Genomic DNA, 112,430 nt, shown 5'->3' on the forward strand with positions numbered 1-112,430 from the left:
ATGCCGCCGGCGTGGTAGTACCAGTTGGCCAGCTCCTGCGCCGTCATGCCGAAGGGCACGGCGGTGAAGTAGGCATAGGCCGGATGCTGACCCACGAAGTAATAGTCGGCCCCGTGGTACATGTCGGCCTGACCCGAGGTGACGGCGTCGAAGACTTCGAACGCGCCGACCAACTCGCCTGCGGCCTTCAAATCGACGGTCAGCTGGCCATCGGACATGGCGGTGATGCTGTCGGCGACGCGCTGGGCGCTGTCGTGCACACCGGCCAGGCCGCGACCCCAGGTCGTGACCATGGTCAGCGTGCGGTTGCCCTGCGCATAGGCGGGCGCGGCCAGTGTGGCTGCGCCGACGGTGGCGGCGCCCCCGATTGTTGAATTCTTCAGGAATGAACGACGGTCCATTGATACCCTCCCTTTTTATCTGGTGTCGCCCACCCTCCCGGCGCGGCGACGGCCCCCTTGGCGGAGCGTGTCGCGACGATAGGGATTGGAAGGGCGGAGTCAAATACCGGAAAACGCGTAGAAGACGCGGCGCGGCACGCAGTCGAAACGAATTTTAACGTTAGCAGTCGATTCATCCTCCGGTGGCAAACGGTCCCCATTCCTCGGTGAGGATCGCCATGGCGACGATCAACGGCGGAAACACCACCGATTCCCTGTCGGGGTCGCGCGGGCGACGACTCAATTCACGGTAATGACGGCGACGAAAGCATAAAGGGCGGAGGTGGATCGGACAGTATCGACGGCGGCAAGGGCAACGACGCGATCCACGGGGGCGCGGTCGCCTCCTGTGTCAGTCTCCTACTCGGTCGCCATTCGGTCGTTTTCGCCAACGGATGTCCGGCCGAAACACTGCCGGTCACAGATTACACCCGCGCACGAATGGCCCGCGCGTTACGGCCCGTCCCGCCTGCGATGCGTCCCGCTTTTTCCATCCTGCGCCACGATCCGGCCTGCACAGGACGCATGCAACGGGCCTAGCGGGGGCAAAAGCGCGCGACCCCTCTGGCCCCCGGCGCGCGGCTGCGCTCTATCTTGGGAATGCGTCTGCCCCGCCCCTCCTACGGTCAATCCCTGTTTCTGCTAGCCACCCTGCCCCTGATCCTGGCGGTCGGGGCCATTGCCGTGCTGATCGCAGTGCAGTCCGACCGGGCCGCCACGCGGGAGATCGCGGCGCTGGAGCAGACGATGATCGAAGCCAAGCGGCGCGAATTGCAGAACTACCTGCAACTGGCCCGCACCTCCTTCATCACCATCTACGGCAACGCGGCCCCCGACGATGCGGTGGCCAAGCTGCGGGTCACGCAGATCCTGTCGGCGATGGTCTATGGCACCGACGGGTTCTTTTTCGTCTATGACTACGACGGCAACAACCTGGTGGCCCCCCGCCAGACCTGGCTGATCGGGCGCAACTGGTTGGACCTGTCGGATGCCGGCGGCACCCCGATCACCCGCACGCTGATCGACGTGGCGCGTCAGGGCTCGGGGTATCACAGCTATGACTGGCGCAAGCCGTCGACCGGGGAACCGGCGCAGGTGCTGACCTATGTGATCGGCCTTCAGGACTGGCAGTGGGCCATCGGCACGGGCGTCTGGCTGGACGATGTGCTGGCCCAGGGCGACGCGGCGCGCGCCGACGTGCGGGCCCGTGTCGCGGCACAGTTTCGGTGGATCGGGGCGATCGCACTGGCCGCGCTTCTGCTGGTTTTCGCCTCCGGGTTCCTGATTACCGTGCGCGAACGGCGGCTGGCCGATGCCAAGCTCAAGCAGCTGACGCAGCGCGTCCTCGACACGCAGGAGGAAGAGCGGGGCCGCGTCGCGCGGGAACTGCACGATTCCATCAGCCAGCTTCTTGTCGGGATACGGTACAAGCTGGAACTGGCGCGGCGCCTGACGACCAAAGGCGATGCCGCGGCGGCCGGCGCGGTGGACGGCGCGATCACCGGATTGCAGAGCGCGCTTGGCGAAGTGCGCCGGATCAGCCACGACCTGCGCCCCGGGGTCCTGGACGACCTGGGCCTCGGCCCCGCGCTGCGCACCCTGTGCGAAGCGTTCGAGGGGCGGACCGGGCTGACGGTCGAATTCCGCACGGTCGTCTTTCGCAATCGGCTGGACATCGATGCGAAGACGGCCCTGTTCCGCATCGCGCAGGAGGCGTTGACCAACATCGAACGCCATGCAGGTGCGACGCGCGTGTCGGTGCGTGTGTTCGGCCACCGGCGGGGCGCCACCCTGCGGATCGAGGACGATGGCCGCGGCATGGCGCACGCCACGACCGGGTCGGGCATGGGGTTGCGCAACATGGCCGAACGGATCGAACAGCTGGACGGAACCCTGACGATCGCGGCCGGCCCGGGGGGCCGCGGCACGGTGATCGAGGCGACCGTCCCGCTGAGCCATCTGCTGACGCCAGGGACGAAATCGGATGGGGTGGCCCCCGCCCCGACCCCACAACAACCCGACCTTGGTTAAGGCATAAACCTTTATTCAATATACAGGAATTTGGACGGAACTCCGTCGTATCCGCATCATAATCTCAACTGAATCGTAAAGCGTCGACCCGTATCAGCAAGCTCCACCTTTCGGAGATTTCTGATGCTCTCGCTCCCGCAAATCGAAGGCGACGTGATCGGCACCGGCATGTTCGGCGGCAACTTTCTTGCTGACCGTTATATGCTTGGCCAGGAAAACGGCGTGGAAGGCGCGATCGACACCCTTGGCGTGACCGGTCTGCGATACCCCGGCGGATCGCTGACCGAACGATTGTTCGACATCACCGATCCCGACAGTCCGACAGCCGTGAACGATGATGGGTCGGTGGTCGATTTCGTCCCCCTGTCGACCTTCATCGACTTCGCGCACGATGCGGGGCAGCCTGTGACGATCGTCATTCCGACACGCGATTTCCTGTCCCAGAACAGCGACGCGAACGGCGACCGCTTCGCCGCCTTCGACGAAGATGCGCTGCGGACCTTCGTGCGGGACGTGGCCGAAGGGCAATACGGCGACGCCGAGATCACGGCCTTCGAGATCGGCAACGAATACTGGGGCAGCGGCGAAATGACGGCCGTGGAATACGGACGGCTGTCATCGAAGATGGCCCGCGTCATCGATGAAGAACTGGACGCCGTCGCGTCGGAGGCCGGCCCGGACACTGTCATCGATATCGTCGTCCAAACCGGCACGAATTTCGGCTCCTCCGACCTGCGGTCGCAGTATGAGGGGCAGTCGACCGAAGATATCCTGCAGGACCTGAACGACCGCTATGGCACCGATTTCGGCGACGAGGTCGTGTTTCGGGGCGGCAACGTGAACTGGCGGATGGTCAACGAGGAATTGTTGCAACGCGAATTCGACGACGCGGAGATGGACGCCGTGGACGGCGTCGTTACCCATCTCTATTCCAAGGATCCGGTGCAGCCGGGGCAGCGCGAATTCGGCTTGGACACGATCCAGAAGACCTGGATCGAGGATAACCCCGATCTCGACATCTATGTCACCGAATGGAACCAATCGGCAGCCGAACCCCGGTTCGACAGCGACAGGGACTTCGGCCTGATGAAGGCCCACGAGGTCCTCAACACCTTCGAGACGATGGTGTCGGCGGGGGTCGATCAGGCGAACGTCTGGCCATTGTTGCAGAACACCCGCAACGCGCTGCAACCCGATTCCTTCGATGGCGAACTCAGCCCGACGGGCGCGCTCTTTTCGATGATGTCAGATGCGCTTCCCGGCAAGCACCTGCTGGATTTCGCCGTCGGCCAGGATGACGTGACAGAGTTTCAAGGGGACACAGCGGATATCCACGGCTTCTACGGCGACGGGGAGATGGTGCTCTACGTCGTCTCGACATCGGACAGCACCGAGACGCTGACCTTCGATCTGGACGACATGATCGAGGAGGGCGGGCGCGTAACCGGGCAGATCCTTGGCGTGCGCGATGGCGACGCACCGGGGTCCACCACCGCCCGGGCCCAGACCGAGACGCTGGAGGAGGCGGATTTCTTCGATGACGGGCTGATTGCCGTCGCCCTGGACCCTGGCGAAATCCTGGAGGTGCGGATCGCGGACTTCGTGCCGACCGACGCTTTCGCGGCCGCGATCGCCCCGCCGGTCGATCCGGTCCCCATGGTTCCGCCGCTGGACGACACGATGCCGGACGATTTGCCGACGATCCCGGTGACGGAAGAAGACGATCCTCCCGAAGAAGCGGACGCCGGGTCCGACGACGATGGCGGCGGCGGAATGATGGACGGGTTGGTGTGGTTGCTGGGCCTGCTGCCGCTTCTGGCGCTGGGCGGTCTGGGCGGCTAGCCGCTTGCCGACAGGCGCGCCCTCGCCTATTCGCGCCAAATGCCGAGCGATCCGACCCAGACCGGCCAAGCCGCCGCCGACACCATTCGCGTGATGATCGTCGACGATCATCCAATGGTCGTCGATGGGATGCGCGCCCTTCTGGAGACTTACGACGACCTGAGCGTGGTAGGCACGTTCCGCAACGGACGCGACGCGATCGAACAGGTGGCGACGTTGACGCCGGATGTCATCCTTCTGGACCTGAACATGCCTGAGATGAACGGGCTGGCCGCGACCGAAATCCTGCGTGACCGCCATCCGCAGGTGGCGATCCTGATCCTGTCGATGCACGATGCGCCTGAGTACGTGGCAACGGCCCTGCGTCATGGGGCCAGCGGATATTGCCTGAAGGATCAGCCGACCGAGGAAATTCGCCGTGCGATCGACACGGTCCTGCGCGGCGACCGTTATCTGTGTCCGGGTGCCGAAACCGCGCTGGAGCCGTCCACTGACGGGTCGGAGCCGCTGACGTCGCGCGAACAGACCATCCTTCTGCTGCTGGCGCAGGGTCGGTCCAACAAACAGGTCGCCGGCGAGTTGGATATCTCGGTCCGGACGGTCGAAACCCACCGAAAGAACCTAAAGCGCAAACTGGGGATCGCGACGACCGCCGGCCTAACGCGCTATGCTATGGAACATGGCGTGCTGCAGGGAACCGGGCTGACGCCCTGATCGTCAAGTCCTGCGCATCAAGCGTACGCCGTCGCGCTTCAGAAATCCAAGAAAACTCACCAGAGCGACCTTCAACGGCCGGAGGAATGCGATAGGACCCCGATCGACGGTCACGAAGTATTCGAAGACACCACCAGCGCCGCATGGATGGCCACCGTTCGCCCGGTCATGCACGGGCGGTCGTCGGACAGGGCGCTAGCCACGCCCCATGATCACAGTGACGTAGTTGCGCGTTTCGCGGTAGGGCGGGATGCCGCCGTGCCGTTCGACCGCGCCGGGACCGGCGTTGTAGGCGGCCAGGGCCAGACGCCAGCTGCCGAATTTGCGATACTGAATCGCAAGATAGCGTGCGCCGCCTTCCAGGTTCTGGGCCGGATTGTTGGCGTCGACGCCAAGAGCTCGCGCCGTGCCCGGCATCAACTGCGCCAGACCCATCGCGCCCTTGTGGGACCGGGCGTTTGGGTTCCAGCCCGATTCCTGCCGGACCAGCCGCAAGAACAGATCTTCGGGAATGCCGTTGCGCCGTGCCGCGGTGCGTGCCGTGTCGATCCAGGCCGATCGCTGGCTGCCGGTATAGCGCGGAATCGACTCGGCCGACGGAACGGCGATCGGCGTGGGCGACGTGGGAATTAGGCGTTTGGAATGGGCGTATTGGCCGGACAGGCGGCGGTCCATCAATGCGGTCTGATTGGAAAACAGATCGCCGCGGGACCGGCTGGACAGGGTTTGCGATTCGGCTGCGGTTGCCACGAAAACTACCGCCGAAAGCGCGGCAAGCGTTGAAATACGGATCACACGAAAACCCCTGACTGTCCCAAGTCCGCCCGCCGCCCCGTTTTTCCGGGAACATCCGAACTGCGGGCACGCTAGATCAAACGCGCATTGAAAGAAAGCCTGCCCCCCTGGCCCCCGTTCGGGCGATGGACCTTTAACCGGAGAGGTGGTCAAAAGGCGGCCAACAGATTCGACAAGACGGGGAGAGCGGCATGGCCGGAAGCGTGAACAAGGTCATCATCATCGGCAACCTGGGGCGCGACCCCGAAGTGCGCAGTTTCTCGAACGGCGGCAAGGTGTGCAACCTGCGCATCGCCACCTCCGAGACGTGGCGCGATAAGGCCAGCGGAGAGCGTAAGGAGAAGACGGAGTGGCACAGCGTCGCCATCTTCTCGGAGCCGCTGGTCCGCGTGGCCGAGCAATACCTCAAGAAGGGCTCCAAGGTGTATATCGAGGGGCAGCTGGAAACCCGCAAATGGCAGGATCAATCCGGTCAGGATAAGTATTCGACCGAGGTGGTGCTGCGGCCCTACCGCTCCGAATTGACCATGCTCGACGGGCGCGGTGAAGGCGGCGGCGGGGGCGGGGGCGGCGGCAATTACGGCGGCGGCGGCGGTGGTGGTGGGTACGACGACCGCGGCGGCAATCAGGGCGGCGGCGGAAATGCCGGGGGCGGTTATGGCGGCGGATCCGATCTGGACGACGAAATTCCGTTCTGATCACCGCGCCCCGACGCGTGACTGCGGCCTCCCGATGCGGAGGCCGTTTTCGTTTCGGCCGGGCCGCACGGGCGATTGCGACATACCGCGCGGACCGCTACCCCTGACGTCATCCCCGTGACCGGAGGCCCGGATGTCATCGCTGAACCCCAATCTTGTCGCCACCTTCCCGCCCCCGGTGATGGAGGCCCGGCGCTGGATCGAAGACGCGACCTTTCCGCAGGATCGCCCGCTTCTGAACCTCAGCCAGGCGGCCCCCGCCGACCCGCCGCCCGAAGCCTTGCGCCGCGCGATGGCCGACATCATTTTGACCGACCCGGCGGCGCATATGTACGGCGCGGTTTTGGGCCTGCCGGAGTTGCGCGCACGGGTCGCGGGCGACTGGCGACGCGATTACGGCGGCAGTATCACCGCCGATCAGGTCGCCATTACGTCGGGCTGCAACCAGGCATTTTCGGCCGCCATCGCCACGCTCGCCGGCGAGGGCGACAACGTGATCCTGCCGATCCCGTATTACTTCAATCACAAGATGTGGCTCGACATGACGGGGATCGAGGCGCGCACGCTCGATACGGATGACAGTCTTCTGCCCGACCCGCACGCCGCCGCGGCACTTATCGACGCGCGCACCCGCGCGATCGTTTTGATCAGCCCGAACAATCCGGGCGGCGTGGAATACCCCGCGCCCCTGATGGCTGCGTTCCGCGACCTGTGTCGCACACGCGGCATCGCGCTGATCGTGGACGAGACGTACCGCGATTTTCACGCCGTCAATGGCGCGCCGCACGACCTGTTCGTCGATCCCGACTGGGACGATACGCTGATCCAGCTCTATTCCTTTTCCAAGGCGTACCGCCTGACCGGGCATCGCGTGGGTGCCATCGTGGCGTCGCCCACGCGTTTGGCGCAGGTCGAGAAATGGCTGGACTCGGTGGCGATCTGCCCCACCGGGCTGGGCCAGCGCGCGGCACTCTGGGGGATGGAGAACCTGCGCGACTGGCTGGCCGGCGAACGGCAGGAGGTTCTGCGCCGCCGCGCCGCGCTGCACGCGGGCTTCGCCGTCCGTCCCGATTGGACTTTGCTGGGGTGCGGGGCGTATTTCGGCTATGTCGCGCATCCGTTCGACCGAACGTCGGACGACGTGGCCCGCGCGCTGGTCGACCGCGCGTCCGTCCTTGTGCTGCCCGGCACGATGTTCGGCCCCCTTCGGACCCAAGGCGGCACTGGCCGGGCGGAGGCCACGTTGCGCATCGCCTTCGCCAACGCGGACGCGGACGGCATCGCGACCCTGTTCGACAGGCTGGACACCGTCACGCGCGCCGGCCTCTGACCGCTTGCCCCCACCCGGCCCGCGCCCTATCAACGGCGCGATGAAATCGGGGGGCAGCCGGATGGCCGAAACGAAACGCCGCAAGAAGAAATCGAACATGGCCGTATGGGTCGTTCTGGGTCTTCTGATCCTGGCGCTGGGCGGGTTCGGCGTCGGCGGGTTCGGCAGTTCTCTCTCCACGGTAGCCAGCGTGGGCGACCGCGATATCACCGTCCAGGAATACGCCGATGCGCTGCAGGCCGAACAGGCCCGCGTGGGTCAGCAGTTCGGTCAGCGCCTGACCATCCAGCAAATGCAGGCCCTGGGCCTGGATCGTCGCGTGATGGAGCGTTTGCTGGCCGGCGCCGCGCTGGAGGAGGAGGCAGACCGCGTCGGCCTGTCGATCGGCGATGGCGAAGTCGCCCGCCGCATCCGCGAAAACCCCGCGTTCGGCGGCATCGCCGGTGGTTTCGACCGGGAGGGTTATGCCTTCGCGCTGGACCGCGCCGGCCTGTCGGAACGCGCCTACGAGGAGCAGATCCGCAACGACATCGCGCGCGAATTGCTGCAGGCTGCGGTCGTGGGCGGGACAGAAGCTCCGGCCACCTATGTCGATACGCTGACCCGCTACGTCGCCGAGACCCGCGATGTGACGCTGACCCCGGTGACGGTTGCGGATCTGGCCGGCGGTCAGATCGCGCCGACCGAGGACGATCTCCAGACGTTCTACGACGAGAACCAGGCCCTTTTCGAAACGCCCGAATTGCGCGCCATCACCTATGCCTGGGTCGCGCCCGACCGGATCGTCGACGGCATCGAGGTGGACGAGGTGCAGCTGCGCGAGGTCTATGAGGATCGCATCGATCAGTACCGGCAGCCCGCCCGCGTCCTGGCCGAGCGTTTGGCCTTTGCCGACACCGCCGCCGCCGAAGCCGCGTTGGCGGCCATTGAATCCGGCGAGATGACGTTCGACGCATTGGTGGAAGATCGGGGCCTGACGCTCGATGACGTCGATCAAGGCGAGATTGCGCAGAGCGATGTCGACGCAGACGTCGCCGACGCCCTTTTTGCGCTGGAGGAGCCGGGCATCGCCGGTCCGGTCGAGACGTCCCTTGGCCCCGCGCTTTTCCGCGTGAATGCCATTCTCAACCCTACCGAAATTACCTTCGAGGAGGTTCGCGACAGCCTTGTGGCCGAGGTCGGGCTGGACACCGCCCGGCGCAGCATCGACGCCGACCGGGAAATGATGGACGACATGCTGGCCGGCGGCGCGACGCTGGAAGAACTGGCGGCGGATACGATGCTGACGTTGGGCACCGTGCGCTGGGATGCCGGCGGCGACGATCAGGGGGCCGACATCGCCGCCTATGACGAATTTCGTGCCGTGGCGCGCGCGGCCCAAAGCGGGGACTTTCCCGAGTTGGAAACCCTTTCGGACGGCGGGCTTTTCGCGCTGCGCCTGGACGAAATCGTCCCCCCGACCGTGCCGCCGCTGTCGCAGCTGCGCGGGGAGGTCGAGGCCGCATGGCGTGCGCAGACGCAGTCCCGCCAGCTGACCGAACGCGCCGCAGCCTTGGCGGCCAGTGACACCGACGTTCCCGCCGCCCCATCCGAGGAGATCATCGGTCTGGCCCGCGACGCGACGCTGGAAGGCACGCCCCGGACCCTGGTGTCCGAGATTTTCGCGGCCGAGGACGGGGTCCGGATCGCGATCGAGGGCGACGATCAGCGTGCCTATATCGTGTCGATCGATGCCGTCAACGTGCCCGACCTGACCGCCGGCGAGGCCGAGGATATCCGCGCGGCCGTCGAACAGCAGGCCGGTCAGACCATCGCGTCGGATGTCTTCGAAGGCTACGGCCAGGCCATCCAGGACAGTGCCGGCTTTACCGTCGACCAGCAAAGTGTCCAGGCCATTCAGGCGCAGCTTGGCGGGACTTACGGCGGATGATTGCGCCGGCCTTTCCCGCGTTCGAAGCGGCGTTCGACCGGGGCGAAAATCAGGTCCTCTGGTCCCGTCTGCCCGCCGATCTGGATACGCCCGTCTCGCTGATGCTCAAGCTGGCGGAGGCGCAGCCCCATTCCTTCGTGCTGGAATCGGTCACCGGCGGCGAAGTCAGGGGCCGCTATTCCATCGTCGGCATGAAGCCCGATTTGATCTGGGAGTGTCATGGCACAACCAGCCGGGTGAACCGTGCCGCGCGCTACGATTCGCAGGCGTGGGACGACGCTGGGGAACCGCTGGCCGCGATCCGCGCCCTGCTGGACGAAAGCCGCATCGCCCTGCCCGACGGCCTGCCGGCGGCAAGCGCGGGCCTGTTCGGATACCTTGGCTACGACATGATCCGGCTTGTCGAACATCTGCCCGACGTGAACCCAGATACGCTGAACCTGCCCGACGCGGTGTTGATGCGCCCATCGGTCGTGGCGGTGCTGGACGGTGTGAAGGGCGAGGTGATCCTGGTCGCGCCCAGTTGGCGCGCCGGGGCAACGACCGCCCGCGCAGCCTATGCCCAGGCCGCCGAACGTCTGCAGGACGCGCTGTCCGCGCTCAGCCGGGCCGTGCCCACGCCCCACGACATGGCGGAGCCGTTCGACCTGCCAGAGCCGGTCTCGAATTTCTCCAAGGACGATTACATGGCGGCCGTCGAAGTGGCGCGCGACTACATCGCAGCGGGCGACATCTTCCAGGTCGTTCCGTCGCAGCGCTGGACATACGAATTTCCGCTGCCGCCCTTCTCTCTCTACCGCGCGCTGCGGCGCACGAACCCGTCGCCCTTCATGTTCCACTTCGACCTTGGGAGTTTCCAGATCGTCGGGGCCAGTCCCGAAATCCTGGTCCGGGTGTTCGGGGATGAGGTCACGATCCGCCCCATCGCCGGCACCCGCCCGCGCGGCAAGACGCCCGAGGAAGATCTGGCGCTGGAGCGGGATCTGCTGGCCGACGGCAAGGAATTGGCAGAACATCTGATGCTGCTGGATCTGGGGCGCAACGATACCGCGAAGGTGTCGAAGGTCGGCACAGTGCGCCCGACCGAGAAGTTCATCATCGAACGCTACAGCCATGTGATGCACATCGTGTCCAACGTCGTGGGCGAATTGTCGGCCGATCACGATGCGCTGTCTGCCCTGCTGTCGGGATTGCCCGCGGGCACCGTATCGGGCGCACCCAAGGTCCGCGCGATGCAGATCATCGACGAGTTGGAGCCCGAAAAACGCGGCGTCTATGGCGGCGGCGTCGGGTACTTCAGCGCGGGGGGCGACATGGACATGTGCATCGCGTTGCGCACCGGCGTGGTGAAGGATGGCAAGCTTTACGTGCAGGCCGGGGGCGGCGTCGTCTGGGACAGCGATGCCGAAGCCGAATGGCAGGAAACGGTCAACAAATCCCGCGCCCTCAAGATGGCCGCGCAGGAGGCGGGGCGGTTCACCGCGCAGGGCAACCGCTGATCCAGGTTATTTTCGCGACAGGATACGATCCAGCGCGTTCTTGAACGCGGCGCGATCTTTCGGGCCGAACGGGGCCTGACCGCTGCCCTGCCCGCCGGTCATCCCGTCCAGACCGGGGCGCAATTCGTGCATCAGGTTCCGACTTGCCACCGTCTCGCCGATGGAGGTTTCGGTGTATTCGCGTCCCCGCGGGTCCAGCGCCGCGCCGCCCGCCTTTACGATGCGTTCGGCCAACAGGATGTCGGCGGTGATCGTGACCGAACCGGGCCGGGCGACTTCGGCGATGGCGTCGTCGGCGGCATCGAACTTGTCCCCGGCGGCGAACATCTTGATCAGCGGATGATCGGTCAGGCGCAGATAGGTGGCGGCCACGAAGATCGCCTGGATGTTGCGGCGCAAAGCCATCTCGATGATTTCAGATTTTACCGGACAGGCGTCAGCGTCGATCAGGATCAGGTTGATTGCGGTCATGTGAAATGCGTCTCGTCAAAGGGGATCGTCAGCGGTCCGGTTCGCGTGTGCAGGTGCAGCGCGCCGGGGGCAAGGCTGACGTCCGTGATCGGCACCCGACCTGGGACCCGCAAGATCGCATGGGGGATGACATGTCGCCCGACCGACAGGGCCGTCGCGACGCCTTCGGCCGCGATGCGGTTGTCGGACAGGGCGGCGGCGAAACCTTCGTCCCCCGCGCAGATCGCATCCTCCACCCCGATCAGGCCTGCCGCCGCTTGCCATATTCCGGATCGGCTTTCGCTGGAAAACCAGAGGTTTGTGACGGGAAGTTGACACGTCTGCCGCAGCGTGACGATCGTATCGCCCTCGGCCCGTCGCGCGATGGCCGTCCAACCAAGATCGTGGGCTCCGACCAGCGTTGCGAAATCTTCGTGCGGACCGACGGGGATATCGTGGATCGGATCGCTTCGGGTGGCTTGCGGCAGGAACGGCGCCTCGGCATCAAAAGTCAGCATCGTCGTAGCGTTCGAAAAGAGCTCCGCCCCGGCCCGCGTCTGAACGATGGGGTGATGGGCGAAGGTGCACGGCTGGTCGAGGTCGAGGATATGCGTCTGATAAAGGATGGGATGATCGTCGCGCAGCGCGATGCGCGCAGTGATACGCCCCCGCGCGATCCTGCGTGTCGCCGACAGGGCGCAGGGACTGGCGCGGGTAACATGCCAGGGCGCGTTCGCCGACAATCCGTGGGACGGGCCGTCGTCCAGATCGTCGGGACCGAAGGGCGCGCAGACGAAGGTCCCGGCCAGCCGACGGTCGACCAACGGAATGTCCTTGTCCGCCTGCACCGCCGGATCGTCGCGCCAGGGCGCGGCCCACAGGATCGCCGCGCCCGCGATCTCCAACCGGGGAAGATGGCCCGTCGCGGCCTCCCACTCGGCGACGATGCCCCGGGCCGACAGCATCATGTCAGCGCCCGAAGCCCCTGCGCCAGAACCATCGCGTCCGACCCCATGCAGACCACCCGCGCGCCCGCCGCGATCCAGCGGTCCGGGTCGGCGGCGAAGATGCCCGGCGGCGTGCCGGTCGCGGCGATGCGCGCAATGGCATCCTCCAGCGCCGCGTGAACCACCGGATCGGCGGCGTCCGTTCCCATGTCGGCGGCCAGATCGGCGGGACCAAGGAAGACACAATCGACGCCCGGAACGGCACAGATGTCTTCCAGGTTTTCCAACGCCGTCCGGCTTTCCGCCTGCACCCAGACCGACACATCGGCATTCGCGCGGGTGATGTATTCTGGGTCCAGCGAATACATCGCCGCGCGCGCGACGAAGGCCCCCATCCCGCGCACGCCCTGTGGCGGATAACGGCAGGCGGCCACCGCTTGCGTTGCCTGATCCACGGTGTCGACCATCGGCACCAGAACAGTCTTCGTCCCCAGATCAAGCGCCTGCTTGAGCAGCCAGTCGTCGTTCGTGGGCACGCGGACCACCGCGTCCGGGGCCGCGATCAGGCGAGCGCGGATATCAGCCACGTCCCACGCCCCGTGTTCCCCGTCGATGCAGATCCAGTCGAACCCGGCCGCGGCGGCAAGTTCGGCCAGTTCCGGCCCCGGCAGGTTCTGCCAGATGCCCCGCGTGATCGCGCCAGCGGCCAGCTTCGATTTCAACGTGTTCATGGCATCGCAGGTGCCACGGCGGGGACGGCACAGGCAAGCCGCCCCTGCTCTCGAAGTTTGTGTGGAATTTCGCACACGGGTGTCGAATTGTATGATCTTCGTCCGGTAAAGCCTTGGACTAAATCTATTTTGAAGAAACGCGATTCATCTGTTGAACGCCTCAGGCCGCCTGCTAGGCTTTCGCCAGATGCGGGGAGGGAGCCTCGCGTACAGGGAGAATATACATGAAAATACTTACAACGGCGTCCGTCGCCGCCCTCACGCTCGCCTTCGCCTCCGAAGCGATCGCGACCGAATGGAACGTCTCGCTTTGGGGCAAGCGCCGCGCCTTTACCGAACACGTCGAGAAGCTGGCCGAATTGGTGGCCGAGCGGTCGGGCGGCGACTTTACCATGTCGATCAGCTATGGCGGTCTGTCCAACAACACCGAAAACCTCGACGGTATCTCCATCGGCGCATTCGAGATGGCGCAGTTCTGCGCCGGATACCACCGCGACAAGAACCGCGCGATCACCGTGCTGGAATTGCCGTTCCTGGGCGTCGAGAACCTGGATCAGGAAGTCGCCGTCAGCCACGCGATCTATGACCACCCCGCCGTCACCGAAGAGATGGCCAAGTGGAACGCGCGGATGCTGATGACCAGCCCGATGCCGCAATACAATCTGGTCGGCACCGGCGATCCCCGCGTCACCGTCGACAGCTTCGAGGGCATGCGTGTGCGCGCCACCGGTGGCATCGGTTCGATGTTCGAGAGCGTGGGCGCGGTCCCGACCTCGGTCACGTCGTCCGAAGCCTACAACGCGATGGAATCCGGCGTCGTCGACTCGGTCGCCTTTGCCCAGCACGCGCATTTGTCGTTCGGCACGCTCGACATCGCGGACTGGTGGACCGAGAACCTGAACCCCGGCACCGTCAACTGCCCCGTGGTGGTCAACATTGACGCCTACGAGGCGCTGTCGGACGAACACCGCGCGATCCTGGACGAGGCGGTGGACGACAGCATCGACTACTACCTGGAAAACTACGCCGACCTGCTGGAAGGCTGGGAAGCCACGCTGTCCGAAAAAGGCGTGGAAAAGGTGACCGTGGCCGCCGACGAGATCGTCAAGCTGTCGGACGGCGCGCAGCCCATCCACCAAGCCTGGATCGAGGAGGCCAACGCAAACGGCCTGCCGGGTCAGGAACTCTATGATCTTGTTCAGGCCGAGATCCTGAAGGCGAAGGGTCAGTAAAGAGACTTCGGGGCGGGGCCGCACGGGCCCCGCCGCACCGACACGACGATGACGGGCCGTCCGACCGGCACGCACAGGGGAATTCATGTCCACACCTTCTTCCGTCCTGACGGACGAGACCCGGTTGTCGCGGCTGGATCTGGCGACCCTGCGGGTCGAGGCGCTGTTGAACCTGATGTCGGGCATCACGATCTTCGCCCTCGTCCTGCTGGCGATCGCCAACGTCCTGCTGCGCAAGTTCTTCAACGCCCCCGTCCCCGGTTACATCGACTGGACGCAGACATTCATGGCGATCTTCGCCTTTCTGGGCCTGTCCTATGTGCAGCGCGAAGGCGGGCATATCCGCATGGACCTGTTCGTGAGCAAGCTGTCGGGTCGCACGCTTTGGGTTTTCGAGTTCGTGTCCGCCCTGTTCATGCTGTTGGTGGTGACCGCGCTGATCTACGGCACCTGGTTCCACTTCCTGCGGTCGTTCGATTTCGCCGCGCCCAACTGGTCGACGGACAGCACGATCGACATCGCCCTGCCCGTCTGGCCCGCCAAGCTGGTCGTGCCGATCGCCTTCGCCCTGCTTTGGGTGCGGCTGGCCCTGCAACTCTGGGCCTACGGGCGTGCGATCCGCACCGGCACCGACGCCCCCGTCGGCGTCCCGCTGGTCGAGGATCCGGCCGTTCAGGCCAACAAGGAAGCCGCAACCGTGGCGGGGGCCGACTGATGGACAGCATCATCGATATGAAGGCGCTGCTGGACGGCGTCGATGTCTTTACCACATCACTCTGGCTGTCCGGTCTGCTGCTGGTGCTGGTCATCATAGGCGTGCGCGTGGCCTTCGCCGCCGCGTTCATCGGGTTTGTGGGCCTGTGCCTGTTCTTCATGCAAAAGCAGGGGTTCGACAAAGGCATCGTCACGGCGATGAAGACCGTGGGCCAGATCCCCCATGCAAAATCGACGCAATACGCGCTGAGCCTGATCCCGACGTTTATCCTGATCGGCTATCTGGCGTATTACGCCGGTCTGACGCGCTATCTCTTCGAGATGGCGAAACGCTGGGTCGGCTGGGTGCCGGGCGGCCTGGGGGTGGCGACCGTCTTCGCCACCGCAGGCTTTGCCGCGGTCTCCGGTGCCTCCGTCGCAACATCAGCCGTGTTCGCCCGCATCGCCATTCCGGAAATGCTGCGCGACGGGTATGACAAGCGGTTCGCGGCCGGAGTCGTGGCCGCCGGCGGCACGCTCGCATCGCTGATCCCGCCGTCGGCCATCCTCGTGATCTATGCCATCATCGTGGAGCAATCGGTCGGCAAACTGCTGCTGGCCGGGTTCCTGCCCGGCATGGTCAGTGCGGTGATCTACGGCGGGCTGGTCATCATCCTGGCCAAGATGCGCCCGACCCTGGGGCCGGCGGTCGGCGGCTATTCCTGGAAGGAACGGTTGGAATCCCTGCCCGGCGCGATGCCGATCTTCCTGGTCGTCTTCATCATCGTCTATTCGATCTATTTCGGCTGGGCCACGCCCACGGAAGCGGGTGCTCTGGGTGCCGGCGTCGTCCTCGTGATGGCCGTCTGGAAGGGGATGCGCTGGAACCAGCTGCATGGCGCGTTGATGGAAGCGGCCAAGCTGACGGTGATGATCTTCGCGATGATCTGGGGCGTGCTGATCTACGTGCGCTACCTCGGGTTCGCCAAACTGCCCGATGCTTTTGCGACCTTCATTTCGGGCCTCGAATATCCGCCCTATGCGATCCTGCTGTGCATCCTTCTGGCCTATGTGGTGCTGGGCATGTTCATGGACGCGATCGGGATGTTGATCCTGACCCTGCCCGTCACCTTTCCGGCCGTGATGGCCCTGAACGGCGGTGTCGGCGGACAGCTCGGCAGCCTTGGCATGACGAATGAGGACGCGGCGATCTGGTTCGGCATCATCGTGGTCAAGATGGCCGAGCTTTGTCTGATCACGCCGCCCATCGGCCTGAATTGTTTCGTCGTCGCAGGCGTGGCGCAGGACGCCAAGATGGACATTTCGGTGTCGGACGTGTTCCGCGGCGCGTCGCCGTTCTTCATCGCCGACGTCATTACCGTGGCTGTCCTGGTGGCCTTTCCCGGTATCGTGCTGTTCCTGCCGGGCCTGCTCTAGGGTTCGACGATCGCGTATCAGCCGCGCGTCATGAAATCGGGATTTACCACGCCTTTGAAACACCGCGGCAGGTACGGATAGGCGTCCGTGGCGAAATAGGTATAGGTCCCGTCGATCATTCCGCCGTTGCATTCGTCCAGCGTGCCGGACCCGGCGCGATACTCGAAATCCTCCTCGAAGGTACCGTCGTAGGCACCGAAGGGGGCTGTGGGCCGATCCCCCGGTTTCAGCCCCCAGGACGATGTCGCGGTCGTGGGGCTGTACCGGATTTCGAAGCCGTCGGGCGCATAGCCCAGCAAGGCCCCCTCGCTCGCGGCCAAAAGCGCGGGTGAGACGGCGTGATAGTGGTACAGGCCCGAACGGTCCACATGCGCATTCTCGTCGTCCATGCCCAGAGACCGGGGATCGTGCATCGCCTGCTGGCGCCAGCCGCTGGACGGGTCACGCCCGAATCCGCGCCGCCCGTTCGGGTCATAGTATCCGGCGGTGTAAGGCCGGAACGGCACACCGGTGGTCGACACGCCGACCGTCATCGCGCCGGTGGTGACGGTGTCGGCCAGTTGCGGCTCCGTCGGAAAGCAGAAGCTCAGGGGTTGTGAGACAAAGGCGTTGGGATTGGCGGGATTCGGAAACGCGCCCATGTCGTGGTTCGGTGCCCCGTTGGACGCGATGCAGGTCATGTCGCCTCGCTGAACATAGGACACCTCGTTCTCGTGCGCCGCCGCACCAAGCGGGAGGAGGGAGAGGGCAAGGCAGGCAGTCAGGACGCGGGTCATCGGCAGTCTCCGGTTCAGGTTCACTGCGCCTTTCACGCATCGCTTTGGGTTTTCCGTCGCCGATCCGCTTCAAATCGACGCAACAAATGAAAACAAAACTGCGCTGTCGGGCAATTTTCTCCACCAAGGCTGTTGACCCCCCTGCCGGACCGGGTATTCATAGCGGCGGCAAGGACAAGAATATGAAAACGCTTCTCGTAGTAATCGGATCAGGGTGCATGGGCTGAAATATCAGCAACCATATCGGTAACCATGCGCCCCCCCGGAGTTGACCCCTCCGGGGGTTTTTCGTGAGACGCGACGACAAAAGGAATGAAGTGATGAGCAAGCAGATGACCGGCGCGCAGATGGTGGTGAAGGCCCTGCGCGATCAGGGGGTCGACACGATCTTCGGGTATCCCGGCGGTGCGGTCCTGCCGATCTACGACGAGATCTTCCAGCAGCAGGACATCAAGCACATTCTGGTGCGTCACGAACAGGCGGCCGTCCATGCCGCCGAAGGTTACGCCCGCTCCACCGGCAAGCCCGGCGTGGCGCTGGTCACCTCCGGCCCCGGTGCGACGAATGCCGTGACGGGCCTGACCGATGCGTTGATGGACAGCATTCCGATCGTCGTCCTGTCGGGTCAGGTGCCCACCTTCATGATCGGCTCGGATGCCTTTCAGGAGGCGGACACCGTCGGCATCACGCGCCCCTGCACCAAGCACAACTGGCTGGTCAAGGAGACGGACACCCTGCCCAAGGCCCTGCACGAGGCGTTTCACGTCGCCACCTCGGGTCGCCCCGGCCCGGTTCTGGTGGACATCCCCAAGGACATCCAATTCGCCAACGGCAATTACACCGGCCCCAAGCAGGTCGAGACGTCGCATTACCAGCCCAAGCTGAAGGGCGACGCCGACGCGATCGAGCAGTTGGTCGACCTGATGGAACGCGCCGAACGTCCGGTGTTCTATACCGGCGGCGGCGTCATCAACTCCGGCCCTGCCGCGTCGCAATTGCTGCGCGAACTGGTGGACGGCACCGGCTTCCCCATCACCTCGACCCTGATGGGTCTGGGCTGCTATCCCGCGTCCGGCTCCAAATGGCTGGGCATGTTGGGGATGCACGGGACCTACGAAGCGAACATGACGATGCACGGCTGCGATCTGATGATCAACGTCGGCGCCCGCTTCGACGACCGGATCACCGGTGTCCTGTCCGAATTCAGTCCCAAATCCACCAAGGTCCACATCGACATCGATCCGTCGTCCATCAACAAGGTGGTCAAGGCCGATGTCCCGATCCTGGGCGATGTCGGTCACATCCTGGAAGACGCGCTGCGCCTGTGGAAGGCGCGCGGGCGCAAGACGAACGCGGGTGCCATCCAGAAATGGTGGGGCCAGATCGAGGAGTGGCGCAAGGTCGACTGCCTGAAGTTCAAGCAGGAAGGCAAGATCATCAAGCCGCAATACGCCATTTCGCGGCTTGAGGCGCTGACCAAGGACCACGACCGCTATATCTGCACCGAAGTCGGTCAGCATCAGATGTGGGCCGCGCAATACCTCGGGTTCGAGGATCCGAACCGTTGGATGACGTCGGGTGGCCTGGGCACGATGGGCTACGGCTTCCCCGCCTCCATCGGCACGCAGGTCGCGCATCCCGACGCCCTCGTCATCAACGTCGCCGGCGAGGCATCGTGGCTGATGAACATGCAGGAAATGGGGACGGCCGCGCAGTACCGCCTGCCCGTCAAGCAGTTCATCATCAACAACGAACGTCTGGGCATGGTGCGCCAATGGCAGGAATTGCTGCACGGTGAGCGGTATTCCCAGAGCTGGTCCGAGGCCCTACCCGATTTCGTGAAATTGGCCGAAGCCTTCGGGGCCAAGGGTATCCGATGCGACGATCCCGACGATCTGGACGAGGCGATCAAGGAGATGCTGGCCCACGACGGCCCCGTCGTGTTCGATTGCCTGGTGGAAAAGCACGAAAACTGCTTCCCCATGATCCCGTCGGGCAAGGCGCACAATGACATGCTGTTGGGCGACGCCGACACCCAGGGCGTGATCGACGCCAAGGGGTCGGTCCTGGTCTGACGACCCCGTTTTTCAGGGCACAGGGCGCGCTTTGGCGCGCCCTTTTTCTCAGCGCGCCAGCAGGCCGTCTTCGGCCAGATCCGCTTCGATCAGGGCCATCTCTCCGGTGTCGATGGTTCCCGATCCATCACCGTCATAGCGGTTGAACAAAAGCGCATTGAACTCGGCCTCATCCACGCCGCCGTCGGCGTTCAGATCCATGTTGACGTATTCGCCCACGGTGCCCAACCCATTGCCCCATTCATCGGAATTCAGGCTGGCGTCCCCATCGCCATCGAATTTGGCGAAGGTGCCCAGGTTGCCGAAGCCGTCGACGAATTCGCCGGGGTCCAATTGTCCGTCGGCGTTCACATCCCAGCTGACTTGCGCCGATGCGGCGACGGTGCTGGCCAGGATCAGGCCAAGGCTGATGATCGTCTGTCGTGTCATGGGTCTCTCTCCGGTATGGGGTGGGGGCGCGGGGTGCGTCCGCTCCGTGCCGGTTTGCGCCCGATTGCGGTGCCCGGCCACGCCGCGCGCGCGACCCCCGTCGATCGGCCGGTTTCCCGCCAGCCGGGTGGCAAGGACCCGCGCGATTTCGCGCAGGTCACCGCCCATCGCGGTCCCCCGCCTATCGCGGTCAGGATCCGCACGAAAAAAAGGCGACCCCGAGGGGCCGCCTTTGTACATCCGAAGGGAAAGACGCTTCAGTTGTCGAACTTGATGTCGTCGCCCAGATCGTTTTCCAGGTCGACCAGCTCCGCCGCGTCCAGCGCGCCATCGGCGTTCAGGTCGTAGCCCGCAAAATAAGCCGTCGCGTATTCTACTTCGTCCAGCATGCCGTCACCGTTCGTATCGTAATCGACCAGCGTCAGGGGCGTGGCATCATCGGCGACGTCGACTTCCAGGCCGTCGTAGAACGTGGCGAATTCGGCTTCGTCCAGCATTCCGTCGCCGTTCACGTCGAAACCGGGGAAACTGCGCGCCTTGTCGAGGACGTCGCGGAATTCCGCGCCGGTCAGCATTCCGTCACCATCCACGTCGTAGCCGATGATCGCGTTCTGGGCTGCAACGGGGGCGGCGAGGGTCAGGGCAACGGCGCTCGCGGCGAAAATATTGATCTTGGTCATGGGTCTTCCTTTCGTCTTGCAGGTTGGGCCGGAGTATTCGTCCGTCCCTGTGTCCCATCAACACGGACCCCCCGGTGGAAGGTTCCCGACGGGCCTTTCACAGACCTTCAAAACCGGCGATAACGTGCCGAACGCCAAGGGAGCCGCCGTCATGTCCGCGCTGAAACTCAAAAAGGGCTCCACGAGCCATTCCGCCTATAACCTTCGCCCGAATTTCTCGGACGTGCAGGAACGGCACACGCTGGCCGTTCTGGTCGACAACGAGGCGGGAGTGCTGGCCCGTGTGATCGGCCTGTTTTCGGGGCGGGGCTACAACATCGAAAGCCTGACCGTGGCCGAAGTCGACCACGAGGGGCATACGTCGCGCATCACGGCCGTCACCGTCGGCACGCCGCAGGTGATCGAACAGATCAAGGCACAGCTGGGCCGCATCGTGTCGGTTCGCGATGTCCATGACCTGACGGTCGAGGGCAAACCGGTCGAGCGGGAACTGGCGCTGTTCAAGGTGACAGGCACGGGCGACAAGCGGATCGAGGCATTGCGCCTGGCCGAGATCTTCCGCGCCAATGTGGTCGACAGCACCTTGGACAGTTTCGTGTTCGAGATCACCGGCGACGTCGGCAAGATCGAAGCTTTCGCCGACCTGATGCGTCCCATCGGTCTGGTAGAGATGGCGCGCACCGGCGTCGCCGCCCTGGCCCGCGGCGCGCAATAGCGCGGAACAATTTCCCCGCGGGCGCGGCGATCAGAAAACCTCTGTCGCGTCCGTCATGAAATATGGCGGCTGAATGAGGTCGAAGGCATCCCAGTCGTCCGCATCGATCCGGAACGTGTCGGGGCCGCTGCCGCTCGCGAAGTCGGACAGCAGGACCTCCGGGTCTTCCACCCCATCGATGATCGGCCGGTCGCGCGCATCGGTCCCGTAGGGCAGGCCGATGATGACCTCGCTGTCCGATCCATCGCCGCCGCCGAACGGGTTGGACAGTGTCGTCGTGATCTGTCCGACCTCCACCCCGTCAGCGTCATAGTCGGTGATCTGCGTCGTTCTGTCATATCCATTCGCCGCAACGCTGTCCTGCGTGGTCCGGCGGAGCATACCGTCGATCCAGACTTCGCGCACGGTCGATCCGTCATCATCGAGGGTCGCAGTCTCGTAGAGAGAGCCATCGGCATTGAAAATACTGAACGCCTGGCTCCAATCGAACGCATCTGCCATGTCGATGCGGCCCCCGAACATGATGTCGCCGTTCTGTCCGTATTCGTTGACCGTCGCGACACCGTTGTCGGCCACACGCTCCAAGATCCGGCGCGTGCCGTCCTCGTCGTACGCCGTAGCCTGCCGATCCCATCCGAAGGTATCGGCTGCGTCGGTCCGGATCACGATGTCGCGTTTTCCGTCGTCGTAGCGTGTCTGCGTGACGACGCCCGTGTCTGCCGTCGCCTGCTGCGACTGAATCGTGCCGGTCGCGTCGTAGGTCTTCACGATCGAGTCCCAAGCGCGCGCGTTCCCCGCATCGGTCAGGACGCGCGTCGAAAGCTGGCCATCCACATAGGTTTCCGCACGGATCACGCCATCGTCGCCCACCCGTTCCAGGCCGATCAGATGCCCGGTCACCGGGTCGTAATCGCAGACGATCGACGTCCAGCCTTTGACGTCGCCCACATCTTGGGTCGCCTTGCGAACCAGGCGTCCATCCTCATAGGTGAAGGTGGTGACGCGGCCGTCGGCGGCGGTCACAGTGCGGGTCGTCTCTACCGGCATGGTGGATCCTCAAGGCTTTGATACACCCTGATATTTGATGCGCGAATGGGGCGATTTCGCGGCACGCCCGGTGTCAGGACGCGAATTTCGCCTTCAGCGCCGTGTTGACCGGGGGGGTGACGAAAGACGACACATCACCGCCCAGACGCGCGATCTCTTTGACCAACTTGGACGCGATCGCCTGATGTTCCGCCTCCGCCATCAGGAACACAGTCTCGATCTTGTTGTTCAAGATGCGGTTCATCCCGACCATCTGATATTCGTACTCGAAATCGGCGACCGCGCGCAGGCCCCGCACGATCATCTGCGCGCCCACATCTTGCGCGCAGTCGATCAGCAGGTTCTCGAACGGATGGCAGACGATCTGCGTGCCCGTCCGCTCCGACCAGAAGGCGCATTCTGCTTCGACCATCGACACCCGCTCCTCCAGATCGAAAAGGGGGCCCTTGTCGCGGTTGATGGCCACGCCAATGACCAGCTTATCGACCAGAGTGCAGGCCCGCTTGATGATGTCGATATGGCCCTTCGTGATCGGATCGAAGGTGCCGGGGTAAAGGGCCGTGCGCATGGGAAGGCTCCCGCAAGAATATTGCGCAACGCCTGCCACGGGTCGCGACCGGGTTCAAGCGCGGCGCTTGGGGCCGGCCTTGCCGCGCCACGCCAGACTTTGCGCATTCAATGCGGCAAGGTCCGCACGCCCGGCCAACACCGCCTCGCCCGTGGCGATCGCCCGCTCCAGAATATCGCGGGGCGCATGGGCATAGGCGGGACGACCCGCAATCGCGTCGTACCAGACGCCGCCGGTCGCAGCGTCCAGCAGGATTCGCTGGAAGCAATGGTCCAGATGCACAGGCCACTCCCGCGTGGCCGCCGCCGGCAGGACGCGCGTCGTCAGGTCGCGCCAGCGCCGCTCTAACGCGGGCCGATCGTCGTCCGGGTCGAACAGATCGGGCGTGTTACCCATTCCCGGAAATCATGGCCGCCAGCGCGTCCTTTTCCATGGAAACCTCGCTCAACCTGGCCTTCACGACATCCCCAAGGGAGATCAGCCCGATCAGCAGCCCGTCCTCCTCGACCGGCATGTGACGGAACCGACCCTCGGTCATCGCGGCCAGAATGGCTTCCGCGTCTTCGCCCGGCGCGCAAGTCGTCAGGTCGCGGGTCATCAAATCGCCCACCGTCTGGTCCAGGATCGCGGCCCCGTCGGAGCCCAGCTGGCGCACGATGTCACGCTCCGACAGGATGCCCTGCGCGCGCCGCCCGTCGGCGCTGACGACCAGGGCACCGATCCGCCGCGCGGCCAATTCGGCCACCGCGTCGGCAATGCTGGCCGCCGGATCGATGGTCAGGACGCCCTGGGTCTGCTTGGATTTCAGGATCTGTGTGACGAACATCTGGTATCTCCCTTGCGCGCTGCCGTCCCGGAAGGGTCGGCCTGTCACTGGCCTCTGTCAAGAAATTCCGATCCGGCGTGACGCGCGCGCGACTTTGCGACAGGTATGGATCATGGACAAATTGACGAATTCCGATCTCTCGACGCTGGTGGCCTTGCGCCACGACCTGCACGCAACCCCCGAAGTGTCGGGGGCGGAGGCTGGCACCAGCCGCCGCATCGCGCGCGCCTTGACCGACCTCGGGGCTGACCGGGTCGTGACCGGCTTGGGCGGCCACGGCGTCGCGGGGGTGTTCGCCGGCGCGGCACCCGGCCCGACCGTCCTGCTGCGCTGCGAACTGGACGCCTTGCCAATCGAGGAGGTCGGAACACCGCCCTGGCGCAGCACGGTTCCGGGCCAGGCGCATCTGTGCGGCCACGACGGCCATATGGTCACGATGCTGGCCGTCGGTCACATGCTGGCCCGCGCGCGTCCCGCCGCGGGCCGCATCGTTCTGATGTTCCAACCGGCCGAAGAAGACGGCAGCGGTGCCATCGCGGTCTGCGCCGACCCGGCGTTTGCAGACCTGCGGCCCGACTGGGCCTTCGCGCAGCACAACGAACCGGACATCCCGCGCGGTGTCGCCCATGTGCCGGATGGCCTGGCCAGCGCGCCGTCCGTCGGCCTACGCATCGCACTGACCGGGATCGAAGCGCATGCCTGCGCGCCCGAGGATGGGGTTTCGCCCGCAGGGGCCATGGCCGATCTGATGACGGCCCTGCCCGCGCTGACGAAGGGTGCCTTCCCGTCGGACGACTACCGCCTTGTCACGTTGACGCACGCCCGGCTTGGCACGCCGGCGTTCGGCATCGCACCCGGCCGGGCAGAGGTGCTGGTGACCTGCCGCACGACGTCGGACGACAGTCTGGCCGCGCTGGTCGACGACGTTCGAAACATGGTCGCCGCGCGGTGCGGGTCAGTAGGGTTCCATATCACCGAGCACGATCATTTTCTTGCGGGGGTGAACGATCCCGATGCCGCCCGCATTCTGCGCGACGCCGCCAGCGCGGCGGGTCTGGACGCGAATCCCGGACTGCCTTTGCGCGCGTCGGAAGATTTCGGCCGCTTCGGTCACGATTGTCCGTCGGCGATGCTGTTGCTGGGGGCCGGTCCCGGTCCGGCCCTGCACAATCCCGATTACGACTTTGACGACGATCTGATCGTGCCCGGCGCGGCCCTCTTGCTGGGCGCGGCGCGGGCGATCACGGGATGAAGCGCCCCTGAAGGGCGGCCGCAGGCCGGTTCATGCACCGCGCCTCCGCCGCCTGCGCCGCCTCGGTCGCTAGGATCAGCCAGGCCCCGTCGCTGGTGGGGCGCGGCCAGTCGTACACGCTTTCGACCATCGCGCGGTGGATCCCGTCATATGGACTGGTTTGCGCCGCCAAAAGACGCTGTTCGTCGCGCGACTGCCCCCGTTTGCGCCCATCGACCACGGCCTTGGCCAACGAGACGTAGTCGACGCAGCCCGGAACGAAGGGCACGATTACCGGAGCCGGGCGGAAATAGCCGCAGCCAGGCAACAGCAGGACGAGGAGGAGCGCGCGCATCATGCCCCCCGTCTGTCATCAAAGCGTTAGGATTCCGTTGCCGCCGCCTCCAGCCGCGCCATTTCCGCCCGCAGCCCGTCAGCCAGCAGATCGGCCGTCCGCGTGATCAGCGGCCCGCCCGCATCGGAATGACGGCTCAGGTGGAACGCCCGCGTCAGACGCACATCGCCGGGCAGGACGCGACGCAGGTCGGGCGCAGACGGCAGCATGAAATCATGCACCACTCCGATGCCCCCACCCGCCCGGATCAGGCCAAGCTGCACGGCGGCCGAATTCGACGCCAGGCCCGGTGCCGCCGCCCCAACCTCCCCCAGATAATCGAGGTCGGCGTCGAAGATCATGTCGGGGATATAGCCGACGATCCGATGCCCCTTCAGATCGGCGCGCGACGTCACCGGCGGATGCGCCGCCAGATAATCGCGGTGCGCCGCAAGGCTCAGCCCATAATCGCACAACCGTCGCACCCGCAGCCGCCCGACCTTGGGCGCGCTGACCGTGATCGCCAGATCCGCCTCCCGCCGGCCCAGATCGAACACGCGCGGCAGCGCCACGAGGTCCAGGCCCAGCTCGGGGTGGGCCGCCTGCAGCGCCGTCAGCACCGCGGGCAGGACATGGTTCGCCACACCGTCCGGCGCGCCGATGCGCACGCGACCGCGCAGGCGGTCATCGCCAGCCAGTGCCGCGACGCCGGCCCGCGCGCGCGCTTCCATTCCTTCGGCATGGGGCAGCAGCCGATGGCCCGCGTCGGCGAGGGCATAGCCACGCGGGGATTTCACGAAAAGCACAGTCCCCGCCCGATCCTCCAACCGCGCGATGCGGCGGCTGAGCGTGGCGGGATCCAACCGCAAGCCCTTCGCCGCCTCGGCCAATGATCCGCCGCGCGCGACACCAAGGAAAATCCGCAGGTCGTCCCAGTCCATACCGCGCCCTGTCCCGACAATTTCGCAAGACCACCCTGCCCCGCTGCCCCTGTCGCCGCAAGGCCGCGACCGTTAGGATGGCCGAAACTTTGGGAGGGTCGCATGGAAAATATCGGGCATTGGATCGACGGCGCGCAGGTTTCCGGATCGGGTCGCACGGCGGACGTCTACAACCCCGCCACGGGCGAGGTGCAGGCCAAGGTGGCGCTGGCTTCGGCGTCGGATCTGGACCGCGCCGTCCAAGCCGCCGCCGCCGCGCAGCCCAAGTGGGAAGCCACGAACCCGCAGCGGCGCGCGCGCGTCCTGATGAAATTCGTCGACCTTCTCAACCGCGACATGGACAAACTGGCCGAAGCGCTCAGCCGCGAGCACGGTAAGACCCTGCCCGATGCCGCCGGCGACGTGCAGCGCGGTCTGGAGGTCGTGGAATTCTGCATCGGCGCGCCGCACCATCTGAAGGGCGAATTCACCGACAGCGCCGGCCCCGGCATCGACATGTATTCCATGCGGCAAGCCTTGGGCGTCACCGCCGGCATCACGCCGTTCAACTTTCCGGCCATGATCCCGATGTGGATGTTCGCCCCCGCGATCGCCGCCGGCAACGCCTTCATCCTCAAGCCATCGGAACGTGACCCGTCCGTCCCGATGATGCTGGTCGAACTGCTGGAGGAGGCGGGGCTTCCCAAGGGCATCCTGCAGGTCGTCAACGGCGACAAGGAAGTGGTCGATGCCATCCTGGACCATCCCGTGATCCAATCGGTGGGATTCGTCGGATCGACCCCCATCGCGGCCTACATCTACGAACGCGCCAGCGCGCAGGGCAAGCGCGCCCAGTGCTTCGGCGGGGCCAAGAACCACATGATCATCATGCCCGACGCCGACATGGAGCAGGCCGCCGATGCGCTGGTCGGGGCGGGCTATGGTGCGGCGGGCGAACGCTGCATGGCGATTTCGGTCGCAGTCCCCGTGGGCGACGAGACGGCGGACCGCTTGATCGCCGCCCTCGCCCCCAAGGTGGAGGCGCTCAAGGTCGGGCCCTATTCATCGGGCAAGGACGTCGATTTCGGCCCGGTCGTCACGGCGGCGGCCAAGGACAACATCCTGGGCCTGATCCAGTCCGGCAAGGACGCGGGTGCCAAGGCCGTGGTCGACGGCAGCAAGATGTCGGTGCAGGGCTACGAAGACGGGTTCTTCGTCGGCCCGGTCCTCTTCGACCATGTGACCAAGGACATGGACATCTACACCAAGGAGATCTTCGGCCCGGTCCTGTCGTGCGTGCGCGCGGCCGACTACGAGGAGGCTCTGGGCCTCGCCATGGACCACGAATACGGCAACGGCACCGCCATCTTCACCCGCGACGGCGACGCGGCCCGCGACTTCGCCAAGCGCGTGAATGTCGGGATGGTGGGTGTGAATGTGCCGATCCCCGTGCCGCTGGCCTACCACACCTTCGGCGGCTGGAAGAAGTCGATGTTCGGCGACCTCAATCAGCACGGGCCGGATGCTTTCAAGTTCTACACCCGAACCAAGACCGTGACCGCGCGCTGGCCCTCGGGTATCAAGGAAGGCGGCGAATTCTCCATCCCCGTGATGGAATAGGATAACGCGAGGGGCCGTTCACAACGGCCCCTTCGTTGGCTTCGGTCAATTCGCCATCCGCGACGCCCGCAAGGCGCGCAGCTCCTCGGTCGTGGTCAATTCGTTGACCGGGTTGTACGGCTCGCCCGGCAGGCCCTTGGGGATGGTCTTGCGCGGCAGGTCGGCCCGAAGCGTAACGTCCTTGCGGCCCTTGCCGGATGTGGGCGGCGCGCCATAGCGATTGTGCCCGTCGTCCCCTGGCGCGACCGTCAGGATCAGCAGGATGATCCAACCGACGAAGGGCACCGCCTGGACCCACCACCACCAACCGCTGCGATCGGTGTCGTGCAGGCGGCGCACGGTGGCCGAAATGCTGACGACCCAAAAGACGGCTGAAAAAGTCAAATAGATGAAGTAATTTCTCGCCGTCCCAGCCAGGACGCCTTCCAATCGTCGGCTGGCATCCGCGGTGGGCAGACCCGATTGTTCCAGCGCCGCAAGATCACCGATGACCGGGACGAGCGGCAGCAGGATCACTCCGCTTGCGATGAAGCTTGCCACGAAAAACACCAGCATGAACCACCAGAATTCGCTGCGCGACGCCCGTCCGGCAAAGGTGACGGCCTTCCTGACGCAGCTGGCGGTGGCTTGAATCGGTCCCATTTAGACACTCCGTCTTTGTACCGTCGTCGATCTGGCCTTGAAATCAGGCGTCGATGCGACCGATTTGCGGAGATTGGCGGACGTCGCGGTTGATTTTCAGGATGTTGCTACAAATCGGAAGCGGCGTGATTGCGCAAATGTGATGGCCGCGCCCCTTTCGGAAGACCCGGATTCTTGCTATTCGCCGGGCAAAATATCGGAGATCACACCATGCGCGATCAGACCCGTCGTAGCCTTATTCTCGGGGGCGCCGCAGCCCTCGCCACGCCCACGATCCTGCGGGCGCAGCAACCCACGGCCGAGCAGTTCGGGGGCGTGACCGGCCCCAGCGAGGCGCGGCGCAACACCTCCAGCTTCACGCGGATCGACTGGCGCGACCATTTCGAGGTGCTTGGTGCAGCCACGATCATCTGTGACACCACCTCGCGCGCGCTGCACTATTGGGACAGCACCGGCACGGATTACCGCCTCTATCCGACGTCCGTCCCGATGACGGACGAGCTGACGCGCCGGGGCTATACCGAAATCGTGCGCAAGAAGGTCGGTCCCAGCTGGACGCCGACCCCCAACATGCGAGAGCGGAATCCCGACCTGCCCATCACCATGGCCGGAGGCGAGTTCGGCAATCCGCTTGGCACGCACGCGATGTACCTCGACTGGCCCGCCTATCTGATTCACGGCACGCATGACACGCGCAAGATCGGACGTCGGTCGTCGTCGGGCTGCATCGGCCTCTACAACGAGAAAATCGCCGAGCTGTTCGCGATCACGCCGATCGGCGCACAGGTCCGCGTCATCTGACACGATCTGCTGCGACGGCGTGACGGCGCGTCCCTTCGGGGCGCGCTTTTTCGTTTGCCCTTTGCGCCCCCGCATCGCACAATTGAACAAGCGTTCGATTAAAGGCACGGGAGGGTCTTCATGGACTTCGCACTTTCCGAGGAATCGGAGGCTATCTTCGACATGGCCCGCGACGTCGGCATGGCCGAGATCGCGCCGAACGCCCGCGAATGGGAAGCGCTTGGCACGATCCCCCGCGACCTCTGGCCCAAGTTGGCACAGCTTGGCTTCGGCGCGCTCTACGTCTCCGAGGATCAGGGCGGGTCGAACCTGTCGCGGCTGGATGCGACACTGGTGTTCGAGGCGCTGTCGATGGCCTGCCCTTCGGTCGCGGCCTTCCTGTCGATCCACAACATGTGCGCCAAGATGATCGACACCTTCGGATCCGACGATCTCAAGGCGCGCCACCTGCCCGACGCCGTCACCATGGAAAAGGTGTTCTCATATTGCCTGACCGAACCGGCCAGCGGGTCGGACGCGGCCGCTTTGAAGACGCGCGCGGAACGGACGAACGAAGGGTACCGCCTGACGGGCACCAAGGCGTTCATTTCGGGCGGCGGATATTCGGACGCCTATATCGTGATGGCCCGCACCGGGGACGACGGCCCCAAGGGCGTGTCGGCCCTGATCGTCGAAGACGGGTCCGAAGGGCTGTCGTTCGGGGGGCTGGAAGACAAGATGGGCTGGCGATCCCAACCCACCCGTCAGGTGCAGCTGGACGATTGTCTGGTGGACGCAGACGACCTGCTGGGCGACGAAGGTCACGGGTTCAAATATGCGATGGCCGGCCTGGACGGAGGGCGTCTCAACATCGCCGCCTGTTCGCTGGGGGCCGCGCAGCAGGCCATGGACCAGACGCTGGATTACATGCGGGAGCGTAAGGCCTTCGGCCAGCCAATCGCGGAGTTTCAGGCGCTTCAGTTCCGCCTTGCCGACATGGAAATCGAACTGCAGGCCGCGCGTACCTTCCTGCGCCAAGCAGCATGGAAACTGGACACGCAGGCCCATGATGCGACCAAATTCTGCGCCATGGCCAAGAAGATGGTGACCGAAACCGGAAGTCGCGTTGTCGATCAATGCCTGCAATTGCACGGCGGCTACGGCTACCTCGCCGATTACGGGATCGAGAAATTGGTCCGCGACCTGCGCGTGCATCAGATCCTGGAAGGCACGAACGAGATCATGCGCATGATCGTCGCGCGCGACATGCTGCGGGCGTGATCCCGTCGTTCGATCCACCGATCTGGTTGCGGCGTTGGTACCTCGGTCAAGAGGTGGCCGCTTTGCGGATGGCCGAAACGGCAGGAGGGCATGGGATTTTCCCTGCGATCCGCGTGGCGACCCTGCCCTTCTGGCCAGCTATCCCCCTCTTGCTGACCTGCCCGCTCGTCTTTCCAAGCGATAGTGAAGCGGCTGCAATCATATTCTTCTTTGCGACGATCCCAGTGCTCTATCTGTTCATCCTATTCTTCTACTGGAGCCGCCAGACCGGCAAGGCCCTCGGGATCGGCAACCCGGTCGATCCCATCGCCATCTTCGCCCTGAGACGGAGACGCGAAGCCGAATTGGAGGCGTTGCAATGACCGACATCCTGATCCGCACCGAAGGCCACGCCGGACGCATCACACTGAACCGCCCGGACGTGCTGAACGCCCTGTCCTGGGACATGTGCCTGAAGATCGAAAAAGCGTTGCGGAACTGGTCTTTGGACGATGACGTTCATGTCATTCTGATCGACGCAGCCCCCGGCCGCGCCTTTTGTGCCGGCGGCGACATTCAGGCGATGCACGCCGCGGGGACCGAGCAACGCTGGGACTACGGCCAACGGTTCTGGGCCGACGAATACCGCATGAATGCGCTGCTGTTCCACTTCCCCAAGCCGGTGGTCACCTTCCTGCACGGCTTCACCATGGGCGGCGGCGTCGGGGTCGGATGCCACGGGTCGCACCGCATCGTCGATGATACATCCCGCATTGCGATGCCCGAATGTGCCATCGGCCTGATCCCGGACGTCGGCGGATCGCTGATCCTGGCGCGTGCGCCGGGGCGGCTGGGCGATTATCTGGGCACCACGGGCACGCGGATGGGGCCGGGGGATGCGATCTTTGCCGGCTTCGCGGATTACTACCTGCCCGGTGCGTGGGAGGATCTGAAAGCGGCCCTGTGCCAAACCGACGACGTCTCGGCCATCGACGCCGCCGCCGCTCCGCCACCCGAAGCCCCCTTGAAGGCCGCCCTGAGCGAGATCGACACGCTGTTCGGCGGAGAGACCCTTGCCGATATCGCCCGCACGGTGAACGCCGCCGACACCCCGCTGGCCCGCGACGCGGCGGCGGCCCTGGCGCGCAACGCTCCGCTGTCGATGGCCGCCTGCGTAGAGATCCTGCACCGGCTGGGCGACGATCCAACCATCGAACAGGCGCTTGGTCTTGAATACCGCTTCACCGCCCGCGCCAGCGAACAGGGCGATTTCATCGAAGGCATCCGCGCCCAGATCATCGACAAGGACCGCGCCCCGAAATGGGCCCATCCCGGTCCGCAGGACGTGCCGCTGGCCGATCTGTCGGCCATGCTGCGCCCCTTCCCCCTGACCCTGGAGGCCTCCACATGAAAATCGCATTCATCGGACTTGGAAACATGGGCGCGCCCATGGCCGCGAACCTTGCCGCCGCCGGCCATGACGTAACCGGCTTCGACATGGCCGCGCCCGCGCCCGACGGGGTGACGATGGCCGAAAACGCCGCCGGGGCCGCATCGGGCGCGGACATCGTCGTTACCATGCTGCCCAACGGCGACATCCTGCGCGCCGTCGCGGCGGAGGTCGTGCCGGCGATGCAGGCAGGCGCCGTTCTCCTCGATTGCTCCACCGTCGACGTGGACAGCGCGCGCGCCGTCGCGGACATGGCCGCGGATCATGGCTGCGGCGCGCTGGACGCGCCGGTGTCGGGCGGCATCGGCGGCGCGGCGGCGGGCACGCTGACCTTCATGGTGGGCGGGGCCCAGGACGCGCTGGCCAAGGCCATGCCGCTGTTCGACGTGATGGGTGGGCGCACCGTGCATTGCGGGCCGTCGGGCAACGGACAGGCGGCGAAGATCTGCAACAACATGATCCTGGGCGCGACGATGGCCGTGACCTGCGAAGCCTTCGCGCTGGCCGACAAGCTGGGGCTGGACCGTCAGGCGATGTACGACGTCGCCTCCACCTCCTCGGGGCAGTCGTGGTCGCTGACCACCTATTGCCCCGCGCCGGGCGTCGGGCCGACCTCGCCGGCGGACAATGGCTACAAACCGGGGTTCGCCGCCGAGTTGATGCAGAAGGATCTGGGGCTGGCGCTGCAGGCCGCCGAAGCCGTCGACAGCCCCACGCCATTGGGAACGGAGGCGTTGCGGCAATACACCGACTTCGTCGAGGACGACGGACGCGGCAAGGATTTCAGCGCGCTGTTGGAGCGGTTCGTGGGTCGGGGGCGAACGTAGATCGACATTCCCCGTCAGGGTTGCGACCCGCCCCGTCCTGCGCAAGGTTCGCGCGACGGGGTAAGGGGTTACGCGAATGGCAAATGAAGATTGGGACGAAGCCCTTCGACGGATTGGGAAGTGTGGGGGATACGGAAGCGTGCTAGATCTCCGGGGGCTTGCGATTGATCGCATACCTGATGAAATCACGAAAATACCCGACCTCGAGAGTCTCTATCTCGATTCGACCCAGATTTCTGACGTGTCGCCCCTCTCCGAAATGGCTTGGCTCACATTTCTTCAACTTGGAGACACTAGAGTTTCTGATCTTTCGCCACTTTCTTCCAAAGCTTCAACAAGGCTTAGACGCCTCGACATCGAGAATACGATGGTAGTCGACCTGTCCCCAATTTCGAAGCTCAAGGGTCTTCAGTATATCAACCTCGACGGTGTTCACGCTTCCGACTTCCGCCCGCTCTTGGATCTTCCAGAGATCACTCCTGATTATCCGATTAGCTCCGGGAGAAGCCTCTCCTTCAAAAGGGCCGCGGCTTGCGCTGATGCGAAAATTGAAGCCGCCTCACAGGTCAGCTCTGAAGAAGCTAGGATCCAAGCTCTGGTCGCCCACCTGCGCACCCTTCCCCCGTGGCCGGAGCCTTTGCCGCAAGACATACCGCCAAGACCGGCTGATCCGGACGCCATCTCGCCGCCGGAACAGGATCCGGACCTCAAGCTTGTCTGGGGTGAAAACGGCTTCGATTTCTTCGCCGCGCAGGCCGGACGCGATCCCATTGTTGATGCCGCGCTGGAGGAGTTGCGACAACTCCTCGAAACTCTGCTGCGCAAGGGAAACGCACACGATGATCTGTATGCGCGCGCCCGAAAGGCCCTAACCCTGCTCGACACGGACCTGCCCGATGCGCTGAAGTTGCACATCCAGTATCAGGCCTTGATGCGGCTCCATGCCGGGGCGGACGCGCGCCAAGAGAAATTCGACGACGAAACGGTCGCTGCCCTCGCCAGTCTGCGCGATGTGGTGCCAGGCATCACGCTGACGAACCCCGACGTCCTGACCTTGATTGGACGGCAGGAGGCGGACCGAACGGCCACACCGTTCGGCGTGGACCCGGCCCGCGAGCGCGCGGTGCTGGACCGCATGGCCGATAAAGACGCCCCCTTCGCCCCCGCCGTCCGCGATGCAGCGGTTGCTGCGGCGGACCCAGATCGTGCGGACCGTCTCACTAGCCTGCGGCGGATCCTAAGCCGAAATGGGATGATCGCAATGCTCAAACTAGGTGCGCGTGCTGCTGTTGCCGGTGTCATCGGAACGGGGTCATGGCAAGGGCTCACATGGGCGGTTTCGAACGCAGATACGCTCACGTCCCTCGCGCTGTCCCTGGGTGACGACATCTATTGGTGGGCCCGAACGATGCTCGACCGGATCAGGGCCCTGCTCGAGGTCCGCGCTGCCGGGCCATGATGCTCTGACACCACCCTCTGACGCGACACCAAAACCCCGAGCACGCTCTCATTCAACCCGCGAAACCACGTCTGCCCCAGATCACCCGTGGATCACCCGCAGATCACCCATGGATCCGACACAAAAATGCAACGTAGGTAGGCGCACGGTCTTCGTACGAAAGGGAGGGAGTGGCGCGGTTGACGGGGCTCGAACCCGCGACCCCCGGCGTGACAGGCCGGTACTCTAACCAACTGAGCTACAACCGCGCATCACGCGGGGGACTGGTGGGCGGTGGCGCGGTTGACGGGGCTCGAACCCGCGACCCCCGGCGTGACAGGCCGGTACTCTAACCAACTGAGCTACAACCGCAGCCTTTGCCCGCCAGTCCCCCGGCGTGTGCGCGGTTTATGGTGCGTCCCGGCGGGCGTCAAGCGCGATAGCATCGCAATTCGCGCCTTTTGTCGCGCCCGCCGATCCGGCCCTAGCGATCGGGCAACGGGATATGCTCCGCATCGTCGCCCGGCGGCAGGCTGAAGCGTCCGTGCGCCCAGTCGCCCGCGCGCCACGCCTCCTTGGCGGCATCGATCTTCTCGCGCGAGGAGGCTACGAAATTCCACCAGATATGGCGCGGCCCCTCCAGCGTATCGCCGCCCAGCAAAAGCACGCGCGCACCCTGATCGCCCGCTTTCAACGACAGACGGTCGCCGGGGCGGAACACCATCATGCGACCTGCCTCGAACGTCTGGCCGGCGACCGACACGTCGCCGGACATCACGTAGACACCGCGATCCTCGTGGTCGTCGGGCAGCGGGATCATCGCTCCCGCCTCCAGCATCGCGTCGGCGTAGAACAGGCGGCTTGCCGTTTCGACCGGGGCGGAGGCACCCCAGGCGTCGCCCAGGATCATGCGGACCTGCTTGCCCTCGGCCTCCAGCATCGGCAGGTCGGCTTTGGGCGCGTGGACAAAGGCCGCGGCGTCCTCCTCCCGGTCCTCGGGCAGGGCCACCCAGGTCTGAATGCCGAACAGCGACTTCTCGGTCTGGCGATACGCGCCGTCCATCCGCTCCGAATGGGTGATGCCGTTGCCGGCGACCATCCAGTTGACCGCGCCCGGTTCGATCCATTGATCGGTGCCCAGCGAGTCGCGGTGATGAATGCGTCCTTTCATCAGATAGGTCACCGTGGCCAAGCCAATGTGCGGATGCGGGCGAACGTCGATGCCCTGCCCCGTCAGGAATTCCGCCGGGCCCATCTGGTCGAAGAAGATGAACGGCCCGACCATCTGCCGCCTGGGCGCGGGCAATGCGCGCCGCACCTCGAAGCCGCCCAGATCGCGGGCGCGGGGCACGATGACCGTTTCAATGGCATCGACGGCGTTGCCGATGGGGACGTGGGTGTCGAGAATGGGGTTCCAGCTCATGTCGCGCTCCTCCGGCTTTGATGGTGAATTTAGGAGGAATGGATACAGCGCGCCACCGGCGGGGGCGCACGGACCCCCTGCGCATTTCCGCAACCCGTTGGCATTGCCGAGATCCCCGTGCAACGTGGCGGCGAACCGAAGGGGAGACGGCATGACGAAGACGGCAGTGGTGACGGGGGCCGCGCGCGGCATCGGGTTGGCGACGACGAAACTGTTCCTGGCGGAAGGCCGGCGGGTGATCATGGTCGACAACGACGAGGCGGAGCTGGCGAAAGCCGCCGACGGCCTGACCGGGGCGACGCCCCTGCCCTGCGACGTCAGCGACCCGCAGGGCGTGAACCTGCTGGCGCGGGCGGTGATGGACGCGGTGGGTCGGGTCGACGCACTGGTCAACAACGCCGGCCTGGCCGATTTCGGTCCGATCGAGCAGACGGATTTCGAGCGGTGGCGCGCGGTGATGGCGACCAATCTGGACGGCGTCTTTTTGATGAGTCAGGCGCTGACGCCCGCGCTGAAGGCCACGAAGGGCGCCATCGTGAACATCGCGTCGATCAGTGCGCTGCGCGCCTCCACGCTGCGCGTGGCCTATGGCACGTCAAAGGCCGGCGTCGCACATCTGACGCAGCAACAGGCGGTGGAGTTGGGGGAACACGGCATCCGCGCGAATTGCGTCTGTCCCGGTCCGGTCCGCACCAAGCTGGCGATGGCGGTGCACACGCAGGACATCATCGACGCCTATCACGACGCCATCCCGCTGAACCGATATGGTCAGGAAACGGAGGTTGCCGAGGCGATCGTCTGGCTATGTTCCGACAAGGCGAGCTTCGTGACCGGTCAGCGTCTGGCCGTGGACGGCGGGTTCGAGGCGACGGGCATCGGCCTGCCGTCACTGCGGGAATGATTTGAAGTGCGTCCGGCTCGGACCGAAGGCCGCGGCGCGCCCGACTTTGTCGGACGCTTTCGCGCATTCAGAGTTTGCTTTGCGGGCTTCTGTGGTGGGTGGTGAGGGGCTCGAACCCCCGACATCCTCGGTGTAAACGAGACGCTCTACCAACTGAGCTAACCACCCGCGTGGCGGGGATAGCGTGGACCGCGGGCCGCATCAAGTCATCGCAGGACCGTCTCTTCGCCCGCCTCGATGCGATGCACAACGCCCTGAGGGTTGGTCATCCAATCCCAGTCCGACAGGTCACGGCCCGTCAGAAGGGCGCGCAGGGCAATGCCCGTCACGCCGTGGGTCACCAGGATCGCCGGCTTGCGCAGATCCCCCAGCAAACCATCGACGCGGCGCGTCAAGGCCGCCCGCGTCTCTCCGTCCGGGCTGTCGAACCGCCACCCCGGACCGGGCGGCTGGTCCATCTCCTGGCGGGTCCGGCCCTGCCTACGTCCCATGTCGATCTCCGCCAGGCGGTCGTCGACATCAGCGGACAGACCGGCCAGCGCGGCGGTGGCACGCGCGCGACCGAGCGGACTGACGAGGACAGGTGCCGTCACGCCGAACCTTCGCAGGATCGCCCCCTGACGCGCCGCCTGCACCTGACCGAGCGGCGTGAGCGCCGAGTCGAGCCGCCCCTGAAGGCGACCCTCGACGTTCCAGACCGTCTGACCGTGCCGCAAAATGTAGAGAGGCGGCATCGGCGGACCATCTGGCGAAAAAAGGGGGTGGCGGTGGGTGATAAGGGATTTGAACCCCTGACATCTTCGATGTGAACGAAGCGCTCTACCACTGAGCTAATCACCCGAACCGTGCCCGTTCTCTAGACAAACGCGATACGGGGTTCAAGACCCGCGAACCGCATCGGTGCAGATCGTTGACGCCGCGCCTTCGGGCGGCGACCCTTGGGGGGACCCAAAGGATTGCATGCCCATGAAATACTTCCTCCTCCCCCTTGCGCTGCTGCCCGCGACGGGCCTGGCCGAGCCGCGGATCGCCGTCATCTCTGCCTTCGAGCCGGAGTGGATCGCCCTGCAGGACGGGCTGGAGGATGCGGAAACGCAGCTCATCAACGGCAACCGTTTCGTGACCGGCACGATGGACGGGCAAGAGGTCGTGTTGTTCCTGTCCGGCATCAGCATGGTGAACGCCGCGATGACCACACAACTGGCGCTGGAGCGGTTCGAGATCGAGGCGATCGTCTTCTCGGGGATCGCGGGCGGCGTCGACCCGGATCTTTCGATCGGGGACGTCGTCGTGGCGGCGCGATGGGGCAATTACCTCAACACGATCATGGCCCGCGAAACGGCGGATGGCTTTGCGATCCCGCCCTGGATGACGTCGGATTTCGGACCGCTGGGTATGATGTTCACCCGCACCGAAGCGGTGCAGAGCGCCCGCGCCGATGCGCCTGAGCGAAAGTTCTGGTTCGAAGCCGATCCGGCGCTGCTGGAAAAGGCGCGGACGCTGGCCACGGACTTTGACCTGCCGGCCTGCAACGCCGACGGAACCTGCCTAAGCGAAGCGCCCCAGATCGTCGTGGGCGGAAACGGCGTGTCGGGCGCTGCCTTCGTCGACAACGCGGAATTGCGGGAATGGGCCTTCCGGGAATTCGATGCGCAGGTTCTGGACATGGAAAGTGGGGCCGTCGCACAGGTGGCCTGGGCCAACGAGGTGCCGTTCATCGCCTTCCGGTCCCTGTCGGATCTGGCCGGCGGCGGCGACGGCGAGAACGAAATGGGGACCTTCATGTCCATCGCGGCCGGCAATTCCGCCGGCGTCGTGCGCGCCTTTCTTGCCACGCTGGACTGACCCGGCGACTTCAAGCGACGGCCGACGAATGGCATTTAGCCTTGCCGCCGCGCGGTGGCTGACCCAGAACCGCCCGCATGGACGTGCAGCGCATCCTCGACGATATCGGGACGGACATGGCCGCCCGGCCCGACCGGGGGCTGGCGGCGACCTATATCCCCGAACTGGCCGGCATTGATCCTGCGCAATTCGGCTTGGCCGTCGCCCTGGCCGACGGCCGCGTCCTGACCACCGGCGATGCAGACGTGTCCTTCTCGATCCAGTCGGTCTCCAAGGTCTTCACCCTGGCGCTGGCCCTGGGCCGCCAGGGGGACGGGCTGTGGTCGCGCGTCGGGCGGGAGCCGTCGGGCCATGCCTTCAACTCCATCCTGCAGTTGGAAACCGAAGCGGGCATTCCGCGCAATCCGTTCATCAACGCCGGCGCGCTGGTGGTGACTGATACCATTCTGGACGGGCGGGCGCCCAAGGAAACCCTGGCGGAGCTTGTGCAATTCGTGCGCGCCGCTGCGGACGACGACGACCTTCATATCGACGCGGACGTCGCGCGATCCGAACAGGCGCATGGTCACCGCAACACCGCGCTGGCGGAGTTCATGGCCGCCCATGGCAACATGCGAAACCCGGTCGAAAAGACGTGCGGGACCTATTTCCACCAATGCGCCATAGCCATGACCTGTCGTCAGCTTGCCCTCGCGGGGCGGTTCCTGATGGGCGCGCCCGACATGCCGCGCCTGGTGTCACCCGCCCGGATGCGACGGGTTCTGGCGCTGATGATGACCTGCGGACATTACGACGCCTCGGGCGATTTCGCCTTCCGCGTCGGCCTTCCGGGAAAAAGCGGCGTGGGCGGCGGCATCCTGGTGATCGCACCGGGCCGCGCGTCGATCGCCGTCTGGTCACCGGGATTGAACGCAAACGGCAATTCGCATCTGGGCAGCATCGCGATGGAAATGTTGGCCGCGCGAACCGGATGGTCCGTGTTCGACTGAAACGAAAAGGGGCACCCGAAGGTGCCCCGATCGTCAGTTTGGGTAAGGTCAGTGTGCGGTCGCGCCACTTGCCCCGGTCTGTGCGGCCTTGGCCGCCAGTGCCGCGGCCTCCTCTGCCGCTTCGTCCCAGTCGATCGGCTCGGGCGTGCCGGTCAGGGCCAGCTTGAGCACTTCGGACACATGCTTGACCGGCACGATTTCCAGCCCGTTCTTCACACTGTCCGGCAGCTCGACCAGGTCCTTCTCGTTCTCCTCGGGGATCAGGACCGTCTTGATGCCACCGCGCAGGGCGGCCAACAGCTTCTCCTTGAGGCCCCCGATCGGCATCGCGTTGCCGCGCAGCGACACTTCGCCCGTCATGGCGATATCGCGGCGCACCGGGATCTGCGTCAGGGCAGACACGATGGATGTGACCATCGCCAGACCCGCGCTTGGCCCGTCCTTGGGTGTCGCACCATCCGGAACGTGGACATGGATATCCATCGTGTCGAACTTCGGCGGTTTGATCCCGATCTGCGGCGCGATGGAGCGGACATAGCTGCTGGCCGCGTCGATGCTCTCCTTCATCACGTCGCCCAGCTTGCCGGTGGTCTTCATCCGACCCTTGCCCGGCAGGCGCAGCGCTTCGATGTGCAAAAGGTCGCCGCCGACGGACGTATAGGCCAGCCCGGTGACGACACCGATCTGATCCTCCAGCTCGGCCAGACCGTAACGATGCCTCTTGACCCCCAGGAAGTCGTCCAGGTTCTCCGCCGAGACCGTGACCGACTTGTCCTTCTTGCCGACGATCCGCGTGACAGCCTTGCGCGCGACCTTGGCGATCTCACGCTCCAAGTTTCGCACGCCCGCCTCGCGGGTGTAGGTCTGTACGATGGCTGTCAGCGCATCGTCCGTCAGCTCGAACTCGCCCTTGCGCAGGCCGTGGTTCTTGACCTGTTTGGGCAGAAGATGGGTCTTGGCAATCTCGACCTTCTCCTCCTCGGTATAGCCGGCCAGCGGGATGATCTCCATCCGGTCCAGCAACGGGCCCGGCATGTTGTAGGAGTTCGACGTGGTCAGGAACATCACATTCGACAGGTCGTATTCGACCTCCAGATAGTGATCGACGAACGTCCCGTTCTGTTCGGGATCGAGCACTTCGAGCATGGCCGACGCCGGGTCGCCCCGGAAATCGTTGCCCATCTTGTCGATCTCATCCAGCAGGATCAGCGGGTTGGTCGTCTTGGCCTTTTTCAGCGCCTGAATGATCTTGCCCGGCATCGACCCGATATAGGTCCGGCGGTGGCCGCGGATCTCGGATTCGTCGCGCACCCCACCCAGCGAGATGCGAATGAATTCGCGCCCCGTGGCCTTGGCGACCGATTTGCCCAAGCTGGTCTTGCCCACACCCGGCGGCCCGACAAGGCACAAGATCGGCCCCTTGAGCTTGGTCGAACGGGCCTGCACGGCCAGATATTCGACGATGCGTTCCTTCACCTTTTCCAGACCGTAATGATCCTTGTCGAGGACGGCCTGCGCCTTGGTGATGTCCTTCTTGACGCGGGACTTGGTGCCCCACGGGATCGACAGCATCCAGTCGAGGTAGTTGCGCACGACCGTCGCTTCGGCGGACATGGGCGACATGTTCTTGAGCTTCTTCATCTCGGCGTCGGCCTTGTCGCGCGCCTCTTTCGACAGCTTGGTCTCGGCGATGCGCTTCTCCAGCTCGGCGACTTCGCCCTCGCCGTCCTCGCCGTCGCCCAGCTCCTTCTGGATCGCCTTCATCTGCTCGTTGAGGTAATATTCGCGCTGCGTCTTCTCCATCTGGGATTTGACGCGGGATTTGATGCGCTTCTCGACCTGTAGGACGGACATTTCGCCCTGCATCATGCCGAACACCTTCTCAAGGCGTTCCGACACGGTCAGCAGCTCCAGAAGCTCCTGCTTCTGATCGACCTCGATGCCCAGATGACCGGACACCAGATCCACCAGCTTGGCCGGATCCTGCGCTTCCTGCACGGCACCCAGGGCTTCCTCGGGGATGTTCTTTTTGACCTTGGCATAGCGCTCGAATTCGTCGGAGACGGATTTGAGCAAGGCGTCGATCGTCGGCTGATCGCCGTTCGACTCGGTCAATTCCTCGGCCTCGGCCTCGAAGAAATGCTCGTTTTCAAGGAAGCGGTGAATCTTCACGCGGCTGCGGCCCTCGACCAGAACCTTCACGGTGCCGTCGGGCAGTTTCAGCAGTTGCAGCACATTGGCCAGCACGCCAACGCGGTAGATGCCATCGCTCTCGGGCTCGTCCACCGACGGATCGACCTGGCTCGACAGCAGGATCTGCTTGTCGTCTGCCATCACCTCCTCCAGCGCGCGGACCGATTTCTCGCGGCCGACGAACAGGGGGACGATCATGTGCGGGAAAACCACGATGTCGCGCAGCGGCAGCACCGGGTGAATGGAAGTCGTCATATTATATCCTTTCGCAAAGGAATCCCGCCCCGGATACGGCAGCCTTGGGATCCTTCCGTCATCGAAGTCCTATTTGGGGCCTGGGCCCGACACCTTCAACCTGCGATGTTCCGCTTCCGTTTCGCAACATCCTGTTGGTTTGCACACCCAGGGACAAGACCGCGACCATCCATTTCCACGGGAGCGTGACGAATTTGCGCCCTGGAACACGGCCAATCCGCGACAGGCGAATACCGTTATTTCAAATTATTTCAAATCGGCTCCACGTCGCCTTCGGCCCGCCGCGCATGAAAAACCGCCTGCCATGCGTCGAATGTGCCCGCCGCGATGGCGCCCCGCATTCCGGCCATCAGATCCTGATAATAGTGCAAATTATGCCATGTCAGCAGCATCCCCGCGATCATCTCCTTAGATCGAGAGACGTGGTGCAGATACGCCCGGGAATAGCTTGAACAGGCCGGACAGGCACATTCCGCATCCAACGGGCGCGGGTCGTCCGCGTGACGCGCGTTTCGGATGTTGACCACGCCCCTGCGCGTGAACGCCTGCCCCGTGCGGCCCGACCGCGACGGCAACACGCAATCCATCATGTCCACACCGCGCGCGACGGCCCCCACGATATCATCCGGCTTGCCCACCCCCATCAGATAGCGGGGCCTGTCCACCGGCAGCTGATCGGGTGCATAGTCCAGACAATCGAACATCGCCGCCTGCCCCTCGCCCACGGCCAAACCGCCGATGGCGTATCCGTCGAACCCGATGTCGCGCAGCGCGTCCGCCGATTGGGCGCGCAAGTCCTGCTCCAACCCGCCCTGCTGAATACCGAACAGGGCGTGTCCGGGTCGGTCGCCGAAGGCCGTCTTGGACCGCTTCGCCCACCGCATCGAAAGCTCCATCGATGTGGCGATGCGGTCGCGGTCCGCCGGCAGGGCCGGGCATTCGTCGAAACACATCACGATGTCCGACCCCAGCAGGGCCTGGATTTCCATGCTACGCTCGGGCGTCAGGCGATGTTTCGATCCGTCGATGTGGGATTTGAACGTCACCCCATCCTCGTCCAGCTTGCGCAATGCGCCCAGGCTCATCACCTGAAACCCGCCGGAATCCGTCAGGATGGGACCATCCCAGTTCATGAAACCATGCAATCCGCCCAGCCGCGCGATACGCTCCGCCGTGGGCCGCAGCATCAGGTGATAGGTGTTGCCCAGCAGGATGTCGGCCCCGGTCGCGCGCACCGACTCCGGCATCATCCCCTTGACCGTCGCGGCCGTGCCCACGGGCATGAAGGCGGGCGTGCGGATCGCACCGCGTGTCGTCTGAATCTTGCCGGTCCGGGCCTTGCCGTCGGTGGCGTCCAGGTGAAAGGAAATGCGGTCGGTCATTCGCGGGCCTGCCTTTGTGCGCGGTGTCGGCGGGCCATAGCAGGCGTCCGCGCGCCCCGCCACCAATCCGGACGCCGCAGGGTCATTGGAACGATGGGGCCCGCGTACAAGATACCCCCAGCCACGTGTTACAAAAGCTGCGCGGGATTTTGCCCATAATGATCGCAATCTGGCCAAAACCAGCCATCCCGCGCCGCTCACGACGATACGACCTGACGGCCCGCGATTCTGTTCCTACGTCGGCGGAAGCGGCCCCGGGCAAGGGGTCGGATAACAAACAGGAGTTCTCCCATGAAACGTCTTGCTCTTCTCGCGATGATTCCCTTTGCGGCCACGCCGGTGTTTGCCGGCAACATCGAACCCCCGGTCGCCGAACCGGCCCCCGCGCCGGTCTTCGTGGAGCCGACGCCCGCCTATGAATGGTCCGGTGCCTATATCGGTGCGCAAGGAAGCTATGCGGACATCAGCACCGATGGCGATGTCGAACTCGACGACGACGGCGGCCTTTACGGTTTGCGCGCGGGCTATGACTTCCAGCGCGGCAGCCAGGTGTTCGGCGGTCTGGTTCAGTACGACTTCGGCGAGATCGAGTTGGAAGATTCCGACATCGAGGTCGAAAACGTCCTACGCATCGGTGCCCGCTACGGTATCACGACCGGCGCCGCGCTGTATTACGGTCTGGCCGGCTACGCACAGGCCGACACGAACTCGATCGGCGACACCGACGGGTATTTCGCCGGTCTGGGGTATGAGCGTTTCATCACCGAGAACGTCACCTTCGGTGCCGAAGCGATGTACCATGACTTCGACGATTTCGACGATGCCGACGGAACGGATGCAACGGCCACGACCGTTGGCTTGAACCTCAACTACCGGTTCTGATCCAGCCCACGGGCGGTCCTCTCGGGGCCGCCCTGCGCGATCGGGGGCCGATGCCCCTTTACGCCCCCGGTCGCAATCCTTATCTTTTCAGTCGACCAATTCAGGGGTTCATTACATGACCGACGCCTCCTCCCAGACCGATGAGCGCCTCGAGGGCACACCGCTCATCGCGCCTTCGACGACCGATCACCCCCTGCACGAGGCGGTGGTCGATGCCTGTCGGTCCGTGTTCGACCCCGAAATTCCCGTCAATATCTTCGATCTGGGCTTGATCTACACGATCGATATCGATCCCGAAAATTCGGTGAAGGTCATCATGACCCTGACGGCCCCCGGATGCCCCGTCGCCGGCGAGATGCCGGGTTGGGTCGCCGATGCCGTCCTGGCGCAACCGGGCGTGAAAGACGTGGACGTGGATCTGGTGTTCGAACCGCCCTGGGGCATGGAAATGATGTCCGACGAGGCGCGGCTGGAACTGGGCTTCATGTAACGCACCGGCCGGTCCGGCGCACGCTGTGCGCGATCGGGCCGGGATTGGTTCGCGTCGATACGGAAACCCGTTTTTCTGCGAAAACACTTGTGACCGATGCATAACATGGCGTTCACTCGACCGTGAGGATGTTTCGCGAGAGGCGTCCTCGCTTCGGGGGGACGACCTATCCCGCCGGAGGCGGAGCGCTACGCTCCATTCGCCCACGACGGCCGTGCCCCCTGCACTGTCGTGGCGGGCATTTGTATATTTGCGCCGTTGTGTTGTCATCTTTCGTTCACCCACCGGTCACGACAGGTTCACCACTGGGCCCGATGTGGTCGTCACATCGATCCAGGAGAGACATCCATGAAAATTCGACCAGGTCTGGGGGCACTCGCCCTGCTTATCGCGACCCCCGCCGCAGCCGAGACCCATGCCACCGACACGGGGCTCAGCTATGGTCCCCGCCCTGCATGGCTCATCAGTCAGATGGACGAGGGCGATCTGAAGACCCGGCTGCAGGCCTGCTCCGGCCAGACGCCGACGCGCAGTAACTTTTCCATCGGGCACCGCGGCGCGCCCCTGATGTTTCCCGAACATACGGTCGAATCCAACGTCGCCGCGGCGTCCATGGGCGCGGGTATTCTGGAATGCGATGTGACGTTCACCAAAGATCACGAACTGGTCTGCCGCCACGCGCAAAACGACCTGCACACGACGACCGATATCCTCGTGTCCGACCTGGCGGACACCTGCGCGACCGCCTTCACACCGGCCAGCGGCGACGAGGATGCGACGGCGGAATGCCGGACGTCGGACATCACGCTGGCCGAATACCGCACCTTGTCGCCCAAGATGGACGCTGCCGACGGCAGCGCCATCACCGCCGAGGACTATCAGGGCGGGATCGCGGACTACCGCACGGCGCTGTATGGCAACGGCACGACGATCATGACCCATGCCGAGTCGATCGAGCTGTTCCGCGCGCTTGGCGCGAAATTCACGCCCGAACTGAAATCTCCCGTTGTGGACATGCCGCACGAAGGCTTCAGCCAACAGGATTACGCGCAAAAACTGATCGATGAATACAAAGCCGCGGGCGTCCCGGCGTCGGATGTCTGGGCGCAGTCCTTCAACCTCGACGACATCCTGTACTGGATCGAGAACGAGCCCGACTTCGGCGCGCAGGCGGTCTATCTGGATGACCGATATGAGGCGGAGGACGCGGACGAAGGCCTGATCGACCCGATGGATGCGTCCACCTTCAAGCCGACGATGTCCGAACTGGCCGATATGGGTGTGAACTACATCGCCCCACCCCTGTGGATGTTGGTCACGGTTCAGGACGGGGAAATCGTGCCGTCCGTCTATGCGACCGAGGCGAAGGCCGCCGGCCTGAACATGATCGCATGGTCGCTGGAACGGTCCGGTCCGTTGAACGATGGCGGCGGGTGGTACTATCAATCGATCGAGGATGTGACCGATAACGACGGTGTCACCTATGACTTGGTCGATGTTCTGGCGCAGGACGTCGGCGTGGTCGGTATCTTCTCCGACTGGCCGGCGACGGTCACCTATTACGCGAACTGCCTCGGTCTCGATTAACCCTCACGCCACGAACCTTCACGCCGGAGGGAACCTGATTTCCTCTGGCGTGTTTCGCCGACATGTCATGCCTTTTCCGTAGTGCCCTTGTCGGCATCCTTTGCCTGTTCTCCGTCACCGCCGCTCACGCTCAGCAAGATCCGTGGTTTGCTGTCGACGCGGTGAACACGGGTCTCTCGGACCTGCCCGAAGACGTCGACCGGCGGACGCCACGCACGGCGATGGAGAGTTTCTACCGCGCTGCAGCGGCGGAGGATTGGGCCAGCGCCGCGCATCTTCTGGACCTGTCCGACCTCGCCGTCGCGGATCAGGCCGTTCAAGGCCCGGAATTGGCCGAGAAACTGTTCCAACTGCTCGAACGCAAGGCGGTCATCGATTGGTCCACGTTCCTGCAGCGCCCCGACGCCTTGCAGGCACGCGGTGGCCAGAACGAAGCCCAGGCCGGAGAGCCGCGCCGCTCGCTTCTGCTGCGGGACGTCAGCCTGGACCCGGTGCCATCCGCGATCCGCCTGAACCGCGTCAAAGTCGGCGAAAACGGAACCCCGTTCTGGATCTTTCCGCGCGAAACGGTCGCGGACATCGACGCCATGTACGAGGTCTATGGCCCCAAAGCCTTTGAGAAGAATCTGCCATCGGTCCTGCGCCAAGACGCGTTTCTGGGCCTGATGTGGTGGGAAATCTTGGGCCTGCCACTTCTTTTGATCGCGGCGGGCGGTCTTGGATATTTCGTGCGCGCGACGTTGAAATGGGCAAACCGAACATTTGCGGCGTCGGGCCTGCCGTCGCGCATTCTGCATGCGATTTCGACCCCCCTCGTCGTGGCGTCGGTCGCCATCCTCATCTCCTCCATCACGCGGAACCTCTTCGTCTTCTCGGGCCAGATCGATCTGTTCATCGGGCCGCTGATCGCGATCGGCTTCGTCGCCGCCGTCCTGATGCTGATCGTAAATGTTGTCGAAGCGATCATGGACACGCTGATCGCGCCGGGCGACGACGTCGACTTGACCGCCCCCGACCGCGCCGAAAGTCGTGTGGCGGCAACGCGCCTGAATGCCGCCAAGCGGATCCTGGTGATTCTCGTCGTGCTGATCGGCTCGGGGATCGTGCTGTCCACCGCCGACATCTTCCGCTCCATCGGCCTGTCGCTTCTGGCATCCGCCGGCGCGCTGACACTCGTGATGGGGTTCGCGGCCCGCGACGTGCTGGGCAACATCATGGCCAGCCTTCAGATCGCATTGAACCAATCGGCGCGCGTCGGCGACCGCATCATCTTCGAAGGCGAGTTGTGCCATGTCGAACGCATCCACATGACGTTCGTGCAGCTGCGCCATTGGGAAGGCACCCGGATGATAGTGCCCGTGAAGGAATTCGTGTCCAAGGCATTCCGCAACTGGTCGCTGGTCGAGCCGGAGATGACGCGGGTCATCAAGCTCAAGCTGTCGCCCCGCGCCGACGTGGAACGCCTGCGCCAGGCATTCTTCGACGTCGTGCGCGAGGTGAAGGAGACCGAAATCGGTCAGAACCTCGGCGATCTGGACGACATGGCCGTAAACGTCGCCGGTCAAGACACGCTTGGCATAGACGTGTGGTTCAACGTGCCCTGCGCCGATGCCAACACATCGTTCGAAGTGGCCTGCGAGGTGCGGGAGCGATTGCTGGTCCGCGCGAACGAAGTTTTCGACAAGGATGAAGCGCTGTATCCGCAAAGTGCCGTGGCCGACGCCGCGTGATCCCCGGCCCTTGAGATCGGGTCCGGCGGCGATTAGATATCGGTCAAGGAGAACGCCCGATGTTTGCCATTCCAGGACAATCCCCCGTGACGGTGACGCCCGCTGCCGCCAAGCAGATCGCGCGGCTGATGGCCAAGCAGGATGCGGCCGGTCTGCGCATCGGCGTCAAGAAGGGTGGCTGCGCGGGCATGGAATACACCATGGATTACGTGGCCGAGGCCGAAACCCACGACGAAGTGGTGGAAGTCGATGGCGGCGCCCGCGTTCTGATTGCGCCGATGGCGCAGATGTTCCTGTTCGGCACGGAAATCGACTACGAGACGTCGCTGCTGGAATCGGGCTTCAAGTTCCGCAATCCCAACGTGGTCGATGCCTGCGGCTGCGGCGAGTCGATCAAGTTCGACGAAAGCCTGGACGTCCCCGCGGGCGGTGCGCCGCGCCTGTGATCTAGACCCCGCATCTGCTATCCCTGTCGCAATACAGGAGAGACGAGATGCCCCAGAAGATCGCCGCCGGAAACTGGAAGATGAACGGAACGCTCGAAGCGGTGCCGGAGGCCGGTGCCATTGCCGCCGCGTCCGGAGCGGTCGAGACGATCCTTTGCCCCCCTGCCACGCTGATCGGGCCGCTGACCCTTGCGGCGCAGGGCACGGATCTTCGGATCGGGGGCCAATCGTGTCACCCGGCCGCGTCTGGGGCGCATACCGGCGACATCTCGGCCGCAATGCTGGCAGATGCCGGCGCGACATACTGCATCACCGGACATTCTGAACGCCGCGCCGATCACGGCGAAAGCGATGATGATGTCCGGGCGCAGACCGAAGCCGCCTGGGCCGCCGGGCTGCGCGCCATCCTGTGCATCGGTGAGACGCTGGAGCAGCGCGAGGCCGGCGAGACGCTTGACGTGCTGACCGCCCAGCTCGAGGGTTCCCTGCCGGGTGGTGCAACGGAAGAAAATACGATCATCGCCTATGAGCCGGTCTGGGCCATCGGCACCGGCAAGGTCGCCAGCCCCGACCAGGTGGCCGAAGTCCACGACGCGCTGCGCGACCACGTCGGACCGGAGATGTCGTTGCTTTATGGTGGATCGGTCAAGGCCGGGAACGCGGCAGAGCTTTTCGCCCTGACGAACGTAGACGGCGCATTGGTCGGCGGGGCGAGCCTGAAGGCCGCGGATTTCGTGCCCATCGTCGAGGCGCTGGCCGCGTCCTGAAACAAGAAGGGCGACCCCGGCGGGCCGCCCTTCGTCATCCCTGCGGATCGCCCCGCTACTTTATCACCAACTCCGGCCCCATCACCGAATTCGGCAACCAGGTCGAGATCGCGGGGATGTAGGTCACCATGATCAGGAACACGAAGAGCACGGCCAGGAACGGCAGGGCCGCGCGGACGACCGCCATCATCGACATGCCCGCCACGCCGGATGTGACGAACAGGTTCAGGCCGACGGGCGGCGTGATCATCCCGATTTCCATGTTCACGACCATGATGATGCCCAGGTGGATCGGGTCGATGCCCAGTTCTATCGCGATCGGGAACACCAGTGGCGCCACGATGACCAGCAGGCCCGACGGCTCCATGAACTGACCGCCGATCAGCAGGATGATGTTGACCACGATGAGGAAGGTGATCGGCCCCAGCCCCACGCCCAGCATCGTGTTGGCGATGTGTTGCGGGATCTGCTCGTCCGTCAGCACGTGCTTCAGGATCAGCGCGTTCGCGATGATGAACATCAACGTGATGGTCAGCTTGGCCGCGTCCAGCAGAGTGTTGCGCGTATCCTCGTGGAAGAACGCGGTCAGCAGGGCCTGCGGATGCGACAGCAACGACTTGGGCGTGCTTTCGATCAGGTGCCCGTCGGCCACCGCGGCCCCGGCGGATTGCGGGGGACGCGCGGCCAGCGGCCCGATGTCGCGGTACACGAACATCGCCACAAGGAAGGCATAGAACGACGCGACGGCGGCGGCTTCGGTCGGCGTGAAGATCGCGCCCGTGACACCGGGAATGCCGTAGATGCCCAGCATGATGATCGCGATCAGCATCAGGCCCCAGAACGCGTCGCGGAACGATGCGCCCACTTCGCCCCAGCCCGCGAATTTCCCCTTGGGCATGTTCCGCTTCACCGCGATCACATAGATCGTGACCATCAACATGAACCCCGCCAACAGACCCGGAATGACACCGGCCAAGAACATCCGACCAACTGATACATCCGTGGCCGAAGCATAGACGACCATCACGATGGACGGCGGGATCAGGATGCCCAGGGTGCCTGCGTTGCAAATGACCCCGGCGGCGAATTCCTTGGTATAGCCCGCCTGCTTCATCGCCGCGATCACGATGGTACCGATGGCGACGACCGTCGCCGGGCTGGAACCCGAAAGGGCCGCGAACATCATGCAGGCAAACACACCCGCGATGGCCAAACCGCCGCGGAAATGACCCACACAGGCGATGGAGAAGCGGATGATCCGCCGCGCCACACCACCGGTGGACATGAAACTGGACGCCAGGATGAAGAACGGGATCGCCAGCAGCGTGTAATGCCCGGCCATCGCCTGATAGAACGACTGCGCGATGGACCCCAGCGACGTATCCGAAAACGCCAGCAGGAAGAAGATCGAGCTGAAGCCCAGGGAAACCGCGATCGGCACGCCCAGCAGCAGCAGGCCGATGATCATCACGAAAAGAAGGACGACTTCCATAACTCAGACCTTTCTTTTCGCGGGGATACGCGGGGCGACGGTTTCATAGGGTGCCGCCTCGACCAGCGGACGGGGGCGTGTGACGTTCGCGACATCGACCGCACCCGGAGGCTGCGACTGGAGCGCCGCCGCCGCCTCGGCCACATCGTCTTCGGCTTCGTGGGACACGATCAGGCTCATCCGATCGCCGCGGGCGATGGCGATGACCGATTGGATCACCCGGAACAGGATCAACGCAGATCCGACGGGCAGAATGACGTAGGGGATCACGCGGGGCAGCTTTTCGTATTCCTCCCCCTGATTGATCAGCGGCTCCAGCCAGCCGAACAGCCACCGCACCGGCGGCACCTGATCGGTGACGTACCATGCCGCGTCGCGGGTTTGCTCGAACCCGGTGGGCAGCCATTCGTATGGCCCGGTCGTCCGGTTCAGCGCGGCATAGGGGGCCCAGTAATCCCACGATCCCTTCAGCAGTAGGAAGGCATAAGCGATCGTCACCGCCCCGGCGATCAACGCGCAGACGCGCTTTCCCCGGTCGGGCAGCAGGTTCGTCACGGCATCGACGCCCAGATGTGCGGTGATCTTGAAAGCATAGCTGACACCGAAGATCACCAGCCAGGCGAACAGGATCAGGATGACCTCCAGCGACCAGATAATGGAAGCGTTGAAGATGTAGCGCAGCACCACGTTCACGAAGGTCAGCAGCGTCATCAACCCCAGTAGGAGCGCGATCGCCGTTTCCTCGAACGAATGCACGGCGCGCCCGACGCGGCCGGTCGGCTCATAGCGTTTGGCCATCGTCGTATCCCCCCCATTTTGCGCGATGCCCCGGGCCATGTGGCATGGCCCGGGGCGGTATCGGGCCGGAGCCCTTACTCCGAGTAGCTCGACGCCGCGTCGATCACGTCCTGGCCGATATCACCGGCAAACTGATCCCAGACGGGCTTCATCGCCTCGACCCAGGCGGTCCGCTGCTCGGGCGTCAGCTGACGAACGACGCCGTCGGCCTCGATTATGGCTTCCTTGGCGGTTTCGTTCACCGCCGTCGATTCCGCGTTCCGCGTCTCGGTCACTTCCCCAACGATCGTCAGAAACTGCTCGCGCACGTCATCGTCGAGACTGTCCAGCCAGTCGACGGAGGACACGACGAGGTAATCGATGATGCCATGGTTCGTTTCGGTGATCCCGTCCTGCACCTCGAAGAACTTCTGGCCGTAGATGTTGGACCAGGTGTTCTCCTGACCGTCGACGACGCCTTGCTGCAACGCGCCGTAGACTTCGGCAAAGGCCATCGGCTGCGGCGAGACGTCGATTGCTTCCATCTGCGCCACGAGAACGTCCGAGGGCTGCACGCGGAACTTGAGACCGGCGGCATCTTCCGGCATCTCCAACGGCACGTTGGCCGACATTTGCTTCATGCCGTTGTGCCAAAATCCAAGACCCTGAAGCCCGCGACGTTGCATCGAGTCGAGCAGGGCCTGACCGTCGTCGGAGGCCTGGTAAGCGTCGACCGCAGCGATGTCCGAGAACATGAAGGGCAGATCGAAGACCTGAAACACCTTGGTGAACGGACCGAACAGCGACAGCGACGGTGCGGCAAGCTGAATGTCACCCTGCAAGATCGCCTCGAGCGCTTGCTCATCGGTGTAGAGCGTGGAGTTCGGAAAGACCTCCATGCACATCGTGCCGTTCATCTCGGCGTTGATCCGCTCCTGCAGAAGCGAGGCGGCGATGCCCTTGGGGTGACGGTCGGTGTTGGTAACGTGGCTGAACTTGACGACGATTTCACCATCGTCACAGCCGGTGTGGCCGTCGGCGTTCGCGGCGGTGAAAACGGTCGCGGCAGGCACGGACAGGGCCAGCGCGGTCGCGGCGGTTGTCATGAATTTCATGGTTCTCTCTCTCCCTTTAAGGCGCCTGTTGGCGGGCGCTTGGCACAAACGGTATCAGGCGCCCTGCGGGGGTAAAGCGGAAAACCGCGAACGGACGAAGTTGTTTATATTTCGATACTTGCAATTCGACCTTCATGTCATTCGCAAGACGCGTGCGGATTCTCACACGCCGCGGCTTCGCGCTTTGTGCGGATTTTCGCACACCGCTTTCAGTCGCGGCGATAGTCCTCGGGCTTTACCCCATGGCGCGCCAGCTTGTCGTAAAACGTCTTGCGCGGCAGTTCGAGATCCTGCGCCGCCAACGTCGCCTGACCCCGGTGCCGGGTCAGTGTTTCGATCAGGATCGACCGCTCTACCGCCCGCATCCGGTCCGCCAGGCCGGCCCGCGTGGTCCCGCCGTCCCCGCTTTCGGCGTCGGGCAGACCCATCGCATAGCGCATCGCATGGTTCATCAGGCCCCGCGCGTTTCCAGGCCAGGGACGCGCCATCAGCCGTGCCTGCATATCCGGCGGCACGTCCGGCACAGGCAAATCTGCCTGTTCGCAGGCCAGGTGAAGGTAGTGGCGGAACAGCACCGGAATGTCGCCGGGCCGGTCGCGCAGGGGCGGAATATGCAGGCGCAAACCGTCCAACCGGTAGAACAACTCCGCATCCAGCGTATCCGTCAAAGCGACGGGGTCGAGGTTGGTCGCGGCCAGCAGACGAACCTCGCCGTCTTCGGGCAGGCGATGCTGCAACGTGGGGGACAGGGCGTCGATGTGATCGATGAGCAGGCTTCCGCCCTCGGCCAGTTGGATCGCCTCGGCCAGTGCATCGGCGTCGAGGCCCGGTGCCGATCGTTTGACGAACGGCCCGGTGGCCCGCGGCGACAGAAGATGGATGACCTCCACCACCTTCGACGTGCCCGATCCCGGCTCTCCGTGGACGAGCACCGCGCCGCTTCCGCGCGCGACGGCGCGGGCGCGGTCCCGCATGGCGCGGCTTTGGGGCGACACACCGCGCAGCATCCGGGCGGCCGCGTCCCCCCCGTCAGCGGCGCCCCGTTCGCGCCGTGCGGCCAGCGTGGCCCGGCGCAGCGCCAGCGCCTGACGGACCGTCGCCACCAGTTCTTCCGGATCGCAGGGCTTTTCAAGGAAGGCGAAGGCTCCCTCGGACATGCCGCGCACCGCCGTCGGCACGTCCCCTTCCCCCGTCAGCAAGATCACCGGCAGGTCCGGATCGGCCGCCCGCGCTTGTGCCAGCAGGTGAAACCCGTCACGGCCCGGCATCCGGATGTCGCTGACGACGACGCCAGCCAGATCGCGCGTCAGGCGCGGCTGGGCGGCGACGAAACTGCCAGCTGTCGCCACCGTCAGATCGGCAAGCTCCAGCGTCTGCGACAGCGCCTCGCGCACGCTCAAATCATCTTCCACCAGCAGGACATCCGTCATGCCGCGACCGACCCGACCGCAGGCGGCAGCGTCACGGTGAATTCCGCCCCCTGCCCGGTGTTGCGGCCCCGAATTTCGCCGCCGAAGCCCTGCACGATGCCATAGCTCAGCGACAGGCCAAGCCCCAACCCAGCCCCCACTTCCTTGGTGGTATAGAACGGATCGAAGATCGCTTCGGGCGTTTGCAATCCAGGTCCGGTGTCGCTGACGCGCATGGTGGGCGGTCCGTCGGTCAGGGCGATGGTCAGGCGGCGATCCGACCGGTCGGCCATGGCATCCACCGCGTTCGCGATCAGGTTGACCAGAACCTGACCCATCCGCACCTCGCCCGCCAAGGCCAGGACCGGAGTCTCGGGCAAATGCACGATCGTATCGACCTGCCCCGCCGCGCGCCGCGCCTCGGTGATTTCAAGCGCATCTTCGATGACGGTCGCAAGATCGGTCTCGACCGCTGCCTGCGGCTCGGACCGCGCGAAGGCCGACAGGTTGCGAATGATCCGCCCCATCCGCCCGGCCAGATCGTTGATCCGCGTCAGGTTCGCGCCCGCCGCCTCTGCGTTGCCGCGATCCAGAAAGGTCGCCCCATTTTGCGCAAAACTGCGGATCGCCATCAGCGGCTGGTTCAATTCGTGACTGATGCCCGCCGACAACTGACCCAGGGCCGACAGCTTGCCGGCCTGCACCAGATCGGCCTGCGCGCGGGTCAGCGCGGCCTCGGCCTCCCGCCGTTCGCCGATTTCGGTGGTCAGAGCCGCCGTGCGTTCGGCCACCCGCGCCTCCAAAGTCTGGTTGGCGCGGGCCAGAACGCGCCGCCGTTCCCACAGAAAGACCAGCAGGCCGCCCAGCACCAGAAGTGCCGCACCCGCCGCAAGGCCGCGCGCCTGCGCCAGCGCGCGCGCAGGGGCCGTGTCCAGCAGCACCTCGGCCGTCAGGCCCAGCGTCGGCTGTGGCAATTCCAGATGCAGGGCATCGCGCGGGATATAGCGACCGGATTCCGTGCGCCGGATGTCCAGACCCCGGATCGGTGCACGGGTCTGCGGGGGTGGCCCGCCCAGCAGTTCCTCCCGATTCGAAACGACCACGTGGCCCACGGCATCGGTGAAATAGATGGCCTGCGGATCGCCGCGCCAGCCACGTTCCAGAACGGCCAGATCGCGGGTCACGGCGACCGCGCCCGACACCTTGCCCTGCGCGTCGAAGGTCGGGGCGGCATGGGCGAAGACACGCCCGCCAAAGACGGCACCCTGCGGCATCGGCCCGACGCCGAGCGCGCCTTGGCGCGGACGGACCATCCAAACCGCGTCCGACAGATCGCCCCGCCGTCCCGACGCCGACCCGATGACCGTACCCGTCCCGTTCAAAAGCAGGACATCCGACGCGCCGGAACGGTCGGCGAAGCCCTGCAACCGCGTCGCCGGATAGTCGAAGATGCCGGGTTGCGAGACCGAGGCGGCGATGCCCGGATCGGCCGCCAGCAAAACCGCCAGATCGCGGGAGCGTTGCAACTCCAGCCGCAAACGATCGGCCGCCAGGCTCAGGTCCGAACTGCCCTTGGCCTGCAACGCGGTCAGCGCCGTGCCCAGCGTCGCCCACCACACGGCACCGGCCATCAGACCGGCAGCGGTAAGCGTCACGAGGATCAGGAGCAGGCGGTGCATGCACGTCAGACTAGGCGCGCGATCCGCCGGGGCCAAGCCTTGACGCGCCACCCGGCGCGCGCCACCGATGCGCCATGCACCGCTTTGCCCAATCGCCGACAGATCCGGCCTTCGTTCAAGACCCTTATCCGTTCTATGACCGGCTGCGCGATGCGGGGCCGCTTGCATTCTGGGCGGACTACGACATGCCGGTCGCCGCGTCCCATGCTGCGGTCTCGGCGCTGCTGCGGGATCGGCGGTTCGGGCGCGAAGATCCGTTTCCGCCCGACCGGCCCGCCCATCAGGCCGGGTTCTGGGCCATCGAAGATCATTCGATGCTGGAACTGGAGCCGCCGCGCCACACCGCCCTGCGCGGCCAGGTCCTGCGCGCATTCACATCGCGGCGGGTCGCGGCGCTGGCCCCCGAGATCGAGACTCTGTCCCATGACCTGATCGACGCCTTTCCGTCCGGCGAATTCGATCTGCTGGATGCCTTTGCGCGCCCCCTTCCGGTCCGCGTCATCGCCCGCCTGCTGGGCGTGCCCGAGGACGACGCCCCCCTGCTGCTGACGTGGTCCAACGCGATGGTGGGTATGTATCAGGCCCGTCGCACCCATGCGGACGAGGTAATGGCGGCGCGCGCCGCATCGGACTTCGCCGCCTACCTGCGCGACATCTTCCGCCGTCCGCGACCAGACAGCCTGATCGCGCAGCTTCTGGACGTGATGGGTGACGGCGGATTGTCCATCGAGGAGGTCACCGCGACGTGCATCCTTCTGCTGAACGCGGGGCACGAGGCGACAGTCCATACCTTGGGCAACGGCGTGGCCGGGTTGATCCAGGCAGGGCTTTGGCGCGACGACATCACGCCCGACACGGTGGAGGAGGTGCTGCGTCACGATCCGCCGCTGCACGTGTTTACCCGCTACGCCATGCAAGACGTCACGATCTTCGACCACACGTTCCGTCGCGGCGAACAGGTCGGCCTGCTTCTGGGGGCGGCCAACCGCGACCCACTGGCCTTTCCCGACCCGGCGCGGTTCGATCCCGGCCGTTTCCCGGATGCTCCGATGCCCACCAGTTTCGGCGCGGGTCTGCACTTCTGCCTTGGTGCGCTGCTGGCGCGGCTGGAACTGCTGCACGGGTTGCGCGCACTTTCGACCCGCCGCCCGGATCTGAGGGTGAGCGCCGCGCCGCAGTACGCCGACATCTATCACTTCCACGGGCTGGCAGCGCTGATGGTCGAATGACCGGAGGCTCGGGCCGTCTGTCACGCGGCGCAAGAGCTGGGAACCGATGCCTACAAACGACTTGCAGAACTCACGCCTTATCGCTCGCCATCCTTGCGCGAGCGGCGACTTCACGCGCATTGCAAGATATCCCGATGAACCCGCGCCCGCCCCGCGCGTTGACATGCCATCAAAGGAGAACGACCATGAAATCCGCATCCGCACTGACGGTCGCCGTGGCGTTAATCTTGGCCGCGCCCGCCTTCGCCGAGGACAATGGCAACAACGGCAACGGCAATTCCCGCGCCGAACGGGTCGCCAACCCGTCGAACGGCGGTTGCCCACCCGGCCTCGCCAAGAAGGACCCGCCCTGCGTGCCTCCCGGTCAGGCCCGGCAGCGCGACCGGTTCGACGGTTACGACTACCGCATCGGCGACCGGCTGGACCGCGACTACGTCATCGTGGATCGGCGCGGCTACGACCTGCCGCCGCTGGAGGACGGAGAAGCCTATGTGCGTGTCGGCGACCGCATTCTGCGACTGGACCGGGCAGAACGGCTGATCCTCGACATCGTCGCGACCGTCCTGAACTGATGCCGGACAGGTGGCGGCCTATTCCGCCGCCACCTTGCGCGCCGCCAAAAGTGACTTGAGGTAGTGGCCCGTATGGCTGCCCTCGATCTGAGCGATTTGTTCGGGCGTGCCGACCCCGACCAGTGTGCCCCCGCCGTCGCCGCCTTCGGGACCGATGTCGATGACATGGTCGGCCGTTTTCACGACATCGAGGTTGTGTTCGATCACGATGACCGAATTTCCCTGATCCACCAATTCGTGCAGCACTTCGAGCAGCTTGCGCACATCCTCGAAATGCAGACCCGTCGTCGGTTCGTCCAGGATATAGAGGGTACGCCCGGTGCTGCGCTTCGACAGCTCCTTCGACAATTTTACCCGCTGCGCCTCCCCCCCGGACAGCGTCGTCGCCTGTTGGCCAACCTTGATATAGCCCAAGCCGACACGCATCAGCGCATCCATCTTTTCACGGATGGACGGAACCGCCTTGAAGAAGGTCTGCGCATCCTCGACCGTCATGTCGAGGACGTCGGCGATGGACTTGCCCTTGAACTGAATTTCCAGCGTTTCGCGGTTGTAGCGCTTGCCCTTGCAGGTCTCGCATTCGACATAGACGTCCGGCAGGAAGTGCATCTCGATCTTGATGACGCCGTCGCCCTGACACGCCTCGCACCGCCCGCCCTTGACGTTGAAGCTGAACCGGCCGGGCTTGTAGCCGCGCGTCTTCGACTCCGGCAGGCCGGCGAACCAGTCGCGGATCGGGGTGAAGGCCCCCACATACGTCGCCGGGTTCGACCGGGGCGTGCGCCCGATGGGTCGCTGGTCGATGTCGATGACCTTGTCCAGATGCTCCAACCCCTTGACCGTCTCGCAGGGCGCGGGCGTCTGGCGCGCGCCGTTGAGCTTCATGGAGGCGGTCTTGAACAAAGTCTCGATCGTCAGAGTCGATTTGCCGCCGCCCGACACGCCGGTCACGGCCACGAACTTGCCCAGCGGATAATCGACGGTCAGGCCCTTGAGGTTGTTGCCCGTCGCCTTGACCACCGTGACCTTCTTCTTGTTGCCCTTGCGCCGTTTGGCGGGCACGCCGATTTCCCTGCGCCCGGCCAGATAATCGCCGGTGATGGATTTCGGGTTCTCGATCAGATCGGCGGGCGTGCCGTGGCCGACGACGGTGCCGCCGTGAATACCGGCGCCCGGACCGATGTCATAGACATAATCGGCCTCCCGGATCGCCTCCTCGTCGTGTTCGACGACGATGACGGTGTTGCCCTGATCGCGCAGGTTCTTGAGCGTCGTCAGCAGGCGATCATTGTCGCGCTGATGCAGGCCGATGCTGGGTTCGTCCAAAACATACAGCACACCGGTTAGGCCCGACCCGATCTGACTGGCCAGCCTGATCCGCTGGCTCTCGCCGCCCGACAGCGTGCCCGCGTTGCGGCTCAGCGTCAGGTATTGCAGGCCGACATTGTTGAGGAACCCAAGACGTTCGCGGATTTCCTTGAGGATGGCGCGCGCGATTTCGTTGTTCTGCTTGGACAGCGCCTTTGGCACCTCGTCGCACCACGCCAACGCTTCGGCGATAGACATTTCAACGATTTGCCCGACGTGCTTCATGTCGATCTTGACGGCCAGCGCTTCGGGCCGCAGCCGGTATCCGCCGCACGCCCCGCAGGAACGGTTGTTCTGATAGCGCTCGAATTCCTCCCGGACCCAACTGGAATCGGTTTCGCGGTAGCGACGCTCCATGTTGGGGACCACGCCCTCGAACACGCGCGACACTTCGTAGATGCGCCCGCCTTCGTCATAGCGAAACTTGATTTTCTCGCTCCCCGATCCGCGCAGGAAAACGGCCTGGATATTCTCGGGCAGATCCTTCCACGCGGCCTTTTGGTCGAAGTCGTAGTGTTTGGCGATCGATTGGATCGTCTGCAAAAAATACGGGCTCTTACCCTTGTTCCAGGGCGCGATGGCCCCCTTGGATAGGGGCAGTGTCACGTCCGGGACGATCAATCGATCATCAAAGAACAACTCGTGCCCCAAACCGTCGCACTTGGGGCAGGCTCCAAAGGGCGCGTTGAACGAGAACAAACGCGGCTCGATCTCGGGAATGGTGAAGCCCGACACCGGACAGGCAAATTTCTCGGAAAACGTCAGCCGCTCCGGGTCGCCTTCCTTCGGCGCGGTTTCCAGGATCGCGATGCCGTCGGCCAGGTCCAGTGCGGTGCGGAACGAATCCGCCAACCGCTGCTCCAGCCCGTCCTTGACGATGATCCGGTCGACGACCACGTCGATGTCGTGGCGGAATTTCTTGTCCAACTCGGGCGGGGTGTCCAGGTCGTGAAATTCCCCATCGACCTTGACCCGCTGGAAGCCCTGCTTGCGCAGCTCCAGCATTTCCTTGCGGTATTCGCCCTTCCGGTCGCGCACGATGGGGGCCAGCAGATAGCCGCGCGTCCCCTCCTCCATCGCCATGACGCGGTCGACCATGTCCTGCACCTGCTGCGCGGTGATCGGCTCTCCGGTCGCAGGCGAATAAGGCGTGCCCGCGCGCGCGAAAAGCAGGCGCATGTAGTCATAGATTTCCGTGACGGTGCCGACGGTGGAGCGGGGGTTCTTGGACGTCGTCTTCTGTTCGATCGAAATCGCGGGCGACAGGCCCGAGATGTGATCGACGTCGGGTTTTTGCATCATGTCGAGAAACTGGCGGGCATAGGCCGACAGCGACTCGACATATCGGCGCTGTCCTTCCGCATAAATCGTGTCGAAGGCCAGCGACGACTTGCCCGACCCCGAAAGCCCGGTGATGACGACCAGTTGATCGCGGGGAATATCGACGTCGATGCCCTTGAGATTATGCTCCCGCGCGCCGCGGACTTCGATGTACTTCTGATCGGCCATACCGCCCCCGGACGTCGTTCGTGTTGATGCAATGCCACGACATAGGCAGACGTGGTGGCGTTACAATCGTTCCGGTGGATTTACCGCAACGATTCCTTAAGGAACATTCAGCGAACGTTTAACACGCCCGCCCCCGCGCTGCCAGAGGCGCGCGCCCCGGCCCAACTCACCAGGATCAGGCCAAGCAGCGCCACCCCGACCGTCAGCCAGATCAGCGCGGTCAGTCCGCCGGCTGCGAAGGTCACAGCGAACAGGGGCGTGCCGGTGACGGTGCCCAGGTTGCCCAGCTGTGCGATCGCCCCCGTCGCGCGGGCCCGGTCACCGGGTGCGGCGTTCCAGGCCGGGATCGACGCGAAACTGGCCCCCGGGATCAGGCCCATGAAGACGAAACACGCCTCCACCGCGAAAGGCAGGCCCAAAGCCAGACCGAGCGCGCCCAGCGCCGTTCCAGCATAGCCCGCCGCCCCGACATGATGGGGCGCGAACCGCCGGCAGAGCGCGCCGCCGGCCAGGGTCGACACCAAGGTCACCAGCGGCAGGATCGTCGCAAGCGCGGGCCGGCCGAGGGCGTCGGGCAGAAAGGCGATCGCCGCGATGAACAGGAACGTGTAGCAGACGAAGCCCAGGCCGGGGGCCATGTAGCGGATCGAGCCATAGATCTCCCGGTGTACCGTCACAGGGTTGAGAGAGATCGGGGCCCGCGACAGCCGGGGGACGATGCGCCACATCACCGCCGCCAGGACCAGCATAAGCGCCCCGTGCAACGCGAACAGCAGCGGCAGCCCCCCGGCTGCCAGCAGGCCCGGAAAAATCTGCGCCGACAGCGCCAGCGACGCGCCGAAGAACACCGCCCAAAGGCCCATCACCAAAGGTCGGTCCGCATCGGACGACGCGCCCGCCATCAGCGGCGGGCCCGCGACGACCAACGCCAGATGCGCCACCCCCTCGACCGCGCGCGACGCGGAAAACAGCCATATCGGCGGCAGCGTTGCCTGAACCAGCGACATGGCGCCGCCCAACACCAGACCCGCCAGAAACGTCCGTCCTATGCCATGGCCAGCCGCGATGCCCCCCGCCATCGGCCCCAACATCAAGCCCATGATCCCGACCAGAGACACCAGAAACGCGACCGCCGTGACCGGCCGGTCGAAGGCTTGCGCGACTTGGGGCAGGGTCAGGGTGATCTTGCCGAACTGCGCCGCGGCCAGAAGGCCACCGCAGAAGATCAGTGCGACAAGGGTCCAGCGCGTGCGGTCCATCGACGCGTCAGGCCAGCCAAAGCGTCAAGAGCGCCGCAAGCGCGGGCACCGTTTGGATCCAAAAGATGCGCCGCGTCACAGTCCGGGCCCCGTAAGTCCCCGCGATCGCCACGCACAGCAGGAAGAACGCCGCCACGTTCCGCGACCAATCGGCGTCCCCGATCAACAGCGACCATATCAGGCCCGCAGCCAGGAATCCGTTGTAGAGGCCCTGATTGGCAGCCATCGCCGTCGTCGGGGCGAAAAGATCGCGGGGGAGCGTATCGAAGACCTTCGGCCCGCGGCTTTCCCAGGCGAACATCTCGAACCAGCAAATATAGAGGTGAAGCAGGGCGATCAGCCCGATCAGCACGTCGGCAAGAAGGTTCATGGGGGTCTCCGATACGGAAAAAGGGGCAACCCTACGGTGCCCCCTTCTTCATGTCCGAATTCGCCGCGCCCCGAAAGTCGCGATCAGAAGTGAATGGCCCGGCCGTCGGAATCGAGAACCGACTCGTGCATCATCTCCGACAGGGTCGGATGTGGGAAGACGGTGTGGGCCAGGTCCTCCTCGGTGGTCTCCAACTGGCGACCGATGACATAGCCTTGGATCAGTTCCGTGACCTCGGCCCCGATCATGTGGGCGCCCAGCAACTCCCCGGTCTTCTTGTCGAAGATGGTCTTCACCATGCCCTCGGGTTCGCCCAGTGCGATGGCCTTGCCGTTGCCGACGAAGGGGAAACGTCCAACCTTGATGTCGTGTCCCGCCTCCTTGGCCTTCGCCTCGGTCAGGCCGACGCTGGCGACCTGCGGATGACAGTAGGTGCAACCGGCGATGCTCTCGGGCTTGACTGGATGAACGTCGTTCTTGCCCGCGATCAGTTCGGCGACCATCACACCCTCGTGGCTGGCCTTGTGCGCCAGCCAGGGTGCGCCCGCGATGTCCCCGATGGCATACAGCCCCTCGACCCCGGTGCGGCAGTATTCGTCCGTGATGACGTGGGTTCGGTCGATCTTGACGCCCAAATCCTCCAACCCCAGCCCTTCGGTATTGCCGACGATGCCGACAGCCGAGATGACGGTGTCGAATTCGTGCTGCTCGGCCTTGCCGCCAGACTCGATGGTGGCGACGACCTTGTCCTTCTTGCGGTCCAGCGATTTGACGATGGCCTTTTGCAGAATCTTCATCCCCTGCTTCTCGAACGCCTTTTTGGCGAAGGCAGAGATTTCCTCGTCTTCGACAGGCAGGACGCGATCCATCACCTCGACCACCGTCGTGTCCGATCCGAGCGTGTTGTAGAAACTGGCGAATTCGATGCCGATGGCACCGGATCCAATGACCAGCAGCTTTTTCGGCATATGCGGCGGCACCAGCGCGTGCTTGTAGTTCCAGACGCGCTCCCCGTCCGCTTCCAGACCCGGCAAGTTGCGCGCGCGGGCCCCGGTGGCCAGGACGATGTTCTTGGCCGTCAACTCCTCGGTGCCCTTGTCCGTCTGGACCGAAACCTTGCCCTTGGCCGTGATCTTGGCCTCGCCCATCATGGTCGTCACCTTGTTCTTCTTGAACAGGTGCCCGATGCCGCCCGACAGTTGCTTGGCCACGCCGCGCGACCGCTTGACCACAGCATCCAGATCGTAATCGACCCCGTCGCATTTCAGCCCGAACTCCTTGGCGCGGTGCATCAGGTGGAACACCTCGGACGAGCGCAGCATGGCTTTGGTCGGGATGCAGCCCCAGTTGAGGCAGATGCCGCCCAGATGTTCGCGTTCGACACAGACGACCTTCATGCCAAGCTGCGCCGCGCGGATTGCGGCGACATATCCGCCGGGGCCGGCACCGATCACGATCAGGTCGAAGTTCTGGGCCATGGGGCGTCACCTTTCGAAGGGATGGGGCATTGTTCAACGTTGAATTAATTCATCTAACGCTGCCTGAAAAGCGACGGACCCGCAATGCCGCCCTGCACCTGATGCAAGTCCCCGGGTGCTAGGCCCCCGCCGTCCCAAGGCGCGCGATCCGCTTCATCCAGCGATCGACCGCCCCCGGCTTGGGCGCGCTTGCGCCTGAAAACAGGGTGAACCGCGTCGGCTTGATGCCCGCGAACCCCAGGATCTGACCACGCGTCTGACGCAGCACGGCATTTCCATACACCAGCCGCAGGAACCATATCGGCGTGTCGGAGGTGACGATCACCCGCGCCGTTCGACCGCCCAGCATCGGCGTCGGCATCCCCATCTTCGTGACACGCGTATCGAAGGCGCGGCCCGGCAGGAACGCCCGGTCGAAGACCCCTTTCAATCGCGCGGGCATCGCCCCCCACCAAAGCGGAAACGCCAGAACCAGATGCTCCGACCATTCGATCTGCGCCAATACGTGTTCCAGATCGGGTTCGAGCGGCTTCCAGTTCTCATAATTTCCGGCCCCGAAATCGGGATCGAACGTCAGATCATGCAGGTGGGCGATGCGAACCTCGTGCCCTGCCGCCCGCGCGCGGTCGGCGTAGGTCTGCAACAGGCCGCGCGACAACGACTGCGCGGCGGGATGGCCATCGAGGATGAAGATACGTTTGGGTGTCATGGTGCCCTCCTATAAGTGACCACGGTCATAATCAGGATAAAATGACCACGGTCAATACAAAATTTGACCATGGTCACATCTTGTGCGAATGAACATCATGGGTCGTATTGTGCAGAAACGGACGTTGGAAACGCGGGCCCGGCTGGTAGCCGAGGCCGAAAAGCTGATCGATCGGAATGGGTTCGAGGCGCTGCGCGTCGAAGACGTCGTGCGCGCCGCCGGTGTCGCCAAGGGCACATTCTTCGCGCATTTCCGCGACAAGGATGCGCTGATGGACCGCCTGATCGGCGCGCGCCTGGACACCATCCTTGACGCTATGGATCTGGAAACCGGTATTCGGGACATACGTGACCTGGTCGCCCGAATGGGTCCGATGCTGACGTTCATGACCTGCGAACGCTATGTCTTCGACGTCATCCTGCGGTATTCAGGGGCCGCCGCGCAGGAAGACATCGGCCCCATCGCAACGACGTTCGCCCGTCAGATCGACGTCTTCGCCAGCTGGATCGAACACGGCCCCTTCCGGCGCGACGTGCCCGTGGCCATCCTTGCCGAAGGGGTTCAGGCCTTTGCGGTTCAGGTCATGGCGCTGCGGTTCTGCGCCCTGCACGCGGCCCAAGGCCTGCACGCACCGCTGGAGACTTATCTGGCCGCGTGGCTTCTGCCACCTCAGCCTTCGGCCCGCAGCTCTCGCAACACCGCGCCGTAGGCCCCGCCGTCCAGAAACGCCTGCTCGGCGGATGTCGACGTCCGCCCCAGCACCGCATTGCGGAACGGGAATCGCCCGAACGTACGGATGATGTGCCGGTGGGCGCGCGCGTGAAGCAGCGTCTCGGGCGCATCCATACGCATCAGGATCAGGCGGACGGCCCGGTCCTGATCCTGCATCGTTTCGGAATGCTCCAGCGGCAGATAGAAAAACTGCCGCACCGGATCGTCGATCGCCAAGTCGAAGCCACGCACGAGGGCCGCCTTGGTGGCCGCCCGCGCCAGACCGTCGGTCGAAAACGCGCGCGCCTGGCCCCGCATCATATTGCGCGACATCTGATCGGTCAGGATCAGCAGCGCCAGCGTGCCCCGCGCCGTTGCCCCCCACGTGCGGTAGAGGTCGTGCGCCACCTGCCAAGTGTCGAAGAAGCCGTCGCGGATCCGGTCGTCCAGTGCGTCGTCCTGTCGATACCAATCGTCGGGCGAAAGCTCTTCGGTCCAGAACCCGATGACATCCTGTGGGGTACGTGTGGTCATGCCGCGTCCTCCCTGCGCTCCGCGTCGGCCGCATCCTCCCAGCTTTCGATCATGGAATCCATCGTGACGGCGGTCGTCGTCATCGGCGACATCGCGGTGTAGCTGCCCTGATAGTCGTCGTCCCCCTGCGGCGCGGCGCGGCGTGTCATTCGCCAGCCGGCGTAGCCCGCAAGCGCCGTCATCAACACGCCCAGGAATACAAAGAATCCCGCCGGACCGATCACGCTCATCAGCCAGCCGGTCACCAGCGGGCCACCGACGGCCCCCACCCCGTTGACGAACAACAAACGGGCCGAAGCGGCGGCCATGTCTTCGCTTTCAAGATAGTCGTTCGTATAGGCCAGCAGGATCGCATAGAGCGGGTTCGCCATGCCCCCGATGATCGCGGCCGACAGGTAAAGCCCCGAAATCCCGCCAAGCCCCGCGGCGCCCAGCACGCAGGCAAACGCCGCGACCACCGCCCCGATCAGGACCATCATCCGACGGTCGTACCGATCCGATGCCCAGCCGATCGGATATTGCAGGACCAATCCGCCCAGATAGATGGCCGACACGAACAGCGCGATCTGCCCCGTCGTCAGCTTGGCGGCCGCGCCGAACACCCCCGCCATGCCGAACAGCGCCGAGAATACCGCGCCCAACAGAAAGACACCCACGAAGCCCAGAGGCGATGTGCGGTAGAGTTTGGCGAAGGACATGGGCTTCGCGCTCTCGAACGGGGGGACGGGCGTGACCGACAGAAGGATCGGCGCGAAAGCCAGCGACACCAGGACCGACACGATGATGAACAGCGTGAAATCCGCCGCGTCGCCCCAGGCGAAAAGGGCCTGCGCCGCCACGATGCCGATCATCTGCGCAATGATGTAAAGCGACAGCGCCCGGCCCCGCGTCTCGTTCGTGGTGGTGTTGTTGAGCCAGCTTTCCGACACGATATACACGCCGCAAAAGCAGAACCCGAGCAAAAGCCGCAGAAGCGTCCAGGCCACTTCGTGGGTCAGCAGCGGATAGAGGATCAGCCCCGCCGAGGCGAGCGAGCCCAGGAAGGCGAAGACGCGGACGTGACCGACCTTGCGGATCAACCCCGGCACCAGTTGCGAGCCCAGCAGGAACCCCGCGAAGTAACTCGACATGATGATCGACATCGCGCCGGTCGAAAATCCTTCGATGTCGCCGCGCACACCCAACAGGGTGCCCTGCATTCCGTTGCCCAGCATCAGCAGCATGATCCCGACCAGAAGGGCCCAGGAATTACGGATCACGGGGAGCATGGCAGGGCCTTTCGGACCGGGTGTTTCGCAGTCGCGCCTACGCCCCGCGACCAAACGCGTCTAGGCCATTTGCGACATTCGACGCATTCGACGGAAATCAGCCGTCGGGCAGCAAAAGCGAGCCGTCGCCGTAACTGAAGAACCGATACCGTTCGGCGATTGCGTGGGCATAGATCGCCCGCATCCGGTCGCGGCCCATCAATGCGGACACCAACATCAGAAGCGTCGATTGTGGCAGGTGGAAATTGGTGATGAGCCCGTCCGCGACGCGGAATTCATAACCGGGATAGATGAAAATGTCGGTATCCCCGCGAAACGGCGCGATGGTGCCGGTGGCGGCGGCGCTTTCGATCAGGCGCAGGGCGGTGGTTCCGACGGGAATGACGCGTCCGCCGGCGGCTTTCGTCGCGGCAATGGCGGCGGCGGCGGCGGGCGTCACCTCGCCCCATTCGGAATGCATCCTGTGGGTCGTCACATCCTCTACCTTCACCGGCAGGAAGGTGCCCGCGCCGACATGCAGCGTGACTTCGGTAAAATCGACGCCCATGGCGCGCAATCGGTCCAGAAGCGGCGCATCGAAATGCAGGCTGGCCGTGGGGGCGGCGACCGCACCGGTGTGGCGCGCCCAAACGGTCTGATAATCGTCGCGGTCCTGCGCATCGGGCGCGCGCTTGGCCGCGATATACGGGGGCAATGGCATCTGGCCCGCCGCGTCCAGCAGGGCGTGAACGTCCTCCGCCTCGCAATCGAAGCGCAGGACCACATCGCCCTCCGCCCGGTCCAGGATCGTCGCGCGGTGACCGGCGTCCAGCTCGATCGCGTCGCCCGCGCGCAGTTTGCGCAGGGGCCGGGCCAGCGCCCGCCAGCTTCCGTCGGGTTGCGCGGTCGTCAGCGTGAACTCCACCTTGGCGCGCCCCGACCCATCGGTCGTCGCCCGCACGCGCGTCCCGTTCAGCCGTGCCGGGATCACCCTGGTGTCGTTCAGGACCAGACGATCACCGGGCCGCAGCCACTCCGGCAGGTCGGAAAACACGGCATCCGCGATCCCGTCGCCCCGCCCCACCAGCAGCCGCGATGCGGAACGAGGCGTGACGGGGCGCGTCGCGATCAGGTCTTCGGGCAGGTCGAAATCAAAATCGGAAAGTCTCATGCCCGCGCCTTATCAGGCCCCCCCATCGTCAGGAAGGTGGCGGCTTGCGGAAGATATCGCGGAAGATACCGGGCGTCAGGATCGACAGGGGATTCACACTGACCGACGGGTCGGCGGCGGCCCCGGTCAAACGATAGGTGAAGCCGAACAACCCTTCGTCGCGCCGCGAAAACAGCGCGCCGAACAACCCATTGACCAGATAAATGGGGGAAATCACGCCCTGCAGGTCCATCCGCTTGGTCCCCAGATCGAATGTCCCGTCGGCGGTGATCGACATCGACGGGCCGACCGCACTGGCACGGCGCACGACGATGTCGTCGGGGCGCAGGGTGAAATCGGATTCCACGGTCTGGAAGAACAATCCCTCACCCGTCAGCTGCTCCAGAATGCCGACGACGGACAGCGCCTGCAAAAGCGAGGCCAGCGCCGGGGCGTTGCGGACCCGCAGTTCCCCCATGCGCAACTGGCCCGAATATTGTCCCGTGGTTCCCGTCGGTCGCAACGTTAAGGAGATGGAGCCGCCGCGCGCATCCTGAAACAGACCCGCCGACCGCAGGACGCCGCCGCCATCCGATCCGCGGATCTGCACGGCCGATCCGCCACCCTGCTGGGCCAAGACCCCTTCGACCGACGCGCCGCCGTTGATGCGCCCGGTGAAGCGGCCCGACCCCCCGCGCAGGGTCGCCCGCAGGTCGGTCAGGGCGATACCTTCGGTGACCGTCAGACGCTCCAGCGCGATATCGAGCGGCGCACCGCCCTCGCCGCCACCGCCGCCCTTGCCGACCAGAAGGGCGCGGCGCAGATCGGCACGCCCCCCCCGGATGCCGATGGCCGGTGACACGTTCGCGCCCCGTCCTGTCAGGACCAGCGGCCCCCGGAACCATCCGGTGTCGACCCGGTCGAAACTGGCTTGATCCAGACCGCCGCCATTCGCACGCATCGTGATACGGCCCGACGCCGTCAGGCCCGGCGCATCCAGCGCGATGCGCGTGATCCGGGGCGTGGCGGCCAGCGTCGCGTCCACCTCGAACGTCGCGGCGCGGTCGCGGGCCTTGCGCCAGCTGATCACCGGCAGCGCGGCGCTCAGGCCCCGAAGATCGCTGCGGACGGTCAAGCGCGGCGGCGCACCCTGTGGCAGATCGACGGTCACATCGGCACGTGCGGAGCCCGACAGCTCCAGCGCGTCGAGTGTGATGCCAAGCCGCGCCAGACCTTCGGGCGACACCCGCGCCGTCCCGGTCACGCGGCCCGGCTCCGGCAGGGGCTGGGGCGCGCGCGGCGGCGCGTCCGGGTCGATCGCCTCGGTCGAGGGCGGGGGCAATGCCTGCGTCCATCGCCCGGAAAACGGTACCCCCTCCAGGGTCATGTCGCCTTCGACCTGCACGCGGCCCGGCACCACCGTCAGGGTCAGCGCATCGGCGCGCAAGGTGCGACCGGGAACGATGTCGCCGCTGGTCACATCCGAAAGCTGCGCCGTCACGTCATAGGAGATGTCGGCCGGCGCATTTCCCCGGCGCAACGGCAATCGCGCCGACACCTGCGCGACCGCCGTGCCCGAGACGAAATCGCGGGTCTTGCGCAACCGCTCCAGCAATCGGAACGGGCGATTATCCAGCATTTCCAGCATGTCACCCACGTCCCCGCGCGCCACCAGCGCAAGATCGCCGGTCGACGGCCGCTGTGTCGTATCGAGGATGCTGAACACCGTGCCCGAAACGTCGATGCCGCTCCCGTCACCCGTCGCCGGCACGCGGCCGCGATCGACGCGGACGGTCAGGCGGTCGTCCGCAAGCTGCGCAAAGCCCGTGGCATCGACCGCGGGCGGCATGAAACGCATGTAGCGGACCGACCCGCCCGTGAACCCGAAACTGGCCGCGACATCGGGCGGTTGGCCCGGTGCCACCCGCAAAAGCGCGGTGGCATCCCGTGCCATGCCGTCCAGCATGTTGTTGGTGAACCAATTGCGGGCCTGCACCTGCAACGTCGGTGGCCATAGCGCGACCAGATCCGCCACGCTCATCTGTGGAACGGCCAGGCGCAGCGCCCCGGCGACGCCAGCGGGATCGAAGGCCAGGCGGCCCGACAGACGCGCCGTCCCCGACGGCCCCGTCACCATGGCCTGCCCGATCCGCAGGCCAAGGGGGCGCTGCGTCACACGCGCCTCGAACACTCCCGCTTCGAATTCGACCCGGCGGTCCAGCATGCCTTCGGGGTCCAGAACCGTTTGGCCCAGGCGGAACTGGATCTGGATCGGTCCGGTCAGACCATCCTCCAGAAGCAATTGCCCATCGGCCGCTATGTCGACGTCGTCGGACGACGCCGAAACCTCCGACAGGCCGATCCGGCCCGACCCCGGCAGCCAGTCGAATGCCAGCACCGCGCGGTCCAGCGCCAATTCGGGCCGGTCGACCATCGCGCCGTCCCGCCCGACGACGCGGCCGCGCAGGGGGCCGGGCGTGCCGTCTTCGGCCAGCGTCATCCGGGCCGTCGCGGATACCTCGGCCGTGACCAGCGACAGGGCCGGCACGTTGGGCAGCATCTCCGACAGGCTTCCGACCGACAGGCCGGTCACGTCGATTTGCGCCTCGGCCCCCTGTTTACCGCCAGTGCCGCGGGCCAGGCTGACCGCGATGTCGACCGTGTCAGGCCCCAGCCGCAAGGTGGAGGTCAGGGCAAGCCGCACGGCCCCCGCGTCGCGACGCCAGGTGACCGTGCCATCCTGCGTCTGCTGTGCCAGGCCGGTGATTGCGTCGTCGAAGCGGATGGCGACGCCTTCGATCGTCACCTCGTCCAAGGCGGCGATCGCGGGCGTGGCCAGACCGGCGTCCAGCGTCTCCAACGCCTCGGCCCATGTGGCGGGCAAGGCTCCACCGCCCGACCCGAACGCCAGCGAAAGCTGCCCCTCCGCGTCCCGCGCGACGTTGAGAACCAGACCGTCGACGTCGACGGTGCGCGGCCGCAGCTTGCCCCGCAAAAGCGCCGCACCATCCAAGGCAACTTGCGACCGGGGCAGCGACAGGATCGTCGCGTCGCCGTCGGTCAGCTGCGCCTTCGACAGGGCCAGACGCAGGGCATGATCCTCCAGGTCGTAGAACAGCGCCACCTCCCCCAGGGACACGCGCATCGGGGCCAGGTCGCGGGCCAACCGGGTTTCGATGCGCGCGACCGTCCACTCCGGCACGGCGATCGGTCCTTCCGTCAGCCGCCATGCGGTCCCGCCGACAATACCCACAAGAACCAGCATCACCCACAGCAGCGCGCGCAGAACGCGGCGGGGACGTGGGGGCGGAATGTCGGACATGGGGTGCTGGATCCGGGTGCGAACTTCGGGAGCTTCACCTTGACCTGACCCCTCCCCGGTTCCAAGTCCCATGGCGTAACAACCCAGCGTCCCGGAGGACCCCATGACCGATCAGATCACCGCAGGCACCCCGGCCCCCGACTTCACCCTGCCCCGCGATGGCGGCGGAGAGATCACGTTGTCCGATCTGAAGGGTCAGCAAGTCGTGCTGTATTTCTATCCCAAGGACGACACGCCGGGCTGCACCAAGGAAGGCATCGCCTTTTCCGAGGCGATCGACGATTTCACCGCCGCAGGGGCCGTCGTCATAGGGATCAGCAAGGACACCGCCGCCAAGCACGACAAGTTCGTGGCCAAGCACGACCTGAAGGTTATCCTGGTGTCCGACGCCGACGGCACCACCTGCGAAGATTACGGAACCTGGGTCGAGAAGAGCATGTACGGCAAGACCTACATGGGCATCGAACGGGCAACATTCCTGATCGGCACCGACGGCCTTGTCCGCCAGGTCTGGCGCAAGGTGAAGGTGCCCGGTCATTCCGATGCGGTGCTGGAAGCTGTGCGCGCGTGACGACGACCCTTGCGCAGATGGCGGTGGAGGTTCTGACCACCGCCGACGGGCGCGCCAAGACCGCCCTGTCGCGCGAACATGCGGCGACATGGCGCGCGTCGCGCGACGACGGCCCCGCGATCCCCGTCGGAACCGCCAAGCCGCCGATGAAGCCCGCCCGGCCGGACCGCCCCGAACTTGCCCACCCGCGCGACGTGCCACGGCGCAAGCCCGGCACGCCCGAAGGCCGGATCGCCCTGCTCCATGCCGTCGCACATATCGAGTTGAACGCGGTGGACCTGCATTGGGACATCATCGCGCGGTTTTCGGACGTGCCCCTGCCGATGGGGTTCTTCGATGATTGGGTGTCCGCCGCCGAAGACGAATCGAAGCATTTCAACCTGATGGCCGATTGCCTTGAAGCGGCCGGCAGTCACTATGGCGCCTTGCCTGCCCACGCCGGGATGTGGCGCGCCGCCGAAGAAACGGCCGACGACCTGATGGCGCGGCTGGCGGTCGTGCCCATGGTGCTGGAAGCGCGGGGTCTGGACGTGACCCCCGGCATGATCGAGGTCTTTCGACGCGCCAAGGAGACCGCCGCCGTCGAAGCACTGGAAACCATCTATGCCGAGGAGGTGAGCCACGTCGCCTATGGCAGCAAGTGGTTCAATTTTCTGTGCGGCCGGACCGATCAGGACCCGAAGGTCGTCTTCCACGACCTTGTCCGAAAGCATTTCCACGGCGTCTTGAAGCCGCCCTTCAACGAAGAAAAGCGGGCGGACGCCGGTCTGCCGCCGGACTTCTACTGGCCGCTGACGGAAGATGTGTGATTCTTCTTGCAGTTGAACGGTGGCGGGAAATCGCCACCCCGTGCCCTGCACGAATGCTGCACGGTTGCCCGGCGGCAACAGTCCGACTAGACCCTTCGCAACGGTAAATCCTTCGTGAATGAAAGGGTTCCGGGGGGATACGTCGGACCGGCAGATCATGGTCCGCATTCACAGACGGGGGGATGGTTCGTGAAGCAACGGCTATCGGACAGACTGAACGCGCGACTGGAACGCCATCTGCCGGAGCAGCGGCTGTTCTTGAAATCCGAAGAAGGAACACGTTTCGTCCGATTGCGGCCGATGACCCAGGCCGGGGCCCTTCTGGGCGGCGCACTGGTGGTCGGCTGGACGGTCGTCGTCACGTCTTTCTTCCTGATTGGGGCAATCACCTCCGGATCCAACCGCGATCAAGCCGCCCGCGCGCAGGTCGCCTATGAAACGCGTTTGGCCGTCCTGTCGAGCGAGCGGGACGCCCGCACCGAGGAGGCGGAGCAGGCGCTCGAGCGATTCTATTCCGCACTCGACGAAGTTTCCAAGATGCAGGGCATCGTTCTCGCCTCCGAGCAGCGCGCGCGCGAACTCGAGACCGGCATCGAGGTGATCCAGCGCACGTTGCGCCGCGCGGTCGTCGAACGCAACGAAGCGCGCGCGCAGGCCGAGACACTGCTGGCCCGCGCCGAAAACGCCCCGCAGGCCGCCGCCCGTGCCGAGCGTCTGGCCGCCGACAGTGCCGCAACCGCCGAAGTTCTGACCGAAGCGCTGGATGCGACGGCGCTGGCCCGCGACGAGGCGATGGTTGTCGCCTCCTCCGCCGACGCAGAGATCGCCCGGATGGAAGCCATGGCCGAGGTGGTCGCCGACCGCAACGACCGCATCTTCCAACGTCTGGAGGACGCGTTGGAGACCTCGCTGTCCCCGCTGGAGCGCGTGTTTGCCCGCGCCGGAATTTCGTCCGACGCTCTGCTACGCTCGGTGCGCACCGGCTACAACGGTACGGGTGGCCCGCTGGAGCCTGTCGTCGTATCGACCCGCAGCGGCAACGAATTGCCCGATCAGGACACGCCGCGCGCGAACCGCATCCTCGACAAGTTGGAGGACGTGGACATGTACCGCCTTGCCGCCGAAAGCCTGCCGCTGGCCCATCCCGTGACCGCACCGCACCGCCGCACCTCCGGGTTCGGGCCGCGCTGGGGCCGGATGCATTCGGGCATGGATTTCGCCGCCGGTCGCGGCACGCCGATCCTGGCCACCGCCGAAGGCACGGTGACCCATGCCGGTTGGCAATCGGGATATGGCAAGCTGGTCAAGATCGAACATCCGCTGGGCTTCGAGACGCGGTATGCGCATCTTAGCTCCATATCCGTGCGCAAGGGCCAAAGGGTCTCGCGCGGGGAGAATATCGGTGGTATGGGAACCACCGGACGGTCGACCGGCGTGCACCTTCACTACGAAATCCGGCGCAATGGTCAGGCCCTGAACCCAGTCACCTTTATAAATGCAGGTCAGGATGTTTTCTAAATCGAAGCTGAACCAGCCCGGCGGCGACGCCGATAAGCCCAACGCTCCCAAGTCGGCCCCGTCGGCGGCGACCCCGCCCGCGAAGCCCGCTGGCCTGGAACTCGGTGCCGGAGCGGCTGCGATGAAGTCGAAGGTCGCACCATCCACCCTGTCTTCGGACCTGAATATCAAGGGTGATATCAAAACCTCCGGTGACATTCAGGTCGAGGGCGAGGTCGAGGGCAATATTCAGGCCCATCTGCTGACTGTCGGCGAAACCGCCGTCGTGCGGGGCGAAGTCATCGCCGACGACATCGTCGTCAACGGCCGCGTCATCGGTCGCGTTCGCGGCCTGAAGGTCCGCCTGACATCCACCGCGCGTGTCGAAGGTGACATCATTCACAAAACGATCGCCATCGAATCGGGGGCCCATTTCGAGGGTGCGGTTCAGCGTCAGGACGATCCGCTGGGCAGCGCCAGCAGCAAGCCCGTGCCGCACCAGAAACCGGCCGAGCCGCCCAAGGCCGGCTGAAACGCGCTCCGTGATTGACGGATCGGACCCCCCGCCCCCACATCGGGGCGGGGTTTCGCGCCTTCCAGGTCTGGGGGGGCGCATCGCGCAATCCCGGCGCGGAGCGGTGGTGCTTGCGACCGCGGGCTCCCTCGGCGATCTCTATCCCGTCTTGTCCACCGCGATATCACTGGAAGACCTCGGCTTGGAAACGCGGCTTCTACTGTCGCCTGACGACTGCGAAATCGCCCGGTCCTGGGGTCTGCTTGCCACCCCGATCGGCCCTACTCGCGCACAAATCTGCGCCGTTCTGGGTCAGACCGAAGACCAGATCGCTGAGTCGTTCTTTCGTAATCCGCTGCCGTTTCTGCGCCGCGTCGCGATTCCTGCGATGGCGGATGCCATGCCGGAAATCGAGCTTGCCTGCGTCGGTGCCTCCTGTGTCAGTGGCACGTTCCTTGCCTTTGGCGCGGCCTTTGCCGCCGAAAAGGCGGGGCTGCCTTATGTTCCGCTGCTGCTGCAACCGATGCTGACCTATTCCGTACTGTCCCCGGCGCGGGGTCCGGGGTTCGATCTGATGGTCCGCGCCCCGGCGAACGCCGTCACACGGCGTTACAACCGCACCATTCTGGGGGCGATGAAGGGTATCATGCGGCTGGGATTGCACGGCCCGCTCGACCGTGCGCGCGCGGATATGGGGCTGCCGCCGTTCCAGGGCACGTCTCTGGTGGACGCAGGCGGGGCTTACGTTCCGATGCGGCTGGGGCTCTGGTCGGATACCTTCGCGCTGGTCCCGAAAGACGCGCCGCCGGGCCTGCGCGCGGTTGGCTTTGCCCGCAGCCCTCTGGGAACCTTGCCCGATGACGTGCGCAGTTGGTTGGAGGCCGGGCCCCCACCGCTCGTCATTACGCTGGGCAGTGTGGCGCAGAATTTGGGCGGAACCGACTTCTACGACCGGGCCATCGCCATGGCGCGCGCACTGGGGCTGCGGTCCGTGGTGCTGCATGGCAAAGCACCGGCCCCGAATGCCGCGGACGATGTTCTGGCCCGGCCCGGCATCCCGCACGGGCCCCTGTTCGAACACGCTGCCGCCGTCCTGCACCACGGCGGCATGGGCACCAGCGCCGAAGCGTTGCGCGCCGGGTGCCCGCAGTTCGTCATGCCGATCGGTGGCGATCAGCCCGACAATGCCGCACGTCTGGTCGGGATGGGCGTCGCGGTCACCTTGCCGCCAAAGAAATTCACCGAGAAGCGCGCATTGCCCTTGATGCGGGCGCTGTTGGATCGTTTCGACTACGCTGCGGCGCGCGATCTGGCCGACTACATCACCGCCGAGGACGGTGCGCGGGCGGCGGCGGCGCAGCTGGCCAAGGTGGCGGCAGTCCGAGATTAGCCGTCGTTGGCGTCCGCCCGGCTTTTTCCGCTGGCGTCCGAGGCCAGGACGCTGGCCATTATCGCGTCGATGTTCCCGTCCAGGATGCCGCCAGTGTCGGACGATTCGAACCCGGTGCGCAGGTCTTTCACCATCTGATAGGGTTGCAGGACGTAGGACCTGATCTGATTGCCCCAGCCCGCATCGCCCTTGGATTCGTGAGCCGCGTTGATCTCGGCGTTCCGGCGATCCAGCTCCATCTGATAGAGCCGGGATTTCAGCGCCTTCATCGCGATGTCACGGTTCTGGTGCTGCGACTTCTCGGACGACGTCACCACGATGCCCGACGGCTCATGGGTGATGCGCACGGCGGAATCGGTGGTGTTCACGTGCTGACCGCCCGCGCCCGACGACCGATAGGTGTCGATGCGGATATCGGCGGGATTTACCTCGATCTCGATATTGTCGTCGACGACCGGATAGACCCAGACGCTGCTAAACGACGTGTGGCGGCGCGCGGCGGAATCGTAGGGGCTGATCCGAACCAGGCGATGCACGCCCGACTCCGACTTCAGCCAACCATAGGCGTTCTTGCCGCTGATCTTGTAGGAGGCGGATTTGATCCCGACTTCTTCGCCGGGACTGCGCGACTGCAACTCCACCGTATAACCGCGCTTTTCGGCCCAACGAACGTACATCCGCGCCAGCATGTTGGCCCAGTCGCAGGATTCCGTTCCACCCGCGCCGGAGTTGATTTCCAGGAATGTATCGTTGCCGTCAGCCTCCCCGTCCAGCAGGGCTTCAAGCTCCTTCTCGGCGGCGGTCTCGACCAGCTTCGCGATCCCGGCTTCGGCGTCGGCCACGATTTCCGCGTCGTCCTCGGTCTCGCCCATTTCGATCATCTCGACGTTGTCGGAGGTGTCGCGCTCCAACGCCTCGATCCCCTCGATCCCGTCCATCAGGGCCTGCCGGTCGCGCATCAGCTTCTGCGCGCGCTCAGGATCGTCCCACAGGGTCGGATCCTCGATCATCGCATTGAATTCTTCCAGCCGGTGCGGCGCGGTTTCCCAGTCGATCCGACGCTTGAGCAGCGCGACGGATTTGGCGATAGCATCGACGTTATTCTGAACTTCTGCGCGCATCGTCGCCTCCGGAAAAACCTGTTGCGCATGGGGTATCGCGCACGCGCGCGTACGGCAAGGCGATGCCCGCCCCGTCCCCGCATGCGGATCATGTGATCAGTAAAGACCGCCCGACGACAGTGACCCGAACGTGGCCCGGCCCGGAACCACGACCTTGCGCCCCGTCGACGTCTCCACTTCGGATGCCACCGGTGCGTCGGCCGCGTTGCCGTCGCCGCGTCCAAAAAGCGGGAGATCGCCGGCCATGGCAAAACCGCCGTCGATGACAACACCACCGCCGATGCCGATGAATGCGTCGTCGCCGTCGCGAAAATATTCGGCCACAACATTCTCGCCCGATGCGTTGTCGGGCAGGCGCGCGCCGGTGAAGCGGTCGATCTTGACGAAATAACCGCCCGGTGGAACCTCGAACGGGCCGGCCCCATATTCCTGGATCGCCTCACGCATGAATTCGTTAAAGACCGGTCCGCACATACCACCGCCCGACGCGCTGTTGCCCATGGACCGGGGGCGGTCGTATCCGATATAGCACCCCGCCACGATCGTGGACGAAAAGCCGACGAACCACACATCCTTGGCATCGTTCGTCGTGCCCGTCTTACCCGCGATCGGCACAGGCAGGTTGACCGACCTGGACGCCGTGCCACGGTCCACCACACCCTTCATCATCGATGTCAGCTGATAAGCGGTGATCGGGTCCATGACGCGTTCCCGGTTCGACACGATCCGCGGGCCGTATCCGGCCGACAGCGTGGCGAACTCATCGCAGTCGGTGCAGGTGCGCTGATCGTGCTTGAACACCGTGCGACCATACCGGTCCTGGATGCGGTCGACCAATGTCGGCTCGACCCGCTCGCCGCCGTTGGCGAACATCGCATAGGCCGATACCATCTTGTAAAGCGTGGTTTCCTGAGAGCCGAGGGAGTTGGCCAGCAACTCGTCCATCTCGTCATAGACACCGAAACGTTCGGCATAGCTGGCGACGACGTTCATGCCGACGTCCTGGGCCAGGCGCACGGTCATCAGGTTGCGCGACCGTTCGATCCCGGTCCGCAAGGGCGACGGCCCGTAGAAGCGGTTGGACGCGTTCTTGGGGCGCCAAATCTCGCCCCCCGACACGATCTCGATGGGCGCATCCACGACGATAGTATTGGGCTGATAGCCGGAATCGAGCGCGGCGGCATAGACGAAGGGCTTGAAGCTGGAGCCGGGCTGCCGGGTGGCCTGCGTCGCGCGGTTGAACACCGAATGCTGATAGCTGAAGCCGCCTTGCATCGCGATGACGCGCCCGGTGTTGACGTCCATCGCCATGAAGCCGCCCTGCACTTCGGGCACTTGGCGCAGGGACCAGCGGATCAACGTATTGTCGTCGTCTTCCGTCATGCGGCGCACGTGCACCACCTGACCAGGCTCGAAGTTGTCGAAGAAGTCGCCGCGCATCCACTGGATATCCTCGCGCGGCACGCTTACCCGGTCGTCGATGTCCTCCACGCCCAGGGTCAGCGACTGATCCGCGACTTCCATCACGACCGCCGGGAACCAGCGGTTGCCCAGATCGATGTCGCGTGCCACCGAGACGTTCGACAGGGCGGCCCGCCATGCGACGTCGTTATCCAGTGTGTCGACCGGAACGGTCTTGCCGGTGCCACGCCAGATGCCCTGGTTGCGGTCGAACTTCTCAAGGGCGCTCCGCAACGCACCTGCGGCCACGGCCTGCATACCTGCATCGACGGTCGCGCGGACGGTGAAGCCTTGGGTAAAGAACTCCTCCTCCCCGAAGTCGCGGGTCAGCTGACGGCGGATTTCGTCGGTAAAATAGTCCCGATCGGGCAGCGCGGCGCGGAACGGCTGATAGTGGCCCGATTGGACCGACAAAAGCGGCTTCGTCTGGGATTCCACCATTTCGGCGCGGGTAATGTATCCGTTCTCGAACATCTCCTTGAGGACGAAATTGCGCCGCTCGATCGCACGCTCGGCCTGTCGAACGGGGTGATAATCGGACGGGGCCTTGGGCAGGATGGCAAGATAGGCCGCCTCCTCCAACGTGAGGTCCGCCAGGGTCTTGTTGAAATAGGTCTGCGCCGCCGCGGCCACGCCATAGGAATTCTGCCCCAGGAAGATCTCGTTGAGGTAAAGTTCCAGGATGCCTTCCTTATCCAGCGTCTCCTCGATCCGGGAGGCGAGGATGATCTCCTTCACCTTCCGTTCCGCGGACCGATCGGAGGACAGAAGGAAGTTCTTCATCACCTGCTGTGTGATCGTCGACGCGCCGCGCAGACGTCCGCCGCGCGCCGCATCGACCGCAGCTGACACCATACCGACCGGATCATAGCCGGCATGCTGGTAGAAATTCTTGTCCTCGGCCGAAATGAACGCCTGTTTCACCAGATCGGGAATTTCTTCGGCCGGGGCGAACAGACGGCGTTCGCGGGCAAATTCGTCCATCAGACGACCTTCGCCGGAATAGATGCGGCTGATCGTCGGCGGGGTGTATTGCGACAATTGTTCGTGGTTGGGAAGATCACGTCCGTACATCCATAGCACGCCGCCGATGCTGATCGCGATGGCAATGATACCAAGCGTCAAAGCCGAAAAGATGCCCCCAGTCGCGGACAGGAGGAACATCCCAGTGCCCTGAAGCCCGCGACTGGCCGCCCCGCCCATCGCCTTCATCGTCGTCATGATGGTCATTCTCGACCCCTGCCTGCTGCGCCGCCCGTTCGGATCGAGCTGTCCAGATGTATTGAAATGCCACCCCTGGCACCCCTTCGTCTTACGCGCTTCGCCCCCTGCCGTCAAAGCGCGACCGGCAGGCCGCCGCCGATTTTCGGTGCAGGATACGTGCAGTCGGGTCAACAGATCGTGAACGCCGCCAGCCCTTTTCCCGACGGCGATTTCCGTGCGACAACGCGGTATGACGCGCCCGCTCGCCTATAGCCTGCACGACAGCCCCGTGGGTCGGCTTCTGCTTGCGGGCGACGGTGCCACGCTTCACTTTCTCAGCTTCCCCGGTGGTCACAAGGCGTTCGGTCCCGATCCGGAATGGACCCGCGACGACGGTGCCTTCGATGCGGTTCGCACGCAGCTCGACGCTTACTTTGGGGGCGATCTGACGACGTTCGACCTGCCGCTGTCGCCGTCGGGTACGGCGTTCCAGTTACAGGTCTGGAACATCCTCGCCACGATCCCGTTCGGCCGCACGCGAAGCTACGGCAATCTGGCGAAGGCCCTTGGCCGTCCGGGGGCCAGCCGGGCGGTCGGGGCGGCCAACGGTGCGAACCCCCTGCCGATCATTCTGCCGTGCCACCGGGTCGTCGGTGCATCCGGCAAACTGACGGGGTTCGGGGGCGGCCTGCCGACCAAGGAGTTCCTGTTGCGGCACGAAGGCGCGCTGCCCGGCGATGATCAGCCTCGGCTGCTCTGACTACTGCCGGAGGCGAAGCGCATCGGCCGCGTCCGCCACGGCCCAGGCCTCGATCCCGTCGGCGATCGCCACCGCCATCCGCGACCGCCAGTCGATCGACGACAGGTTCGCCAGATCGGTCGGGTTCGACATGAACCCCAGCTCCAGCAGGACCGACGGAATGTCAGGTGCCTTGAGCACCGTGAACTTGCCGCCCAGACGGGGACGCTTGTGCAACCGGATGCCCGCCCCGTTCAACCCGGTCACCAGCGCATCGGCCAGCTTGCCCGCGCGCGGCGCGGTTTCCGCCCGCGCCAGTTCGACCAGAATACGCGCGATCTCGTCCCCCTGCTCCACGTCGCCGACCCCCAGCAGCAGATCGTCGCGCGCGTGCCGCTGCGCGATTTCGGCGGCCAATTGGCTGTCGTTGCCGGGCGACAGCGTATAGACGGTCGCGCCCTCGGCCCCGCCGCCTTCGACCGCATCGGCATGCAACGAAATCATCAAATCCGCCCCGCCCGTCCGCGCGATGGAGGAGCGTCCGCGCAGCCCGACGAAGTCGTCCCCGCCTCGCGTCAGTACCACGTCGTGACCCCGGCGGCGCAACACGTCCGAAAGCTCCCGCGCGAACCGCAACATCAACGCCGCTTCCGTCAGGCCACCGCGTTCCGCACCCGGATCGATGCCACCGTGACCGGGGTCCAGCGCGACGACCAGCGGGCGGTCGCCCGTTTGCCGGGGCCGCGTCGTCGTCGGAACTTCCGTCGGCGGGGCCGCATCCCAGGTTCGCGGGTTGAGGGGCCCGGTGTCGCCCGCCCCTTCGGCCAGCATGACGTTGATGGAGGTGCCGGCATCCGTCTGCATCCACGCCCGCTCGATCCGCATGGGACCGGGCAGTTCGATCATCAGACGGGACCACCCCGCGCGGATCCGACCGGCGCGCCATTCCGCGTCGGTCGTCGTGGTCGCGGGATCGACGGTGGCCCAATCCACCTCGGACGTATCGAGGACAAGCCGCCAAGGCTCCGCCTCCACAAAGACGCGCCAGGGCACCGGCTGGCTGATCGCAATCACCAACTCCTCACCATCGATGCGGATCGCATCGACGGTGGCGCGGGCGTTGAAATCCTGCGCGGGGGCGGCCGAGGCAAAGGCCAAGAGGACGAGGAATACCCGGATCATCGTGCGACCATGAATTTGCGCAGGCGGTCCAGCCCCTCCTCGATATCTGCCGTCGCGCGGGCATAGCTGAACCGCATCGTGGTCCGCCCCCGGTTCGGATCGAAATCGACGCCGGGCGTGACGGCAACGCCTGCGTTTTCAAGTATTTCCGCGGCGAACTTCACGCTATCGTCGGTCAGGTGGGCGACATCGGCATAGATGTAGAACGCCCCGTCCGGCGGTGCGATGCGGTCAAAGCCCGCCTTCGGTAACCCATCCAGCATCAGCGCACGGTTGCGCGCGTAAACGGCCCGGTTCGCCTCCAATTCCTCGGTCGCGTCCATGGCATGCAATGCGGCGATCTGGCTGGCGTGGGGGGCGCAGATGAACATGTTCTGGGCCAGCCGTTCGATGGTTCGCACGTGGTCTTCGGGCACGATCATCCAGCCGATGCGCCAGCCGGTCATGGAGAAATACTTGCTGAACGAATTGATGACGTACACGTCGTCCGACACCTCAAGCGCGGACACCGCCCGCCCCTCGTGGTGCAGCCCGTGATAGATCTCGTCCGAGATGAAGGCCGCCCCCTGCGCGTGGCACGCCCCGATCAGGTCGGCCATCGACGCGTGGTCGAGCATCGTGCCGGTCGGGTTCGCCGGCGACGCGACGATCAGCCCGGCAAGGTCTGGCAGGTCGCCCGCAACGGGTTGATACCTGTTTTCCACCTGCGTCTCGATCCCGACGACATCGAGCGATAGCGCCTTCAGGATCTGGCGATAGGATGGATAGCAGGGCAGGCCCAACCCAACCCGGTCGCCCGCATCGAACAGCGCGGTGAACGCGAGCAAAAACGCGGCAGACGACCCGGCGGTCACGACGACACGGTTCGGGTCGAGGTCGATGCCGTACCAGTCACGGTACAGCCCCGCGATCCGCGCCCGCAATTCCGGCAAGCCGAGGGCGACGGTATAACCCAGAGCACCGCTCTCCATCGCAGCAGCCAGACCGTCGCGGGCGGCCTGAGGTGCGGCGGTGCCGGGTTGACCGACTTCCATATGGATGATGCTGCGGCCCGCGTCTTCCAAGCGTCGTGCCTGCTCCATCACGTCCATCACGATGAACGGATCGACTTGGCTGCGGTCCGAGACCTGTCGTGCACCTTCCATCTGCCCCCTCCGTTCCTGGTGCCACCCAATGACGACGGCGGCATTCGGCGGCGCGTCACGTCATCGCCACTCGTGAAAAAGGAGCGCGCCGGGCGACGCGCTCCTCTCCGTTGTCAATTCCGTCCGGTCAGCTGCCGAACGACCACCAGCCCTTGCGCTTCGGCTTGGCCGGGGCCTCCTCCGCCGGAGCGGCGGCAGGCTCGGGCGCGGACTCCGCTTCGACCGCTTCCACGATCTCGGCCGCCTCTTCCACGGCTTCGGACACTTCGGGCGTGGGAGCCGGTGCCTTGGCGCGGGCGCGCGACCGCGTCTTGGGCTTCGGCTCGGCCGGGGCGTCCTCTGGTGCGGCGACTGGTTCGGCAACCTGTTCCGGCTCGGCCACGACGTCTGCGGGCTTCGGTTCTGGCTCAACCTGTGTGTCCACCGGGGTTTCCGCCGTCTCGACCGCAGGTTTCTTCGACCGGGACCGGCTGCGCGACCGTGACTTGGGCTTTGTCGCCTCCGCCTCGGGTCCGGGCGCTTCGGTCGTGTCCGGCACGCCGTCCTGCGGGGGCACATCGGGGTTTGCGGCCCCGTCGGCACCTGCATCGGGCGCGGCACGGTCGGATCCGTTCTGCCCGCCGGCCGGCTGGTCGCCCGACTGACTCTCACCAGACTGGTTTTCGGCCGACTGGCCCTCACCGTTCCCGCCCTTCTTGCGGCGCGACCGGCGGCGGCGCTTCTTCTTGGGGGCACTCTCGCCCGTTCCGGCCCCATCTTCGGCGCGGTTTTCCTGCGGCGGGGTTTCGGGGGCTTCATCCTCCTCGACCTCGACTTCGGCCTCGATCACCTCATCGTCGGTGTCGTCGTCATCCGACCATGACGTGTCCATCTGCACGACATTCTTGGCCTTGGGAATGACCCGCGTCGCGGTCTTGAACTTCTCGATGGTGTGATCCGGCGCGGTCATATGCGGGTCGGCGACCACGCGCACGGCCATATCGAAACGCGCTTCGATGGTGGCCAGATGCTCCCGCTTTTCGTTCATCAGATAATTGCAGACGTTCACCGGCACCGTCAGCTTCACCTCGCGCGACCGCTTGCGGACGCCCTCCTCTTCCAGACTGCGCAGGATCGACAGCGCAATCGAATCGTCAGACCGAAGCAGGCCCGTGCCCTGACAATGCGGGCAGGCTTGTGTCGTCGCCTCCAGCATGCCGGGGCGTAGACGCTGGCGCGACATCTCCAGAAGGCCGAAGCCCGAGATACGACCCACCTGAATGCGGGCACGGTCGTTCTTGAGCGCGTCCTTGAGGCATTTCTCGACGGCGGCGTTGTTCTTGCGCTCGTCCATGTCGATGAAGTCGATCACGATCAGACCGGCCAGATCGCGCAGCTTGGCCTGACGTGCCACTTCGGCGGCGGCCTCCAGGTTGGTCTTAGTGGCCGTATCCTCGATGGACCCTTCCTTTGTGGACTTGCCCGAGTTCACGTCGACCGCGACCAAGGCCTCGGTCACGTCGATCACGATGTATCCGCCGGATTTCAGCTGCACCGTGGGATTGAACATGCCCGCCAGATACGTTTCGACGCCGTGCTTGGCGAAGAGCGGCTGGCCGCCTTCGGCGTGCAATTTCACGTTCTTGGCGTGGGACGGCATGATCAGCTTCATGTAGTCCTTGGCGTCGCGGTACCCGGCCTCGCCCTCAACGATGACCTCGTCGATGTCGCGGTTGTACAAATCGCGGATCGAGCGGTGGATCAGGTTGCCCTCTTCGTAGATGGGCGCGGGCGCGATCGACTTGAGCGTCAGTTCGCGCACCTGTTCCCACATCCGCTGCAGGTATTCGTAATCGCGCTTGATCTCGGTCTTGGTGCGCTTGGCCCCCGCCGTGCGCACGATCAGACCGGCGCCCTGCGGCACGTCGATCTCCTGCGCGATCTCCTTGAGCTTCTTGCGGTCAGGCGCATTGGTGATCTTGCGGCTGATGCCGCCGCCGCGCGCCGTATTGGGCATCAGGACGCAGTACCGCCCGGCCAGCGACAGGTATGTGGTCAACGCGGCGCCCTTGTTGCCCCGCTCCTCCTTGACGACCTGCACCAGCATGATCTGGCGGACCTTCACGACTTCCTGGATTTTATACTTGCGGGCCTTGGGCCGCTGCACGCGCGGGGGACGGACGTCTTCTTCGGTGTCGTCGTCGGCGACGGTCTCGACGTTGTCGTCCTTCTCGGTCGGATCGACCTTCTTGGACCGGCTGCGCGACCGGCTGCGGGAGCGTTTGGGCTTGTCCTCGGGCTGCGGTTCATCATCGGCGACGATGGCAGCCGCATTACCCAAATCGACGGTTTCCATGCCGGCAGGTTCGACCGCCGGGGCGTCGGATTGAACGCTATCGTCCAGCGCCGGAGCAGTGTCGGCGGGCGCATCTTCGGCAGGCGCATCGGACGTGACCTCGTCATCCTCCAGACCGGCGCTTTCGGCGATCGTCGTGACGGGTCCGTCGTCGTCGGCGTCGGTTGCGGTGTCGGTCTGGGCGTCGCTTTCGGCTGCGCCGCCCTGCCCTGCAGTCTCGGTTGCGGCCTCGGAAATATCGGCGGCCCCGCCGGTCACGACGCCATCGGCCTCCGCTTCCGTTGCGGCGATCTCGGCCTTCGCAGTGGTCGGCGCATCGTTGTCGTCGGACGCATCGGCACCTTCGCCCTCGGTCGCGGCAGGCTTCTTCGTGCGGCTGCGCGAGCGGGACCGGGAGCGGGACTTCTTCGGCTTTTCCTCACCGTCGTCTTCGCTCTCGTCTTCGCCGGTCGTGGCGTCGCGCGCGGCGACTTTCGCATCGGCCGCTTCATCGGCCGCGGCCTGCGCGTCGGCATAGGCGCGTTCTTCGGCCAGGATCGCATCGCGATCGGCCTTGGGGATTTGGTAGTAATCGGGGTGGATTTCCGAAAAGGCGAGGAAACCGTGACGGTTCCCGCCATAGTCGATGAACGCCGCCTGCAGCGACGGCTCGACCCGCGTAACCTTTGCCAGGTAGATGTTGCCCGCAAGCTGTCGCTTGTTCAGGCTCTCGAAATCAAATTCCTCGACTTTGTTTCCATCTGCCACCACGACCCGGGTTTCCTCCGGGTGGGTGGCGTCGATCAGCATTTTCTTCGCCATGGTACTTTCCGCGACGGATGGCCGTTCCCCCGGGGGGGGCCGACATGATCCGTCTTTGTGATGGGGCGCCAGCAACACGGATCACGGCGGGGCGGACAAGCCGCATCCCGTCGATCATGATCCAGTCCTGCGTCATAGCGCGTCTACTCCGACCCGTGACCGCGAAACGACGCAACCTGGGGTCCAAACAATGCCCGGAGGTGTGGTCCGGACGTCTCGTCGGGGGCGACATGCGCCCCCGTAAACTTCCCCCGATGCACGGCCCTCGTGTTCGGGACCTGACTGCACGGGAAAGAATCTCACCGGTTCCGACCGCCGACCGTTCGGCGGCACAACCGTATATCCTGTGTGTTACATAATTGACGTCTTCGCAACGCCAAACCGCCGGGTCAGCACGGATAGGCCCATGTCCCCGGTGTGCCCCGGACACAACGACCGGCGATGGACCCGCACCGCCATGCCCAAGGGGCCATTGCCCGCCGCATCAAAGATAGTTCGACCGGCTCAACCCGTATTTCGCCATCTTTTCGTTCAGGGTCCGGCGGGGCAGCGACAGCTCCTCCATGACACCGGCGATGGACCCGCGGTGGCGACGCATGGTGTTGTCGATCAGCATCCGCTCGAAGGCTTCGACGTATTCTTTCAACGGTTTGCCTTCGGTCGTGACCTGAACGGTCTCCCCCTGCTCCTGCGTATCCGACATCAGAAGCGACGAGATCGAGCCGGTGCCGCGACGCTGTTGCAGCACGGCGCGTTCCGCCAGGTTGATCAGCTGGCGAACGTTGCCCGGCCACGGTGCCTGCAGCAGCTGCGCCGCCTCCTGGGCGGACAATTGCGGTGGGGTGGCCCCGTATTCGTCGCCGAAGGTTTCGGCGAAATGGGTGAACAACGTCAGCACGTCTTCGCCCCGGTTGCGCAAAGGCGGCAGGACCAGCTTCATCGCCGCCAGCCGGAAGAACAGATCCGGGCGTAGCGAATCTTCCAGCGTCTTTTCGGGGTCCGACCCGTTGTGAATGGCCACGATGCGCGTCTCGGCGGGCGTGCCCTGATCGTTGATGAATGTCAGCAGCTTGGCCTGCAACGCCAGCGGCAGCGCCTCGATATCTTCCAGCACCAGCGTGCCGCCCCGTGCTTCTTCGACCAGCGGCAGGCCGCCTTCGGTAACGGGGCCGAACAGCTTGGCCTCCAGTGCCCCTTCACCAAGCGCGGCACAGGAGGTGAGCGAGAATGTCTTGCCCTGACGCGGACCAACCGCATGCAGCGCGTGTGCGACCAGCGTCTTGCCGGTCCCCGTTTCGCCGTCGATCAGGACATGGGTGTCGGCCTGCCCCAAGTCGAGGATATCCTCGCGCAGACGCTCCATCGCGGGCGACGTGCCGATCAATTTGCGCATCAGGACGGTGCCGTCCGAAAGCTCCCGCCGCAGGGCCCGATTGTCGAGCGTCAGTTTGCGGGCCTGTGCCGCGCGCCGCGCCAGATCGGTCAGGCGATCGGGGTTGAAGGGCTTCTCCATGAAGTCATAGGCGCCCAGCTGCATCGCCTCGACGGCCATGGGGACGTCGCCGTGCCCGGTGATCATGATGACGGGCAGCGAAGAATCGGAGCTCATCAATCGCTTGAGGAAGGCCATGCCATCCATGCCCGGCATGCGGATATCGCTGATGACGACACCGGAGAATTCGGGCGTGATCTTCTTGAGGGCCTCTTCGGCGCTGGCATAGGTTTCCGTCGCGAACCCGGACAGGGCCAGCCACTGTGAAATCGACTGCCGCATGTCCTGTTCGTCGTCGACGATCGCGATCCGGATCTGCTCGGCCATGGAAATTCCTATTCGGCTGCGTCTAGCGCCATATCTATCGCGGGAAGGCGAACTTCAAACACGGCACCGCCGCGAAGGGCATTCCGGGCGGTCAACCGCCCACCCAGGTCACCGACAATTCCCGAGCTGATGGCCAGTCCAAGGCCCACACCTTCCCCGGGTTTCTTGGTGGTATAGAACGGCTCGAACAGCTTTTCGGGCTCGTGCAGGCCGTGGCCCGAGTCGCGAACGGCAAGGACAACTTCCTCCCCGGAGGTCAGCAGGATATCGAGCTCCCGCTCATCGGACCCCTTCATCGCATCAAGGGCATTGCGCACCAGGTTGATAATGACCTGTTCCAGCCGCAGGCGGTCGCACATCGCCATCACCGGCTCCTCGGGGACGATCTGGCTCAGCTGGATTTTCTCCTGCCTCAGTTGCGGCTCCATCAGCGTCAACGCCGAGGACAGGGCCGCGCGCACGTCGATCGGCTCGAACGCCTCGCCGCCCTTGCGGGCATAGGATTTGAGCTGTCGGGTGATCGCCCCCATTCGATCGATCAGATCGTCGATCCGCTGGAACGAAGACAGCGCCTCGTCCGCCCGACGCCGTTGAAGCAACAGCCGCGCGCCGGCCAGATAGGTCTTCATCGCGGCCAGCGGTTGGTTCAATTCGTGGCTGACGGCAGCCGACATTTCGCCCAAGGCAGCCAGCTTGGACGACTGCGCAAGGCTCTGCTCGGTTTCCTTCAACTCTTCCTGCACGCGCTTGCGCTCCGCGATCTCGGACGACAGGCGATTGTTGAGGCGACGAAGTTGCAGCGATTCCCGCTGGAACAGCATCGAGCGAAGCGTCGAGCGGCGGTTGAGCAGATAAAAGCCCAGCGTCAGCAGAAGGGCGAAGCCCGTGATGATCAGGGCCAGCACGCCGTTGACGCTTTCGCGCACCGACTCGTAGGAGGTGAAGCTGACCAACCGCCAGCCACGGAACGGCACGCGCGTTTCCAACTGAATCAGCGCGTTGCCCGAAAAATAACCCCGGTTCACATCCGGGCCGAACGCCCCCGTCGTCGCCAGCGCGCGTTCCAGGGCCGAGGGCACCGACGTCGCGGCCAGCGCCTCGCTCAGCGGCTGACCCCGCCAGCGCGGCTCCGTCGTCAGGATGACGGTGCCGGCCGCGTCCGTCACGGCCACCGCCGCCGTCGTTCCCCGCCATCGGCTTTCGAATTGCGCCAGGTTCACCTGCACCTGCAAAACGCCCAGCTGTTCCGCCCCGTCACGCACGACCCGACTGAAGGACGCGCCATAGGCCCCTGTTTCGTCTGGAAAGATGGTAAACACGGTATCGGTGGTCGCCACGGCTTCGGTGAAGAAGGGGCTTTCGGCATATAGGCTGCCCAGCTGTTCGCGGTCGGTCGCCGCGACCGTGCGGCCATCCATGTCCAGCAGGCGGATCGAGGCGGCCCCGATTTCGTCCACATAGGAAATCAGACGCTGGCTGGAGGTCGAGAAATCATCCGCTTTCAGCGCGGAGATCAGGGTCGAATCGCGCGCCAGCAACAGCGGCACGACAGAGTTTCGCTGCAACTCCGACAGGATCGCCCCGCCATACAGGGCCTGACGCAATTCGGCCCGCTGTCGCGTCGTCTCGACCAATCGTTCCGTCAACAGGATGTTTACCACCCAGATCGCCACGCCGGCGGCGATGATCGTCAGCACGATCAGAATCCGGACGGCCCACGGAAGGCGCACGCGGTCGGGGGACGGCCCGTCGACGATCGCGGGGTTTTCCGCCGCCCTGTCCTTGGAGACACGCCAAAACATCAGCTTTTGTAGCCCCGCGAAGCCTTCGCCTCAAGCGCGCGATGCGCGGGGCGCGGGATCACGCGGAGACGAGGGCCTGCGCCACGCCGCGGAACAGGGCCGCGCCGTCGGTGCCGCCGTGCAGCGGGTCGGACGCCCGCTCCGGGTGGGGCATCATGCCAAGGACGCGACGATTGTCGGACAGGATACCCGCGATGCCGTCGGTGGCACCGTTCGGGGTGGCCACATAGCGGAACGCCACGCGGTTTTCGCCGTTCAGCCGCGCAATCGTTTCGGCGTCGGCGGTATAATTGCCCTCGTGGTGCGCGATCGGGATGTCGATGACCTGTCCCCTGTCATACCCTTGGGTGAACGCGCTTTCAGTCTCTTCGACCCGCAGGGCGCTGGTCTCGCAGATATATTTCAGACCCGCGTTGCGCAGCAGGGCACCGGGCAACATCCCCGCCTCGGTCAGGATCTGAAAACCGTTGCAGGGCGCGAAAACGAAGCCGCCGCGATCCCCATGGGCCTTCAGCGCGCCCGCGATCGGGGAGCGCGCGGCAATGGCCCCGCACCGCAGATAGTCGCCATAGGAAAATCCGCCCGGAACGCCGACCAGGTCGATGCCCGACGGCAAATCCGTCTCCTTGTGCCAGACCATCGTGGTGTCGAATCCGGCGGCCCGAAAGGCGACGGCAAGGTCCCGGTCGCAGTTGGAGCCGGGGAAGACGAGGACGGCGGCTTTCATGGGCATTCTTCACGAATAGGAGAGCGTTACGCGGGTATTTCCACATTTCGGACAGGATTTCCAGCACCGGGTCGGACCGGTCGAATACGCCCCTTTCCATCGTGACACGATGTCGGCGGAACCCCGCCGGCAGGGCACCTTCGACATGCGATAACACGCATTCAGGCCCTGATCCGGCCCGCGCCGTCATCGCATAGCAGGGGTCACCTGCCCCATCTGCGGCATGCGGTGGCCGGGGAATCGGCGACCGTGCCTTCCCCCTGTCCGACGACATGTCGGCCCGATCCATTGGAGACACACCATGAAAATCCTTCTGCCCCTCGTCGCCTCCGCCGCCCTTCTGTCGGGCTGTGCCCAGGGCGGGTTCATCGACAGCGACGTCGAACGTGGCCTGGTTGGTGCCGCCGCCGGCTATGGCGCCGCAAAAGTCGTGAACGGCAACGGCGACCGCGGTGCGATCATCGGCGGCTTGGCGGGCATCTTCTGCGACGATGCCGGCGTCTGCTCGCGCTCGCGCTGATCCGCGGGGCCGTGGCCGCTGACGCGGTGATCACCGTCCGAAATCGGTGATCACCGCGACGCCCGGCGGCGTGGGGCCGTTGAATGCGGCCAGTTCGGCCGACGTGTCCGACAGCGCCACCTCCCGCGCGATCAGCGGGGACATATCGACCTTGCCGCTTGTGATCATGTCGAGCAGCGACGGATATCGCCACGACGGCATTCCGCGGGTCCCGTAAAGCGCGAGGTTCCCCTGATAGACAGCTGCCATGTCGACCTCCATCTGCGCGGTGTGGCCCGTGGGCAGCCCGACCTGAACGTGCCGCCCCAGCGGGCGCAAGCAGCGAAGCGACGCGTTGACGGTGACAGGGATGCCAAGCGCCTCGACGCTGACATGGGCACCGCCGCCGGTTATCTCGCGGATGCGCGCGGCCGTGTCGTCATCGGCCAGAACGGCCGCATCGATACCGAGCGAGAGCGCGTGGTCCAGCTTTTCCTGAACCACGTCGACCACAACGACATGCGCCCCCAGCGCCCGCCCCAGAAGCGCCGCCGACAGCCCGATACCGCCGGTGCCATGCACCGCAAGCCATTCGCCGCCCTGCAACGCCGCACGCCCGGTCAGCGCGTGCCAGCTGGTCGTCACGCGGCAACCAAGACCGGCGGCCACCGTTGCCGACAGGGTTTCGGGCAGTCGGGCAAGATTGTGATCGCGCGGCACCGCCACGTATTCCGCGAACGCCCCCGGTTCGATAAACCCCGGCAGGCGCTGATCCAGGCAGGTGTTCTGATGGCCCGACCGACACTGCGGGCAAGTTCCACAAGCCAGGATGAACGGCGCGACAAGCGTATCGCCGACGGCAAATTGCGCGTCCGGCCCCGCCTCTATCACCTCGCCGCAGTATTCGTGGCCGCCGATCTGGCCCGGTTTGACGCGGTTATGCTCCCCGACCCATCCGTGCCAGTCCGACCGGCAGACGCCGCAGGCGATGGTGCGCAGGACCACGCCGTCGGGCGGGCATGCGGGGTCGGGCACATCCTCGATGGACAGCGGGGCGTTGTAATCGCGTAAGATCGCGGCGCGCATGGTGACTCCTCCCATTTGAGCGGAGGGAAGCGGTTGCGCGGCGGTTTGGCAAGGTCGGGCGTGGCCGAAAGGGACCAGATCGTCAGCGCGGGCGATGCCCGGCCCGCCTTACATTTCGATGGTGTAGCTTTCGATTACCGTGTTCGCGAGCAGCTTTTCGCACATCGCGGTCACGTCGGCCTGCGTCGTGCCGTCGGCCAGATCGAGTTCGATAAGCTTGCCCTGCCGCACGCCATCGACCCCGTCGAAGCCAAGCGCGCCCAAAGCATGTCGGACGGCTTCGCCCTGTGGATCGAGGACGCCGGATTTCAGCATGACGGTGACTTTGGCCTTCATCGGAGCGCCCTTCAGTTGATCAGCGTCGGGCGGGTGACCGGCCCAGAGTTGTTGGGCAGAACGCCCAGACGACGCGCGACTTCGGTATAGGCATCCGTAAGCGAGCCGAGATCGCGGCGGAACACATCCTTGTCGAGCTTCTTGCCAGTCTCGATATCCCAAAGCCGACAGGAATCCGGGCTGATCTCGTCGGCGAGGATCAGGCGTTGGAAATCATTGTCCCAGACGCGCCCGACCTCGATCTTGAAATCCACCAGCTTGATCCCGACGGCCAGCATGCAGCCGGACAGGAAGTCGTTCACCCGCAGGGCCAGTGCCACGATATCGTCCAGATCCTGCTGCGACGCCCAGCCGAAGGCGATGATATGTTCCTCGGCGACCAGCGGATCGCCCAGCTTGTCGTCCTTGTAGCAGAATTCGATGATCGGACGCGGCAGCGCCGTGCCCTCCTCGATGCCCAGCCGGGTGGAGAGCGATCCGGCGGCGACGTTGCGCACGATGATCTCCAGCGGAATGATCTCGCAGGCGCGGATCAACTGCTCGCGCATGTTGAGCCGCTTGATGAAATGCGTCGGCACGCCGATGTTGCCCAGACCCACCATGAAGAATTCGGACAAACGGTTGTTGAGCACGCCCTTGCCGTCGATCACGGCCTTCTTCTCGGCGTTGAAGGCGGTCGCGTCGTCCTTGAAGTACTGCACCATCGTGCCCGGCTCGGGACCCTCGTACATGATCTTGGCCTTGCCTTCATACACGAGCTTGCGTCTGGCCATGATATCCTCGGGGTTGGGGGGAGTTCGGGCGGTTTTGCGGGTCTTATGCCGTTCGGACGCCTTTGCCAAGCGACCCCCGCTTGCGCGCGCGCGTGGCGCGGCACATATCGGAAGGGCACAGCATCTGCCCCGAGGAGGCCACCATGTCCAATAGCATGAACGACCGCGAGAAGAGTTTCGAGAACAAGTTCGCCCACGACGCCGAATTGCAGTTCAAGGTCGAAGCGCGGCGCAATCGCCTGCTGGGCGAATGGGCCGGCACAATCCTGGGCAAGGAGGGCGATGCCCTCAAGGCCTATGCCACCGAAGTCGTGAAATCCGATTTCGAGGAGGCGGGCGACGACGACGTCATGCGCAAGGTCACCGGCGATCTGGGCGAGAAGGTCCCGGCCGCCGAGGTGCGCGCCAAGATGGACGCCCTGATGGTCGAAGCCAAGCAACAGGTGATGACCGAGCTGAAGTGACCGACGCTTCGGGACGCGGGTGGGGGCGACATGTGCGCGCCCTCATCATCTTCATGCACGACATGAATTTGCCTGTCCCACCCTGGCGGGCGACAAGGCGCGGCCGATTGTTCGCCCGCGCCCCGGAGGCCCACCCATGCCCGATGCCCTGACCGACCTGCTCAAGACCCGTGACTGGTTGCTGACCGACGGCGCGACCGGCACGACGCTGTTCAACATGGGTCTGATGTCGGGTGACGCGCCCGAGCTCTGGAACGAGACCGAAACGGGCAAGATCCGCGCCCTGTATTCGGGGGCGGTGGAGGCCGGATCGGATCTGTTCCTGACCAACACCTTCGGCGGCAACGCGGCGCGGCTGAAGCTGCACGGCGCGGAGCGGCGGGCCCATCAGCTGAGCCGGATAGGCGCGGAGATCGGGCGGGAGGTGGCGGACTCCGCCGGCCGGCCGGTGATCGTCGCGGGCTCCATGGGGCCGACAGGGGAAATCATGGCCCCGATGGGCCCGCTGACGCATGATCTGGCCGTCGAAATCTTTCACGAGCAGGCCGAGGGTTTGAAGGCCGGGGGCGCGGATGTCCTGTGGGTCGAGACGATTTCCGCCCCCGAGGAGCTGCGCGCCGCCGCCGAGGCCGCCCGTCTGGCCGACATGCCTTGGTGCATCACCATGAGTTTCGACACCGCAGGGCGCACCATGATGGGCACGACATCCGCCGAGATGACGCGCCTCATTGGTAAGCTGGATTATAAGCCCGTCGCTTACGGCGCAAACTGCGGCGTCGGGGCCGCAGACCTGATCCGTACGGTCATGGGGTTCGGCACCGTCGACTGGCCGCTGATCGCGAAGGGCAACGCGGGCATCCCCAAGTACCACGACGGCCACATCCACTACGACGGCACGCCCGCGCTGATGGCGGATTACGCCGTGCTGGCGCGCGACGCCGGGGCCACGATCATCGGCGGTTGCTGCGGGACGACGCCCGACCATCTGCGCGCGATGCGCGCCGCGCTGGAGACGACGGGACGAAGCCCTGCCCCGACGCTGGAAGATATTGCCGCGCGACTGGGTGGGTTTTCATCCGACAGCGATGGCACCGACGGCAAAGGTCCGGTGCGCGACCGCTCCGCGAACCGTCGCCGCCGCACACAGGTCTGACTGGTCCCGACGTGCAGTCCGGACTGCTGATCCTGGCCCTCGGCCTGCTGGGCTGCGCCTTGACCGTGGCGGGGGCCTGGTTCGGTCGTGCGCATCCGATCCTCGATTCGTTGGGGGTCGGGTTGATCTACGGTGTCGTCGTCGCGGTGGGTCTGACCGTGATATTCGGGGTTCTGCGCCGCTGGCCGGCGGCGATCGCCGGCCTGGCAATCGTCGGGGCCGGCGTGGCCATCCTGGTGCCGGCGAGCGGAGATTTCACGACCCCGTCGATGGGGCGCATCGCCCTCCTCCAGCACAATCTTCTGTTCACCAACCCGGCCCCGGACCTTTTGGCACGAATGGCGGATGCAGACGTCGTCACCTTGCAGGAAGTCAGCGCCGCGACCGATGCCATAGCGTCCCTGCCATCCGACTGGACCGTCGCGTCCTGCGTGATGAGCCCGGTCACCGCGACGGTGGTTGCGACGCGCTGGCCCGTGCGTGCGTCGGGCTGTTTCGAAGGCGGAACATGGCAGCGTATCGAGACCCCGGACGGCCCCGTCACGTTCGTGTCCCTTCACCTCTACTGGCCCTGGCCGAAGGGGCAGACGGATCAGGTCGCCCGGTTGGAGCCTGACCTGCGCGCCCTGCCCCGGCCCGTCATCGTGGCCGGCGATTTCAATCAGACACCGTGGTCCGCGACCGCAAAGCGCATCACCGCCGCGACCGATACGCGGTTCGTGCCCGGCGTGCGCATCACCCTGAACCAGTTTTCGGGCTTTCTGCGCATTCCGATCGACCATGTTCTGGTGCCGCGCGGCGGGTCGGGACGTGCGAAGATCGCGGGGGCGCATGGATCGGATCATCAGATGCTGATCGCCCTCGTTGGACCGGGGACCGATCGATGACCCCGGCCTGTTCGCTCAGCGAAAAGCCCCAGGGTGAGGGGCGCGACCCGCATCTAGAACAGCGACATCTGCGATCCGGGCACGGTGAACAGATCGGTTCGCAGGGGCGGCAGATGGGTTGCCAGGCCGCTGTCACGGCAGGCGCGGCGGAACCGGGTCTGAAGCAGATCGGCGTGAACGCCCCGCCCCCGCATCCGGTGGCCGTAGCCCGCATCATAAAGCTTGCCGTCGTGAAACTCCCGAATGCGCCCCAGCACTTTGCGCGCCCGGTCGGGATAATGCGCGCGCAGCCAATCCTCGAACAGCGGTGCCACCTCCAGCGGCAGGCGCAGCGGGATCATACTGGCCGCAACGGCCCCGGCGTCGGCAGCGGCGCGCAAAACGCCCTCCACCTCGTGATCCGTCAGGCCGGGGATGACCGGCGACACCATGACCCGCACCTGGATGCCGGCCGCCGCCAGCCTCTCGATCGCCTTGAGCCGGCGCGCGGGCACGGGCACCCTCGGCTCCAACCGGCGCGACAGATCGGCGTCCAGCGTGGTCACCGACAGGCCGACGCGCACAAGGTCCGGCCCCATGTCCGACAGAATATCGATGTCGCGTTCGACCATGGTCCCCTTGGTCGTCACCCCGACGGGGTGGGCATGGTCGCGCATCACCTCCAGCACGCCGCGCATCAGGCCCCTGTCCCGTTCGATCGGCTGATAGGGGTCGGTGTTGGTGCCCAGCGCGATCATCGCGGGGCGATACGACGGGGCCCGCAATTCCTTGCGCAGGGCGGCGGCGACGTTGGGCCGCGCGATCAGCCGCGTTTCGAAATCAAGGCCGGGCGACAGGCCCAGATAGGCGTGCGTAGGCCGCGCAAAGCAATAGATACAGCCATGTTCGCACCCCCGGTACATGTTGACCGATCGGTCGAACGGCACGTCGGGCGACCGGTTGGTGGTGATGGCACGGCCGATCACCTCGTCGCGGACTTCGGTCTCGATACGGTCGGGCAACGGCGCATCGTAGCTGTAGGGCTCGAACCGCCCGATGTCGTTGGTCAGCGCCCCGCGGGCGGCAAGGCCGGCGTAGTCGTGCTTGTGGTGGCCCATGCTTCGACCCCCGAACGTGGTGAACGATATGAGAACATAAATAGAACATCGACGCCGAAATCGCAAGATCGGTCGCGCTGCATCCGCCCTATGTCGCTTTTTGCGCTGACCTCCGTCGGTCCCACGACCACATCTTGAAACACCACGTCCCCCCGGAGGCCCCATGTCCGACGAAGATGACATCATCCTGAAAGACCTGAACGACGAGGAACTCGTCGCGCAGATGTTCGACGACCTCTACGACGGCCTGCGCGAGGAGATCGAGGAGTCGGTGAACATCCTGCTGTCCCGCGACTGGCCCCCCTATCGCATCCTGACCGAGGCCCTGGTCGGCGGGATGACCATTGTGGGCCACGATTTCCGCGATGGCATCTTGTTCGTCCCCGAAGTCCTGCTGGCCGCCAATGCCATGAAAGGCGGCATGGCCATCCTGAAGCCGCTGCTGGCCGAGACGGGCGCGCCGCGCGTGGGCAAGATGGTGATCGGCACCGTCAAGGGCGACATCCACGACATCGGCAAGAACCTGGTGGGCATGATGATGGAGGGGGCCGGGTTCGAGGTGGTCGATATCGGCATCAACAACGCGGTCGAGAAATACATCGAAACGGCCAAGGCGGAGGGTGCAGACATCATCGGCATGTCGGCCCTGCTGACGACGACGATGCCTTACATGAAGGTCGTGATCGACACGCTGGTGGCCGAGGGCATCCGCGACGATTACATCGTTCTGGTCGGCGGTGCCCCCCTGAACGAAGAATTCGGCAAGGCCATCGGGGCCGACGCTTATTGCCGCGATGCCGCCGTGGCGGTCGAGACGGCGAAGGAATGGATGGCGCGCAAGCACAACCGGATGTCGGCGTGAGCCGCAGCGTCGGATCCGGATATTTGCGAAACGGAGAGGGGTCGGGTTTGTCCGGCCCCTCTTATCGTGCAGGATGACGGAAACCGGGAGAGCCTCATGACCCTGACCCTGCACCTTGCCTCCGGCACCATCGCCATGTGCGTCCACGCCGCGTTGGAGGAGACCGGGTTGGCGCATGATCTGGCCTGGGTGGATTTCGGGGCGGGCGCGCAGACGCAGGCCCCCTATCTTGCGGTGAACCCCAAGGGCCGCGTTCCGGCGCTGGTGATCGACGGAACGGTCGTGACCGAGGCCCCCGCCCTGATGGACTGGATCGCGGCGACGACGGGGCAATTGATGCCCGGCGACCCGCTTGCCGCGGCCCGGGTACGCGAGATGATGGGATATCTGTCCTCTACGGTTCATGTGAACCACGCCCACAAGATGCGCGGCCACCGCTGGACGGACGACGCGGGGGCGCAGGCCGCGCTGCGCGCGAAGGTCACGGCCAACATGACCGATTGCGCGGAATATCTGGAGAGCCGGTTACAAGGCGACTTCGTCGAAGCGGAGCTTTCGGTCGCGGACCTGTATCTGTGGAACGTGACGCGCTGGATGCCGGGAGACGGCGTGGCGATGGACGACTTTCCCAGGCTGCGGGCCCATCATGACCGGATCGCCGCGCGCCCCGCCGTCGGCCGCGTCACCACGCTCCACGAGGGGCGCTGAAGGTCGATCCGCTGACGGCTTCGTTAACCGCACGAGAAATCGGGGGATGTGAAAACCTTTGGTCCTGATGGGACTGCCCCCATATGAAGTGGCGACGCAAAGGAGATGTCATGCCCCTCGACCGTTTCGTCCTGATCCTTTTCATCGTGCTGATTGCCGCCGGCGCGACCATCTGGCTGGGCGCGATCATCGCCACCAGTTTTGCGGTGCCGTTCGGCGCAGTCGCCCTGCTGCCCGCGCTGTTGATCGGCTATGTCGTCTGGCGCGTCGTGGCCGATCGCATGGGCAATTCCGACGACGACCACTACGACAAGATGAAGTGAGGGCTGACATGGACATGATGCTGACCACGACCGAAACCGTACCGGGGCGCGAGATTGCCCATTGCATCGGGCTGGTGAAGGGATCGACCGTCCGCTCCAAGCATATCGGGTCGGACATCGTCGCGGGCCTGCGCAACATCGTCGGCGGGGAAGTGAAGGAATACGCGTCCCTTCTGACCGGCGCGCGGGAGCAGGCGATCGACCGCATGAAATCCGAGGCCCGCCTGCTGGGCGCGGACGCCGTAGTCGCCGTGCGGCTGGAGACGTCGACGATCACCCATGCCGCGTCCGAAGTCATGGCCTACGGCACGGCGGTGAAATTGGTGTGATCGACGACGACGCCTTGACGCGCGACGGCCTGGCGGCAGCCGGGGAAGGCCGCGTTCTGGTGTTGGCCTGCGGGGCGCTGGCCCATGAAATCCTGGCGATCAAGGCCCTGAACGCGCTGGATCATCTGGATCTGCAATGTCTGCCCGCAATTCTGCACAACCACCCCGATCGGATCGCCCCGGCGGTCGAAGCGGCGATTGCCGAACAAACGGGCCGCTATGCCCGCATCTTCGTGGCCTATGCCGATTGCGGAACGGGCGGCGAATTACAGGCCTGTTGCGCGCGGCTGGGCGTCGAAATGATTGCCGGGCCGCATTGCTACGCATTCTTCGACGGGATCGAGCGGTTCGCGGCGCGCGACGAAATCGACGCGTTCTATCTGACGGATTTCCTGGCCCGGCAATTCGACGCCTTCGTCACGCGGCCTCTGGGTCTGGACCGGCATCCGCAGCTGCGGGACACCTATTTCCGGCATTATTCCAAACTGGTGTATCTTTCGCAGACAGAAGATGCGGCGTTGTTGGCGCGGGCGCAAGACGCGGCGGCGGCGCTGGACCTGGCCTTCGAACATCGACCCACAGGATATGGCGATCTGGCCAGTTCGTTGAAGGGCCTTTGAAGGGGCGCGACTTTCGGGACGCGTCCCGGTTGTTTCGCGGATCATGAGAATTATTTACCTAAGGCACTCCGGCGGTCGCTCCCTCGTGACCGATCTGGGGGCCCGGTGGGTCAGATGTGCTTCGTGCGCGGTCCCCGTATCCCCCCGCACACCGCCGCGGAGGTTTTATATCTGGCCCACCTTTCCATTTCTGACACGATCCGACGTGCGACCGGCGCGCGGGACTTAACCTTCCCGGTGCATGCGGGTATGGAACCGCATCAACGCACCGAGGCGGCCCATGCAAGACCCTGACATCACCCCGGACCTGATCGCCGCCCACGGCCTGAGCGAGGCCGAATACGCCCGAATCCTGGAGATCATGGATCGGGAGCCGTCGTTCACCGAATTGGGCATCTTCTCGGCGATGTGGAACGAGCATTGCTCCTACAAATCCTCCAAGCTGCATCTGCGCAAGTTGCCGACGACAGGGCCGCAGGTGATCTGCGGGCCGGGCGAAAACGCCGGCGTCGTCGACATCGGCGACGGTCAGGCGGTCGTCTTCAAGATGGAGAGCCATAACCACCCCAGTTACATCGAACCCTATCAAGGGGCTGCGACCGGCGTGGGGGGCATCCTGCGCGATGTCTTCACCATGGGTGCCCGCCCCGTGGCGGCCATGAACGCGCTGTCTTTCGGTGACCCCTCGCACCCCAAGACGCGTCAGTTGGTGCATGGCGTGGTCGAGGGCGTGGGCGGCTATGGCAATTGCTTCGGCGTGCCGACGGTGGGCGGCGAAGTGCGCTTTCACGCCAGCTACAACGGCAACTGCCTGGTCAACGCTTTCGCCGCCGGGATCGCGGATGCGGATGCGATCTTCTACTCCGCCGCGTCCGGCGTGGGGCGTCCGGTCGTCTATCTGGGGGCCAAGACGGGTCGCGACGGCGTCGGAGGGGCCACGATGGCCAGCGCCGAGTTCGACGACACCATCGAGGAGAAGCGCCCCACGGTGCAGGTCGGCGATCCCTTCACCGAAAAGCGCCTGATGGAAGCCACGCTGGAGCTGATGGCCACCGGGGCCGTCGTGTCCATTCAGGACATGGGGGCCGCCGGCCTAACCTGTTCGGCGGTGGAGATGGGCGACAAGGGCGGCCTTGGCATCCGGCTTGACCTGGATCGCGTGCCCGTCCGCGAAGACGCGATGACCGCCTACGAAATGATGCTGTCGGAAAGCCAGGAACGGATGCTGATGGTCCTCGACCCGGCTTTGGAGGATGCGGCCCGGGCGGTGTTCGACAAATGGGATCTGGATTTCGCCATCGTGGGCGAAACCATCGCCGAAGACCGGTTCGAGATCGTCCACCGCGGCAAGACGGTGGCGGATCTGCCCCTGTCCACCCTCGCCTCCTCCGCCCCCGAATACGACCGCCCCTGGGTGCCGACCCCCGAGGCCGGCCCGTTGGCGCATGTGCCGGAGGTCGACGCGATCGACGGGTTGCGTGCCTTGGTGGGCAGCGTGAACTACTGCGCGCGCGACTGGGTGATCCGTCAGTACGACACGCAAGTGATGGGCGACACGGCCGTCCTGCCCGGTCTGGACGGCGGGATGATCCGGGTGCACGGCACGACCAAGGGCCTGGCGTTCACATCGGACGTGACGCCCCGTTACGTCAAGGCGAACCCGGTCGAAGGCGGCAAGCAAGCCGTGGCCGAAGCCTACCGCAATCTGGTGGCCAAGGGCGCGCGTCCCTTGGCGACGACTGACAACCTCAACTTCGGCAACCCCGAAAAGCCCGAGATCATGGGGCAGTTCGTCGGCGCACTCGACGGGATCGGGCAGGCCTGCCGCGCGCTCGACATGCCGATCGTGTCGGGCAACGTCTCGCTCTACAACGAAACCGACGGCACCGGCATCGACCCGACCCCGACGATCGGGGCCGTCGGTCTGATCGACGAAATCGGATCGCGGATCGCGGGCCCGGTGCGCGAAGGCATGATCGCGCTGCTTCTGGGGTCCGAAGGCACGCATCTGGGGTGCTCCGCCCTGTTGGCCGAACACCTGGGCCGCGGCGATGGCGATGCGCCCCCCGTCGATCTGGAGGCCGAGCGGCAGCACGGCGATTTCATCCTCGACAACCGCGCCTGGATCACCGCCTGCACCGACCTGTCGGACGGCGGTCTGGCGCTGGCGGCATTCACGCTGGCCGAGGATGCGGGTCTTGGCGTGACCCTGGATGTCGAAGGCACGGCGCAATTGTTCGGCGAGGATCAGGGCCGGTACCTTCTGGCCTGCACCTTCGACTGCGCCGAGGCGTTGATGGTGTCCGCGGGCCAGGCGAATGTTCTGCTGACGATGGTCGGGCAGTTCGGCGGAGACGTCGTCAAATTCGGCAAGGCCGAGGCGGCTCTGTCTGAAATCTCCTCACTCTATCGGTCGACCTTCGAGACGGCCTTCGCCTGACGGGTCGCCCCGGCTGCACGCGATCTGCACGATTTCACCGCGATCCCTGCGCAGGGCGGATGCGATGACTGCCTTATGGCACATCGCATCTCCCTCCCCGTCTTCGCCCTGACCTACCTTCCCGCCACCATGCTGGCAGCGGGGTGCACGACCTTCGCCCTGTTCGCTTTTTCAATCGCGACGCGCATGGCCGCCCCGATCTGCGGCCTGCCCCTTGTGGCGGGTGGTGTCGTCGCCTGCACCTTCGTCCTGTCCGGCCTGCCGATGCTGTCGATGGGCATCGCGGCCTGCGGATCGCGGCGTGTTGGGGGTGCGCCGATCTGGGGCGGCCTCATGGTGATCGGCGTCATGACCCTTCGCGCGACCGGCGGCTGCGTCGGCGTCTTGCCCCAAGCTGCACCCGCGCCCGAGATGGTTCTTGCCCTGCCGGTCGCCTTTGCCACGGTGTCCTTCGCCGTCTTCCTGCGCGGGGTATGGCGGCTGACACGACCCACGGGCCCCGCGACCATATCGTCTTTCGGGGCATAAGCTGATGAAGTGGCGCGGCCTCGTCTTCCTTCTCGTGTTTGCGGTCGTCTATCCCCTGCTTGCCCTTTTGACGGTGCAGATCGCCATCTGGGTCGCTTGGGAAGCCGTCTTTGTGCCACGTATTCAGGCCGTAGAAACCTTTGTCCTGCCGCTGCTGGTGGCGGGCGCGGGCGGGGTGGGCGGCTTGCCGCTGGTGGTGCTGGGCCGGTGGGCGACAGGGTCGTGGCGCGTTGCGGCCGCCCCGTCGGCGATCGTGGTGGCACTTCTACTTGGCCTGGCGGCCGTTGCCGGCATCCCCGGCCTTGAGCGTCTGAAACCCGAAAACGATGTGCTGAAAATTCTCCTCGCCTTCTCGGTCGCGTTCCTGGCCATGGCGGCATGCGTTTGGGTGTCGGCGTTGTACCGTCTCCTCCTTGCCCTGCGCCGCGGCGACGCCTAGCTAGGGACTGCGAACAACGGAGTGCGCCGATGGCCATGCAAGCCCACGAGATCGAGGCCCTGTTGCGGGCCGAATTCCCCGACGCCCAGATCGAAGTTTCGGGCGACGACGGGGTGCATATGGCTGCCGTCGTCGTCGACGCCTCCTTCGCGGGGATGAGCCGCGTCAAGCAGCACAAGGCTGTCTATGCCGCCTTGCGGGGTAAGATGGACGGTGCACAGGGCGAGTTGCACGCGCTTGCCTTGACCACCCGCGCGCCGGAGTGACGCGGTGACGAGCCTGTCCGCATGGCTGGCCGGGTTCATCGCACTGATCCTTTTGGGGCGGGCGATCTGGATCCTGCGTGCGGAAGCGCGGGATGAAGATGCAGGCCGGCCCCGTGGCATCCCGCCCGGCAAGGGGTATACGCAGATCGAGAGCGACTATTCGTCGGGCGTGGGGGGCGGCAACCAGCTGACCACCCGCGTGCCGCAGGATCCACAGGAATACGCCCGCGCCTTCGTGCCCAGACGCGCCGGCAAGCACACGACAGAAAATCAGGAGTGACCGATATGGCCGATGCCAAGACCCAGATCGACGAGATGGTGAAATCGCAGGACGTCGTCCTGTTCATGAAGGGCACCAAGGCGATGCCCCAATGCGGCTTTTCCAGCAAGGTGGCCGGTGTCCTCAACTACATGGGGGTCGAGTTCAAGGACGTGAATGTCCTGGCCGACGACGGCATCCGGCAGGGTATCAAGGAATATTCGGACTGGCCCACCATTCCCCAGCTTTATGTGAAAGGGGAGTTCGTGGGCGGCTGCGACATCATCACCGAGATGACACTGTCGGGCGAGCTGGACACGATGCTGGCCGAAAACGGTGTCAGCTTCGACAAGGACGCCGCCGAGAAAATCCGCGAAGCCAACGCCTGATTGCCAACGACAAAAAGGCGCGCAGTCCGATCGGGAGGCGCGCCTTTTTCCAATTCAGTCAATCGTCTACGGATTTACGGTCGGTTCAGCCTCCGGATCCTCGGCGGATGCGAAACGGTCGCAAAAATCGAAGCAGATTATGTCGTTGCGCGACAATTCTACCTGAAGCTCGGTCGAACTGGTCCGAAATCCTTCGCCTAGCAAAATCGCCACGCCCAGACCGAGCCCGACGAGGGTCGCGGTCAGCACCACCCAATCGACAGTCACGGCACCGTCTTCGGCATGGAGGAATGAACTGATCGCAAGCATGGGAAACCCCCGGAATTCGTTAAGTTGACCCCGTCAGACCACCCCGATGCGGCAGAAATAAGGAGCCAGCCACATAAACCGGGGAGAATTTGCGGCGCGGTTCAGTCCTTGCGACGCCCCAGCGTATGCTTGCGCAGACGCGACGCCTCGGGCCGCTTGCGTCCCTTGTAGGGGTTCGCATCCCCCTGTCCGCGCATATGCAGGCGGATCGGGGTGCCCGGCATGTCGAAATCCACCCGCATCCCGTTGACCAGATACCGCGAATAGCTTTCGGGCATCAGATCGGGGTGCGAGCACATGACGACGAAGCCCGGCGGACGCGTCTTGACCTGTGTGGCATAGCGCAGACGGATACGTTTGCCCTGCGGCGCGGGGGGCGGATGCTGCTCCAGCATTCCAGCCAACCAACGGTTGAGCGCGGCCGTCGGCACGCGGCGGTTCCAGGTGGCATGGGCGCGCAGGATGGCCTCCTGCAGACGGTCCATGCCGCGGCCCGTCTTGGCGGAAACGGTCACGAGGGGGGCACCGCGCAGCTGCGGCAAAAGACGCTCGAACTGTTCCTTGAGCTCGGCCAGCTTCTCCTGTCGGTTTTCCTCCAGGTCCCATTTGTTGACGGCGACGACGACCGCACGGCCCTCGCGCTCCGCCAGATCGGCAATCCGAAGGTCCTGGGTCTCGAAGGGAATGTCGGCATCCAGCAGAACGACGACCACTTCGGCGAATTTGACCGCGCGCAATCCGTCGCTGACCGACAACTTCTCCAGCTTCTCGACCACCTTGGCGCGCTTGCGCATGCCTGCGGTGTCGAACAGCCGTGTCGGCACGCCATCCCAATTGAAGTTGACGGAGATGGAATCGCGCGTGATCCCCGCTTCCGGCCCGGTCAGAAGACGTTCCTGCCCGATGATCTGGTTGATCAGCGTGGACTTGCCCGCATTCGGGCGACCGACGACCGCGATCTTGAGGGGGCGTCTCTCGGTCGGGGCCCAGTCGGCCTCGGTCTCGCCGTCGTCTTCGGACACGGAGACGTCGAAATCGGCTTCATCCATCTCCTCGTCGTTGGCGTCTTCCTTGGCGGCCGCCTCGATCAGCGGGCGCAGGATGACCGAAAGCTCCGCCATCCCCTCCCCGTGTTCGGCCGACAGGCCAAGCGGGTCGCCAAGACCCAGAGAATACGCCTCCAGAAAACCGGACTCGGCCGCGCGACCCTCGGCCTTGTTGGCCGCCAGAATCACCGTGCCGCCCTTCTTGCGCAGGATTTCGGCAAAGACCTGATCGGTCGGCGTGATTCCAACGCGCGCATCCACGATGAACAGCGCGGCATCCGCCAGATCGACGGCGCGTTCGGTCAGGCGGCGCATCCGACCCTGAAGGCTATCGTCCGTCGCCTCTTCCAGACCGGCGGTGTCGAGCACGGTGAACTTCAGATCGCCCAGCCGCGCCGCCCCTTCGCGCAGATCGCGCGTCACGCCGGGCTGGTCGTCGACCAGCGCCAGCTTCTTGCCGACCAGACGGTTGAAGAGCGTGGACTTGCCCACATTGGGCCGTCCGACGATGGCGAGGGTGAACATGGTGTTCTCCGAAATGACAGGGACGCGCCCTACCCCAAGCCGTGCCCCGTGACCAGAGGCTTAGCGGAAGGCGTTGAGCGTGCCCTTGCGACCGACGACATACATCGCGTCACCGAAGGCGATCGGACGCGATGCGGCCCCGCCCGGGATCTCGACACTGGCCGTCAGGGCCCCGTTTTGCGGATCGAACCCGCGCAAGGCACCGTCGGACGACGCCACCCACAACCGCCCACCGGCCAGGACCGGGCCATAATGGGCATAGATACCTTGCCGGCGTTTCAGACGCGCGTTGCGATAGAATGGCAGGTCGCTGCGCCACAGCACATCGCCCGTCGCCGCATCCAGCCGCAACAGCTGCGCCCGGTCGGACACGGCGAAGACCGATCCGCCCGCGACGGCAAGCGGCGACACGGCCCCTTCGTCGGCGGTCCATTCGCGGGTGCCCGACGATGCGGTCAGCGCTACCATCCGCCCGGCGGACGTTCCCGCATAAACCGTGCCACCCGACACGACTGGATCGCCGGTGATGTCGCCCACGTCATTATAGGCGACGCCGCGCCGCCTGCCCGAAACGGAGCTGCCCCAAACGCGAATGCCCGACTGGCGCAACGCCGCCAGGATTTCAGAGGATCCGAAGGGGAACAGGACCGCGCGTTCGGTAATCGCGGGCGACGGGGCGGTTGCGGTGACGGCACGGGCATCGGCGGCCGGCAAATCCCACAGGATCCGGCCGGTGCCCGCGTCGATCGCCCAGGCGCGGCTGTCGCGGCTGACTACATAGACGATGCCGCCCGCCACCTTGGGCGTGGTGATCGGCGCGTCCAAACGCTGCACCCAACGTTCGCCCCCCGTCGCCGCGTCCAGCGCGTGCAATTCGCCGAAGCCGGTGGACACGAAAACCGTGCCGCCCACGACCGCAAGGCCGCCGCCGGACGCGTCGCCCGCCTGTTCAAAACCCGGCACAAGGCTGCGTGACCAAAGGGTCGCGCCGTTCAGGCCGGTCGCCGCGACGCCCGACAGCGCGTCCATCGTGAACAACCGGCTGCCGTCAGACACGGGATCGGCGGTGATACGCTGCCGGCGGGTATCGCCCGCGCCTATGTTCGCCGACCACAGCAGGGATGGGGCGCTCGACAGCGTGGCATGCCCAGGATCGTTGGACGCCGTTCCGACCCGCATCGGCCAGTCCGGCAATCGGCGCGCGGCCGGAAGCGATATGCCAGGCGCCTGCGTCGGGGCGGTCGCGTTGGCGATCACGCCGACCCCGCCGCTGTCGCGCACGGGAAGACGTTCCCCGGGCAGGAAAACCTCTTCGTCACCGCATCCGGCAAGGACGATCGTCGCGCATACCAACAGGCCTGCAAATGATTTCATCGTCCCGCCCTCACATTCCGTCAGTCGCCTGTGCCGGTTCAAACCGGTTCGACGTCCGCGCCCAGCGCGACAATCAACTGCTGTGCGCGTTGACGCAAGCCTTGCGTCGTCTGCGCATCTTCCAGCAGCGCGCGCAGCAGGGTCACCGCCGTCGCGACGTCGCCCGCCGCAACCGCCATGAGAGCCTGCTGTTCGACGGCGAGCGTGCGAAACGGTGCCCCCGGCGCGCTCAGCTCCTCCAGGATCAGGCCATCGCGGGCCGCGTCGCCGGTGCCGCCCGCCAGCATCGCCTTGAGCAAAGCAAGGTGACGGTAGGTGGCGGGAATATCGACGGCGTCAGCCAAGGTCAGAAGCTCGGCCCGCGCGGCGTCCGCGTCGGCCCCCTCCCCGTTCAGCGCTGCCGTGGCGCGCAGCAAAGACAGGATCGCCCGCTGATCGGCATCCGACGGCTCCACCTGCGAAAGGGCCGCGCGGCGGGCGTCCATATCCTCGCCCTGCAGGGCCGTCAGCAATTCGTCGCCAAACGCCTGCGCCGATGCTTCGGCCCTCGATTTCGACCATTCGCTATAGGCCGCGCCACCGACGATCACCGCGACGGCCAGAATCGCGACCCAGCCCCAGCGGCGCATCAGCCCGTAAAGGCGATCGCGGCGCACCTCTTCGCTGACTTCGTCGATAAAGCTTTCGGGGTTGGACATGCGCACGGCTCCTGCGGGTTTCGCGCGTTCTAGCGCAGGCTCCGGCAGGGGCCAACCCGCAAACACCGCCACCGCAGGGCCGCTGTGCATTCGCGCAAGGTACGAAATCGGCCCAGGCCCTTGTCCGTGCCGCACTGCCGCACTAAAACTGAACCAATCGGTTTACTCGCCTGCAGGGAGGAGTCGATACATGCTCTTTGCTGCCTGAAAGGCTCGCCATGCGCCTCCTCCCGATCGTGACTGCCGTGCTGGTCTGCGTTGCCCTTTTCTTCGTGGTCCTGCAACGCGAGGCGCTGTTCCGGTTCGCGTCCGATGTCACCACCGAAGGCGAGGCCCCGCCCGTTATCGAAAATGCGGCGGAAACGGCGTCTGCGCCCGTGGCCATCAACGACCCCGCGGGCGGTGCGGCCGCGCAGGCGATCAACGTCGTGGCGATCCGGTCGGTCGCAATGGACGTGGCCAACGGCGTCAGGGTCCGGGGCGAATCCGAAGCCGCCCGCGAAGTGACCGTCATGGCCGAAACGACCGGGGCCGTCATGTCCGAGCCGATCCGCAAAGGCAGTTTCGTGGAGGCCGGACAATTGCTGTGTGAGCTGTCGCCCGGCACGCGTCGCGCCAGCCTGGCCGAAGCGGAGGCGGGCCTGGCCGAAGCGCGCGCCCGCGTGCCCGAGGCCGAGGCCCGCTTTCCCGAAACCGAAGCCCGCATCGCCGAGGCCGAATCCCGCATTGCAGAAGCTCGTCTGAACCAGACTGCGGCCAGCCGCCTGTCCGAAGGCGGCTTCGCCTCCGAGACGCGGGTCGCCAACGCAGACGCCGCATTCAGCTCCGCCCGCGCGGCGCTGGTGGCGGCGACGACCGGGCTGGAAACCGTCAGCGCCGGGATCGAAGCCGCCAAGGCCGGCGTGCAGGCCGCCGAAGCGGCGGTGGAACGCGCCCGGCTCGAAATCGACTATCTGACCATCGAGGCACCCTTTGCCGGCCTGTTGGAGACGGACACCGCCGAACTGGGTGCCTTGCTGAGTTCGCAGGGCGGGAACGCCGCCTGTGCCACCATCGTGCAGTTGGATCCGATCAAGCTGGTCGGGTACTTGCCCGAAGCGCAGGTCGACAGCGTATCCGTCGGCAGCCCCGCAGCCGCCCGTCTGGCATCGGGCCAGGAAGTGACCGGAAAGGTGACATTCCTCAGCCGGTCCGCCGATCCCACCACGCGCACCTTCCGCGTCGAGGTTTCGGTCCCCAACGCGGACCTTGCCATCCGGGACGGTCAAAGCACGGAAATCGGCATCGAAACAGATCCAATCCGCGCTCATTTGGTGCCGGCCTCCGCGCTGACGCTGAATGACGATGGCAAGCTGGGCCTGCGCCTGGCGGTCGACGGCGCGGCGGCCTGGTCTTCGGTGCAGTTGATCCGGGACACGCCCGACGGCGTGCTGGTGACCGGCCTCCCGCAGGAGGCGGATATCATCACCGTCGGGCAGGAATACGTCACCGACGGCGTCCCCCTGCGCGTGACCTATGCCGAAGAGCAGAAGGCGGAGGTGGGCCAATGACCGGTTTGGTCGACTGGGCCGCCAAACGCGCGCGGATGGTCGTGGCCTTCGTGGTCCTGTCGATCATCGCGGGCACCGCGGCCTATATCTCCCTTCCCAAGGAAGGCGAGCCGGACATCGACATCCCCGGCATCATCGTCGCCGTCCCTTTTCCCGGCATCAGCGCATCCGATTCCGAGAAGCTACTGATCAAGCCGATGGAGACCAAGCTCAAGGAGCTGGACGGGCTGAAGTCCATGACGGCCACGGCCTCCGAAAACTTCGCCGGCGTATTTCTCGAATTCGAGTTCGGCTGGGACAAGTCCGCCACCATCGCCGACGTGCGCGACAAGATGGGACAGGCGGAATCGGAGTTTCCAGACGGGGCCGAGCAATACACCATTGACGAGATCAACTTCTCGGAGTTTCCAATCCTTATCGTCTCGCTGGCCGGATCCGCGCCCGAGCGCACGCTGCTGCGACTGGCATCCAACCTGCAGGAGCGGCTGGAAGGCATGCCCGCGATTCTGGAGGCGGGACTGGCCGGTCACCGCGACGAAATGCTGGAGGTCATCATCGACCCGCTGGCGCTCGAATCCTATAATGTCACCGCCGGAGAGTTGATCAACACGGTGACGCAGAACAACCTGCTGGTGGCGACCGGATCGGTGGAAACCGCATCGGGGGCCTTCCCGGTCAAGATCCCCGGCTCATTCGACGAGCCGCAGGACATCTACGACCTGCCGGTCAAGACCGACGGCGACCGCGTCATCACGCTGGGCGATCTGGCGCAGATCAACCTGACGTTCGAGGACCGGGAGGGCACCGCCCGCTACAACGGCGAGACGACGGTCGCGCTGCAGGTGGTCAAGCGCAAGGGCTTCAACATCATCGAGACTGCGCAACTGGTGCGCGAGGAAATCGACGCGGAGGTCGCGACCTGGCCGGCAGAATTGCGCCAATCCGTCACCGTGACGACCGCGCTGGACCAATCGCGAACCGTCCGGTCCATGGTCTCCCAACTCGAAGGGTCGGTTCTGACCGCGATCGCGTTGGTGATGATCGTCGTGTTGGCGACGTTGGGCACACGCTCCGCCTTGCTGGTGGGATTCGCCATTCCGACGTCCTTCCTCCTGTCGTTCGCGATCATGGCGGTGATGGGGATCACCATCTCCAACATCGTGATGTTCGGCCTGATCCTGGCCGTCGGCATGCTGGTCGACGGGGCGATCGTGGTGGTCGAATACGCGGACAAACGGATCGCGCAGGGCACCGGCCCGATGCAGGCCTTCACCGAGGCCGCAAAGCGCATGTTCTGGCCCGTCATCTCGTCGACGGCGACGACGCTCTGCGCGTTCCTGCCGATGCTGTTCTGGCCCGGCGTTCCGGGCGAATTCATGGGCAACCTTCCCGTCACCCTGATCTTCGTGCTGTCGGCATCGCTGGTGGTGGCGCTTGTGTATCTGCCGGTTCTGGGCGGCGTCGCAGGGCGGATTTCACGGGCCTTCGAGGGGGGCTCCAACTGGCTGCGCGGGCTGTTTCCCTGGATCGTGCGCGCCGCCCTTGCCGCCGCCTCGGCCTGGCTGATGATCGTCGCGATCTTGCAGACGCTCAACCCGCTCTACCTGTTGCCCGAAGGCGTACCGCTTGCCGGATTTCTCGGGCCAGTCCTGTTTCTGGTGGCGTCCGGCGCGCTGTCGACGACCCTGGGGTCGGTGACGTTCCAGCGGCGGCAACGTCGCGTCCGCTCGGGCTATCGACGCAGCGCTTTCGGCCACGTCATCAACCTGATCGTCGGCAATCCGCTGGGCCCGATCGCGGCCGTCCTCGTGGTCGGTTTCTCGGTCGTTTCGGTGTTCACCTATTTCGGGAACAACAACAACGGTGTCGAATTCTTCGTCGAAAGCGAGCTGGAGCAGGCGAACGTCTTCGTGCGGGCCCGCGGCAACCTGTCGATCGAGGAAAAAGACGCGCTGCTGCGGCAGGCCGAGCGTATCGTCCTGAATACGCCCGGCATCGACTCGGCCTTCGCCTTCGCGGGCGAGGGTGGCCTGTCGTCCGGCGGCCCCGGTGCCGCCGGCGGTCCCCGCGACACCATCGGTCAGATACAGATCGAGATGGTCCCATGGGAGGATCGCCCCACCGTCTCGGAGCCGCTGTTCGACATCTTCGGCATCACGGTCAACAAATCCGTCGTGGACCCCGCCTTCGACGGCGATGCCATCGCCGATACGCTTCTGGCGAACCTGCGCGAATTGCCCGGCATCAAGGTCGATCTGTCCGCGCAGGACCGGGGTCCCGCGCAGGGCAAGCCCGTGCAACTGCGTCTGAAGGGTGAAAACTGGGAGGACTTGCAGGCCGCGACCCGCGACATGGCGGCGCGGATCGGTGCGCTCGACGGGATGATCGACCTGGAAGATACGCTCCCCCTGCCCGGCATCGACTGGGAAATCGACGTGGACGTCGAAAAGGCGGGCCGGTTCGGGGCCGACGTCGCGACCGTCGGCGCGATGGTGCAGATGGTCACGCGTGGCATCCTGCTCGACACGATGCGCGTGGAGTCGTCGGACGACGAGATCGACATCCGTATCCGCCTGCCCGAGGACGACCGCGTGCTATCCACGCTGGACACGCTGAAGGTGCGAACGAACGAAGGCCTGGTCCCGCTGGACAATTTCATCACCCGCCAGCCGGTCCCCCGCCTAGCACAGATCGACCGCGTCGATGGCGAGCGATTCTTCGACATCAAAGCGGACGTGCGCGAAGGCTTGGTGAAGCTGGTGAATGCCGAGGGCGAAACGCAGGCCATTGTTCCCGAAGCCGATGCCGAAGGTAGCGACCTAACGGCGATCCCGGTGAATCCGAACGAACGGATCGAAACAATCGGCGCGCTTTTGACCGACAACCCCGACATCCTGCCCGCGTCCGTCCAATGGGAATGGACCGGCGATCAGGAAGAGCAGGCCGAATCCGGGGCCTTCCTGATGAAGGCCTTCGCCGGCGCGCTGGGCCTGATGTTCATCATTCTGCTGGCGCAGTTCAATTCGATCTACAACTCGGTGCTGGTGTTGCTGGCGGTGGTGCTGTCGACGACGGGCGTCCTGATCGGGATGCTGGTCATGGATCAGGCCTTCTCGATCATCATGACGGGCACCGGCATCGTCGCGC

At 65.1% G+C, this 112,430-nt stretch carries 105 protein-coding genes and 4 tRNA genes (2 of these 109 cut by a window edge); 56 read left to right on the plus strand and 53 right to left on the minus strand.

The window, feature by feature from the left end; translation table 11 throughout:
• On the minus strand, positions 1-401 hold the start of the coding sequence (locus JDO7802_RS15050) for a TRAP transporter substrate-binding protein (protein ID WP_055086758.1). Its footprint begins 685 nt before the window's first position; 401 of the gene's 1,086 nt are visible here — the first part of the coding sequence; its start codon is at positions 399-401; its stop codon lies beyond the left edge, outside the window.
• A 282-nt stretch (positions 402-683) separates the two neighbouring features.
• Between JDO7802_RS15050 and JDO7802_RS18865 the strand changes: the two genes are divergently transcribed.
• The 4 genes from JDO7802_RS18865 to JDO7802_RS15065 all read left to right on the plus strand — a co-directional run bounded on the left by JDO7802_RS18865 (position 684) and on the right by JDO7802_RS15065 (position 5,027).
• Positions 684-980, plus strand: a complete 297-nt coding sequence (locus tag JDO7802_RS18865; protein WP_245624238.1) for a hypothetical protein — start codon at positions 684-686, stop codon at positions 978-980.
• A 60-nt stretch (positions 981-1,040) separates the two neighbouring features.
• Positions 1,041-2,471, plus strand: coding sequence for a cache domain-containing protein (locus tag JDO7802_RS15055; RefSeq protein ID WP_055086759.1), 1,431 nt, complete (start codon positions 1,041-1,043; stop codon positions 2,469-2,471).
• A gap of 123 nt (positions 2,472-2,594) precedes the next feature.
• On the plus strand, positions 2,595-4,313 hold the full coding sequence (locus JDO7802_RS15060; RefSeq protein ID WP_055086760.1) for a hypothetical protein: 1,719 nt from the start codon (positions 2,595-2,597) through the stop codon (positions 4,311-4,313).
• Positions 4,314-4,352: 39 nt separating this feature from the next.
• Entirely contained in the window at positions 4,353-5,027 is a 675-nt protein-coding gene (locus JDO7802_RS15065; protein WP_055086761.1) for a response regulator transcription factor, read from the plus strand.
• A gap of 195 nt (positions 5,028-5,222) precedes the next feature.
• Here JDO7802_RS15065 and JDO7802_RS15070 read toward each other — a convergent pair whose 3' ends face one another.
• Positions 5,223-5,777 carry a lytic transglycosylase domain-containing protein gene (locus tag JDO7802_RS15070; RefSeq protein ID WP_245624204.1) on the minus strand — a complete coding sequence of 185 codons (555 nt, stop codon included), beginning with the start codon at positions 5,775-5,777 and terminating at the stop codon, positions 5,223-5,225.
• Between the two features lie 236 nt (positions 5,778-6,013).
• Between JDO7802_RS15070 and ssb the strand changes: the two genes are divergently transcribed.
• The 4 genes from ssb (at position 6,014) to trpE (ending at position 11,279) form a co-directional block, all read left to right on the plus strand.
• Entirely contained in the window at positions 6,014-6,520 is a 507-nt protein-coding gene (ssb, locus tag JDO7802_RS15075; RefSeq protein ID WP_055086763.1) for a single-stranded DNA-binding protein, read from the plus strand.
• 133 nt (positions 6,521-6,653) lie between these two features.
• The gene (locus JDO7802_RS15080) at positions 6,654-7,850 is read left to right on the plus strand and encodes an aminotransferase (protein ID WP_055086764.1); all 1,197 of its coding nucleotides are present in this window, start codon (positions 6,654-6,656) and stop codon (positions 7,848-7,850) included.
• 40 nt (positions 7,851-7,890) lie between these two features.
• Entirely contained in the window at positions 7,891-9,780 is a 1,890-nt protein-coding gene (locus JDO7802_RS15085; protein WP_055086765.1) for a peptidylprolyl isomerase, read from the plus strand.
• Positions 9,777-11,279 carry an anthranilate synthase component I gene (gene trpE, locus JDO7802_RS15090; protein WP_055086766.1) on the plus strand — a complete coding sequence of 501 codons (1,503 nt, stop codon included), beginning with the start codon at positions 9,777-9,779 and terminating at the stop codon, positions 11,277-11,279. The genes JDO7802_RS15085 and trpE overlap by 4 nt, the downstream gene beginning before the upstream one ends.
• 6 nt (positions 11,280-11,285) lie before the next feature.
• On the opposite strand, the gene JDO7802_RS15095 is transcribed toward trpE, so the two are convergent.
• From JDO7802_RS15095 to JDO7802_RS15105, 3 genes are read right to left on the minus strand one after another with little or no spacing between them, the layout of a single operon-like run.
• Positions 11,286-11,750: a YaiI/YqxD family protein gene (locus JDO7802_RS15095; protein ID WP_055086767.1), complete on the minus strand. Its 465-nt coding sequence runs from the start codon at positions 11,748-11,750 to the stop codon at positions 11,286-11,288.
• Positions 11,747-12,697: a hypothetical protein gene (locus JDO7802_RS15100; protein ID WP_055086768.1), complete on the minus strand. Its 951-nt coding sequence runs from the start codon at positions 12,695-12,697 to the stop codon at positions 11,747-11,749. Before JDO7802_RS15100 ends, JDO7802_RS15095 begins: the two co-directional genes overlap by 4 nt.
• Positions 12,694-13,407, minus strand: coding sequence for an HpcH/HpaI aldolase family protein (locus tag JDO7802_RS15105; RefSeq protein WP_055086769.1), 714 nt, complete (start codon positions 13,405-13,407; stop codon positions 12,694-12,696). The genes JDO7802_RS15100 and JDO7802_RS15105 overlap by 4 nt, the downstream gene beginning before the upstream one ends.
• Positions 13,408-13,631: 224 nt before the next feature.
• Between JDO7802_RS15105 and JDO7802_RS15110 the strand changes: the two genes are divergently transcribed.
• The 3 genes from JDO7802_RS15110 (at position 13,632) to JDO7802_RS15120 (ending at position 16,769) form a co-directional block, all read left to right on the plus strand.
• Complete coding sequence (locus JDO7802_RS15110) at positions 13,632-14,639, plus strand: C4-dicarboxylate TRAP transporter substrate-binding protein (protein ID WP_055086770.1); 1,008 nt, start codon at positions 13,632-13,634, stop codon at positions 14,637-14,639.
• A gap of 85 nt (positions 14,640-14,724) precedes the next feature.
• A complete protein-coding gene (locus tag JDO7802_RS15115) occupies positions 14,725-15,354 on the plus strand; it encodes a TRAP transporter small permease subunit (protein WP_055086771.1) in 630 nt (209 codons plus the stop codon).
• Positions 15,354-16,769: a TRAP transporter large permease gene (locus tag JDO7802_RS15120; RefSeq protein ID WP_187298158.1), complete on the plus strand. Its 1,416-nt coding sequence runs from the start codon at positions 15,354-15,356 to the stop codon at positions 16,767-16,769. The genes JDO7802_RS15115 and JDO7802_RS15120 overlap by 1 nt, the downstream gene beginning before the upstream one ends.
• 17 nt (positions 16,770-16,786) lie before the next feature.
• On the opposite strand, the gene JDO7802_RS15125 is transcribed toward JDO7802_RS15120, so the two are convergent.
• Positions 16,787-17,545, minus strand: coding sequence for a YHYH protein (locus tag JDO7802_RS15125; protein WP_055086772.1), 759 nt, complete (start codon positions 17,543-17,545; stop codon positions 16,787-16,789).
• Positions 17,546-17,865: 320 nt separating this feature from the next.
• Here JDO7802_RS15125 and JDO7802_RS15130 point away from each other — a divergent pair, with 320 nt between their 5' ends.
• Positions 17,866-19,620: an acetolactate synthase 3 large subunit gene (locus JDO7802_RS15130; RefSeq protein ID WP_055086773.1), complete on the plus strand. Its 1,755-nt coding sequence runs from the start codon at positions 17,866-17,868 to the stop codon at positions 19,618-19,620.
• 48 nt (positions 19,621-19,668) lie between these two features.
• Here the strand turns inward: JDO7802_RS15130 and JDO7802_RS15135 are convergent, their stop codons facing one another.
• Positions 19,669-20,217, minus strand: a complete 549-nt coding sequence (locus JDO7802_RS15135; protein WP_055086774.1) for an EF-hand domain-containing protein — start codon at positions 20,215-20,217, stop codon at positions 19,669-19,671.
• An 89-nt stretch (positions 20,218-20,306) separates the two neighbouring features.
• Positions 20,307-20,729, minus strand: a complete 423-nt coding sequence (locus tag JDO7802_RS15140; RefSeq protein WP_055086775.1) for an EF-hand domain-containing protein — start codon at positions 20,727-20,729, stop codon at positions 20,307-20,309.
• A 151-nt stretch (positions 20,730-20,880) separates the two neighbouring features.
• On the opposite strand from JDO7802_RS15140, the gene ilvN reads away from it, so the two are divergent.
• Positions 20,881-21,444: an acetolactate synthase small subunit gene (ilvN, locus tag JDO7802_RS15145; protein ID WP_055087281.1), complete on the plus strand. Its 564-nt coding sequence runs from the start codon at positions 20,881-20,883 to the stop codon at positions 21,442-21,444.
• A gap of 30 nt (positions 21,445-21,474) precedes the next feature.
• Here ilvN and JDO7802_RS15150 read toward each other — a convergent pair whose 3' ends face one another.
• From JDO7802_RS15150 to JDO7802_RS15165, 4 genes are all read right to left on the minus strand, one after another.
• A complete protein-coding gene (locus JDO7802_RS15150; RefSeq protein ID WP_055086776.1) occupies positions 21,475-22,491 on the minus strand; it encodes a hypothetical protein in 1,017 nt (338 codons plus the stop codon).
• A gap of 73 nt (positions 22,492-22,564) precedes the next feature.
• Positions 22,565-23,059, minus strand: a complete 495-nt coding sequence (gene coaD / locus JDO7802_RS15155; RefSeq protein WP_055086777.1) for a pantetheine-phosphate adenylyltransferase — start codon at positions 23,057-23,059, stop codon at positions 22,565-22,567.
• Between the two features lie 54 nt (positions 23,060-23,113).
• Entirely contained in the window at positions 23,114-23,455 is a 342-nt protein-coding gene (locus JDO7802_RS15160) for a hypothetical protein (protein ID WP_055086778.1), read from the minus strand.
• Entirely contained in the window at positions 23,448-23,885 is a 438-nt protein-coding gene (locus JDO7802_RS15165) for a CBS domain-containing protein (RefSeq protein WP_055086779.1), read from the minus strand. The genes JDO7802_RS15160 and JDO7802_RS15165 overlap by 8 nt, the downstream gene beginning before the upstream one ends.
• A 112-nt stretch (positions 23,886-23,997) precedes the next feature.
• Here JDO7802_RS15165 and JDO7802_RS15170 point away from each other — a divergent pair, with 112 nt between their 5' ends.
• Positions 23,998-25,137, plus strand: coding sequence for an amidohydrolase (locus JDO7802_RS15170; protein ID WP_055086780.1), 1,140 nt, complete (start codon positions 23,998-24,000; stop codon positions 25,135-25,137).
• Here JDO7802_RS15170 and JDO7802_RS15175 read toward each other — a convergent pair.
• On the minus strand, positions 25,127-25,471 hold the full coding sequence (locus JDO7802_RS15175; RefSeq protein WP_144430635.1) for a hypothetical protein: 345 nt from the start codon (positions 25,469-25,471) through the stop codon (positions 25,127-25,129). The genes JDO7802_RS15170 and JDO7802_RS15175 overlap by 11 nt on opposite strands.
• 26 nt (positions 25,472-25,497) lie before the next feature.
• Positions 25,498-26,391 carry a LysR family transcriptional regulator gene (locus JDO7802_RS15180; protein ID WP_055086782.1) on the minus strand — a complete coding sequence of 298 codons (894 nt, stop codon included), beginning with the start codon at positions 26,389-26,391 and terminating at the stop codon, positions 25,498-25,500.
• A gap of 102 nt (positions 26,392-26,493) precedes the next feature.
• Between JDO7802_RS15180 and JDO7802_RS15185 the strand changes: the two genes are divergently transcribed.
• The gene (locus JDO7802_RS15185) at positions 26,494-27,990 is read left to right on the plus strand and encodes a CoA-acylating methylmalonate-semialdehyde dehydrogenase (protein ID WP_055086783.1); all 1,497 of its coding nucleotides are present in this window, start codon (positions 26,494-26,496) and stop codon (positions 27,988-27,990) included.
• A 45-nt stretch (positions 27,991-28,035) separates the two neighbouring features.
• On the opposite strand, the gene JDO7802_RS15190 is transcribed toward JDO7802_RS15185, so the two are convergent.
• A complete protein-coding gene (locus JDO7802_RS15190) occupies positions 28,036-28,632 on the minus strand; it encodes a DUF805 domain-containing protein (protein ID WP_055086784.1) in 597 nt (198 codons plus the stop codon).
• Positions 28,633-28,842: 210 nt separating this feature from the next.
• Between JDO7802_RS15190 and JDO7802_RS15195 the strand changes: the two genes are divergently transcribed.
• From JDO7802_RS15195 to JDO7802_RS15220, 6 genes are all read left to right on the plus strand, one after another.
• Entirely contained in the window at positions 28,843-29,433 is a 591-nt protein-coding gene (locus JDO7802_RS15195) for a L,D-transpeptidase (RefSeq protein ID WP_055086785.1), read from the plus strand.
• 120 nt (positions 29,434-29,553) lie between these two features.
• Positions 29,554-30,693 carry an acyl-CoA dehydrogenase family protein gene (locus tag JDO7802_RS15200; protein WP_055086786.1) on the plus strand — a complete coding sequence of 380 codons (1,140 nt, stop codon included), beginning with the start codon at positions 29,554-29,556 and terminating at the stop codon, positions 30,691-30,693.
• 68 nt (positions 30,694-30,761) lie between these two features.
• Positions 30,762-31,055 carry a hypothetical protein gene (locus JDO7802_RS15205; protein WP_055086787.1) on the plus strand — a complete coding sequence of 98 codons (294 nt, stop codon included), beginning with the start codon at positions 30,762-30,764 and terminating at the stop codon, positions 31,053-31,055.
• Complete coding sequence (locus JDO7802_RS15210; protein WP_055086788.1) at positions 31,052-32,083, plus strand: enoyl-CoA hydratase/isomerase family protein; 1,032 nt, start codon at positions 31,052-31,054, stop codon at positions 32,081-32,083. The genes JDO7802_RS15205 and JDO7802_RS15210 overlap by 4 nt, the downstream gene beginning before the upstream one ends.
• On the plus strand, positions 32,080-32,949 hold the full coding sequence (mmsB, locus tag JDO7802_RS15215) for a 3-hydroxyisobutyrate dehydrogenase (protein WP_055086789.1): 870 nt from the start codon (positions 32,080-32,082) through the stop codon (positions 32,947-32,949). The genes JDO7802_RS15210 and mmsB overlap by 4 nt, the downstream gene beginning before the upstream one ends.
• Positions 32,950-33,025: 76 nt before the next feature.
• Positions 33,026-34,408, plus strand: a complete 1,383-nt coding sequence (locus JDO7802_RS15220) for a leucine-rich repeat domain-containing protein (RefSeq protein ID WP_222836411.1) — start codon at positions 33,026-33,028, stop codon at positions 34,406-34,408.
• A 171-nt stretch (positions 34,409-34,579) separates the two neighbouring features.
• On the opposite strand, the gene JDO7802_RS15225 is transcribed toward JDO7802_RS15220, so the two are convergent.
• The 3 genes from JDO7802_RS15225 to JDO7802_RS15235 form a co-directional block, all read right to left on the minus strand.
• Positions 34,580-34,656, minus strand: a tRNA-Asp gene (locus JDO7802_RS15225).
• Between the two features lie 26 nt (positions 34,657-34,682).
• Positions 34,683-34,759, minus strand: a tRNA-Asp gene (locus tag JDO7802_RS15230).
• A 112-nt stretch (positions 34,760-34,871) separates the two neighbouring features.
• A complete protein-coding gene (locus JDO7802_RS15235) occupies positions 34,872-35,810 on the minus strand; it encodes a pirin family protein (RefSeq protein ID WP_055086791.1) in 939 nt (312 codons plus the stop codon).
• A 151-nt stretch (positions 35,811-35,961) separates the two neighbouring features.
• On the opposite strand from JDO7802_RS15235, the gene JDO7802_RS15240 reads away from it, so the two are divergent.
• Positions 35,962-36,711: an SDR family NAD(P)-dependent oxidoreductase gene (locus tag JDO7802_RS15240; protein ID WP_055086792.1), complete on the plus strand. Its 750-nt coding sequence runs from the start codon at positions 35,962-35,964 to the stop codon at positions 36,709-36,711.
• Between the two features lie 92 nt (positions 36,712-36,803).
• Here the strand turns inward: JDO7802_RS15240 and JDO7802_RS15245 are convergent.
• The 3 genes from JDO7802_RS15245 to JDO7802_RS15255 form a co-directional block, all read right to left on the minus strand.
• Positions 36,804-36,879 (minus strand) — tRNA-Val (locus tag JDO7802_RS15245).
• Positions 36,880-36,917: 38 nt separating this feature from the next.
• Positions 36,918-37,445 carry a histidine phosphatase family protein gene (locus tag JDO7802_RS15250; RefSeq protein ID WP_055086793.1) on the minus strand — a complete coding sequence of 176 codons (528 nt, stop codon included), beginning with the start codon at positions 37,443-37,445 and terminating at the stop codon, positions 36,918-36,920.
• Between the two features lie 34 nt (positions 37,446-37,479).
• Positions 37,480-37,551: transfer RNA gene (locus JDO7802_RS15255), tRNA-Val, on the minus strand.
• Positions 37,552-37,677: 126 nt separating this feature from the next.
• Here JDO7802_RS15255 and JDO7802_RS15260 point away from each other — a divergent pair.
• Positions 37,678-38,556, plus strand: coding sequence for a 5'-methylthioadenosine/S-adenosylhomocysteine nucleosidase (locus tag JDO7802_RS15260; protein WP_222836412.1), 879 nt, complete (start codon positions 37,678-37,680; stop codon positions 38,554-38,556).
• Between the two features lie 77 nt (positions 38,557-38,633).
• Positions 38,634-39,545: a glutaminase gene (locus tag JDO7802_RS15265; RefSeq protein ID WP_055086795.1), complete on the plus strand. Its 912-nt coding sequence runs from the start codon at positions 38,634-38,636 to the stop codon at positions 39,543-39,545.
• 48 nt (positions 39,546-39,593) lie between these two features.
• On the opposite strand, the gene lon is transcribed toward JDO7802_RS15265, so the two are convergent.
• Positions 39,594-41,993, minus strand: coding sequence for an endopeptidase La (gene lon / locus JDO7802_RS15270; protein ID WP_055086796.1), 2,400 nt, complete (start codon positions 41,991-41,993; stop codon positions 39,594-39,596).
• Between the two features lie 251 nt (positions 41,994-42,244).
• Entirely contained in the window at positions 42,245-43,375 is a 1,131-nt protein-coding gene (gene tgt / locus JDO7802_RS15275; protein ID WP_055086797.1) for a tRNA guanosine(34) transglycosylase Tgt, read from the minus strand.
• A 291-nt stretch (positions 43,376-43,666) separates the two neighbouring features.
• Here tgt and JDO7802_RS15280 point away from each other — a divergent pair, with 291 nt between their 5' ends.
• The 6 genes from JDO7802_RS15280 to tpiA all read left to right on the plus strand — a co-directional run bounded on the left by JDO7802_RS15280 (position 43,667) and on the right by tpiA (position 49,277).
• A complete protein-coding gene (locus tag JDO7802_RS15280) occupies positions 43,667-44,257 on the plus strand; it encodes an outer membrane protein (protein WP_055086798.1) in 591 nt (196 codons plus the stop codon).
• Between the two features lie 115 nt (positions 44,258-44,372).
• Positions 44,373-44,747: an SUF system Fe-S cluster assembly protein gene (locus JDO7802_RS15285; RefSeq protein WP_055086799.1), complete on the plus strand. Its 375-nt coding sequence runs from the start codon at positions 44,373-44,375 to the stop codon at positions 44,745-44,747.
• A gap of 348 nt (positions 44,748-45,095) precedes the next feature.
• Complete coding sequence (locus tag JDO7802_RS15290; protein ID WP_083481193.1) at positions 45,096-46,334, plus strand: glycerophosphodiester phosphodiesterase family protein; 1,239 nt, start codon at positions 45,096-45,098, stop codon at positions 46,332-46,334.
• Between the two features lie 161 nt (positions 46,335-46,495).
• Complete coding sequence (locus tag JDO7802_RS15295) at positions 46,496-48,064, plus strand: mechanosensitive ion channel family protein (RefSeq protein WP_187298159.1); 1,569 nt, start codon at positions 46,496-46,498, stop codon at positions 48,062-48,064.
• Between the two features lie 59 nt (positions 48,065-48,123).
• On the plus strand, positions 48,124-48,510 hold the full coding sequence (locus tag JDO7802_RS15300) for a HesB/IscA family protein (protein ID WP_055086801.1): 387 nt from the start codon (positions 48,124-48,126) through the stop codon (positions 48,508-48,510).
• 47 nt (positions 48,511-48,557) lie between these two features.
• Positions 48,558-49,277: a triose-phosphate isomerase gene (tpiA, locus tag JDO7802_RS15305; RefSeq protein WP_055086802.1), complete on the plus strand. Its 720-nt coding sequence runs from the start codon at positions 48,558-48,560 to the stop codon at positions 49,275-49,277.
• A 55-nt stretch (positions 49,278-49,332) separates the two neighbouring features.
• Here tpiA and JDO7802_RS15310 read toward each other — a convergent pair whose 3' ends face one another.
• The 5 genes from JDO7802_RS15310 to JDO7802_RS15330 form a co-directional block, all read right to left on the minus strand.
• The gene (locus JDO7802_RS15310) at positions 49,333-50,769 is read right to left on the minus strand and encodes a TRAP transporter large permease (RefSeq protein ID WP_055086803.1); all 1,437 of its coding nucleotides are present in this window, start codon (positions 50,767-50,769) and stop codon (positions 49,333-49,335) included.
• 3 nt (positions 50,770-50,772) lie between these two features.
• On the minus strand, positions 50,773-51,567 hold the full coding sequence (locus JDO7802_RS15315) for a TRAP transporter small permease (RefSeq protein ID WP_083481261.1): 795 nt from the start codon (positions 51,565-51,567) through the stop codon (positions 50,773-50,775).
• 74 nt (positions 51,568-51,641) lie between these two features.
• On the minus strand, positions 51,642-52,661 hold the full coding sequence (locus JDO7802_RS15320) for a DctP family TRAP transporter solute-binding subunit (protein ID WP_055086804.1): 1,020 nt from the start codon (positions 52,659-52,661) through the stop codon (positions 51,642-51,644).
• Between the two features lie 209 nt (positions 52,662-52,870).
• Positions 52,871-54,091 carry a sigma-54-dependent transcriptional regulator gene (locus JDO7802_RS15325; RefSeq protein ID WP_055086805.1) on the minus strand — a complete coding sequence of 407 codons (1,221 nt, stop codon included), beginning with the start codon at positions 54,089-54,091 and terminating at the stop codon, positions 52,871-52,873.
• Positions 54,088-55,749: a sensor histidine kinase gene (locus JDO7802_RS15330; protein WP_055086806.1), complete on the minus strand. Its 1,662-nt coding sequence runs from the start codon at positions 55,747-55,749 to the stop codon at positions 54,088-54,090. The genes JDO7802_RS15325 and JDO7802_RS15330 overlap by 4 nt, the downstream gene beginning before the upstream one ends.
• A 74-nt stretch (positions 55,750-55,823) precedes the next feature.
• Here JDO7802_RS15330 and JDO7802_RS15335 point away from each other — a divergent pair, with 74 nt between their 5' ends.
• Both JDO7802_RS15335 and JDO7802_RS15340 read left to right on the plus strand, forming a co-directional pair.
• The gene (locus tag JDO7802_RS15335; RefSeq protein WP_055086807.1) at positions 55,824-56,978 is read left to right on the plus strand and encodes a cytochrome P450; all 1,155 of its coding nucleotides are present in this window, start codon (positions 55,824-55,826) and stop codon (positions 56,976-56,978) included.
• Positions 56,979-57,163: 185 nt separating this feature from the next.
• On the plus strand, positions 57,164-57,550 hold the full coding sequence (locus JDO7802_RS15340; protein ID WP_055086808.1) for a hypothetical protein: 387 nt from the start codon (positions 57,164-57,166) through the stop codon (positions 57,548-57,550).
• An 18-nt stretch (positions 57,551-57,568) separates the two neighbouring features.
• Here the strand turns inward: JDO7802_RS15340 and uvrA are convergent, their stop codons facing one another.
• The 5 genes from uvrA to JDO7802_RS15365 all read right to left on the minus strand — a co-directional run bounded on the left by uvrA (position 57,569) and on the right by JDO7802_RS15365 (position 64,243).
• The gene (gene uvrA / locus JDO7802_RS15345; protein WP_055086809.1) at positions 57,569-60,427 is read right to left on the minus strand and encodes an excinuclease ABC subunit UvrA; all 2,859 of its coding nucleotides are present in this window, start codon (positions 60,425-60,427) and stop codon (positions 57,569-57,571) included.
• Between the two features lie 107 nt (positions 60,428-60,534).
• A complete protein-coding gene (locus JDO7802_RS15350; RefSeq protein ID WP_055086810.1) occupies positions 60,535-61,686 on the minus strand; it encodes an MFS transporter in 1,152 nt (383 codons plus the stop codon).
• Between the two features lie 7 nt (positions 61,687-61,693).
• Positions 61,694-62,056, minus strand: coding sequence for a DUF1304 domain-containing protein (locus JDO7802_RS15355; protein WP_055086811.1), 363 nt, complete (start codon positions 62,054-62,056; stop codon positions 61,694-61,696).
• An 83-nt stretch (positions 62,057-62,139) separates the two neighbouring features.
• Positions 62,140-63,534 (minus strand): dihydrolipoyl dehydrogenase, encoded by a 1,395-nt coding sequence (lpdA, locus tag JDO7802_RS15360; RefSeq protein ID WP_055086812.1) that lies wholly within the window; start codon positions 63,532-63,534, stop codon positions 62,140-62,142.
• A 118-nt stretch (positions 63,535-63,652) separates the two neighbouring features.
• Positions 63,653-64,243 (minus strand): NAD(P)H-dependent oxidoreductase, encoded by a 591-nt coding sequence (locus JDO7802_RS15365; protein ID WP_055086813.1) that lies wholly within the window; start codon positions 64,241-64,243, stop codon positions 63,653-63,655.
• 97 nt (positions 64,244-64,340) lie between these two features.
• Here JDO7802_RS15365 and JDO7802_RS15370 point away from each other — a divergent pair, with 97 nt between their 5' ends.
• Positions 64,341-64,952: a TetR/AcrR family transcriptional regulator gene (locus tag JDO7802_RS15370; protein WP_055087283.1), complete on the plus strand. Its 612-nt coding sequence runs from the start codon at positions 64,341-64,343 to the stop codon at positions 64,950-64,952.
• Here the strand turns inward: JDO7802_RS15370 and JDO7802_RS15375 are convergent.
• The 4 genes from JDO7802_RS15375 to JDO7802_RS15390 all read right to left on the minus strand — a co-directional run bounded on the left by JDO7802_RS15375 (position 64,913) and on the right by JDO7802_RS15390 (position 71,207).
• On the minus strand, positions 64,913-65,488 hold the full coding sequence (locus JDO7802_RS15375) for a DUF924 family protein (RefSeq protein WP_055086814.1): 576 nt from the start codon (positions 65,486-65,488) through the stop codon (positions 64,913-64,915). The two genes, JDO7802_RS15370 and JDO7802_RS15375, sit on opposite strands and share 40 nt — an antisense overlap.
• Entirely contained in the window at positions 65,485-66,756 is a 1,272-nt protein-coding gene (locus JDO7802_RS15380) for an MFS transporter (RefSeq protein WP_055086815.1), read from the minus strand. Before JDO7802_RS15380 ends, JDO7802_RS15375 begins: the two co-directional genes overlap by 4 nt.
• Positions 66,757-66,853: 97 nt before the next feature.
• On the minus strand, positions 66,854-67,906 hold the full coding sequence (gene queA, locus JDO7802_RS15385; RefSeq protein WP_055086816.1) for a tRNA preQ1(34) S-adenosylmethionine ribosyltransferase-isomerase QueA: 1,053 nt from the start codon (positions 67,904-67,906) through the stop codon (positions 66,854-66,856).
• 28 nt (positions 67,907-67,934) lie between these two features.
• Entirely contained in the window at positions 67,935-71,207 is a 3,273-nt protein-coding gene (locus JDO7802_RS15390; protein ID WP_055086817.1) for an AsmA-like C-terminal region-containing protein, read from the minus strand.
• Between the two features lie 103 nt (positions 71,208-71,310).
• Here JDO7802_RS15390 and bcp point away from each other — a divergent pair, with 103 nt between their 5' ends.
• From bcp to JDO7802_RS15415, 5 genes are all read left to right on the plus strand, one after another.
• Complete coding sequence (gene bcp, locus JDO7802_RS15395; protein WP_055086818.1) at positions 71,311-71,778, plus strand: thioredoxin-dependent thiol peroxidase; 468 nt, start codon at positions 71,311-71,313, stop codon at positions 71,776-71,778.
• A gap of 17 nt (positions 71,779-71,795) precedes the next feature.
• Complete coding sequence (locus JDO7802_RS15400; RefSeq protein WP_055087284.1) at positions 71,796-72,587, plus strand: ferritin-like domain-containing protein; 792 nt, start codon at positions 71,796-71,798, stop codon at positions 72,585-72,587.
• A gap of 189 nt (positions 72,588-72,776) precedes the next feature.
• Positions 72,777-74,105, plus strand: a complete 1,329-nt coding sequence (locus JDO7802_RS15405) for a M23 family metallopeptidase (RefSeq protein ID WP_055086819.1) — start codon at positions 72,777-72,779, stop codon at positions 74,103-74,105.
• Positions 74,095-74,616 carry a bactofilin family protein gene (locus tag JDO7802_RS15410; RefSeq protein WP_055086820.1) on the plus strand — a complete coding sequence of 174 codons (522 nt, stop codon included), beginning with the start codon at positions 74,095-74,097 and terminating at the stop codon, positions 74,614-74,616. Before JDO7802_RS15405 ends, JDO7802_RS15410 begins: the two co-directional genes overlap by 11 nt.
• A 109-nt stretch (positions 74,617-74,725) precedes the next feature.
• Complete coding sequence (locus JDO7802_RS15415; RefSeq protein ID WP_055086821.1) at positions 74,726-75,988, plus strand: nucleotide disphospho-sugar-binding domain-containing protein; 1,263 nt, start codon at positions 74,726-74,728, stop codon at positions 75,986-75,988.
• On the opposite strand, the gene prfB is transcribed toward JDO7802_RS15415, so the two are convergent.
• Both prfB and JDO7802_RS15425 read right to left on the minus strand, forming a co-directional pair.
• Positions 75,985-77,109 (minus strand): peptide chain release factor 2, encoded by a 1,125-nt coding sequence (gene prfB / locus JDO7802_RS15420; protein WP_055086822.1) that lies wholly within the window; start codon positions 77,107-77,109, stop codon positions 75,985-75,987. The two genes, JDO7802_RS15415 and prfB, sit on opposite strands and share 4 nt — an antisense overlap.
• A 96-nt stretch (positions 77,110-77,205) precedes the next feature.
• Positions 77,206-79,734 (minus strand): penicillin-binding protein 1A, encoded by a 2,529-nt coding sequence (locus tag JDO7802_RS15425; protein WP_055087285.1) that lies wholly within the window; start codon positions 79,732-79,734, stop codon positions 77,206-77,208.
• Positions 79,735-80,023: 289 nt separating this feature from the next.
• On the opposite strand from JDO7802_RS15425, the gene JDO7802_RS15430 reads away from it, so the two are divergent.
• Positions 80,024-80,533 (plus strand): methylated-DNA--[protein]-cysteine S-methyltransferase, encoded by a 510-nt coding sequence (locus JDO7802_RS15430; protein ID WP_055086823.1) that lies wholly within the window; start codon positions 80,024-80,026, stop codon positions 80,531-80,533.
• Here the strand turns inward: JDO7802_RS15430 and JDO7802_RS15435 are convergent, their stop codons facing one another.
• The 6 genes from JDO7802_RS15435 to purQ all read right to left on the minus strand — a co-directional run bounded on the left by JDO7802_RS15435 (position 80,534) and on the right by purQ (position 90,323).
• Complete coding sequence (locus JDO7802_RS15435) at positions 80,534-81,694, minus strand: N-acetylmuramoyl-L-alanine amidase family protein (protein ID WP_055086824.1); 1,161 nt, start codon at positions 81,692-81,694, stop codon at positions 80,534-80,536. It lies immediately after the preceding gene.
• Positions 81,691-82,839, minus strand: coding sequence for a pyridoxal phosphate-dependent aminotransferase (locus JDO7802_RS15440; RefSeq protein WP_055086825.1), 1,149 nt, complete (start codon positions 82,837-82,839; stop codon positions 81,691-81,693). Before JDO7802_RS15440 ends, JDO7802_RS15435 begins: the two co-directional genes overlap by 4 nt.
• Before the next feature lie 127 nt (positions 82,840-82,966).
• Positions 82,967-85,975: an Rne/Rng family ribonuclease gene (locus JDO7802_RS15445; RefSeq protein ID WP_055086826.1), complete on the minus strand. Its 3,009-nt coding sequence runs from the start codon at positions 85,973-85,975 to the stop codon at positions 82,967-82,969.
• 484 nt (positions 85,976-86,459) lie between these two features.
• A complete protein-coding gene (locus tag JDO7802_RS15450) occupies positions 86,460-87,794 on the minus strand; it encodes a sigma-54-dependent transcriptional regulator (RefSeq protein WP_055086827.1) in 1,335 nt (444 codons plus the stop codon).
• Between the two features lie 8 nt (positions 87,795-87,802).
• The gene (locus JDO7802_RS15455; RefSeq protein WP_144430637.1) at positions 87,803-89,596 is read right to left on the minus strand and encodes a sensor histidine kinase; all 1,794 of its coding nucleotides are present in this window, start codon (positions 89,594-89,596) and stop codon (positions 87,803-87,805) included.
• 58 nt (positions 89,597-89,654) lie between these two features.
• The gene (gene purQ / locus JDO7802_RS15460; protein ID WP_055086828.1) at positions 89,655-90,323 is read right to left on the minus strand and encodes a phosphoribosylformylglycinamidine synthase subunit PurQ; all 669 of its coding nucleotides are present in this window, start codon (positions 90,321-90,323) and stop codon (positions 89,655-89,657) included.
• Between the two features lie 301 nt (positions 90,324-90,624).
• Here purQ and JDO7802_RS15465 point away from each other — a divergent pair, with 301 nt between their 5' ends.
• Entirely contained in the window at positions 90,625-90,843 is a 219-nt protein-coding gene (locus JDO7802_RS15465; protein ID WP_055086829.1) for a hypothetical protein, read from the plus strand.
• 30 nt (positions 90,844-90,873) lie between these two features.
• On the opposite strand, the gene JDO7802_RS15470 is transcribed toward JDO7802_RS15465, so the two are convergent.
• The 3 genes from JDO7802_RS15470 to purC all read right to left on the minus strand — a co-directional run bounded on the left by JDO7802_RS15470 (position 90,874) and on the right by purC (position 93,017).
• A complete protein-coding gene (locus tag JDO7802_RS15470; protein WP_055086830.1) occupies positions 90,874-91,908 on the minus strand; it encodes a zinc-binding dehydrogenase in 1,035 nt (344 codons plus the stop codon).
• A 108-nt stretch (positions 91,909-92,016) separates the two neighbouring features.
• On the minus strand, positions 92,017-92,244 hold the full coding sequence (purS, locus tag JDO7802_RS15475; protein WP_055086831.1) for a phosphoribosylformylglycinamidine synthase subunit PurS: 228 nt from the start codon (positions 92,242-92,244) through the stop codon (positions 92,017-92,019).
• Between the two features lie 11 nt (positions 92,245-92,255).
• On the minus strand, positions 92,256-93,017 hold the full coding sequence (purC, locus tag JDO7802_RS15480; protein ID WP_055086832.1) for a phosphoribosylaminoimidazolesuccinocarboxamide synthase: 762 nt from the start codon (positions 93,015-93,017) through the stop codon (positions 92,256-92,258).
• 143 nt (positions 93,018-93,160) lie between these two features.
• On the opposite strand from purC, the gene JDO7802_RS15485 reads away from it, so the two are divergent.
• The 3 genes from JDO7802_RS15485 to JDO7802_RS15495 all read left to right on the plus strand — a co-directional run bounded on the left by JDO7802_RS15485 (position 93,161) and on the right by JDO7802_RS15495 (position 95,521).
• Entirely contained in the window at positions 93,161-93,481 is a 321-nt protein-coding gene (locus tag JDO7802_RS15485) for a DUF1476 domain-containing protein (RefSeq protein WP_055086833.1), read from the plus strand.
• 136 nt (positions 93,482-93,617) lie between these two features.
• Positions 93,618-94,634 carry a betaine--homocysteine S-methyltransferase gene (gene bmt / locus JDO7802_RS15490; protein ID WP_055086834.1) on the plus strand — a complete coding sequence of 339 codons (1,017 nt, stop codon included), beginning with the start codon at positions 93,618-93,620 and terminating at the stop codon, positions 94,632-94,634.
• 11 nt (positions 94,635-94,645) lie between these two features.
• Complete coding sequence (locus JDO7802_RS15495; protein WP_055086835.1) at positions 94,646-95,521, plus strand: endonuclease/exonuclease/phosphatase family protein; 876 nt, start codon at positions 94,646-94,648, stop codon at positions 95,519-95,521.
• A gap of 53 nt (positions 95,522-95,574) precedes the next feature.
• Here the strand turns inward: JDO7802_RS15495 and JDO7802_RS15500 are convergent, their stop codons facing one another.
• Entirely contained in the window at positions 95,575-96,618 is a 1,044-nt protein-coding gene (locus tag JDO7802_RS15500; protein WP_055086836.1) for a PA0069 family radical SAM protein, read from the minus strand.
• Between the two features lie 163 nt (positions 96,619-96,781).
• Between JDO7802_RS15500 and JDO7802_RS15505 the strand changes: the two genes are divergently transcribed.
• The 11 genes from JDO7802_RS15505 (at position 96,782) to grxD (ending at position 103,781) form a co-directional block, all read left to right on the plus strand.
• Entirely contained in the window at positions 96,782-97,480 is a 699-nt protein-coding gene (locus JDO7802_RS15505) for a corrinoid protein (protein WP_055086837.1), read from the plus strand.
• A gap of 96 nt (positions 97,481-97,576) precedes the next feature.
• Entirely contained in the window at positions 97,577-98,188 is a 612-nt protein-coding gene (locus JDO7802_RS15510) for a glutathione S-transferase family protein (protein ID WP_055086838.1), read from the plus strand.
• A gap of 110 nt (positions 98,189-98,298) precedes the next feature.
• Positions 98,299-98,511, plus strand: coding sequence for a hypothetical protein (locus JDO7802_RS15515; RefSeq protein ID WP_055086839.1), 213 nt, complete (start codon positions 98,299-98,301; stop codon positions 98,509-98,511).
• Positions 98,512-98,519: 8 nt separating this feature from the next.
• A complete protein-coding gene (locus JDO7802_RS15520; RefSeq protein WP_368730358.1) occupies positions 98,520-98,840 on the plus strand; it encodes a YbjQ family protein in 321 nt (106 codons plus the stop codon).
• The gene (locus tag JDO7802_RS15525) at positions 98,837-99,460 is read left to right on the plus strand and encodes a DUF1638 domain-containing protein (protein ID WP_055086840.1); all 624 of its coding nucleotides are present in this window, start codon (positions 98,837-98,839) and stop codon (positions 99,458-99,460) included. The genes JDO7802_RS15520 and JDO7802_RS15525 overlap by 4 nt, the downstream gene beginning before the upstream one ends.
• Positions 99,461-99,740: 280 nt before the next feature.
• Positions 99,741-101,900: a phosphoribosylformylglycinamidine synthase subunit PurL gene (gene purL / locus JDO7802_RS15530; RefSeq protein ID WP_055086841.1), complete on the plus strand. Its 2,160-nt coding sequence runs from the start codon at positions 99,741-99,743 to the stop codon at positions 101,898-101,900.
• 75 nt (positions 101,901-101,975) lie between these two features.
• Positions 101,976-102,428: a hypothetical protein gene (locus JDO7802_RS15535; protein ID WP_055086842.1), complete on the plus strand. Its 453-nt coding sequence runs from the start codon at positions 101,976-101,978 to the stop codon at positions 102,426-102,428.
• 4 nt (positions 102,429-102,432) lie between these two features.
• Positions 102,433-102,867 carry a hypothetical protein gene (locus tag JDO7802_RS15540; RefSeq protein ID WP_055086843.1) on the plus strand — a complete coding sequence of 145 codons (435 nt, stop codon included), beginning with the start codon at positions 102,433-102,435 and terminating at the stop codon, positions 102,865-102,867.
• 29 nt (positions 102,868-102,896) lie between these two features.
• The gene (locus JDO7802_RS15545; protein WP_055086844.1) at positions 102,897-103,133 is read left to right on the plus strand and encodes a BolA family protein; all 237 of its coding nucleotides are present in this window, start codon (positions 102,897-102,899) and stop codon (positions 103,131-103,133) included.
• Between the two features lie 4 nt (positions 103,134-103,137).
• Positions 103,138-103,413: a hypothetical protein gene (locus tag JDO7802_RS15550; protein ID WP_055086845.1), complete on the plus strand. Its 276-nt coding sequence runs from the start codon at positions 103,138-103,140 to the stop codon at positions 103,411-103,413.
• 5 nt (positions 103,414-103,418) lie between these two features.
• The gene (grxD, locus tag JDO7802_RS15555; protein WP_055087288.1) at positions 103,419-103,781 is read left to right on the plus strand and encodes a Grx4 family monothiol glutaredoxin; all 363 of its coding nucleotides are present in this window, start codon (positions 103,419-103,421) and stop codon (positions 103,779-103,781) included.
• Positions 103,782-103,847: 66 nt separating this feature from the next.
• Here grxD and JDO7802_RS15560 read toward each other — a convergent pair whose 3' ends face one another.
• From JDO7802_RS15560 to JDO7802_RS15575, 4 genes are all read right to left on the minus strand, one after another.
• Positions 103,848-104,090 (minus strand): hypothetical protein, encoded by a 243-nt coding sequence (locus JDO7802_RS15560; protein ID WP_055086846.1) that lies wholly within the window; start codon positions 104,088-104,090, stop codon positions 103,848-103,850.
• Between the two features lie 101 nt (positions 104,091-104,191).
• Complete coding sequence (gene der, locus JDO7802_RS15565; RefSeq protein WP_055086847.1) at positions 104,192-105,661, minus strand: ribosome biogenesis GTPase Der; 1,470 nt, start codon at positions 105,659-105,661, stop codon at positions 104,192-104,194.
• A 60-nt stretch (positions 105,662-105,721) separates the two neighbouring features.
• Positions 105,722-107,035 carry an outer membrane protein assembly factor BamB family protein gene (locus tag JDO7802_RS15570; protein ID WP_055086848.1) on the minus strand — a complete coding sequence of 438 codons (1,314 nt, stop codon included), beginning with the start codon at positions 107,033-107,035 and terminating at the stop codon, positions 105,722-105,724.
• Between the two features lie 38 nt (positions 107,036-107,073).
• Positions 107,074-107,733: a hypothetical protein gene (locus tag JDO7802_RS15575; RefSeq protein ID WP_055086849.1), complete on the minus strand. Its 660-nt coding sequence runs from the start codon at positions 107,731-107,733 to the stop codon at positions 107,074-107,076.
• A gap of 218 nt (positions 107,734-107,951) precedes the next feature.
• Between JDO7802_RS15575 and JDO7802_RS15580 the strand changes: the two genes are divergently transcribed.
• Complete coding sequence (locus JDO7802_RS15580; RefSeq protein ID WP_055086850.1) at positions 107,952-109,283, plus strand: efflux RND transporter periplasmic adaptor subunit; 1,332 nt, start codon at positions 107,952-107,954, stop codon at positions 109,281-109,283.
• Positions 109,280-112,430 carry the 5' portion of an efflux RND transporter permease subunit gene (locus tag JDO7802_RS15585; protein ID WP_055086851.1) on the plus strand. It continues 578 nt past the right edge of the window, so only the first 3,151 of its 3,729 coding nucleotides appear in the window; it begins with the start codon at positions 109,280-109,282; its stop codon lies off the right edge, out of view. The genes JDO7802_RS15580 and JDO7802_RS15585 overlap by 4 nt, the downstream gene beginning before the upstream one ends.

It is taken from the genome of Jannaschia donghaensis (genome assembly GCF_001403795.1).
GTDB lineage: Bacteria > Pseudomonadota > Alphaproteobacteria > Rhodobacterales > Rhodobacteraceae > Jannaschia > Jannaschia donghaensis.

Excerpts from the sequence above, each read along its gene's own strand:
- JDO7802_RS15055 (WP_055086759.1), top strand. The coding sequence starts at position 1,041 with ATGCGTCTGCCCCGCCCCTCCTACGGTCAATCCCTGTTTCTGCTAGCC.
- JDO7802_RS15060 (WP_055086760.1), top strand. The coding sequence starts at position 2,595 with ATGCTCTCGCTCCCGCAAATCGAAGGCGACGTGATCGGCACCGGCATG.
- JDO7802_RS15065 (WP_055086761.1), top strand. The coding sequence starts at position 4,353 with ATGCCGAGCGATCCGACCCAGACCGGCCAAGCCGCCGCCGACACCATT.
- ssb (WP_055086763.1), top strand. The coding sequence starts at position 6,014 with ATGGCCGGAAGCGTGAACAAGGTCATCATCATCGGCAACCTGGGGCGC.
- JDO7802_RS15080 (WP_055086764.1), top strand. The coding sequence starts at position 6,654 with ATGTCATCGCTGAACCCCAATCTTGTCGCCACCTTCCCGCCCCCGGTG.
- JDO7802_RS15085 (WP_055086765.1), top strand. The coding sequence starts at position 7,891 with ATGAAATCGGGGGGCAGCCGGATGGCCGAAACGAAACGCCGCAAGAAG.
- trpE (WP_055086766.1), top strand. The coding sequence starts at position 9,777 with ATGATTGCGCCGGCCTTTCCCGCGTTCGAAGCGGCGTTCGACCGGGGC.
- JDO7802_RS15095 (WP_055086767.1), bottom strand. The coding sequence starts at position 11,750 with ATGACCGCAATCAACCTGATCCTGATCGACGCTGACGCCTGTCCGGTA.
- JDO7802_RS15100 (WP_055086768.1), bottom strand. The coding sequence starts at position 12,697 with ATGATGCTGTCGGCCCGGGGCATCGTCGCCGAGTGGGAGGCCGCGACG.
- JDO7802_RS15105 (WP_055086769.1), bottom strand. The coding sequence starts at position 13,407 with ATGAACACGTTGAAATCGAAGCTGGCCGCTGGCGCGATCACGCGGGGC.
- JDO7802_RS15110 (WP_055086770.1), top strand. The coding sequence starts at position 13,632 with ATGAAAATACTTACAACGGCGTCCGTCGCCGCCCTCACGCTCGCCTTC.
- JDO7802_RS15115 (WP_055086771.1), top strand. The coding sequence starts at position 14,725 with ATGTCCACACCTTCTTCCGTCCTGACGGACGAGACCCGGTTGTCGCGG.
- JDO7802_RS15120 (WP_187298158.1), top strand. The coding sequence starts at position 15,354 with ATGGACAGCATCATCGATATGAAGGCGCTGCTGGACGGCGTCGATGTC.
- JDO7802_RS15125 (WP_055086772.1), bottom strand. The coding sequence starts at position 17,545 with ATGACCCGCGTCCTGACTGCCTGCCTTGCCCTCTCCCTCCTCCCGCTT.
- JDO7802_RS15130 (WP_055086773.1), top strand. The coding sequence starts at position 17,866 with ATGAGCAAGCAGATGACCGGCGCGCAGATGGTGGTGAAGGCCCTGCGC.
- JDO7802_RS15135 (WP_055086774.1), bottom strand. The coding sequence starts at position 20,217 with ATGGGCGGTGACCTGCGCGAAATCGCGCGGGTCCTTGCCACCCGGCTG.
- JDO7802_RS15140 (WP_055086775.1), bottom strand. The coding sequence starts at position 20,729 with ATGACCAAGATCAATATTTTCGCCGCGAGCGCCGTTGCCCTGACCCTC.
- ilvN (WP_055087281.1), top strand. The coding sequence starts at position 20,881 with ATGTCCGCGCTGAAACTCAAAAAGGGCTCCACGAGCCATTCCGCCTAT.
- JDO7802_RS15150 (WP_055086776.1), bottom strand. The coding sequence starts at position 22,491 with ATGCCGGTAGAGACGACCCGCACTGTGACCGCCGCCGACGGCCGCGTC.
- coaD (WP_055086777.1), bottom strand. The coding sequence starts at position 23,059 with ATGCGCACGGCCCTTTACCCCGGCACCTTCGATCCGATCACGAAGGGC.
- JDO7802_RS15160 (WP_055086778.1), bottom strand. The coding sequence starts at position 23,455 with ATGGGTAACACGCCCGATCTGTTCGACCCGGACGACGATCGGCCCGCG.
- JDO7802_RS15165 (WP_055086779.1), bottom strand. The coding sequence starts at position 23,885 with ATGTTCGTCACACAGATCCTGAAATCCAAGCAGACCCAGGGCGTCCTG.
- JDO7802_RS15170 (WP_055086780.1), top strand. The coding sequence starts at position 23,998 with ATGGACAAATTGACGAATTCCGATCTCTCGACGCTGGTGGCCTTGCGC.
- JDO7802_RS15175 (WP_144430635.1), bottom strand. The coding sequence starts at position 25,471 with ATGCGCGCGCTCCTCCTCGTCCTGCTGTTGCCTGGCTGCGGCTATTTC.
- JDO7802_RS15180 (WP_055086782.1), bottom strand. The coding sequence starts at position 26,391 with ATGGACTGGGACGACCTGCGGATTTTCCTTGGTGTCGCGCGCGGCGGA.
- JDO7802_RS15185 (WP_055086783.1), top strand. The coding sequence starts at position 26,494 with ATGGAAAATATCGGGCATTGGATCGACGGCGCGCAGGTTTCCGGATCG.
- JDO7802_RS15190 (WP_055086784.1), bottom strand. The coding sequence starts at position 28,632 with ATGGGACCGATTCAAGCCACCGCCAGCTGCGTCAGGAAGGCCGTCACC.
- JDO7802_RS15195 (WP_055086785.1), top strand. The coding sequence starts at position 28,843 with ATGCGCGATCAGACCCGTCGTAGCCTTATTCTCGGGGGCGCCGCAGCC.
- JDO7802_RS15200 (WP_055086786.1), top strand. The coding sequence starts at position 29,554 with ATGGACTTCGCACTTTCCGAGGAATCGGAGGCTATCTTCGACATGGCC.
- JDO7802_RS15205 (WP_055086787.1), top strand. The coding sequence starts at position 30,762 with ATGGCCGAAACGGCAGGAGGGCATGGGATTTTCCCTGCGATCCGCGTG.
- JDO7802_RS15210 (WP_055086788.1), top strand. The coding sequence starts at position 31,052 with ATGACCGACATCCTGATCCGCACCGAAGGCCACGCCGGACGCATCACA.
- mmsB (WP_055086789.1), top strand. The coding sequence starts at position 32,080 with ATGAAAATCGCATTCATCGGACTTGGAAACATGGGCGCGCCCATGGCC.
- JDO7802_RS15220 (WP_222836411.1), top strand. The coding sequence starts at position 33,026 with ATGGCAAATGAAGATTGGGACGAAGCCCTTCGACGGATTGGGAAGTGT.
- JDO7802_RS15235 (WP_055086791.1), bottom strand. The coding sequence starts at position 35,810 with ATGAGCTGGAACCCCATTCTCGACACCCACGTCCCCATCGGCAACGCC.
- JDO7802_RS15240 (WP_055086792.1), top strand. The coding sequence starts at position 35,962 with ATGACGAAGACGGCAGTGGTGACGGGGGCCGCGCGCGGCATCGGGTTG.
- JDO7802_RS15250 (WP_055086793.1), bottom strand. The coding sequence starts at position 37,445 with ATGCCGCCTCTCTACATTTTGCGGCACGGTCAGACGGTCTGGAACGTC.
- JDO7802_RS15260 (WP_222836412.1), top strand. The coding sequence starts at position 37,678 with ATGAAATACTTCCTCCTCCCCCTTGCGCTGCTGCCCGCGACGGGCCTG.
- JDO7802_RS15265 (WP_055086795.1), top strand. The coding sequence starts at position 38,634 with ATGGACGTGCAGCGCATCCTCGACGATATCGGGACGGACATGGCCGCC.
- lon (WP_055086796.1), bottom strand. The coding sequence starts at position 41,993 with ATGACGACTTCCATTCACCCGGTGCTGCCGCTGCGCGACATCGTGGTT.
- tgt (WP_055086797.1), bottom strand. The coding sequence starts at position 43,375 with ATGACCGACCGCATTTCCTTTCACCTGGACGCCACCGACGGCAAGGCC.
- JDO7802_RS15280 (WP_055086798.1), top strand. The coding sequence starts at position 43,667 with ATGAAACGTCTTGCTCTTCTCGCGATGATTCCCTTTGCGGCCACGCCG.
- JDO7802_RS15285 (WP_055086799.1), top strand. The coding sequence starts at position 44,373 with ATGACCGACGCCTCCTCCCAGACCGATGAGCGCCTCGAGGGCACACCG.
- JDO7802_RS15290 (WP_083481193.1), top strand. The coding sequence starts at position 45,096 with ATGAAAATTCGACCAGGTCTGGGGGCACTCGCCCTGCTTATCGCGACC.
- JDO7802_RS15300 (WP_055086801.1), top strand. The coding sequence starts at position 48,124 with ATGTTTGCCATTCCAGGACAATCCCCCGTGACGGTGACGCCCGCTGCC.
- tpiA (WP_055086802.1), top strand. The coding sequence starts at position 48,558 with ATGCCCCAGAAGATCGCCGCCGGAAACTGGAAGATGAACGGAACGCTC.
- JDO7802_RS15310 (WP_055086803.1), bottom strand. The coding sequence starts at position 50,769 with ATGGAAGTCGTCCTTCTTTTCGTGATGATCATCGGCCTGCTGCTGCTG.
- JDO7802_RS15315 (WP_083481261.1), bottom strand. The coding sequence starts at position 51,567 with ATGGCCAAACGCTATGAGCCGACCGGCCGCGTCGGGCGCGCCGTGCAT.
- JDO7802_RS15320 (WP_055086804.1), bottom strand. The coding sequence starts at position 52,661 with ATGAAATTCATGACAACCGCCGCGACCGCGCTGGCCCTGTCCGTGCCT.
- JDO7802_RS15325 (WP_055086805.1), bottom strand. The coding sequence starts at position 54,091 with ATGACGGATGTCCTGCTGGTGGAAGATGATTTGAGCGTGCGCGAGGCG.
- JDO7802_RS15330 (WP_055086806.1), bottom strand. The coding sequence starts at position 55,749 with ATGCACCGCCTGCTCCTGATCCTCGTGACGCTTACCGCTGCCGGTCTG.
- JDO7802_RS15335 (WP_055086807.1), top strand. The coding sequence starts at position 55,824 with ATGCACCGCTTTGCCCAATCGCCGACAGATCCGGCCTTCGTTCAAGAC.
- JDO7802_RS15340 (WP_055086808.1), top strand. The coding sequence starts at position 57,164 with ATGAAATCCGCATCCGCACTGACGGTCGCCGTGGCGTTAATCTTGGCC.
- uvrA (WP_055086809.1), bottom strand. The coding sequence starts at position 60,427 with ATGGCCGATCAGAAGTACATCGAAGTCCGCGGCGCGCGGGAGCATAAT.
- JDO7802_RS15350 (WP_055086810.1), bottom strand. The coding sequence starts at position 61,686 with ATGGACCGCACGCGCTGGACCCTTGTCGCACTGATCTTCTGCGGTGGC.
- JDO7802_RS15355 (WP_055086811.1), bottom strand. The coding sequence starts at position 62,056 with ATGAACCTTCTTGCCGACGTGCTGATCGGGCTGATCGCCCTGCTTCAC.
- lpdA (WP_055086812.1), bottom strand. The coding sequence starts at position 63,534 with ATGGCCCAGAACTTCGACCTGATCGTGATCGGTGCCGGCCCCGGCGGA.
- JDO7802_RS15365 (WP_055086813.1), bottom strand. The coding sequence starts at position 64,243 with ATGACACCCAAACGTATCTTCATCCTCGATGGCCATCCCGCCGCGCAG.
- JDO7802_RS15370 (WP_055087283.1), top strand. The coding sequence starts at position 64,341 with ATGGGTCGTATTGTGCAGAAACGGACGTTGGAAACGCGGGCCCGGCTG.
- JDO7802_RS15375 (WP_055086814.1), bottom strand. The coding sequence starts at position 65,488 with ATGACCACACGTACCCCACAGGATGTCATCGGGTTCTGGACCGAAGAG.
- JDO7802_RS15380 (WP_055086815.1), bottom strand. The coding sequence starts at position 66,756 with ATGCTCCCCGTGATCCGTAATTCCTGGGCCCTTCTGGTCGGGATCATG.
- queA (WP_055086816.1), bottom strand. The coding sequence starts at position 67,906 with ATGAGACTTTCCGATTTTGATTTCGACCTGCCCGAAGACCTGATCGCG.
- JDO7802_RS15390 (WP_055086817.1), bottom strand. The coding sequence starts at position 71,207 with ATGTCCGACATTCCGCCCCCACGTCCCCGCCGCGTTCTGCGCGCGCTG.
- bcp (WP_055086818.1), top strand. The coding sequence starts at position 71,311 with ATGACCGATCAGATCACCGCAGGCACCCCGGCCCCCGACTTCACCCTG.
- JDO7802_RS15400 (WP_055087284.1), top strand. The coding sequence starts at position 71,796 with ATGGCGGTGGAGGTTCTGACCACCGCCGACGGGCGCGCCAAGACCGCC.
- JDO7802_RS15410 (WP_055086820.1), top strand. The coding sequence starts at position 74,095 with ATGTTTTCTAAATCGAAGCTGAACCAGCCCGGCGGCGACGCCGATAAG.
- prfB (WP_055086822.1), bottom strand. The coding sequence starts at position 77,109 with ATGCGCGCAGAAGTTCAGAATAACGTCGATGCTATCGCCAAATCCGTC.
- JDO7802_RS15425 (WP_055087285.1), bottom strand. The coding sequence starts at position 79,734 with ATGTTCCTCCTGTCCGCGACTGGGGGCATCTTTTCGGCTTTGACGCTT.
- JDO7802_RS15430 (WP_055086823.1), top strand. The coding sequence starts at position 80,024 with ATGACGCGCCCGCTCGCCTATAGCCTGCACGACAGCCCCGTGGGTCGG.
- JDO7802_RS15435 (WP_055086824.1), bottom strand. The coding sequence starts at position 81,694 with ATGATCCGGGTATTCCTCGTCCTCTTGGCCTTTGCCTCGGCCGCCCCC.
- JDO7802_RS15440 (WP_055086825.1), bottom strand. The coding sequence starts at position 82,839 with ATGGAAGGTGCACGACAGGTCTCGGACCGCAGCCAAGTCGATCCGTTC.
- JDO7802_RS15445 (WP_055086826.1), bottom strand. The coding sequence starts at position 85,975 with ATGGCGAAGAAAATGCTGATCGACGCCACCCACCCGGAGGAAACCCGG.
- JDO7802_RS15450 (WP_055086827.1), bottom strand. The coding sequence starts at position 87,794 with ATGGCCGAGCAGATCCGGATCGCGATCGTCGACGACGAACAGGACATG.
- JDO7802_RS15455 (WP_144430637.1), bottom strand. The coding sequence starts at position 89,596 with ATGTTTTGGCGTGTCTCCAAGGACAGGGCGGCGGAAAACCCCGCGATC.
- purQ (WP_055086828.1), bottom strand. The coding sequence starts at position 90,323 with ATGAAAGCCGCCGTCCTCGTCTTCCCCGGCTCCAACTGCGACCGGGAC.
- JDO7802_RS15465 (WP_055086829.1), top strand. The coding sequence starts at position 90,625 with ATGAAAATCCTTCTGCCCCTCGTCGCCTCCGCCGCCCTTCTGTCGGGC.
- JDO7802_RS15470 (WP_055086830.1), bottom strand. The coding sequence starts at position 91,908 with ATGCGCGCCGCGATCTTACGCGATTACAACGCCCCGCTGTCCATCGAG.
- purS (WP_055086831.1), bottom strand. The coding sequence starts at position 92,244 with ATGAAGGCCAAAGTCACCGTCATGCTGAAATCCGGCGTCCTCGATCCA.
- purC (WP_055086832.1), bottom strand. The coding sequence starts at position 93,017 with ATGGCCAGACGCAAGCTCGTGTATGAAGGCAAGGCCAAGATCATGTAC.
- JDO7802_RS15485 (WP_055086833.1), top strand. The coding sequence starts at position 93,161 with ATGTCCAATAGCATGAACGACCGCGAGAAGAGTTTCGAGAACAAGTTC.
- bmt (WP_055086834.1), top strand. The coding sequence starts at position 93,618 with ATGCCCGATGCCCTGACCGACCTGCTCAAGACCCGTGACTGGTTGCTG.
- JDO7802_RS15500 (WP_055086836.1), bottom strand. The coding sequence starts at position 96,618 with ATGGGCCACCACAAGCACGACTACGCCGGCCTTGCCGCCCGCGGGGCG.
- JDO7802_RS15505 (WP_055086837.1), top strand. The coding sequence starts at position 96,782 with ATGTCCGACGAAGATGACATCATCCTGAAAGACCTGAACGACGAGGAA.
- JDO7802_RS15510 (WP_055086838.1), top strand. The coding sequence starts at position 97,577 with ATGACCCTGACCCTGCACCTTGCCTCCGGCACCATCGCCATGTGCGTC.
- JDO7802_RS15515 (WP_055086839.1), top strand. The coding sequence starts at position 98,299 with ATGCCCCTCGACCGTTTCGTCCTGATCCTTTTCATCGTGCTGATTGCC.
- JDO7802_RS15520 (WP_368730358.1), top strand. The coding sequence starts at position 98,520 with ATGGACATGATGCTGACCACGACCGAAACCGTACCGGGGCGCGAGATT.
- purL (WP_055086841.1), top strand. The coding sequence starts at position 99,741 with ATGCAAGACCCTGACATCACCCCGGACCTGATCGCCGCCCACGGCCTG.
- JDO7802_RS15535 (WP_055086842.1), top strand. The coding sequence starts at position 101,976 with ATGGCACATCGCATCTCCCTCCCCGTCTTCGCCCTGACCTACCTTCCC.
- JDO7802_RS15540 (WP_055086843.1), top strand. The coding sequence starts at position 102,433 with ATGAAGTGGCGCGGCCTCGTCTTCCTTCTCGTGTTTGCGGTCGTCTAT.
- JDO7802_RS15545 (WP_055086844.1), top strand. The coding sequence starts at position 102,897 with ATGGCCATGCAAGCCCACGAGATCGAGGCCCTGTTGCGGGCCGAATTC.
- grxD (WP_055087288.1), top strand. The coding sequence starts at position 103,419 with ATGGCCGATGCCAAGACCCAGATCGACGAGATGGTGAAATCGCAGGAC.
- JDO7802_RS15560 (WP_055086846.1), bottom strand. The coding sequence starts at position 104,090 with ATGCTTGCGATCAGTTCATTCCTCCATGCCGAAGACGGTGCCGTGACT.
- der (WP_055086847.1), bottom strand. The coding sequence starts at position 105,661 with ATGTTCACCCTCGCCATCGTCGGACGGCCCAATGTGGGCAAGTCCACG.
- JDO7802_RS15570 (WP_055086848.1), bottom strand. The coding sequence starts at position 107,035 with ATGAAATCATTTGCAGGCCTGTTGGTATGCGCGACGATCGTCCTTGCC.
- JDO7802_RS15575 (WP_055086849.1), bottom strand. The coding sequence starts at position 107,733 with ATGTCCAACCCCGAAAGCTTTATCGACGAAGTCAGCGAAGAGGTGCGC.
- JDO7802_RS15580 (WP_055086850.1), top strand. The coding sequence starts at position 107,952 with ATGCGCCTCCTCCCGATCGTGACTGCCGTGCTGGTCTGCGTTGCCCTT.